Origin of the sequence: Metallibacterium scheffleri (assembly GCF_002077135.1) — a bacterium.
In the GTDB taxonomy this organism is placed as follows: domain Bacteria; phylum Pseudomonadota; class Gammaproteobacteria; order Xanthomonadales; family Rhodanobacteraceae; genus Metallibacterium; species Metallibacterium scheffleri.
The window spans coordinates 1,990,812-2,103,283 of the sequence record NZ_LDOS01000002.1 but is presented as its reverse complement, the minus strand read 5'-3'; the positions used below and the strand labels follow the sequence as shown (position 1 = coordinate 2,103,283).

The window sequence follows — 112,472 nt, the reverse complement described above, 5'->3', positions numbered from 1 at the left end:
CGCCATTTGTTGCAACACTTCGGCATGGCCACGCCGCTGCTGGCTCTGCACGAGCACAACGAGGCCGGGATGATCGAGGCGCTGCTCGCACGCCTCGCGGGAGGCGAGGATCTGGCGCTGGTTTCCGACGCTGGCACGCCGCTGATCAGCGATCCGGGTTTTCGCTTGGTGCGCGCGGCGCGCGCTGCTGGCTTGCGCGTGGCGCCCGTGCCGGGCCCCGCAGCGCTGATCGCGGCCCTGTGCGTGGCCGGCTTGCCCAGCGAGCGCTTTGTTTTCGAGGGTTTTCTGCCTGCCAAGGCCGCTGCGCGTCAGCAACGCTTGGCCGAACTCGCCGGTGAGGCGCGTACGCTGGTGTTCTACGAAGCCCCGCATCGACTCGAAGCGACGCTGACTGACTTGGCTGCGGCTTTGGCAGTGATCGGCAGGCAGCATTGGCGCGCGAGTTGACCAAGCTGCACGAGACCGTCATCAGCGCCACGCTGGGTGACCTGATTGCGCGCGTGGCTGCGGATGCCGATCAGCGCCGTGGCGAGATCGTGCTGATCGTCGGTGGCAATGATGCGCAGGCGGCGCAAGCGCTGGCCGAGGGTCGGCGCCTGTATGCGTTGTTGCGCGGCGAACTGGCGCCGGCGCGCGCCGCGCGCATCGCCGCAGAGTTCAGTGGCGCGCCGCGGCGCGCGCTGTACGCCGAATCCGGCACAACCGAGGCCGACGCGCCATCGTGATGCGCGCAGGCACAGCGCGCATCATGCAGCTACACTTCCTGGTGGAGTCGGCCGGGCAGTCGCGTCGCGCAAGCGCCGAGGAAAGTCCGGGCTCCATAGGGCAAGGTGCCAGGTAACGCCTGGGCGGCGCGAGCCGACGGAAAGTGCAACAGAAAACAAACCGCCGAACGGTGTCGCAAGACATGCGTGGCAAGGGTGAAACGGTGCGGTAAGAGCGCACCGCGCGTGGGGACAACGCCACGTGGCACGGCAAACCCCACCTGGAGCAAGGCCAAATAGGGAGGCGATGGCGTGCCCGCGCCGCTTCCGGGTTGGCTGCTGGAGCCTGACGGCGACGTCAGGCCTAGAGGAATGACTGTCTAGAACAGAACCCGGCTTACGGGCCGACTCCTTTCTTCTCGATGTGCACACGCTCGACGTCAAGATCGCGCACCAGGCGATAAGGGTCGTCGAGTCGTGTGCCGTTTTCACCGCAATTAGTTTGTCAAGCCGGGCGCCTGGCTGCGGCAAAGCCGCACCACCTTTGTCGCGACTAGCACTTGTGTGCTCGCCGCGGCGGCACATTGGCAGCTACGCATCCTGCTTCGCTGCCAAAGCCCTGCCTGCACCATCCATGGTTCCGGCGCGCAGCGGGCACTGGCCCACAGCGCCCATGTGCCGGCGCGGTTTTGCAAACCGCTCCAAGGTTTTTGCGCGCAACGGGCCATCGCCCGCTGTGCGCGTGTACCGGAGTGATTTTGCAAACCCCTCTCGCACCCGGCGTTATCGCATTGATCGAGGTCTATTCAGATCCCGTCGTTCGCACCTGGGCATCGCATGCGAGTGGTTCCTGATCATTTTCAATGATTTCATAGGCATTGCGATGACTGCTAAGAGATTGCATGAAATCCTGAAGTCCGCCGATTAGTCCTTGATCTGCAAGGCAAAACCCGTTGACAGTCGCAAAACCTGAGACTAAGGTGGCGATTAGTGTGGAAACGTGGGGAAAGGTGGGCAAATGTTCCAGGGTGAAACCGCCATCACGGTAGATGACAAGGGACGGCTGGCGATTCCCACCGCTTACCGCGAGCTGGTTGCGCGCATCTGCGACAACCACTTGGTCAGCGCCTACAACCCATTCGAGCAAGGTTGCCTGTGGCTGTTTCCGGCCAGCGCCTGGGAGCAGGTACGCGATCAGGTCAATGCGCTGCCCAGCGTCAAGGCCGTGCATCGCGCGCTGCAGATGAAGTTGGTCGGTGCCGCCGCCGCGCTGGAGCTGGATAGCGCCGGGCGCGTGCTGCTGCCCGCCAGTCAGCGTGCGGCAGCCGGTATCGAAAAGCGCGCGGTGCTGCTGGGCATGGGCAACAAGTTCGAGTTGTGGAGCGAACAGGCACACGTCGCCAAGATCCGCCAGACCATCGGCGAAGACGAGATCAGTGCGGACATGTCCGCGCTGAGGCTCTGAGCAGTGGTCACCCGAGGGGCCGCGATCATGTCGGCAGGCGAACATGTCCCGGTCATGCTCGCCGAGGTGATCGCCGGGCTTGGCGTGCGTGCCGAGGGGACGTATCTCGATGGCACCTATGGTCGCGGCGGTCATGCCGCAGCGATCCTGCAACTGTTGGGGCCGCAGGGCAGTCTGTTGCTGCTGGATCGCGACCCCGAGGCCATCGCCGCGGCGCGCGCACGGTTCGCCAATGATGCGCGCGTGCACATTCGACACGGCAGCTTTGCCGCGCTGGCCGAATGGGATGCCGCGCAGGTCGGGCTGGACGGCGTGCTGCTGGACCTCGGCGTGTCCTCGCCGCAGCTTGATCAGGCCACGCGTGGTTTCAGCTTCATGGCCGATGGTCCGCTGGACATGCGCATGGACCCGACCCAGGGCCAAAGCGCCGCGGAGTTTCTGGCGCAGGCCGATGCCGAGGACATCGCAGCGGTGCTGTGGCGCTATGGCGAGGAGCGCATGAGTCGTCGCATCGCGCAGATGATCGTGCAGGCGCGCGTCGAGCAGCCACTGACGCGCACCTTGGAACTGGCGCAACTGGTACAACGCGCGATCGGCCGGCGCGAGCCCGGCAAGCATCCGGCCACGCGCACCTTCCAGGCGTTGCGTCTGCACGTCAATGGCGAATTGGACGCGTTGCAGCGGGGGCTGGCCGCCGCAAGCGCTTGCCTTAAACCGGGTGGGCGTCTGGCGGTGATCAGTTTTCACTCGCTGGAAGATCGCCTGGTCAAGCAATTCATTCGTGGCCCGGAGCTGCCGCGCGTCGGGCGCGGCTTGCCGGCGCCGACGCCCATGCCGGGCGCGCTGCGTGCGGTCGGACGCAAACACTTCGCCAGCGCGGAAGAAGTGGCGCGCAATCCGCGTGCGCGCTCGGCGGTACTGCGCATCGCGGAGAAGCGCGCATGAGTGGCTTCATGCTGCGTGCGCTGACCTGGGCACTGTTGGCGGTGACGCTGCTCAGCGCGATTGCGGTGGTGTGGTCGCGCAACGAAAATCGCGAGCTGTTCATCCGCCTGACGCGCCTGCAAAGCCAACGCGATCACCTGAATATCGAGTACGGACGCCTGGAACTCGAAGACGCCACCTGGGCCGATCCGGCACGCGTGGCGTCGGTGGCGCGCAGTCAGTTGGGAATGGTCAATCCCGAACCGGCGCAAATCCGCATGGTGCGCGAATGAAGCCGGCATCCAAGTCACCAGCGCCGGCCAGCCTGCGCCCGCGTGGTCCGCGCGTGCGCCGACGTCTGGCACTGGTCATTACCTTGTTGGTGCTGGTCGGGGTCGGCCTGTTGGCACGCGCCGTGGATTTGCAGGTCGTGCGGCGTGAATTCCTGCAGCAGCAGGGTGACATGCGCTTCCTGCGCGAACTGCCGATTCCGGTTTCACGCGGGAGCATTTTTGATCGCAACGGCGAGCCGCTGGCGGTGTCCACGCCGGTCGATTCGCTGTGGGCCGATCCCCCCGTGCTGCTGGCGCATGCTGATCGCATTCCGCAACTGGCCAAGGCGCTGGATGTGAATGCCGCCGAGCTGCAGCGCCGTCTCGAGCAGCGCTCGAACATGGAGTTCGTGTACCTGCGTCGCATGATGGATCCGGTCGCCGCACACGCGGTGCTGGCGCTGAAGATTCCCGGCGTCAACAAGCAGCGCGAATACCGCCGCTATTACCCCACTGGTGATGTCGCCGCGCAGGTGCTGGGTTTCACCAACATCAACGATCAGGGCCAGGAAGGCCTGGAGTTGGCCTACAACCACTGGTTGAGCGGCAAGCCCGGACTGCAGCGCGTGATCCGCAATCGTCTCGGGCAGATCGTGCAAAGCGTCGACCTGGTTCGCGAGCCGGTACAGGGCCACAGCCTGACCTTGAGCATCGACCGCAGCATCCAGTACCTCGCCTATGAGTACCTGTCAGAGGCCTACCTCAAGTACCACGCGCGTGCGGCATCGATGGTGATCATGGATGCGCGCACCGGCGGCATTCTGGCCATGGTCAACCTGCCCTCGTTCAATCCCAACAACATCGCCGGCAGCACGCCACGCGACTGGCGCAATCGCGCGGTCACCGATGTATTCGAGCCGGGTTCGGTGATGAAGGCGTTCACGCTGTCCGCGGCGCTGGACAGCGGCAAGTGGACGCCCACTTCGCCGATCAACACCACACCCGGCTGGTACATGATGGACGGCTACACCATTCGCGACGTGGCTGACTTCGGCAAACTGGATCTGACCAGTGTCATCACCAAGTCCAGCAACGTCGGTGCCTCGCTGATCACGGCGACGTTTTCGGAAAAACGTCTGTACGACATGCTGCGCGGGTTTGGCTTCGGGCGCAGCACCGAAAGCGGCTTTCCCGGTGAGGCTTCGGGTCTGCTGCCGGTGTACACGAGTTGGCGCCCGATCAACCGCGTCACCATTTCCTACGGCTACGGCCTCAACGTGACGGCGCTGCAATTGGCGCAGGCCTACTCGACGCTGGCCGACGGCGGCGTGTTGCACCACCCCACGTTCGTCAAGGGCGATGACAGCGCGCCGGTGCGCGTGCTGCCGGAGAAGTACGCCAGGGAAATGATCGGCATGCTGCGTACCGTGGTCAGCCCGGCCGGGACCGCGCCCACGGCGATGATCGCCAACTACACCGTGGCCGGGAAGACTGGTACCGCGCATCAGGCCGGCGCTGGCGGTTATCTCAAGGATGAGTACTACGCGGTGTTCTGCGGCATCGTGCCGGCCACCGATCCGCGTCTGGTTGCGGTCGTGGTGGTGCGCGATCCCAAGCCCGACCATTACGGCGGCGTGGTTGCTGCGCCGGTGTTCCGGCGCGTGATGGAAGGCGCGCTGCGCCTCCTCGATGTGCCACCGGACAACGTGCAGCACTGGTATGGACAGGCGCCACTGCCGGTTGCTGCGGGCAACGCGACGGGAGGCACACCGTGAACGCTGCCGCGATGCGCGCCGATGCGCTGCTCGAGGGCCTGGCCGATGCCGGCGCGGTCGCCGCGATCGCGGTGCGCGGTTTGCAGCTGGATTCGCGCCGCGTGCGGCCCGGTGAAGCCTTCGTCGCACTGCGCGGCACGCAGCACCACGGCATTCATTTCGCGCCGCAGGCGCTGGCCGCAGGTGCGGCGCTGGTGCTGGCCGAAGCGCCCGCACCGCTGGATGCCCCGCAGCTGCCGCAGGTGATCTGGGTTGATGAACTTGGCGCGCAATTGGGCAGCATCGCCGCGCGGTTCTACGGCGAGCCTTCGCGCGCGCTGCGCGTGATCGGCGTGACCGGCACCAACGGCAAGACGTCGAGCGTGCAGTTGCTGACGCAGGCGCTGGAACTGCTCGGTCGGCGTGCCGCCAGCATTGGCACGCTGGGTGCCGGCCTGCACGGTCAGCTCGATGCCAGTGCGCGCACCACGCCGGATGCCATCAGCGTGCAGCGGCTGCTGCGCGAATTCGCGGACGCGGGCGCCAGCGATGTCGCGATGGAAGTGTCCTCGCATGCGCTGCAACAGGGTCGCGTCAATGGCGTGCACTTCGGCGTGGCCGCCTTCACCAATCTCACCCGTGACCATCTCGACTATCACGGCAGCATGCAGGCCTACGGCGCGGCCAAGGCGCGCCTGTTCGCGTGGCCCGAATTGCGCGCTGCGGTGCTGAATATCGACGATGCATTCGGCGCGCGCTTGGCGGCGAGCATGGCGCCGGGCATACGTGTGTTGCGCGTCAGCGCGCTCGGTGATGCGAACGCGGAGTTGCGCGCCGAGGCCGTCGTCAGCTCGCCCGGAGGCATTCGTTTCACCCTGCACACGCCATGGGGCAGCGGCGCGTTGCGCAGTCCGCTGCTGGGGCGCTTCAACGTCGACAACCTGCTGCTGGTGGCAGCGTGCCTGGGTGCGCTGGAATTTCCCTTCGTGCGCATGCTGGATGCGTTGAACCGGCTCGAGCCGATCCGCGGACGCATGAATCGTCTTGCTGGCACCGCGACCCAGCCGCTGCTGGTGATCGATTATGCGCACACGCCGGATGCGTTGCAGCAGGCCTTGCGCGCCTTGCGCGCGCATTGCGCGGGACGTCTGTGGTGCGTGTTCGGCTGCGGCGGCGAACGCGATGCCGGCAAGCGCCCGCAAATGGGCGCACTGGCCGCGGACTTGGCCGACCGCGTGTTGCTGACCGACGACAACCCGCGTGGCGAGGATGGCGACGCCATCATCGTAGCGATTCGCGCCGGGATGCCGGACGCCAGCGCAGTGCTTGTGGAGCGTGATCGCGCGCGCGCCATTGCCCTTGCCGTGCGTGAGGCGCGGGCAGGTGACGTGGTGCTGATCGCCGGCAAGGGCCACGAGACCTATCAGGAAATTGCCGGCACGACGCGGCCCTTCGATGACCTGGCCGTGGCGCGCGCTGCACTGGAGGCGCGTCCGTGTTGAACATGAGCCTCGATGAAGTGGCGATGTGGACGCACGGCACCCTGCATGGTGCCGCGGCGCAGGTGCGTGGCGCCGGCGCGGATACGCGCGCATTGCAGCCGGGCATGTTGTTCGTGGCGCTGGCCGGTGAGCGCGTCGATGGCCACGATTATCTGGCACAGGCCATGGCCGCGGGCGCGGCCGGCGCGCTGGTGACTCGCCGCATGGATGCGGCTTTGGCGCAGGTGCAGGTCGGCGACACGCTGCGTGCGCTGGGCGATCTGGCCAGCGCGGCGCGCGCGCGCAGTACGGCCGAAGTGATCGGCATCACCGGGTCCAGCGGCAAGACCACGGTGAAGAACCTGTGCGCCGCGATCCTCGCTGGCATTGGCTCCACGCACGCCACGCAGGGTAATCAGAACAATGAGATCGGTCTGCCGCTGGGCCTGCTCAACATGCGCGAGGACACGCGCTACGCGGTGCTCGAGATGGGCGCAGGCAAGCCGGGTGATATCGCTTATCTGGCCGCCATCGCGCGTCCGCGCGTGGCGCTGGTCAACAACGTGGCGCCGGCGCATCTCGAGCGCCTGGGCAGTATCGAGGGCGTGGCCGAGACCAAGGGCGCGATCTACGCCGCGTTGCCGGCCGACGGCATCGCCGTGATCAATGCCGACGACGCCTTCGCCGGTTATTTCACCGCGCAGGCGGGTGCGCGGCGCGTGTTGCGCTTCGGCAGCACGACCGAGGCGGATATCTACGCCGCGCAGGTGCAATCAGATCTGCATGGCTCGCGCTTCGTGTTGCACACGCCGTCGGGTACGGCGGCAGTGATGTTGGCGTTGCCCGGTGCGCACAATGTGCGCAATGCGCTGGCGGCGGCGGCGCTTGCGCATGCGCTGGACGTCGCCCCGGCGCAGATCGCACTGGGATTGGCGCAGGTCAGCGCGCAGCACGGACGCCTCGCGCGCCGCGTCATGCCGGGCGGCTGGATATTGCTGGATGACAGCTACAACGCCAATCCGGCTTCGGTCGCGGCCGCCATCGACACCCTGGCACTGGCGCCGGGCGAGACCTGGCTGGTGCTGGGGGATCTGGCCGAACTCGGGCCCGATGCGCAGGCATTGCACGCCGAGCTGGGGCGCAAGGCGCGCGCGGCCGGCATCACGCGGCTGTGGACGGTGGGGCGTCTCAGTGGCGCGGCCAGCACCGCGTTTGGCGTCGCGGCCAATCACTTCGAGGATCAGGCCGCGTTGGCGGCTGCGTTGCAAGCCGCCGCGCACGCCGGAGTCACGTGCCTGGTCAAGGGCTCGCGCGCATCGGCGATGGAGCGCGTGATCGCGCAACTAGAGCCATCCGACGCACACGGGGGGCATGCCGATGCTGTATGAACTCGCGCGCTGGCTGAGCGGCTATGTCAGTGCATTCCACCTGTTCCAGTACATCACCTTGCGCACCATTCTGAGCGCACTGACGGCGCTGCTGATTTCACTGGCGCTGGGGCCGGCGTTGATCCGCCGGCTCAGCGCGCAGAAAGCCGGGCAGGTGATTCGCAGCGATGGGCCGCAATCACACCTGAGCAAGGCCGGCACGCCGACCATGGGCGGCACGCTGATCATCCTGGCGGTGGTCATCGCCACGCTGCTGTGGGCCGATCCGTTCAACCGCTATGTATGGGTCGTGCTGGGCGTAACGCTGGCCTTCGGCGCGGTGGGCTTCTACGACGATTACAAGAAATTGATACTCAAGGACAGCCGTGGCTTGCCGGCGCGCTGGAAGTATCTGTGGCAGTCGCTGTTCGGGCTGGCGGCGGCGCTGACGCTGTATTACACCGCCGATGTGCCCGCGGCTACGGCGCTGTTCGTGCCGCTGTTCAAGACCGTGGCGCTGCCGCTGGGATTTGGCTTCGTGGTCATCGCCTATCTGATGATCGTGGGATTTTCCAATGCGGTGAATCTCACCGACGGTCTCGATGGCCTGGCCATCATGCCCAGCGTGCTGGTGGCGGTGGCACTGGGCATCTTCGCGTATCTCTCGGGTAACGCGGTGTTCTCGAGTTACCTCGACATCCCCGGTATTCCAGGCGCGGGCGAGCTGGCGATTTACTGCGGCGCGCTGGCGGGTGCCGGGCTGGGCTTTCTGTGGTTCAACACCTATCCGGCGCAGGTGTTCATGGGCGATGTCGGCGCGCTGGCCATTGGCGCGGCGCTGGGCTGCATCGCGGTGATCGTGCGTCAGGAGATCGTGCTGCTGATCATGGGTGGCGTGTTCGTGGTCGAAACTGCCTCGGTGATGCTGCAGGTGGCCAGCTTCAAGCTCACCGGCAAGCGCATCTTCCGCATGGCGCCGATCCATCACCACTTCGAGTTGAAGGCTGGCCCGAGCCACGCGTGATCGTGCGCTTCTGGATCATCAGCGTGATGCTGATGCTGATCGGACTCGCCACCTTGAAGGTGCGCTGATGTTCGATTTCGTCAGCCCGCACCCACAAGCCCAGCGCCGCTCCGGGCCGCGTGGACATTACGACCGCTGGCTGCTGCTGGCGATCGTGGGGCTGGCGGCGTTCGGCATCGTCATGGTGGCATCGGCCTCGATCGCGATCGCCGACGGCAGCCATCTGGGCCCGTTCTTTTATCTCAAGCGCCACCTGATGTTCATCATGCTGGGTAGCGGCGCGGCGTTCGTGGCCACGCGCGTCGAGCTGCGCGAGCTGGAAAGTCGCGGTTTCCTGCTCATGGCGCTGGCGATCATCTCGCTGCTGCTGGTATTCGTGCCGCACATCGGCGTTCGCGTCAACGGCGCGCGGCGTTGGCTGGATCTGGGCATCACCGGGTTCCAGCCGGTCGAGGCGGTGAAACTGGCGGTGATCCTGTACATGGCCAGCTATCTGGTGCGCCACCGCAGCGCCGTGGAGACGAAATTCTCCGGCGCGATCAAACCAATCGGCGTGGGCCTGCTGATCGCGGTGCTGCTGCTGGCGCAGCCGGATTTCGGTTCGGCGCTGCTGATCATGGCGATCACCGTGGGCATGATCTGGCTGGCCGGTGCGCGCATGCGCTACCTGGTGCTGATGAGCACGCCGCTGATTCCCCTGTTCAGCTGGATCGCGGTCAGCCGCAGTTATCGCGTCGAGCGCCTGACCTCGTTCCTCAACCCGTGGAAGGATCCGTTTTCGGACGGATTCCAACTGACCCAGGCGCTGATCGCGGTCGGGCGCGGCCATTGGTTTGGCGTGGGTCTGGGCGACAGCATCCAGAAGCTGTTCTATCTGCCCGAGGCCTACACCGATTTCATCCTGTCGGTGATCGCCGAGGAGCTGGGCTTTGTCGGCATCGCGCTGGTGCTGGGATTGTTCGCGCTGCTGGTTGGACGTGCGCTGACGCTGGGTCTGCGCGGGGTCGAGTTGGGTCAGCGTTATGCGGCCTACGTGTGTTTTGGCGTGGCCTTGTCGATCGGCATCCAGGCGGCCGTGTCGGTGGGTGTGAATCTGGGTGTGCTGCCGACCAAGGGCCTGACCTTGCCACTGGTCAGTTCCGGTGGCTCGAGCGTGATCATGACCCTGGTCATGCTCGGGGTGCTGTTGCGCGCCAGTTATGAGATCACGCGTGCCGAAGATGCACGCCGCCTCGGCGCCGCCGCCCCGCAGTTCGCGGAGGCCATGACATGAACGATGGGCGTCCGGTGATGATCATGGCTGGCGGTACCGGAGGGCATATCTTCCCGGGCCTGGCCGTGGCCGAGGTGCTGGCCGCGCGCGCGGTTCCAGTGGTTTGGCTGGGCGCAACCGGCGCGCTGGAAACCCGCCTGGTACCAGCGCGCGGCATCCGCCTGCTGGAACTGCCGGTGCGTGGCGTGCGCGGCAAGGGCTGGCAGGCGCGTCTGCGCGCGCCGTGGATGTTGCTGACTGCACTGCGCGCGGCTTGGGCTGCACTGCGCCGCGAGCGCCCGCGCAGCGTACTGGCGCTGGGTGGTTACGTAGCCGGCCCCGGCGGCCTGGCTGCGTTCCTGCGTCGCGTTCCGCTGGTGGTGCACGAACAGAACGCAATGCCGGGGATGACCAATCGCGTGCTCGCGCGTCTTGCCAGGCGCGTGCTGGTGGGTTTTCCGGATACGCTGCCGCGCGCTGCATGCAGCGGCAATCCGGTACGCGCGGTGATCGCGGATTTGCCCGCGCCTGCGCAGCGTTTTGCTGCGCGCACGGGACGCGCGCGCCTGCTGGTGCTGGGCGGCAGTCAAGGCGCCCGCGCGCTCAATCTCGGCGTGCCGGCCGCGTTGGCGCTGCTGCCCGCGGTGGAGCGTCCCGAAGTGTGGCATCAGTGTGGCGCGCAAGGCGTGGAGGCCACTCGCGCCGCGTATGCCGCAGCGGGCATCGAAGCGCGCATCGAGCCGTTCATCGAAGCCATGGAGCAGGCCTATGCCTGGGCGGATCTGGCGCTGTGTCGTGCCGGCGCGCTGACCCTGGCCGAGCTGGCCGCGGCCGGGCTGGGTGCGATTCTGGTGCCATACCCACATGCGGTGGACGACCATCAGACGCGCAATGCCGCGTTCATGACTGGCGCTGGTGCCGCGCGCCTGCTGCCCGAATCCGCATTGAGCGCGCAAACGCTGGCTCGGGAACTCGGCATGCTGCTGGCTGACCGCGCACGCTTGCTGGGCATGGCTACGGCGGCGCGCACCCTGGCACGCCCCGACGCCGCCGCGCGCATCGCCGATGCCTGCCTGGAGGTGGCGCGATGAGCCCGCGTCGCCTGCAGCCGCACGAGGATTTCATGTACGCGTTCCGCCGCGTGCACTTCATCGGCATCGGCGGTGCCGGCATGAGCGGCATCGCCGAGGTGCTGCACACCCTGGGCTACGTCGTGTCCGGCTCGGATCGCGCACGCTCGGTGGTCACCGAGCGTCTGACTGCGCTGGGTATCGAAGTGCACATCGGCCATGTTGCCGCGCAGGTGCAGGGCGCCGATGCCGTGGTCGTCTCCAGTGCCATCGCCGCTGACAATCTCGAGCTGTTGGCCGCACACGCCGCGCGCATCCCGGTGGTGCCGCGCGCCGAGATGCTGGGTGAACTGATGCGCTTCCGCCGTGGCATCGCCATCGCCGGTACCCACGGCAAGACCACCACCACCAGTCTCACCGCCAGCGTGCTGGCCGAGGCCGGTTACGATCCGACGTTCGTCATCGGTGGCCAGCTGCTGGCTGCGGGCACGCATGCGCGCCTCGGCGCCGGCGAATATCTGGTCGCTGAGGCCGATGAGTCCGACGGTTCTTTCCTGATGCTGGCGCCGGTGCTGGCGGTGGTCACCAACATCGATGCCGATCACCTGGCCAATTACGGTGGCGACTTCGCGCGCGTGCGCCAGGCCTTCGATGATTTCCTGCATCGCCTGCCGTTCTACGGTACCGCGGTGTTGTGCACGGACGATGCCGAGGTGGCCGCGCTGGCGCAACGCACACCGCGCAGCGTGGTGACCTATGGCACCGCCGCCAATGCCGATGTGCGCGCCAGCGCCATCGTGCAGCACGGCCCGCGCATGCATTTCAATCTGCACCTGCCCGGTCGCGACGCGGTGCTGGCGGTGAATCTCAACCTGCCCGGCCGGCACAACGTACTCAACGCGCTGGCCGCCGCCACGGTGGGCTGGCAGTTGGGCGTCGATGCGCCGAGCATCGCTACTGCATTGGAAAAGTTTCAGGGCGTGGGCCGGCGCTTCCAGCAGCATGGCGAGATCAGGCATGGGCGCGGTCGTGCGTTGCTGGTGGACGATTACGGCCATCACCCCAGCGAGTTGGCCGCGGTGTTCGCTGCCGCGCGCGGCGGCTGGCCGCAGCGGCGTCTGGTGGTGGCGTTTCAGCCGCATCGCTATTCGCGTACGCGCGATTTGCTGGATGACTTCGCGCGTGTGTTGGCCGAGGTCGATGTGCTGGTGTTGAGCGAGGTTTATGCGGCGGGCGAGGCGCCGATCGCTGGCGCCGATGCGCGCGCGCTGGCACGCGCGGTGCGTGCGCGCGGCAAGGTCGATCCGGTGCTGGTCGAGAACGTGCGCGAATTGCCCGCCGCGCTGGCGGCGCTGCTCGAGGACGGCGACCTGCTGCTGCTGATGGGCGCCGGTGATATCGGTCAGGCGGCCACCGCGCTGGCGCGTGCCGGCACGCTACTGGAGGAGGGCAGCACATGAAGCATGTCGATGACGCGCGTGCCTTCGGCCGCGTCGCGGTGGTGATGGGCGGCACCTCGGCCGAGCGCGCGGTGTCGCTGGATTCGGGGCGCAATGTGCTGGAGGCGCTGCGCGCGCGCGGTGTGGATGCGCACGGCATCGATGGCATTCCTGCGCTGCTGGATGCGGTGCGCGCCGGACACTTCGCGCGCGTGTTCAACATCTTGCATGGTCAGCATGGCGGCGGCGAGGATGGCGTGCTGCAGGGCGCGCTGGACTCGTTGCACGTGCCCTATACCGGCTCCGGCGTGCTCGGTGCCGCGCTGAGCATGGACAAGATTCGCAGCAAGTGGATCTGGCAAGCACTGGCTTTGCCGACGCCGGCCTTCGTGCCGTTGCGCAAAGGCAGCGATGCGCATGCGGCATTGCGCAAGCTCGGCCTGCCGGTGATCGTCAAGCCTGCCTGCGAGGGTTCCAGCGTGGGCGTCAGCCGCGTGTTGGCCGAGTCCGACCTGGATGCCGCGGCCGCGCTCGCGGCGCACTATCCGGGCGATCTGATGGTCGAGCAGATGGTCGAGGGCGCGGAATATACCGTCGCCGTACTCGATGATCACACGCTGCCTTCAATCCGCATCGTGCCCAAGGGCCAGTTCTACGACTATCACGCCAAATACGTGGCCGCGGATACGCAGTATCTGTGTCCCGGCCTGCAAGGTGATGATGAAACCGCATTGGGCGCGCTGGCGCTGGATGCATTCCGTGCCCTGGGTTGCAGCGGCTGGGGGCGTGTGGATGTGATGCGCACGGCCAGCGGCGAATTTCAACTGCTCGAGGTCAATACCGCGCCGGGCATGACCAGCCACTCGCTGGTGCCCAAGGCCGCCGCCGCCGCCGGCATGGATTTCGAGACCCTGTGCTGGCGCATTCTGGAAACCAGCCTCGACCGGGAGGCGCGTGACGCGCGCCGGCGCCATCCGGCTGAGCGGCTGGCTGCTGGCCCTGGCCGTGCTGGCCGTGCCGGTGGTCGCGGTGCTGCGCGGCTGGCTGGCCGCGGGGCAGTGGCCGGTGAAATACCTCACCATCGATGCGCCGTATACGCATGTCAGCGCCGCCGAGGTTGCCGTCGCGGTGCAGCCGCTGCTGCAAAAAGGCTTCTTCGCGGTCGATCTGCAGCGCGTGCGCGCGGCGGTCGCGGCGCTGCCTTGGGTGGCCGCGGTCGAAGTGCGCAAGCGCTGGCCGAATACCCTGGTGATCAGCCTGCGCGAGCACCAGCCGTGGGCACGCTGGACCGGGAATCGACTGGTCGGTGCCGATGGTGACGTGTTCAGCGTGCCTGCCGCGCAGATGCCGGCCGCGTTGCCGCGACTCAGCGGCCCGCCCGGCGCCTTGCCCGAGGTGATCGCGTTTTATCGCAGCGCCGTCGCGGCCTGCACGCCACGTGGCCTGCACGTCGCCGGGGCGCAGCTGACCGCGCGCGGCAGCTACACGCTGGACCTGTCCGCCGGCGCACACATCGTGATCGGACGCGACCAGTCGCAGCAGCGCCTGGCTCGTTTTCTGGCGGTGTGGCCGCAACTCGCCGCGCGTCACAGCGAGATGTTCGTCTACGCCGATCTGCGCTACGCCAACGGTTTCGCCGTGCGCTGGCCGGATGCGCAGGTGCCTGCCGTGACGCCCCCTTCCACGCCCAGTGCAGGAAATACCTGAGCCATGAACCGACGCAGCGACAAGCAACTGGTGGTGGGGCTGGATATCGGCACCTCGAAGGTCATGGCCGTGGTTGGCGAATATTCGCGCGGCGAACCGGTCGAGGTGATCGGCATCGGCTCGCACGTGGTGCGCGGCATGAAACGCGGCGCGGTGGTGGATATCGAATCGACCATGCACGCCATTCGCGGCGCGGTCGAGGAGGCCGAGCTGATGGCCGGCTGCGAGATCCGCTCGGTGCACGCCTCGATCTCGGGCAGCCACCTGGAAACGCTGAACTCGCACGGCACCGCGGCGATCCGCGAACGCGAAGTCAGCGCCGCCGACATCGAGGCGGTGCTGGCGGCTGCCAGCGCGGTGGCCATCCCGGCCGATCGCAAGGTGCTCTACAAGGAGCCGCAGGAGTTCCGTATCGATGGCCAGGACGGTATCCGCCATCCGGTCGGCATGAGCGGCGTGCGTCTGGAGGCCAACGTGCACCTGGTCACCGGTGCGGCCAGCCCAGTGCAGAACCTGGTCAAGTGCATCGAGCGCTGCGGCATCACCGTGGATGCGCTGATTCCGGCCGCCACCGCCAGCGCGCGTGCCGTGCTCACCGACGACGAGCGCGAGCTCGGCGTGTGTCTGATCGACATCGGCGCCGGCACCACCGACATCGCCATCTATGCGCAGGGTGCGGTGCGCTACACGCGCGCGCTGCCGGTGGGTGGCGACCAGGTCACCAACGACATCGCCTTCGGCATCCACACGCCGACGGCCAACGCCGAAGAAATCAAGATCAAGTACGCCTGTGCCTTGCCGCAGCTGGCGCACAGCGATGAAACCGTGCAGGTGCCCAGCGTCGGTGATCGTCCGCCGCGGCGCCTCGCGCGCCAGGCGCTGGCACAGTGCGTGCACGACCGTTACGAGGAAATCTTCGAGATGGTGCAGGACGAACTGCGCCGTTCAGGTCTGGACAACCTGCTCAGCGCGGGCGTGGTGCTGACCGGTGGGGCCGCGCCGATGGAGGGCGCGCTGGAGCTGGCCGAGGAGGTGTTCCACAAGATGGTGCGCATCGGCGCGCCACAGCTGGTTGGCGGCAAGGCCGAGGCGGTCGCCAATCCGGTACACGCCACTGCCGTGGGCCTGCTGCTGCACGCGGCACGCGGCGATGTGGCCATGCCCGCGGGCAATCTGGATCGCATGATCGGCCGGCTCAAGGGCTGGCTGGGGAAGAACTTTTGAACGCGCGGCGCTGGCGCACGGATCGGTCACCTGCGTGCTGGATCGACGCACGTGGCCGAGCGCTGCAGCCGGCGCCGGCACACCTGGCAATTCGATGGCACTGGAATGCCATCGGCGGCGGCAACGCCGCATCCCCGGACAACGCCGGATGCGTGCGTTCGGGATTACCGCAAGCAGACGTTAATTCACTGGAGGACGGGACATGTTCGAAATGATCGAAAGGGCAACACCCAACGCAATCATCAAGGTGATCGGCGTGGGCGGCGGCGGCGGCAACGCCGTGGCGCACATGCTGGGTTGCGACATCGAGGGCGTGGAATTCATCTGCGCCAACACCGATGCGCAGGCGCTGAAGAACTCGGGTGCGCGTCAGGTGCTGCAACTCGGCGCCAACGTCACCAAGGGTCTGGGCGCCGGCGCCAATCCCGAGGTCGGTCGCCAGGCCGCGCTGGAGGATCGCGAACGCATCGACGAGGCGCTGGCCGGCGCCGACATGGTGTTCATCACCGCCGGCATGGGGGGTGGCACCGGCACCGGCGCGGCACCGGTGCTGGCGCAGCTGGCCAAGGAGCGTGGCATCCTGACCGTGGCCATCGTCACCAAGCCGTTCCCGTTCGAGGGTCGGCGCCGCATGCAGGTGGCACTCAAGGGCATCGAGGATCTGTCCCAGCACGTCGATTCGCTGATCACCGTGCCCAACGAGAAGCTGCTCAGCGTGCTCGGCCGCGAGGCCACCATGCTCAGCGCGTTCAAGGCCGCCAACGAGGTGCTGGTCGGCGCGGTACGCGGCATCGCCGATCTGATCACCCGCCCCGGCCTGATCAACGTCGACTTTGCCGATGTGCGCACGGTGATGAGCGAGATGGGCATGGCGATGATGGGCAGTGGCACCGCGCGTGGCGACGATCGTGCCCAGGCCGCGGCGGAGGCGGCGATCAGCAATCCGCTGCTGGACGACGTGAACCTGAACGGTGCCAGCGGCATTCTGGTCAACATCACCGCCGGTCCCAACATGACCATGCGCGAGTTCGACGAGATCGGTCGCGTGGTGCACGACTTCGCAGCCGAAGACGCCACCGTGGTGATCGGCACCACGCTTGACGCGGAGATGCAGGACGATGTGCGCGTCACCGTGGTCGCCACTGGGCTCAACCGCAACGTGGCGCGCAATACGCGACCCGCGCCGCGCGAGGAGATGGTGGTGACGCCGCAGCCGCGCCCTCGTCCCGTGATGCTGCGCACGGGCACCGGACCCGCCGTGGCCGCCGTGCCGTCACGCGCCAGCGCCAGCGTGCCGCGCGTGCGCGCCGACGAGCAGGCCGAGGCCATGCAGCAGCAAGCTTCGCCGCCGCCGGCGGGTTTCGATTACATCGACATACCGGCCTTTTTGCGCAAACAGGCCGATTGAACCGGTCGTCGGTCGCCGGATCGCGGCCGGCGCCTGTCGCCACCGCCGCTCCCGTCCGTGGGGGTGGCGACGGGTCTGCTGTCGGTGCCAGCGTCCGCGGCGTCGGCATTTACTGTACGCAAAGGTTTACTTTATCCTTCGTAAACCCTGTGTTACATTCCGGCCCACTTTGGCAGCTGCCCCGCCAGGTTAAAAAACAATGATCAAGCAGCGCACGTTGAAAAACGCCATTCGCGCCACCGGCGTCGGCCTGCATACGGGGGACAAGGTCTACATGACTCTGCGTCCGGCTGCGCCCGATACCGGTATCGTGTTCCGCCGCACTGACCTGTCGACGCCGATCGACATTCCCTCGCGTTGCGAATTTGTCGGTGACACCCGGCTGTCCAGCACGCTGGTGCGTGACGGTGCGCGTGTCGGCACTGTCGAGCACTTGCTTTCAGCCATGGCCGGATTGGGCATCGACAACGCCTATGTCGATTTGTCCGCGCCGGAAGTGCCGATCATGGACGGCAGCGCCGGCCCTTTTGTGTTCCTGCTGCAATCGGCGGGGATCGAGGAGCAAGCCGTCGCCAAGCGCTTCATCCGCATCAAGAAGCCGATCAAGGTCGAGGATGGCGACAAATGGGCGCGCTTCGAACCATTCAATGGCTTCAAGGTGGGTTTTTCCATCGAATTCAAGCACCCACTGTTCAGTTCGCGCACGCAACGCGCGGAGATCGACTTTTCGACCACATCGTTCGTTAAGGAAGTCAGCCGCGCACGCACCTTCGGTTTCATGCGCGACATCGAGATGTTGCGCGAGCGCAATCTTGCCATGGGTGGTTCGATGGACAACGCCATTGTGCTGGATGACTACCGCGTGCTCAACGAGGATGGCCTGCGCTACGAGGACGAGTTCGTCAAGCACAAGATCCTCGACGCGATCGGCGATTTGTACCTGCTCGGCCACAGCCTGATCGGTGCGTTTTATGGCCACAAATCCGGGCACGAGCTGAACAACCGTCTGCTGCGCAGCCTGATGGCCGATGTCACCGCGTGGGAAGAGGTCAGTTTCGACGATGCGGAACTGGCGCCGATCTCCTATGCGCATCCGGCGCAGGCGATCTGAATCGCGCTTCGGGTTTTGACGTGATTTCGTGACGATGACGCCGGTCTTTGCCTGCGTCTGCGGTCAGGATTCGGCGAGCGCTGCCAGCGCCAGAAAGCGGGCGCGCAGCTCGGGGTCTGCAAGGGAACTCGCAGCGGCGCGCAGATGGTGCGCGGCAGCGCGGGAAAGCACGAGTCGTTTTGCTGGCTCGGGTGGGCGGGCAGGCAGGGGGGCAACTTTCACGATCAGTACGCGTGCGCTCAACCCGAGGATGCGCGCCAGGCGCAGGATCGCGGCCTGCTCCATGCGCAGCCGCGATGCCCACGCCGCACTGCTGGCCACGAAAACGATGCGTTCACCGTGCACGCCACCGAGCCTGACCTGTTCGGCCAGCGTGGGCAGCAAGCGTTGGCGCAGTTGCTGATCCAGTGTTTCCAAAGCCGCAGCCTTGGTGAACAAGCCGCCGAGGCCGCCGCAGTCCGCAACGCTCTGCGGGCCGCGTGCGCGGCGTGACTGCTGCGGGGGCAATTGCATGAACCGTGAACCTCGGAACCGCTGGACATGAACATCATACTGGTCTCGGACCCGCGCAAGGCGCCCCGTGGCATTGATCTGCACCATCCACGCCAGCGCATGCTGGCGCTGGGCGCGCTGGCTGCCGTTGCGCTGACCTTGGTGACGCTGGGCATGGCATTGAGCTGGCTGGTTTACAGCCCGCGCGATCACGCACTGGCTGAAGTCCGCGCGCTGCGCGCACAGTTGAGCGCACAACAGGCCGAGATCGGCAGTGTGCAACGCGGCTGGCAGCGCGATCTCAACGCGCTGGCGGTGAAGCTGGGTCAGCTCGAAGCGCAATCGTTGCGCCTGGGCGCGCTGGGCGAACGCCTGGCACGGGCCGGGAAACTTGACGGCGGCGAGTTCAACTTCGACGCCGGGCCTGCGCTCGGCGGGCCGGAAGTACCCTTGCAACAGGCCGGTGCGCTGCCACAGCACATCGACCGCGGCCTCACCGCCTTGCGCCTGCGTTTCGACGCACAGCAAACCCAGCTCGGCCTGCTTGAGCGCCTGCTGCTTGATCGCAAGGTCGACGCCGCGGCCCAGCCCAGCGGCATGCCGGTGGCCAATGGCTTCATCGATTCCTACTATGGTCCGCGCACCGACCCCTTCACGGGCGGCCATGAATTCCACACCGGACTGGATATCGATGCGTCCGCGGGCACGCCGATCACCAGCGTGGCGCGCGGCATCGTCAGCTTCGCCGGGGTGCGCAACGGCTACGGCAATGTGGTCGAGGTGGACCATGGCAACGGCTATCTGACCCGCTACGCGCACGCGGAAAAGCTGCTGGTGCACGTCGGCGAGGCGGTACGCACCGGGCAGGTGCTGGCGCTGGTGGGCTCGACCGGGCGTTCCACCGGGCCACACGTGCATTTCGAGGTCTGGTATCGCGGCAAGGTCATCAACCCGCTGGCGTTTGTGCAGGCGCGGCATCGCCTTTAGGCATGGTGGCCTGGCGCTTTGTTGCGCTCGTGTCAGCGCATGCCTGGGTGCGGCACACCGCGCTGCCCTTGAATTCGCGTCGTGCGCCGCCATCCGAAGGCAGGTGTCGGCGTAGTATCCTTTGCCTTTTGCGCGGCCCGGCCGCGTCACCGCTGCGAGCGAGCCCCTGATGTTGAATCGAGTCCTGACCGGCGTTTTTGGCAGTCGCAACGAGCGCGTGGTGCGTCAGCTGCAGCGCAAGGTCGCGCGCATCAATGCACTCGAACCGGCATGGAACAAGCTGAGCGACGACGAACTCAAGGCCAAGACGGTCGAGTTCCGCGCGCGTCTGGCCAAGGGCGAGACACTCGATGATCTGCTGCCCGAGGCCTTCGCCACCGTGCGCGAGGCCGCGCAGCGCGTGATCGGCATGCGCCATTACGACGTGCAGATGATCGGCGGCATGATTCTGCACATGGGCAGGATCGCCGAGATGCGCACGGGCGAAGGCAAGACCCTGGTGGCGACGCTGCCGGTGTACCTCAACGCGCTGGACGGCAAAGGCGTGCACGTGGTCACCGTCAACGACTACCTGGCCAAGCGCGACTCCGCCTGGATGGGCAAGATCTACGGCTTCCTCGGCATGAGCGTGGGCGTGGTGTTTCCGGGCATGGAGAACGCCGACAAGTCCGGCGCCTACGCCGCCGACATCACCTACGGCACCAACAACGAGTTCGGTTTCGACTACCTGCGCGACAACATGGCATTGAGCAAGGACCAGCGCTTCCAGCGCGGTTTGCACTACGCCATCGTCGACGAGGTGGACTCGATCCTGATCGATGAGGCGCGCACGCCGCTGATCATCTCCGGTCCGGCCGAGGACTCCCCGGAGCAGTACATCAAGGTCAATCGCATCGTGCCCAACCTGATCCGTCAGGAAAAGGAAGATGGCACGGGCGATTACTGGGTGGACGAAAAGCAGAAGCAGGTCTATCTCTCGGAAGAGGGCATGGAACACGCCGAGCAGTTGTTGCGCCAGGGCGGCGTGATCGAGGCCGACACCAGCCTGTACGACACGCGCAACCTGGGTGCGGTGCACCACCTCAACGCCGGTTTGCGCGCGCACGCCCTGTACCACCGCGATGTTGATTACATCGTGCGCGACGGCGAAGTGATCATCGTCGACGAGTTCACCGGGCGCACGCTGCCGGGGCGACGCTGGTCTGAGGGCCTGCACCAGGCGGTCGAGGCCAAGGAGTCCGTGCCCATCCAGCGCGAGAACCAGACCCTCGCCACGATCACGTTCCAGAACCTGTTTCGCATGTACAAGAAACTCGCTGGCATGACCGGCACGGCGGATACCGAGGCCTACGAGTTCCAGTCGATTTACGGGCTGGAGGTGGTGGTCATTCCCACGCACCGGCCGATGGTGCGCGATGACCGCCACGACCTGGTGTTCCTCAACCGCGAGGCCAAGTACAACGCGGTCATCGCCGACATCAAGGACTGCTACGAACGCGGCCAGCCGGTGCTGGTGGGCACCACCTCGATCGAGGTGTCCGAACTGCTCTCGCAGAAGCTGCGCGCGGAGAAAATCCCGCACGAGGTGCTCAACGCCAAGCAGCACGAGCGCGAGGCGCAGATCGTCGCGCAGGCCGGTCGACCCAAGGCGGTGACCATCGCCACCAACATGGCCGGCCGCGGCACCGACATCGTGCTGGGTGGTTCGCTGGATGCCGAGCTGGCGGCGTTGCCGGCCGATGCCGGTGACGCCGAGCGCAAGCGTGTGCGCGAAGAATGGCAAAAACGCCACGACGAGGCGCTGGCCAGCGGCGGGCTGCATATCATCGGCACCGAGCGCCACGAATCGCGGCGCATCGACAACCAGTTGCGCGGCCGTTCCGGACGCCAGGGCGATCCGGGTTCCTCGCGTTTCTACATCGCGCTCGAGGACAACCTCATGCGCATCTTTGGTGGCGAGGCGGTGGCGCGCTGGATGCGCGCCTTCGGCATGAAGGAGGACGACGCCATCGAGGAGCGCATGGTTTCGCGCCAGATCGAGAAAGCGCAGCGCAAGGTCGAGCAGCACAACTTCGACATTCGCAAGAACCTGCTCGAGTTCGACGACACCGCCAACGACCAGCGCAAGGTGATCTACGAGCAGCGCAATGAGTTGCTGGATGCCAGCGAGGTCGCCGAGTCGATCCACGACATCCGCGCCGACGTGTTCGCCGAGCTGGTCGATCGCCATGTGCCGCCGGACAGTGTCGACGAGCAATGGGACATCGCCGGGCTCGACCGCGCACTGGTCACGGACTACGGCATCGAGCTGGATCTGCCGGCCTGGATCGAGACGCAGAGTGACGTCAATCACGAGCGGATCCTGCGCCACGTGCTCGAGGTCGCCGAGCGCCAGTACGCGGAAAAAGAGGCTGCGCTCGGCGCCGAGAATATGCGTCAGCTGGAAAAGCAGGTGATGCTCACCGTGCTCGACAACGCCTGGAAAGAGCACCTGTCCAGCATGGACTATCTGCGCCAGGGCATTTACCTGCGTGGCTATGCGCAAAAGCAGCCCAAGCAGGAATTCAAGCGCGAATCACTGCTGCTGTTCTCCGGCATGCTCGATGACGTCAAGGCCGAAGTCACCCAGATCCTGGCGCGCGTCCGCCTGCAAAGCGAAGCCGAGATCGCGGCCATGGAAGCCGAGCGCCAGGAGCAGTCCCGGCGTGCCGCGCTGGAATTCCAGCACGCCGAGGTCAGCGGCTACGCTGCGCCGCCGGCTGGTGACGCTGTGGTCGAAGCACGTTTCGGCGAGCAGGCCGCGGCGGTGGCGTTGGCCGCGCCAACCACCGTGGTGCGCGACGGACCCAAGGTCGGGCGCAATGATCCATGCCCGTGCGGTTCCGGCAAGAAGTACAAGCACTGTCATGGCCGTCTGGGCTGAGAGGCTGGGAAATATCGTCCACCTCTGCGACCGCCAGACGCCCGTGCCGGCGGCGCGCTGTGGGTAAATCGGGGTTATTTGGCTTACCCAACTCCCCGAATGTGCCCACAACGCACCGGGTCACGAACGCCTGGCGACGTTCTCGCTGCGGCGCTCGAAGTTTTCCCAACCTCTGCGCCGGACCGGTTACGCGACCAGTACTTGATGCCGGGGGAAAGCCGGGTTCATTCCTCGCCGCGCGGGTCACGCTTGCGCGTGGGTTCGGCGGCTACGCTGACAAATTCGGGTTCGCTGCTGTCCAGGCGCATCGCGGTCAGGCGTCCGCCCCATACGCAGCCAGTGTCCAGTCCGTATACGCCGAGCCCGGCGAAACACCCCAGCGCCGACCAGTGTCCGAATACGATGCGCGTTTCCCGGCGCAGCATGCCGGGCACCTCGAACCAGGGATACAGCCCGGTCGGTTGCGAGCCGGGGCTACCCTTGGCGTCGAAGTCCAGCCGCCCGCGTGCATCGCAATAGCGCATGCGCGTGAGCACGTTGATGCCGGCGCGCAGGCGCTCGGTGCCTTTCAGGCCCGGGTGCCACAATGCGGGACGATTGCCGAACAGGTGCTGCAGCAAGCGTGCGTGCCGCGGACCGCGCAGTTCGCGTTCGATTTCACTGGCCACGCGCTGTGCTTGCTTCAGATTCCAGCGTTGCGCGAATCCGGCGTGCACCATCGTGTAGTTGAGCACGGCGTCGTGATGCAGCAGGCGGCGCGTGCGCAGCCAGTCCAGCAGCGCGTCGCGGTCGGGTGCGAACAACACGCTGCGCAGATCCGGGTTGACGCGCGCCTGTGCGGCCTCATCGCGCTGCGCCACCGCCAGCAAACTCAGATCGTGGTTGCCGAGCGTGACCACGGCGCGGTCGCCGAAGTCGCGCAGCAGGCGCAGCACTTCCAGTGATTGTCCGCCGCGATTGACCAGATCGCCGCAAAACCATAAGCGGTCGCGCGCCGGATCAAAGCGCACGCGCTCGATCAGGCGCTGCAGTTCGGGATAACAACCTTGCAGGTCGCCTATGGCCCAGGTCGCCATCAGCACCCGCTCCCGGGAATGTGTGGCGAATGGCGGCGCGTTCGTTGTGGCGTGGTGCGAAGCACGTTCAATGCAGGATACGCGGCGTGCTGAGCACGAACGCGGGGATGTCAGCGGCGAAGCGCGTGCCATCCACGGCCTGCATCAGGTAACTGCCCTGCATGGTGCCCAGGCTGGTTTTGAGTACCGCGCCCGAGGTGTACTCGTACTGCTCGCCAGGTTGCAGAAGTGGTTGCACACCAACCACGCCGTCGCCGCGCACTTCCTCGATACGGCCCTCGGCATCAGTGATCAGCCAGTGTCGGCTGAGCAGGCGCGCGGCCACGCCGCCGGCATTGTGCAGGCGCACGGTATAGGCGAAGGCGTAGCGCTGTGCCTCGGGTTCGGATTGTTCTGGCAGATAGCGGCTTTGCACCTGCACGGCAACGCGGTAAGCGGTTCGATCGGACATGCGTGGATTGTGGGCCAGCGGCGCGGGCAGCGGCAAGCCTGGCGCGCTCAAGGCGCCGGGGTGGCGCGGGTGGCGGAAAACCGCTGTGCGAGGCGCACGAAATCAGCCGGTGCCAGGCGTTCGGCACGCTGTTGCGGATCGATACCGCAGGCGCGGATGTCATCCGCGTTCAGTACACCGCGCAGCGTGTTGCCCAGAGTCTTGCGGCGCTGACCGAAAGCCATGCGCACGACCTGTCGCAATGCCTCGGGCGCGACTTGTGGCAACACCGCACGCGACAGCGGGGTCAGGCGTACCACCGCGGATTCGACCTTGGGTGGCGGCCGGAATGCGCGCGCCGGCACGTGCAGCAGCGGCTCCACCATGCACGCCAGCTGCAGCATCACGCTCAGGCGCCCGTAATCCTTGCCGCCCGGTGCCGCGGCCATGCGTTCGACCACTTCCTGCTGCAGCATGAAGTGCATATCGCGGATATGCGCGGCGTACTCGAGGCAATGAAACAGGATCGGACTGGAGATGTAATAAGGCAGATTGCCGACGATGCGCAGCGGCTGCCGCGTCGCCAGTTCGCCCAGGTCCACCTTGAGCACGTCGGCGTTCACCAGATGCAGCGATCCTGCTGTGGCTGCGCGTGCACGCAGCGGTTCGAGCAGGTCACGATCCAGCTCGATCGCGGTCAGTGCACCGGCGGCGCGCAGCAGGGGCAGGGTCAGCACGCCCTCGCCGGGGCCGATCTCGACCAGCGCGTCACCGGGTTGCGCCGCCACCGCAGCGACGATGCGCTGGATGATGTCGGCATCGTGCAGGAAGTGCTGGCCGAAGTGTTTCTTCGGCCGCGCCGCGCGATTCATGTGGCCTGCGCGCGCCGCGCGGACAACTGCAGCGCCATGCGCGCGGCGCTGAGCAGGCTGCCGAGTTCGGCGCGATTGTGCCCGGCGATGTCCAGCGCGGTGCCGTGGTCGACCGAGGTGCGCACGTAGGGCAGGCCGAGGGTGATATTGACGCCGCTGTCGAAAGCCTCGGCCTTGAGCACCGGCAGCGCCTGGTCGTGGTACATCGCCAGCACCGCATCGTAGTGCGCGCGCAGCGCCGGCACGAAGGCGGTATCGGCGGGCAGTGGACCAAGCAGGTGCATGCCGTCACCGCGCAGTGCATCGAGGGTGGGGATGATGATGTCCAGCTCCTCGCGGCCCAGGTGTCCATCCTCGCCGGCATGCGGATTCAGCCCGAGCACGGCAATGCGCGGTGCGGACAGGCCGAAGTCACGCTGCAGCCCGCGCCACAGCACGCCGAGCACTCGGCGCAGGCGCTCTGGCGTGATTGCGGCCGGCACCGCGGCCAGCGGCAGGTGCGTGGTCGCCAGCGCCACGCGCAGGTGCGGCCCGGCCAGCAGCATCAGCACGTCCGCTGCGGCGCGCGTGGCGAAGAACTCTGTGTGCCCAGTGAACGGGATGCCGGCCGCGTTGATCACGCCCTTGTGCACCGGCCCGGTGACCAGCGCGAGGAAACGACCCGCGCGGCAGGCATCGCTGGCGCGGGTCAGGGTTTCCAGCACGTAGGCGGCGTTGCGCGCATCCAGATGCCCCGGAGTTTCCTCCTGCGCCAGCGCCAGCGGCAACACGCGCAACTGGCCGCGCGCGCGCGCGCCGAGCGTGCGGCCGTCGTCGTCGCACAGCTCCAGCGGCAGGTCGAGCCTGGCAGCGGCGCGGCGCAGCAGATCGGGATCGGCGCAGGCGACCAAGTCGGCCGCCAGGTCGGTGTGCGCGAGGCGCACGACCAACTCCGGGCCGATGCCCGCCGGTTCGCCCGGCGTCAGCAGCAGACGCGGCAGTGCCGCGTGCATGCCTCAGCCCTGCGGAGGAGCGGCGACAGCCGCCGCCTCGGGCAGCATGATGCGCACATAAGCGCTGGAGCGCAGATCGCGCAGGAAGCTGTTGTAGGCATCCTCGGCCTTGCGGTTGCCGATTGCCATGCGCGCCTGCTCACGCTCCACTTGCATGGTGCGATCGGCTTGGCGCATGCCGAGGCGTTGCACCAGCAACCAGCCCTCGGGCACCTGCAACGGCTGGCTGACCTCGCCATCCTTCAGCTTGGGCAGTGCCGCACCGACCACCGTTCCCCAGTGATCGGCGGTGAACCAGCCCATGTCGCCACCGTCATTGGCGGTGGTGTCGTCCTGCGAATCCTTGCGCGCCAATGCGGCGAAGTCTGCCTTGTGCTCGACGATGTCCTTGCGCAAGGCGAGGATTTTCTGTTCGGCCTGGGCGCTGCTGACCAGGTCGGAGGTGCGGATCAGCAGATCGCGCGCGTGGAACTCGGTGACGATCACTGGTGGCGCCGCGCGCTTGCCTTCCAGCTTGAGGATGTAGAAGCCCTCGGGCGCGCGCAGTGGCGGGGTGACCTGCCCGGGCTGCATCTTGATGGCCAGATCGGCCAGCGCGGGCGCCAGCTCATCCACGCGGCGCCAGCCGACCACGCCGCCATCCAGCGCGTTCGGGGCCTGCGAATAGCGGATGGCGGCAGCTTTGAAATCCAGGCCGCCGGCGATCTGCTTCTCGACCTCATCCGCCTTGGCCTTGGCGGTGTTGACTTCATCCGGCGAGGCGCCTTCGGGCACCGCGATCAGGATCTGCGCGATGTCGACTTCACCGGCCTTGAACAGCGGGCTGTTGATCAGGTTGTTGACTTCGGAGTCGCTGACCTGCACGGCGCCGTGGATCACGTTGTCGCGCAGTTTCTGCACCATGATCTGGTTGGCGATCTGCTTGCGGAACGCTGCATAGTCGATGCCCTGCTGCGCCAGCGACTGGCGCATCTGCGTCAGATCCAGGTGATTCTGCTGGGCGATGTTCTGCACCGCGGCGTCGACTTCCTGATCCGTGGCGCGGATGCCGTTTTCCTCGGCGCGCTGTTCCTGCAGCTTCATCAGGATCAGGCGCTCCAGCACCTGACGCTCCAGCACTGGCTTGGGCGGCAACGCTTGCGGATTCTGTGCGAACTGCCGCTGCACCTGGGTCAGCGCGGCGTCGAGTTCGCTTTGCAGCACCACGCCGTCATTGACCACGGCGACGATGCGATCGAGCGGCTGCACGGGTTGCAGCAATTGTGCCTGGGCGACCAAGGGCACGGTCAGTGCCAGCGCCAGCACGAGGAGGGCGGACTTTCGCTTCATGGAGTACGGGCTCGCAGCCGCGGCGCGGCGGAATTATTGATATCCAAGAATAGCATGCGACAGGAAGCTGCCCGTGCGTGAGCCGAGCCCGCCGATGCCCTTGAATTCAACTTCGAACATGACTGCGTTGGTGGCGTTGCCTTGCGAATCGGTCACGTAGCGGCGCAGCACGCCGCGCACGGCGATGCAGCAGCTGTCCCATTCGACGCCGCCGAAGGCTTCCAGAGTCTTGTGATCGGCGACCGAGTAGTTCCAGCGCCCGACCAGACTCCAGCTCGGGCTGACCGGCCAGAGCGCGGAGATGTCGTATTGATCGAGCAGGCCGCGCTGGTAGCGGTAAGCAAGGTTGACGACGCCATCGCCATTCAGTTGATGTTGAATCTGGAAGGTCGACACCGTGGTGCGGTGCAGGTTGGGGTCGTACTGCTGGGTCAGGTCAAGCTTCCAATCGCGCGTAAGACCCACGCTGACCATGCCCACATAGGCCGAGCCTGCTTCGTAGAGTGTTGGATAGCCGGGCAGCTGCACGCGTTGTGGGGTGAAGTAGCGAATCTGGCCGATGCCTGCGGAAAAACGCTCGATGCCCGAGCTGTCGATCAGGCGCGTGCTCAGCGCCAGGGTCAGATTGTTCGCGTTCACCTGGCGGTCGGCGCCGGTGTACTGGTTGCTGCTGAACAGGCTCCACCAGTCGAAGGTCAGCGGTTGCGTATCGAAAATCGGCAGGTTGTTCTGGTTGCGATAGGGCACGTACAGGTAATACGCGCGTGGCTCCAGCGTTTGCGTGTAGCTGTTCCCGAACAGGCTGACCTGACGATCGAAGATCAGGCCGCTGTCGATCTGCGCGATGGGCAGTGCGCGCGAGGGGTCGCCGTTGTTGCCCTGTAGCCAGTATTGCGTGTAACGAAAACCCAGTCGCGGGCGCAGGAACCAGGCCGCGCCCTGCAGCGGCGCTTCCAGATACGGATACAGATCGAGGCGGTCGCCTTCCAATGCATCGTGCTTGCGGAAGGCCACGGCCTCGCTGCGCAGGCCGAAGATGAAGGGTCCGCTCAGTGGAATATCCAGATTCAACACGCCACGCGGCAAACGGCTGTAGGGCTGCACGCCCTGCGGCAGGGTGGGGTCGGTGAGCTGATAGGTATCCACGCCGAATGCCGCGTTCCACCACTGACCCCCGCCGTTGATGTAGGCGCTGGAGCCGAGCAGGCTGGTCGCGGCCATGGTCAGGCTGTTGCCGAAATCCTCGAAGTACGTGTTGTCGCTGACGCGGTTGATGTTGGCGTTGAAGCTCCAGCCCGGCACCAGTGGCGTGCTGTCCTGATATTGCAACATCCAGCGTTTGCCGCCATAGATCTTGTCGTGCGGCATGTAGTTGAAGTTCAACGCGCCGGTGCCGATGTCGAACAGATAGCGGAACTGGCCGCCCAGCATCGGCCCGCGCAAGCTGTAGAACGCCGGCTCCAGCGTGGCGTCGTAGTTGGGCGCGAGATTCAGGTAATACGGCAGGCGCAGGTAGCTGCCGCTGTTGCCCGAGCCACCGAAGCTGGGCGCCAGGAAGCCGCTCATGCGCTGGCCGTTGACCGGAAAGCGCAGCCACGGCAGCCACAGGAACGGCACGCCCATGAAGCGCATGGTCACATCATGCGCGGTGCCGATGCCGGTGGCGCGATTGATATCGAAGCGGCTGCCGGCGAAATCCCACAGGCGGCTTTGCGGATCGCAGGTGCTGTAGGTGGCGCCCTGGTAACGGCTGCGCTCGCTGTCCAGAATCTGTGCGCTGCGTGCGCGACCGTTGCCGCGCGCCTGCAGCAACTGGTAACGCACATGCCTGGCGTCGGCGCGCTCGGGCGTCGTGGTACCGCGGATGCTGTCGGCCGATAGCAGCAGGCCCTGATCCTGGTAGGTGACGCCACCATGGGCGTCATAGGCCGTGGTGCCACGCGTGTAATCGACGCTGGGCGCCTGCAGCAGTTGATCACCGCGTGCCAGATGCACGTGGCCGCTGAGTTGATAGTGCTCGCCGTCGCTGCTGCTGGCCGCGGCGGCGTGGATTTGCACCGGCAGTTTCGCGCGCGTGGCGCGGTCAGCCACGGGCAGGCCGGGCACGTAGAAATCCAGCAGATCGTTTCTGCGGCACTGGCTATAGTCGTAGCGCGGCCGCGCGCAATCGCTCGCGCCGAGCGGGCACAGCGCATTGGCGCCTTGTGCCAGGGCCGCGGCGCTGGCGTCGAGCAAGGCGAGCGAGAGGGCAAGAACCAGCAGTCGCCGGTGCGGCAACGAACGCAAACAGGGCACGCGCAACTTCCCCAGAAAGACGCGGCTAAACTAACAGAAGCCCCATGCAATCGGGAACGCGTGCGCGCATGAACGACACCAGCAAGCAAACTCCCGCCGACGCGCACTGGCGCGCGCGACTCAGCCCGGAACAGTACGCCGTGTGCCGCTGTTCCGTCACCGAGGCGCCGTTCAGTGGCCGTTGGTATCGGCACCACGCCGATGGTACTTACGTGTGCATCGCTTGCGCGGCGCCGTTGTTCGATTCCGCGGCCAAGTACGACTCGGGTTCGGGCTGGCCCAGTTTCTGGCAATCCATCGCAGCGACCGCGGTGAGCGAGAGCGAGGACACCAGCCATGACATGCATCGCGTCGAGGCGCGTTGCACAAGCTGTGGCTCGCATCTCGGCCACGTATTTCCCGATGGTCCGCCACCGACCGGACTGCGCTATTGCATCAACTCGCTGGCGCTGGATTTCGTCGCGCGCGACGTCACCGGAAAGCGTCGCTGAGCGGTTTTCAGCCAAGCTGCGCGGCGAGGTAAGCCGGCACCGCTGCAGCCAGCGCGCTGAGGCTGTAGCCACCCTCCAGTGCCGAAACCAGTCGGCCTGACGCATGCGCATCGGCCAGGGTCGTCAGCTCGGCACCCAGCCAGGCGAAATCCTCGCTGCCCAGATTCATGTCGGCCAGCGGGTCCAGGCGGTGCGCGTCGAAGCCGGCCGAAACCAGCAGCAACTGCGGCCGGAACGCGGCCAGACGCGGCAGCAGCAGTTCGTGCCAGGTGGCGCGGAACTCTTCGCCGCCGGTGCCGGGCGGCAAGGGCGCATTGAAAACGTTGCCGCGGCCATGCTCGCTGGCCGCGCCGGTGCCCGGGTAAAGCGGGCTCTGGTGGGTGGACAGGTACAACAGACGCGGTTCGCGCGCGGCGATGTCTTGCGTGCCATTGCCGTGGTGTACGTCGAAATCGATGATCGCCACGCGCTTGAGGCCATGCGCCGCGAGCGCGTGCGCGGCGCCGACGGCAATACTGTTGAAGATGCAAAAGCCCATCGCTTGCGTGGCCGTGGCGTGGTGGCCGGGCGGACGCACCGCGCAAAACGCGCGTCGGCAGGCACCATCGAGCACCGCATCGACCGCCGCGACCACGGCGCCGGCGGCGCGCAGGGCAGCCTCCAGCGTAGCGGGCGCGAGCACCGTGTCGGCGTCCACGTGCAGGCTCGCGCCGCTGCGCGCGCATTCCTCGGCGAGGGCCAAGATGCGCGCAACGTAGTCCGCATCGTGCGCGCGTTCGAGCATGGCGCGGGTTGCGCGCGGCGCCTCGCAGCGATCCAGCGCGGCAAAGTGATCGTGATCCAGCGCGCGCAGCACGGTGGCCAGACGTGCCGGCGACTCGGGGTGACCAGCGCCGGGCTGGTGCGCGAGACAGGCGTCGTGCGTGTACAGGCGCAGCATGCCGGCTCAGCCGCGGCGGTGCTGGCGCTGCCACAGCACCTCGCCGGCACCGTCGGCGCGGGCCAGCACGCGGGCCAGCACGAACAACAGGTCTGACAGCCGATTGAGATAGCCCAGCACCTCGGCGCGCACCGGCTCGGCATGCGCCAGCGTCACGGTCTCGCGCTCGGCGCGGCGGCACACGGTGCGCGCCAGATGGCAGGTCGCCGCGGCCATGCCGCCGCCGGGCAGGATGAAATCCTTGAGCGGCGGCAGATCGGCGTTGTAGCGATCCAGCGTGTGCTCCAGCCATTCGATATCGACGGGTTCGATCAGTGCCGTGCCCGGGATGCACAGTTCGCCGCCCAGATCGAACAGCGTGTGCTGGATGCGCGTCAGTTCGGCCGCCATCGACGCGGGCGGATGGGCCGCCAGCAGCATGCCCAGCACGCTGTTGAGTTCATCCACGCTGCCATACGCGCCGACGCGTGCGGCGTCCTTTTGCACGCGCGAGCCATCGCCCAGGCCGGTGCTGCCGTCATCACCGGTGCGCGTGTAGATTTTCGATAACCGGTTGCCCATGTGCCTTCCGCAGATCTGCCGCCGAGGTCAATGGCGCCGCGCGGCGACGCGCAAGCGGCCCGGCTCAGCGGGTGAGTGTTGCTGCAGCCAGTGTCGGCCAGCGCCGCGCCAGCAGCGCATAACCGCCGAACAGAATCGCGCTCCACAGCAGCGTGCCGGCTAGCGTGGCGGGGTAAAACGGCAGCCCGGCGACATAGCAGGCGAGCAGCCCGGCGAGGCTGTGCGGGTACATGTGGGTGCTGGCCCACACGCCGAAATTGGTGATCAGGTAGAAGCCGGTGCTGCTGACTACGGCAGCCACGGCGATGCTGGATGCGCTGCGCTTGCCGCGCAGGCCGAAGCCGAGCAGCACGCTGCCGGCAATGCAGGCATACACCAGCGGCAGCAGCGGGTACAGGCCGATGATCAGGTCGGACGCCGCCATCGCCGCCAACGGCACGATGAACGCACTGCGCTTGTCGGCGAACCAGGCGCCGCCGAACAGACCGAGTGCCTCGACCGGAGTGAAGTTGTACGGGATCACGCCGGGAAAAAAGAAAATCACCAGGCGCGTCGCCACCGCCAGCGCGATCAGGGCGCTGAGGGTAAGGGCGCGTGGCGAGATGAGGCGGGCAACCGCTGCGGGCATGGCGCGTTCCATTGAAGTCGGATCAGAGCAGCAGAAACTGCGGCGAATTCAAATAGGATACTTCAAAGGTGCCGCCGGCGAGGCGCAGCGCGCTGGCGTGCGCCGGCTCGATGCGCAGCCGGCACGTGGCCGCGGGCGGCAGTTCCAGTACTTCGGCCAGCAGCGCACGCAGCGGATTCTCGTGGCTGAGCACCAGCACGCGGCGCTCATCGCCGCCGCCCGCGGCCAGGCCCTGCAGCCAACTGCGCACGCGCCGCGCCAAGTCGAGCCAGCATTCGCCGCCTGGCGGCGCGCTGCCGATCCAGTCGGCATTCCACTGCCGCCACGCCGCTGGATGGCGCAGGCTGGCGCTGGCGAAATCGACGCCGTTCCATTGCCCCAGATCCAGCTCGCGCAGACGTGCGTCGGGCAGCGGTTCCAGCGCGAAGCGCGCGGCGAAAATCTGCGCGCCCTGCAGCGCCCGGCGTAAATCCGAGCAATACAGCAAGTGCGGCGGCGGGCCGATCCAGCTCGCGGCGAGGCGCTCCAGCGCGGCGAAGCCGGTGCTGCCCAGACGCAGCGGCGCTTGCCCGCGCAGTGTTCCGGGCGCCGCTTCGGCGGCGGCGCAGCGCACCAGGATCAGTTCCATCGGCTGGCCTGCATCACGCGCGTACCTCGGAGCGGGGGTGGCCCGCGTATCATGCGCGCATGAGCGAGAACGATGGCGCGCACACGCGCATTCTGATCGTCGGCGGCGGTCTGGTGGGCAGCAGTCTTGCCCTTGCGCTGGATCACGCGGGCATCGACTGCACGCTGGCCGAGGCGGTGCCGCCACGCAATGACGCGCCGCGCAGTGAGGAGCGCAACCTGGCCCTGGCGCGCGCCACGGTCAACGGACTTGCCGCGATCGGCGTGTGGCCGTACGTGCAGCCCGAAGCGCAGGCTTTGCGCCGCATCGTGGTCTCGCGCGCGGGTGATTTCGGCAGTTTGCGGCTGGATGCGGGCGCGGCGGGTGTGGATGCGCTCGGGCACATCGTCCCGGCGCGCGTGCTGGGGGCGGCGCTCGAGCGCGCGCTGGATGCGACACGGCATGTGCAGCGCCTGCGCCCGGCCCGGCTGCGAACGTTGCGTGCCGGCTGCGAATCGGCCGAGGTGGAGATCGAATCCGCGCACGCGGTGTCGGCGCGCCGGTACGACCTCGTGGTCGGCGCCGACGGCAGCGAATCGACGGTGCGCGCGGCGCTGGGTATCGGCGTGCAGCACCATGATTATGCGCAGACGCTGATCGTCGGCCAGGTGCGCTGCGCGCGCGCATTGGATGGAGTCGCCTACGAGCGCCTCGGCGATGCGGGGCCGGTGGCGTTGCTGCCGCTGGCCGGCGACCGCGCCGGGCTGGTGCTCAGCGTCGCCAGCGCTGACGCCGAGGCCGTCATGGCATTGGACGATGCCGCGTATGTTGCCTATGCGCAGCAGCGTCTGGGCTGGCGCGCAGGGCGCCTGCTTGACGCGGCGCGGCGCCAGGCGTGGCCGATCCGCCGCGGCGTCGCCGCGGCGCTGGTTGCCACGCGCGCGGTGCTGGTCGGCAACGCCGCGCAAACCGTGCATCCGATCGGCGCGCAGGGTTTCAATCTGGGTTTGCGTGATGCACTGACGCTGGCCGAGATGCTGGCCACGGGTGGCGATCCCGGCGACGCCGCACGTCTGGCCGCTTATGCCGCGCGCCGTGCCGCGGATCGCGACGGCGTGCTGCGCTTCACGCACGCGCTGGCCACGCTGGCCTGCATGCCGCAACCGGCACTGGCGCCGTTGCGCACGCTGGGCTTGCTGGCGGCACAGCTCGTGCCGCCGCTGCAGCAGCGCCTGCTGCGCCACGGCATGGGGTGGCGCGGACAGCCGCCGCGCGCGGTGCTGGAATCCTTGCCATGAGCCGGCGCCTGGACGCGGACGTCATTGTCATCGGCGCCGGCATGGTTGGCGCCAGCGCGGCACTGGCGCTGGCGCGGTACGGCTACGCCGTGCAACTGCTCGACGCCGCCGCGGAGCCCAGCGCGCCAGGCGCGGAACTGGATCTGCGCGTGGTCGCGCTGGCGCCATCCAGCGCGCGTCTCTTGTCCGAATTGGATGTGTGGTCGCAGTTGCCGCGCGAGCGTGTCGCGGCCTATCGCGCCATGCATGTGTGGGACGCGGCCAGCGGCGCCGCGTTCGACTTCGATGCCGGATTGCTGGATGCGCAGTGCCTCGGCTGGATCGTCGAGAACCGTTTGCTGCAATGGACGCTGTGGCAGGCGCTGGGTCGCGCGGGCGTGCTGCTGCGCAGTGCCACGCAGGCTGTGGGCCATGTTGCCGAAGCGGACAGCGCGCGCCTGGATCTTGCCGATGGCACGCAGTTGCGCGCGCGCCTGCTGCTGGCCGTCGACGGGCGCGAGTCACCCTTGCGCCAGGCTGCCGGCATCGGCGTGCGCGGGCACGACTATGGCCAGCGCGCCGTGGTGGCGCATTTGCGCAGCGCGCGGCCGCATGCGGATACGGCGTGGCAACGCTTCCTGCCCGACGGCCCGCTGGCCTTGCTGCCGCTGGCGGATGGACGCGTGTCGCTGGTGTGGTCGCTGCCCGAGGCCGAAGCCGCGCGCGTGCTGGCGCTGGATGCAGGCGAGTTCGCCCATGCCGTCGGCGTGGCCAGCGATTTTCGTCTGGGGCCGCTGCAGCTGGATTCGGCGCGCGCCGCGTTCGCGCTGCGTCTGGCGCTGGCCGAGCGCTTCGCTGCGCCGCGTCTGGCGCTGCTGGGTGATGCCGCGCACGCCGTGCATCCGCTGGCCGGACAGGGCGTGAATCTGGGCCTGCGCGACGTGCAGGAATTGTGCGACCTGCTGGCCAGCACGCGCCGTGCGGGCCGCGATCCGGGTGCCGCGACGCTGCTGGCGCGCTACGCGCGGCGCCGGCGCAGCGCCGACTGGCTGGATGCCCATGCGTTCGATGCGCTGGCGCGCGTATTCGCGTTGCGCGCGACACCGGCGGTGGCCGCGCGTGGCCTGGGCATGCATGCGCTGCAGGCGCTGCCCGCGCTCAAGCGCACATTGGCGCAGCACGCCGCCGGCTGGCCGCCGTAAGCGGACGCCGCCGGCGCGGATTCATTCCTTGCGGAACGCGTCGTGGCAGGACTTGCAGGTTTGCGCCGTTTTGCCGAACGCGACCTTGCTGGCGGCCTCGTCGCCGCTCTTGGCGACCATGGCCAGCGTGGCGGAGGCATTCTCGAAATTGCGCATCTTCGTGCTGAACTCGGTCCAGTGCTGCCAGATCGCGGGCTTGGCTTCGCTCCTGGCGGTCAGCGAACCGGGCGGGAACCCTTCCAGCAATTGCTGGCTGTAGAACGCGATGCGCGCAGCGCCCTGCGCGAATGTGGCCTGATTCCAGGGTTGCCTGCCCTGCACCATCTGCGCCATGGGCGCGAAGTTCCACAGGATGGCGTGGTAGATGCCCTGGCGATAATTGACCGCCGTTTCCGGTTTGACGGCGACGGCGCTGGCCGTGCTGCCCAGGCTGGCGCCGAGCACGGTGATGACAAGCAGGACGAACGTGCGCATGGGATCCCATTTGATGGCGGACGGATCGATGCTTATACCCGATGGCCGTGGACGGCACGAGTGTGCGCAGACGCAGACGCTCGCGTCGTCACGCGGTCAGTGATCGCGATCGACGGCGTAACGCGCCAGCGTGACGAGTGCTTCGCGTTGTGCGCTGGGCGCGATTTGCTCCAGTGCGGCCAGGGCTGCCTCGGCGTGCGCTTCGGCGCGTGCGCGTACCCGCGGCAATGCGCCGCAGCCGCGGATGATCGCCAGGACTTCGTGCAGTGGCCCGCCGCCCGCGCGGATGGCCTGGCGCAGCACTTCGGCCTGCGCCGGCGCGGCCGCGCGCAGCGTGTAAATCAGCGGCAGGGTGACCTTGCCCTCGGCCAGATCGTCGCCGATGTTCTTGCCCAGCGTGTCGGCATCGGAGGTGTAATCCAGCAGGTCATCGGCGATCTGGAAGGCGAAGCCCAGCTCCAGCCCGTAGCGCGACAGCGCCGCACACAGCGGCGCGGGGGCATTGGCCAGCACGCCGCCGAGACGGCACGCGGCGGCGAACAGTACCGCGGTCTTGCGTTCGATCACGCGGTCGTAGGCGGCTTCGTCGGTATCCGGATTGCCCACGCTGAGCAACTGCAGCACCTCGCCCTCGGCGATGGCGTTGGTGGTATCGGCGAGGATGCGCATCACGCGCATGTCGTCCAGTTCGACCATCAGCTGGAACGAGCGCGAATAGAGAAAATCGCCGACCAGCACGCTGGCCGCGTTGCCCCACAGCGCGTTGGCGGTCTGGCGCCCGCGGCGCAGGCCGGACTCATCGACCACGTCATCGTGCAGCAGGGTCGAGGTGTGGATGAACTCGATGATCGCGGCCAGCTTGTGGTGCTGATCGCCGGCATAGCCGGCCGCTAGCGCGGCCAGCACGTGCAGCAGCGGGCGCAGGCGCTTGCCGCCGCCGCCGATGATGTGTTCGGCGATCTGGTTGACCAGGGCCACCTCGGAGCCCAGGCGCGCGCGGATGACGCGATCGACGCCGGCCATGTCGCCGGCGGCCAGCTCGCGCACGGCGTCAAAGCGGGAAGCGGAGATGGGGACGGCAACGCTCATGTATTTGGTTCACGAATCGTTCAATCGCAATTATAGGCATGGCGTGACCGGTTTCAGTGCCGACCCGGGCGTGGGCATGCGGTGAATCGACACGCGCCGCGGAACCGCGCCGCGCCAGCGCGGTCGTACACCAGATGACAGGAACGGAAATACGCAGCGCGCTGGCGCTGGCGCTGGTGGTGGGGCTGCGCATGTTCGGCCTGTTTCTGGTGCTGCCGGTGCTGGCGCTGGACTTGCAGCGCATGCCCGGGGTGACGCCATGGCTGATCGGCGTGGCACTGGGCATCTATGGCGTCGGGCATTTGCTGCTGCAGATTCCGCTGGGCTTGTTGTCCGACCGCATCGGACGCAAGCCGGTGATCACCTTCGGTTTGCTGCTGTTCGCGGTGGGCAGCCTGGTCGCGGCGCTGGCGCACGGGGTCGACGGCATCATTCTGGGTCGCGCGCTGCAGGGCACCGGCGCGGTCACGGGCGCCAGCCAGGCACTGGCGGCGGATTTGTCCAGCGAGCACAGCCGCAACGCGGTCATGGGCATCCTCGGCAGCATGATCGGGCTGGCCTTCCTGCTGGCGATGCTGCTGGGCTCGACGCTGGCCGCGCATCTGGGTGGCCTGCAAGGCCTGTTCGGGCTGACCTTCGTGCTGGTGCTGGTGGCGATCGTGGCGCTGTGGCTGCTGGTGCCGCTCGCGCCGCCGCCGCGCGCGCATGGCAGCGAGGGGCCGGCCGCGATCATGCGCACGCTGCGCGATGCGCGCCTGCTCACGCTGGATGTGTCCGCCTTCGTGCTGCACGGCCTGCTGACGCTGTTCTTCGTGGTCATGCCGCTGCAACTGGCGCATGGCCTGCATTTGGCGGTGGGCGAGCAATGGCGCATCTACGTGCCGGCGCTGCTGGCCGCCGGGCTGGTGATGGGCGGCGCGCTGCCGCGCCTGCGCGGCCTCGACGCCAGCGTGCGCGTGACCCAGGCCAGCGCGTTGCTGCTCGGTCTGGGGCTGCTGGCGCTGGCGTTCGCGCGCGGTTCGCTGGCGCTGGGGCTGCTGGGGGCGATCCTGTTCTTCGTCGCCTTCAGCCTGCTTGAAGCCAGCATGCCGGGGCTGGTATCCCGCATGGCGCAGCCGGCGCGGCGCGGCGCGGCCCTGGGCGCGTATTCTGCCGCGCAGTTTTTCGGCGTGATCATCGGCGGCGCGGTCGGTGGCGTGCTGCTGGGCGCCATCGGCGTGCGCGGCGTGTTCATCGTCGGCGCCGTGGTGGCGCTGTCGTGGCTGCTGCTGTTGCTGGCCAGCGGCGCACGCTTGCGCCAGTCCGCGCCTGCAGCCGAGAGCGGCATGGGCTGACAGGCTCGCGGCCCGGGTTTGCGCACGCCGCATGCTAAAGTTCCACTCCGATCCCGGTTCCGAGACACAGGCGGAGAACGCGCATGGCACGTGGCGTCAACAAGGTGATTCTGGTGGGCAATCTGGGCGCCGATCCCGAGCGCCGTGCGACCGCGGGTGGTACCTCGGTGACCAGCCTGCGCATCGCCACCAGCGAAAGCTGGAAGGACAAGCAGACCGGCGAGCAGCAGGAACGCACCGAGTGGCACCGCGTCAAGCTGTTCGGGCGTCTCGGCGACATCGCCGCCGAGTACCTGCGCAAGGGTCGGCAGGTCTATATCGAAGGCTCGCTGCGCACCGACAAGTACACCGACAAGGAGGGCGTCGAGCGCTACAGCACCGACATCATCGCCAACGAGATGCAGATGCTCGGCGGGCAGGGTGGCGCAGAGGGCGGCACGCGTTTCGCCGGTGCCGAAGCGGGCGCCGAAGGCGGCCAGCGGCGCGGCAGCGCGCCCGCCAGCCGCGGCGCAGCGGCTGCACCCAGCGCGCCGCCAGCCGGTGATGCGGGTCTCGATGACGACGATATTCCGTTTTAAGAGATACCGCCGTCAGGGCAGAACGCCGCGTGAGCCCGCCGCGTCGGCCAGCATGCGCACGATCAGGGCGTCCTTCTCCAGCCACAGCAGGTTGATCCACTGCTGGAAGCGCGCGCGGAACGCGGCGTCGTTTTCGTAGTCGCCGTGGCGCAGTTCGGGCGGGATCGCGCGTTCGCGCACCTGCACGCGGACCTCGCGGATGCGACCGGCCAGCAAGTCCAGCAGCGTCGGACAGCCGTCTGGATAGACCACGGTGACATCGAGGATCACGCGCAACGCATCGCCCATCGCGTCCAGCACGAACGCCACGCCGCCGGCCTTGGGCCGCAGCAGGTGCGCGAAGGGTGACGCGCGTGCCGCGTGCTTTGCGGGTGTGTGGCGCGTGCCTTCGACGAAGTTCATCACGGTCACCGGCATGCCGCGGTACCTGGCGCAGGCGCGCCGCGTCGCCGCGACGTCGCTGCCGCGCAGCTCGGGGTGTTTCTTCAGCGTGGCGCGATCGAGACGCTGCATGAACGGGAAATCCAGCGCCCACCAGGCCAGCCCCAGCACCGGCACCCAGATCAGTTGCCGTTTCAGAAAGAAGCGCATGAACGGGATGCGCCGGTTGAAGACCTTTTGCAGCACCGGGATATCGACCCAGCTCTGATGATTGCTCAGCATCAGATAGCTGCCCGCGTGGCTCAGCCCGTCCATGCCGTCGACATGCAGGCGCATGGGCGTCATCAGTCCGATCAGCGCGCTGTTGACGCCGATCCAGCTTTCAACGATACGCGCCAGCAGCGCGGAGCAGGTGCGGCGCCAGGCCGGCAGCGGCAGCAGCGCCTTGAGCAGTGCCACTGGCAGCAGCAGCGCGGTGTGCAGCAGCGTATTGCTGGTGATCAGCAGCAGTGCCAGCGGCACCTGCAGCCAGAGTCGAAGGCGTGCATGCATCGCGAGATCGATTCCCGTACCGGACCCTGTGAAGTATGCCGGCTCTGCTGGCTGCGTACAGTTTCGCGAGCGTGCACGGTGTCTGCTGCAGGCCGTGGTGCGAGCAGCCTGTCGGGCTTGGCTGGTCGAGACGAGCATTCGGCTGTGCGCGAGGACGGATTTTCGACGCTGCGCAGGTCCGTGGTTCTACGGGCCAGGCCGCGGCGGAGCGGGACCGCACAGACGGATTCGTAGCCCGGCTGGGCAAAGTCCGACAGACTGCTAGCATGCGGCGATGATCGGTGCGCTTGCCGAGCCGTTGCGCAGGGCCTTGCAGGGTCAGGTCCGGCGCCTGACCGCCGCGGATGGGCGGCGCGTGGATTTCACCCGCCCGCCCGGTGCAGCGGGGTGGTTCGATGCCGATGCGGTGTGCTGGCGCGTGCACGCCGACTTCGTGCCGATGCTGGTCGGCGGCATCCGCGCGCTGCTGCTGCAGGCGCTGCATCCGCTGGCGCTGGCGGCGGTGTGGGATCACTCCAACCTGCGCGGTGATCTGCGCGGGCGACTCGGGCGCACCGCGCTGTTCATCGCAGCCACGACGTATGGCGATGCCGCCATGGCCGCGCAGGCAGTGGCCCGGGTGCGCGCCATCCACGCGCCGCTGCACGGCACCGCGCCAGATGGACGCGCCTACGCGGCCGCTGATCCCGCCCTGCTGACCTGGGTGCACGTCGCCGAGGTGAGCAGTTTTCTCGATGCCTGGCTGCTGCTTGGCGGCGACGCACTCAGTCCGCAGGATCAGGATCGCTACTACGCCGAGACCGCGCGCGTGGCGCAGGCTTTGGGCGCCACCCAGGTGCCGGCAACGCGCGCCGCGGCGCAGGATTACCTGCAGGCCATGCGCACGCAACTGGCCGGTGGCGAACGCGCGCAGGCCATCCTGGCGCTGCTGCGCGGCCTCGGTCGTGGCGGCCCGCGGCAGTGGCTCAACCAGCCTTATATCGACGCGGGCTGCGCGTTGTTGCCGCCATGGGCGCGGGGCATGTACGGCCTGCCCGAAGTGGATCGGCGCCGCGATGCCGTGCTGCTGGCGGCGCTGCGCCCCAACGTGGCACTGCTGCGCTGGGCACTGCGCGATGGCGTGGCGGCGCAGGCGCGGCAGCGGCTATCCGCTGTGCCGGCGCTGACGACTATCGCCAGGCCCGGCACTTGATCCCGGTCAAGGCGGCAGCCTGGATATCGCGGCAGCATGGGCTCGTGCCCGCTCGCTGCGGGTTGGCTTGGCTGGAGAAGGGTTATGGCTGCGAACACGGCGCCACTGCTGGTGGCTTGGGATGGGTCCGGCCCCGCGCAGCGCGCTTTCGACTACGCGCTGGATCTGGCGCGGCTGCGCGCGCAACCGCTGCGCGTGATCAGCGTGATCGAACTGCCCGAGGTGTACGGCGGCGTTGGCATGGGTGAGGTCGATCCGCAACGCATCGCGGACATGCGTCAGACGCTGATGAAGCTCAGCGCTACCGCCAAGGCCGCAGGCGTCGAGTGCAGCGGCGAAGTATTGCTGGGCGCGCCGGCCGAGCTGCTGATCGATGCGCTGCGCAGCAGCAACGCCGCCGCGCTGGTCATGGGCCACACCGAAAAGAACCTGCTCATGCGCTGGCTGCTGGGCTCGGTGTCGCGCACCGTGCTCGACGAGGCCAAGGTGCCGGTGACGCTGGTGCCCTGAGGACAAGCACGCACGGCAAGACGGGATTCCTCAGCGCAGCAGCCAGTTCGTTGGGCCCGTCATCCCCGCGCAGAGCCTGCCCCCGCGAAGGCGGGGGCGGGGATCCCGTGGGTTCGCGTGGCGCTGGATGACCAGCTTCGCTGCTGTGAATCGCTTCCCGTCCCCGACACAAGCACTCGGGGATGACGTTCCTGTGCGGGAATGACGATCGGATGATTCCTGGTCCTCCGACGCGATTGATTCGAGATGAGTCGCAGCAGCGTTTCAGCGCTTGTTGCGCGCGGCCTTGGCAGCCAGCTTGCGGCCGAGGCCGGCGGCCTCGCGCAACGCCTCGGCGCGGTCGGTTTTCTCCCACGAGAACGCGGTGAACTGCGTGGACTTTTTCACGTCCTTGCCGTTTTCGCGCTGGCTCCAGTGGTAGGTGTGCTGCTGCGGCGCGCGGCCGAAGTGGCCGTAGCTGGCGGTGGCCTGGTACATCGGGTGCAGCAGGTCGAGCATGGTGACCAGTCCGTACGGGCGCAGGTCGAAGTGCGCGCGGATGAGTTTCTCGATGGCGCTGTCCTCGATCACGCCGGTGCCGAACGTGGTCACCGACACGGACGTGGGATGCGCCACGCCGATGGCGTAGGAGATCTGGATCTCGCAGCGCTCGGCCAGACCCGCGGCGACGATGTTCTTGGCCACGTAGCGCGCGGCGTAGGCCGCCGAGCGGTCGACCTTGGACGGGTCCTTGCCGGAGAACGCGCCGCCGCCGTGGCGCGCCCAGCCGCCGTAGCTGTCGACGATGATTTTGCGCCCGGTCAGCCCGCAGTCGCCCACCGGTCCGCCGATGACGAATTTGCCGGTCGGGTTGATGTGCACCTTGTTGGCCGGCAGCTTGTCCAGCCAGGCCTTGGGCAGCACCGGCTTGAGCACGTGCTCGCGCACCGCCTCGACCAGATCCTTGTGCTTGATGTCGGGGTCGTGCTGGGTGGACAGCACCACGGCGTCGAGGCCGACGATTTTCTGGTCGTCGTAGCGCAGCGTCACCTGGCTTTTCGCATCCGGACGCAGCCACTTCAGCTTGCCGGCCTTGCGCACCTTGGCCTGCTGCTCGACCAGACGGTGCGCGTAGTGGATCGGCGCCGGCATCAGCGTGGCGGTCTCGCGGCAGGCGAAGCCGAACATCAGGCCCTGGTCGCCGGCACCCTGTTCCTCGGGCTTCTTGCGGTCCACGCCCTGGGCGATGTCCGGCGATTGCTTGCCGATCAGATTGAGCACGCCGCAGGTGTGGCCGTCGAAGCCGATGTTGGAGGTGGTGTAGCCGATGTCGTTGATCACCTTGCGCGCCAGCGCCTCGATGTCCACCCAGGCGTTGGTGGTGATCTCGCCGCCGACGATGGCGACGCCGGTCTTGACCATGGTTTCGCAGGCCACGCGCGCGCGCGCATCCTGCGCCAGGATGGCGTCGAGCACGGCGTCGGAGATCTGGTCGGCGACCTTGTCCGGGTGACCTTCGGAGACCGACTCGGAGGTGAAGAGGTAGCTGCTCATCAAAATATCCCTTGATCAGGATGGAGAGATAAAACTGGCGCGCATTGTAGCCACATCCGCCGGCGCGTGGATGAATAGGCTGCTGGCGCGCGACTTCGTGGAATCGACGTCCAGACGTCCAAATGCATTCGACCTGGATTGCGCGATCGGACACGGGAGGATGGCGCGGTGGTTTGGGTATGGATTGGGCTCTGCGCGACAAGCCCGTAGCCCGGTTATGGGCGCGAAGCGCCGTCGATTGGACGATCCGTGTTCAAGCGGCGCGCGTGCCGCGCGGTCCCTGACGCGCGAAGTAATCGGTGGTCAGGCGCAGCTGCGTGGCGGCGTCGGTGGCGGCATTGATGATGTGGCGGAACGCGGTGTTCTCGGCACGGTCCCTGGCATACCAGCCGAGATGCTTGCGCGCGATGCGCACGCCGGCATCCTCGCCGTAGAAGGCATGCAGCGCGCACAGATGCGCGCGGAGGATTTCGCCTACCGCCGCGGGTTCAGGCTCCGGCAGCAACACGCCGTCAGCGAGATAGCGTGAGATCTGGCCGAAGATCCATGGTCGCCCCTGCGCGCCGCGGCCGATCATCAGCGCGTCGGCGCCGGTGGCATCGAGCACGGCACGCGCCTTGTGCGGACCGTCGATGTCGCCGTTGGCGATCACCGGGATGCGCACGGCGGCCTTGACCGCGGCGATGGTGGCGTACTCGGCTGCGCCATCGTATTTGTCGGCGCGCGTGCGCCCATGCACCGCCAGCGCCGCGATGCCGGCGCCCTCGGCGATGCGCGCGATGCGCACGGCGTTGATGTTTTCATGGTCCCAGCCGGTGCGGATCTTCAGCGTCACCGGCACCGGCACCGCCGCGACCACGGCGCCGAGGATGCGCGCCACCAGTGGTTCGTCCTGCAGCAGCGCCGAACCGGCCCACACGTTGCACACCTTCTTGGCCGGGCAGCCCATGTTGATGTCGATGATCTGCGCGCCGTGGTCCACGTTGTAGCGCGCGGCAGCGGCCAGCAGGCGTGGATCGCTGCCGGCGATCTGCACGCTTACTGGCGCGGGCTCACCGGCGTGATCCATGCGCTGCAGCGATTTGGCGCTGGTCCACAGGCGTGGGTCGGAGTGGGTCATCTCGGACACGGCCAGACCCGCGCCCATGCGTTTGCACAGCAGGCGGAAGGGTTTGTCGGTGACCCCGGCCATGGGCGCCAGCACCAGCGGCGGGTCGATGCGGTAGGGGCCGATCTGCATCGGCGCATTGTAGGGGTGGAGTGGTTCAGTCCGCGGCCAGCGCGATCCCCAGCGTCGCGGCGACGTCACGGTAATGGGCGGCGCCCGCAGTTGACCAGGCGCACAGCAGCACGCGCAGGTCTTGCGCCGCGCCGGCCGTGTGCAGCGTGGCCAGTGCCACGCGCGCGGCCGCAGCGTAGGGATAGCCATAGACGCCGCAGCTGATCGCGGGAAACGCCACGCTGCGCACGCCGGCCTGCACGGCCAGCGCCAGACTGTTGCGATAGCACGACGCCAGCGCCGCGGCTTCGCCCTGCGCCCCGTCCTGCCAGATCGGGCCGACCGTGTGGATCACCCAGCGCGCCGGTAGATCGAATGCAGGCGTGATGCGGGCTGCGCCGGTGGGGCAGCGCACGCCGGGTGTGACCTCGGGCAGCGCGCGGCATGCGGCCAGCAGGCGCGGGCCAGCGGCGCGGTGGATGGCGCCATCCACGCCGCCACCGCCGAGCAGCGTGGGGTTGGCGGCATTGACGATGGCATCGACATCGAGCGTGACGAGATCGGCGATGCGCAGGAACAATCGGGTCATGGCGCGATGTCCGCAATGCCGCATGGCGTCTGCACAGTGCGCAAAAACCACAACGACCGCAACAGCGGGAAAGTGATCCAGGCGGTTCCTGCGCGCGCTTCGCGTCCCTGACGGAGCCGCGCGATGGCCCGCAACGCCCGCAGCGGCCAAAGCGCAGCAGCCCGGCCGCCCTCACTATAATCCGCGCATGCCGATGCCTCCTTCCGATCCGCGACGCCTGACGCCGCGCAGCCCTGCATCGCCCGCGCCCGCACGTGAGCTCGAACAGCGCCTGATCGGCGTCAACGCCTGCCTCGCCGCGTTCGCGCGGCGGCCGCAGGACTTGCGCAAGCTGTGGCTGGTCGCCGAGCGCCAGCGCGAACTGCGCGCGCTGCTGGCGTGGTGCGTCAAGCATCGCATCGGTTATCGCATCGTCGCGCCGGATGAGTTGCAAAAACTCTCCGCCAGCACGCACCACGAGGGCGTGTGCGCGGCATTTCTGCGCCCGCAGGCGCCGGATCTGCAAACGCTGCTGCGCGCCCTGCCGGCTGGTCCCGCGCTGCTGCTGTGGCTGGATGGCGTGGGCAATCCGCACAATCTCGGCGCGATCCTGCGCAGCGCCGCGCATTTTGGCGTGGCGGCTGTGCTGGTGCCGGAAAGCGGCGGCGCGCTGCTCTCATCCGCCGCGCTGCGCGTGGCCGAGGGCGGCGCCGAGGCGGTGCCGTTGCTCACCGTGCATGCTGCGTCCGCCGCGCTGGCCGAGGTGCGCGCGGCGGGGTTTGCGGTGGCGGCCAGCACGCCGCACCGCGCGCGCTCGATCTACGCCGCGCCGCTGCCGGCACGCGCGCTGCTGGCGCTGGGCACCGAAGGCGCGGGCCTGGATGCGGCCTTCATCGCGGCGGCTGACGTGCGCCTGCGCATCCCCGGCAGCGGCGCGGTGGAAAGTCTGAATGTCGCGGCCGCCGCGGCGGTGCTGGCGGCCGAATGGTTCCGCTGCCATGCGCCGCTGGCGGCGGGCTGAAACCGCGCAGGCCTATTGCTGCTGCTTGAGCAGGTCGCGGATCTCGGTGAGCAATTGCACGTCGGCCGGCGGCGGTGGCGGCGGACCGGCTTCGGCGGGCTTGGGCTTCGCCAGTTTGTTGATCCCGCGCACCATCAGGAAGATCGCCAGGGCGATGATCAGGAACTGGATCACCGTGTTGATGAACACGCCGATGGCGATGGCGACCTCGGGGTGCCCCGGCTGCGCCGCGCGCAGCACCCATTTCCACGCCGAGAAGTCCACGCCGCCGATGAGCAGGCCGATCGGCGGCATGATCACGTTGTCCACCAGCGCGGTGATGATCTTGCCGAAAGCCGCGCCGATCACCACGCCGACAGCCAGGTCCATGACGTTGCCGCGCATGGCAAATTGTTTGAACTCGCTGAGCATTCCCACGGTGTTCTCCCCAAGGCCGCATGACCGGGAACATTATGCCCAGGCTTCAGGCCAGCACAAACGACAACACGAGGACTGTCAGCACGAACAGTGTCACCAGCACCATTGGCATGTCGCGCTCATACACGAACGACAGCACCGAGACCGCCACGCGCAATACTGGCGTGAGGATCAGCAGCAGCACGCCCAGTACCACCACGCCACTGCCTGCGCCCGCCGCGAGCGCCGCGCGCAACTGCGCCAGGCTGTGCGGGAAATAGGCGCCGGGCTGTACCAGCGCGTGGTAGTTGCTGCCGTCATCCCAAAGCCGCGCCTGCTCGGGGTGGTGCAGGAACATCAACAGCAGGCCCGCGCCGATCACCAGCACCGAGACGATCACGCCGATGCGCAACACCCAGCTGATCGCCAGTTCCACCTGGCGTACGCGGCGCGTCAGTTCAGCGGCCCGCAGCGGCGCGGCGTGCGGGTGCGGATGTCCGCGGCTCATCCCATCACTCCGCGCTGCAGCATCTCCGCGGCCACCGCGATCAACACCACCACAAACAGCAGACGCACGCCCTTGTTGGTGGCGCGACCCAGGTAACGCGCGCCGAACATCGAGCCCAGCAGCACGCCGATGGCCACGGGCGCGGCGATGACCGGGTCGATCTGGCCGCGCTCGAAATACATTCCCGCGCTGGCCGCGGCGGTGACGCCGATCATGAAATTGCTGGTGGCGGTGGAAACCTTCATCGGCAGGTGCATGGCGAGGTCCATGGCGGGCACCTTCAGCGCGCCCGAGCCGATGCCGAGCAGGGCGCTGACCATGCCGGCCACGTACATCATGGCCAGGCCGATCCAGGTGTTCTTCACCTTGTAGTCGTAGTCGCGGTGCTCGGCGTCGTCGCGGTAATGGCCGTGCAAATTGAAGTAGTTGGCCAGGCGGTCGTCGGAATGGCTCAGCAGCGCGGCGGCATGGCGATGACGGTAGGTGGCCAGCGCCGAGTAGGCCAGCACCACGCCGAAGAGGATGTAGAGAAAACGCGCGGGCAGCAGCGTGGTGAGGTAGCCGCCGGTGACGGCGCCGGTGACCGTGGCGATCTCTAGGAACATGCCGGCGCGCAAGTTGGTCATTTCGTCGCGCACATAGGCTGCCGCCGCGCCGCTGGAGGTGGCGATCACCGAAACGATGCTGGCGCCGATGGCCAGACGGATGTCGACGTCGTAAAAGCGCACCAGTACCGGCACGATCAGCACGCCGCCGCCGAGACCCACCAGCGAGCCCAGCGCGCCGGCGGCGATCGAAATCACGCCGAGCGACAACACGAATGCCAGCAGCGTCATCGCCAGCCCTGCACGTGATGGTGGGTGTCGTGTTGCATGATCCCGGCCGAGTGCGCGCGTGCTGCGCGTCGGCGGATGCCCATCGGCTCGCGCATGCTCAGACCAGATGCCCTTCCAGCGTGGCGATGTCGCCGAGCGCGGCGTGGAAGCGGTCACCGCGCAGCAGCGGACCGACGCCGGCCGGCGTGCCGGTAAAGATCACGTCGCCGGGCTGCAGTGTCCACAGTTTCGATAGCTCGTGGATGATCTCGGGCAACGCCCAGATCATCTGCGCGATGTCGGCTTGCTGGCGCGTGGCGCCGTTGACCTGAAGCGCGAGCGTGGCGTGCTGTGGATGGCCGCACACGCTGGCCGGGGTGAGCGCCGAGATTGGCGCCGAGGCGTCGAAGCCCTTGGCGCTGTCCCAGGGCGCGCCGTCGGCCTTGGCAAGGTTCTGCAGGTCGCGGCGGGTCAGGTCCAGCCCCACGCCATAACCGTAAACGCAGGCCAGCGCATCGGCCACGGCAATCTCGTGCCCGCCGTGCCGCAGGGCCACCACCATCTCGACTTCGTGGTGCAAGTCGCTGGTGGCGCCGGGGTAGGGTACCGCGTCATCCAGCCACAGCGCGTCGGCCGGCTTCATGAAGAACACCGGGCGCGAGCGTTGGGCGTCGCCACCCATCTCGCGCACGTGGTCGCCGTAATTGCGCCCGATGCAGTACACGCGATGCACCGGAAAGCGCTGGCTGCTGCCCTGGATCGGCAGGCTGACGGGGGCGGGGGGCGTGAACAGGACGGGCATGGTGCGTGATCCGCTGCAGGCAAGCTGCGCATGGTAGTACCAGCGCGGCCGTGGGCAAGCGGCGACCGCGCGTGGCGGCTGGCGCATGACGCGTGTCAAGGCCGATGGCTGACGTGCGCGACTGCCGGCATGGGCGCCCGGCCGCGACACTGGCATTGACACGGGAGCCGGCCATGACGCGCAACGCATCGACCTCTACCACCGACGCATCCGTCGCGGCGCCGCTGGCCGTGTTGCACGCCGTGCGCAAGACCTACGGCGCGCAGCGCGCCCTGGATGGCGTCGATCTGCGCCTGGCGCGCGGGCAGTTGCTGGCCCTGCTCGGCTCCAACGGCGCCGGCAAAAGCACGGCGATCGCGTTGCTGCTGGGCTTGATCCGCGCCGATGCCGGCACGGTCGAACTGTTCGGCGCCGATCCGCAGACCCTCGCGCCGCGGCGGCGCATCGGGGTGATGCTGCAAAACGGCGCCTTGCCGGACACGCTGCGCGTCGGCGAGCTGCTGCGCATGACCGCGAACTACTACCCGCAGCCGCGCGCGCTGGCCGAATGCGCGGATCTGGCCGGTATCGGCGATGTGTTGCAGCGCCCCTACGGCAAACTGTCCGGCGGCCAGCAGCGCCGCGTGCAGTTCGCGCTGGCCTTGTGCGGGCGCCCGGAGATGCTGTTTCTCGACGAGCCCACGGTGGGCATGGACATTGCTGCGCGCGAGCGCCTGTGGGCGACGCTGCGCGCTTTGCTCGGCGAAGGCTGCGCGATCCTGTTGACCACGCATTACCTGGAGGAGGCCGAGGCGCTGGCCGATCGCGTCGTCGTGCTGGCGCGGGGGCGCGTGCTGGCCGCGGGCAGCGTCGAGGAGATGCGCGCACGCAGCGCGGGCACGCGCATCCGCTGCCGCAGCGCGCTCGGCGTCGACACCCTGCGTGCCTGGCCCGGCGTGCAGAGCTGCGAGTGCGCCGCCGGCGTGCTGACGCTGAGCGTGCGCGAGCCCGAGCCGGTGTTGCGCCGCCTGCTGGCCGAAGACGCCACGCTCAGCGCGCTGGAAGTGCGCCGCGCCGGCCTCGGCGAGGCCTTCACCGAACTGACCCGCGAGGCCGCCTGATGAACGCCGTCGAAGCCATGCCACTGCCGCGCCTCGCGCGCATCTACGCCATGGACGCGTGGTACGAATTCCTGCGCGTGCTGCGCATGCCCGGCGCGGCGCTGCCGATGCTGGTGTTCCCGGCGATGTTCTACCTGCTGTTCGGCGTGGTCTTCGCCGGCAAGAATGCGCAGCAGGCGGTGTACGTGCTGGGCAGCATGGCCGCGTTCGGGGTGATGTCGCCGGGGCTGTTCGGCTTCGGCATCGGCGTGGCGGTGGATCGCGAGCGCGGCCTGCTGATGCTGAAGCGCGCGCTGCCGGTGCCGCCGGGCGCGTATCTGGCCGCGAAGATGGTGATGGCGCTGCTGTTCGCGCTGCTGATCTTCGTGATCCTGGCCGCGCTGGCGGTTACGGTCGGCGCGGTGCGCCTGGCGCCGCTGCAATGGCTGGGGCTGCTCGGCGCGATGCTGCTGGGCGCGCTGCCGTTTTGCGCCATCGGCCTGCTGATCGGCAGCCGCGCCAGCGCGCAGGCGGCGCCGGCGCTGGCCAACCTCATCTACCTGCCGATGTCGTTCCTGTCCGGGTTGTGGGTGCCGATGAACGCGATGCCGCATCTGCTGCAACAGATCGCGCCGCTGTGGCCGGCCTGGTATCTGGGCGAGCTCAGCCTGCGCGCGGTGGGCATGGCGCGGGCACCGGCGTGGCCGCCGATCGCGGCGCTGCTGCTGTTCACGGCGGTGTTTTTCGCGCTGGCCGTGCGTAGACTGCGGCGCAGCGGTTGAGGCGGCTGGCGCCGTCCACGCGAGGGTCATGACATGTCGCTGCTCTCCATCGCCCCGGATTCCGTGCTGGCCCGTTCCGGCATGGCGGACAGGCGCACGCGCCGCTGGCGTTTCGCGCTGATCAATCTGGTCTGGAGCTTCTGGATCATCGCCGTGCCCCTGCTCAGCGGCACGCCGCTGCACGACTGGCTGCCGGCGACTGCGTTGGGCTATGCGCTGTTTCTGTGGTTCTACCTGCGCGCCTACAGTGTGCCGGCGCGGGCGACCTGGCGCTACGTGCCGGCACTGGCGGCGCTGGGTTTCGTGCTGGCGCCGCTCAACTGGGGGGCGATGGTCTACATCATCTACGCCTGCGTGTTCGCTGCCTTCGCCTTTCGCAGCACGCGGGTCGGTGTGCTGGTGATGGTGCTGATGGTGGCGGCGTTCATGGCCGAAGCGCAGTGGCTGGGCTGGAGCTGGCCGAACACGCTCAGCGTGACGTTCTGGGCACTGGCCGTGGGCGGCATGAACCTGATGTACCGCGCCAAGGGCGTCAGCGACGCGCGCCTGCGCCTGAGCCACGACGAGGTGCGCCGCCTCGGCGCCAGCGCCGAGCGCGAGCGCATCGGCCGCGACCTGCACGATCTGCTCGGGCACACGCTGTCGCTGGTGGCGCTGAAGAGCGAGCTGGCCGCGCGCCTGGTCGAGCGCGACGCCATCGCGGCGGGACGCGAGATGCGCGAGGTCGAGCGCGTGGCGCGTGCAGCGCTGGCCGAGGTGCGCGCCGCGGTCAGCGGCCTGCGCGCGCCGCGGCTGATGGCCGAGCTGGCCAGTGCGCGGCTGTTGCTGGAAACCGCCGGCGTGCACGTGGACAACCGCATCCATGCCACCAATCTGCCCGAGGCGCAGGATGCCGCGCTGGCCATGGTGTTGCGCGAGGCCGCCACCAACGTGCTGCGCCACGCGCAGGCGACGCGGGTGGTGATTCACCTCGAGCAGGACGCCGCGCGGGCGCGCCTGTGCATCGGCGACGACGGCCGCGGCGGCGTGCTGCGCGAGGGCAACGGCCTGGCCGGCATGCGCGAACGCCTGACCGTGCTGGGCGGCGCGCTGAGCATCGACGCGCCCACCGGCTGCGGCACGCGCCTGTGCGCCGAACTGCCGCTGGCGCCGGTGGCGCGGCTGATCGGCATCGACGTGCCCGCGGACGCGCCGGCGGACGCGGCTACCATCCCGGCCGCAGCCATGAGCGGCGCGGTGGCGGGGCGTGGCCGATGATGCGCGTGCTGCTGGCCGAGGATCAGTCGCTGGTGCTGGGCGCGCTGGCCGCGCTGCTCAACATGGAATCCGATATCGAAGTCGTCGGCCGCGCCGGCGACGGCGAGGCGGCCTGGCGCGAACTGCAGCGCCTCAAGCCCGACGTGCTGGTCACCGACATCGAGATGCCCGGCCTCACCGGGCTGGAACTGGCGCAGCGCGTGCAGCGCCACGCATTGCCAGTGAAGGTCGTCATCGTCACCACCTTCGCGCGCGCCGGATTCCTGCGCCGTGCGCTGGACGCTGGCGTGGCCGGCTATCTGCTGAAGGACGCCCCCGCCGAGAAACTGGCCGAGGCACTGCGCAGCGTGCAGCGCGGCGGCCGCGCCATCGATCCGCAACTGGCGATCGAGGCATGGAGCGAGGCCGACCCGCTCAGCGACCGCGAGCGCCAGGTGCTGCGCCTGGCGGGCGAGGGCGTGGCCGCCAGCGAAATCGCGCAGCGCCTCAACCTGACCCACGGCACGGTGCGCAATTATCTGTCGGAGGCCATCGGCAAGCTCGGCGTGAGCAACCGCATCGAGGCCTACCGGCTGGCGCGGCAGAAGGGCTGGTTGTGAGCTGAGAGGCTGGATTCCGGTCGTGGGCAGCCCCCACGTCGTCATGCCCGCGCATGCGGGTATCCAGCGCAACGTGCGCTAACGCTGCTGGATCCTCGTCCCCGACGCAACCACTCGGGGATGACGTTGCTGCGCGGGGATGACGAGGATGGTGCGATCCCATGCAGCGCTATGTTCCGAGTTCCGTCACTGTCTCAACCGCGCATCACCCGGCTGACAGCTGTCAGTCGCGATGACTGACCGGCGCGCGTTCCGTCTACGCTGCGCTCACGTCAAGCTGGCCACTGTCCGCGACATCGTCGCCGAGTGTCGAACACCATGAGCCAAAGCCCGCAGGATCTGCTGCAGCAATTGCGCATCGAGCGCGCCGATCGCGATCTGCCCGCGCCGCGGCGGCGCTGGCCGTGGCTCGTGGCAGCGCTGATCGTGCTCGTGGCGCTGCTCGCTGGCGCGCTGGTCTGGCGTGCCGCGCGCGCGCCGCAGGTACAGGTGGCGACGGTGCAGGCGCCGGCCAGCGCGGCGGGTTCGGGCTCGGTGCTGCAGGCCACCGGCTACGTCACCGCGCGGCGCGAGGCCACGGTGTCGGCGCAGATCACCGGCCGCCTGACCGAAGTGCACGTCGAGGAGGGCGAGCACGTGCAGGCCGGGCAACTGCTGGCGCGTCTGGACGACAGCCAGGCCAAGGCGCAACTCGCTCTGGCGCGTGCCAACGAGGCCGCCGCGCGCGCCGCGCTGGGCCAATACCAGGCCAACGCCACGCTGGCGCGCATCACCCTGCACCGCGAGCGCACGCTGGTGGACAAGGGTCTGGCATCCAGGCAATCGCTGGATCAGGCCGTGGCCAGCGCGTCCAGCGCCGAGGCCGCACTGGCCGATGCGCGCGAGCAGATCGCGGTGGCCGCCGCGCAGCGCCGGGTGGCCGAGGTCAATTACGACTACACCTTCGTGCGCGCGCCCTTCGCCGGGGTGATCACCGACAAGGCCGCGCAGGTCGGCGAGATCGTCTCGCCGCTGTCCGCCGGCGGTGGCTTCACCCGCACCGGCGTGGCCACCATCGTCGACATGAACTCGCTGGAGGTCGACGTCGACGTCAACGAGTCCTATATCCACCGCGTGCATGCCGGCCAGCCCGCCGAGGCGGTGCTGGACGCGTATCCCGACTGGCGCATCCCCGCGCGGGTGATCGCCATCGTGCCCACCGCCGACAAGGCCAAGGCCACGGTCAAGGTGCGCGTGGCGCTGCTGCAGAAAAGCCCGCGCATCCTGCCGGACATGGGCGTGCGGGTGAATTTTCTCGAGCGTGCGGTGGCCCCCAGCGCGGTGCCGCAGGGCGTGCTGATCCCGGCCGCCGCACTGATCGATACGGCGTCCGGCAAGGCCGTGTGGCGCGTGCGCGATGCGCGTATCGAGCGCGTGCCGGTGCGGGTGCTGGCCAGTCTGGGCGACCTGCGCCAGGTCGATGGCGCGCTGGCGGCCGGCGAGCAGGTAGTGATCCAGCCTGGCGCAAATCTGCGCGCGGGCGCAACGGTGCGCGTCGCCACGGCGGCGCAGGAGTGAGGCCATGAACGCAGTCCAGACGGGCAGTGCGAACCTGATCGAGATCCGCGACCTGGGCAAGACCTACCGACGCGGCAAGCAGGCGATCCCGGTTCTGCAGGGCGTGAATCTGGACGTGGCCGCGGGCGATTTCTTCGCGCTGATGGGGCCGTCCGGGTCGGGCAAGACCACGCTGCTGAACCTGATCGGCGGGCTGGATACGCCATCGGCCGGCAGCATCGTCATCGGCGGCCAGCGCATCGACAAGCTGTCCGGCGCGGCGCTGGCACGCTGGCGCGCGGCGCACGTCGGCTTCGTGTTCCAGTTCTACAACCTGCTGCCCATGCTGAGCGCGCAGAAAAACGTGGAGCTGCCGCTGCTGCTGACCAAATTATCGGCCAGCGAGAGGCGCAAGCGCGCCGCCATCGCGCTGCAGTTGGTGGGCCTGGCAGATCGCGCCAGCCACAAGCCCGGCGAACTGTCCGGAGGCCAGCAGCAGCGCGTGGCCATCGCCCGCGCCTTCGTCACCGACCCGACCCTGCTGGTCTGCGACGAACCCACTGGCGATCTCGACCGCGCCGCGGCCGAGGAGGTGCTGGGCCTGCTGCAGCAGCTCAATCGCGCGCACGGCAAGACCATCGTCATGGTCACCCACGATCCGCGCGCGGCCGAGCACGCCACGCACATGGTGCATCTGGACAAGGGCGAGCTGGTCGGCGCCGCGCGCGTCGCGCAGCCCGCCTGAGGAGTGGCGCGATGAAATACTTCTCGCTGGTCTGGGCGGCACTGTGGCGGCGCAAGGCGCGCACGCTGTTCACGCTGTTCTCGGTGCTCACGGCATTTTTGCTGTTCGGCATGCTCGACGCGGTGCGCACGGCGTTCGATGCCGGCGATCAACTGGCCGGCTCGGGGCGCATGATCGTCAGCTCCAAGCTGTCGATCACGCAGCCCTTGCCGATCTCGCTGCTCACGTCCATCGAGCGCGTGCCCGGCGTCAAGCAGGTTGCCTGGGCCAACTGGTTCGGCGGCTATTACCAGCACCCGACGCCGTTTTTCCCCAACTTCGCGATCAGCACGAATTATCTCGGCCTGTTCCATGATCGCTATGAATTGCCGCCAGCGCAGGCCAAGGCCTTCGCCGACACGCGCGATGGCGCGGTGGTGGGCGCGGCGCTGGCGAAACAGTTTGGCTGGAAGCTGGGTCAGCGCGTGCCGCTGATCGCCGGCATCTTTCCGCGCACCAATGGCAGCAATGACTGGAATTTCCAGATCGTCGGCATCTTCACCACCGCGAACCCCAAGTTGAAGGCGGTTGAGCAGCAGTTCCTGTTCCACTGGAAATACTTCGACGAGGGCAACGCCTACATGAAGAACCTGGTCGGCTGGTACGTGGTCAATCTGGCCAATCCGGCGGACTCTGATCGCGTGGCGCAGGCCATCGATGCGCTCAGCCGCAACTCGGACCACGAAACCAGGACGCAGACCGAACAGGCGTTCCAGGCGTCGTTCGCCAAGCAGATCGGCGACATCGGTTTGATCGCGGGCGGCATCATGGCGGCGGTGTTCTTCACCCTGCTGCTGCTGACCGGCAACACGATGGCGCAGGCGGTGCGCGAGCGCATCCCGGAACTCGCGGTGCTGAAGACACTGGGCTTCCAGGATCGCACCGTGCTGGCGCTGGTGCTGGCCGAATCGGTGCTGCTGATCGTGCTCGGTGGCGTGCTGGGCATGGGCCTGGCGATGCTGCTGACGCCGATGGTCAGCGCTGCCAGCGGCGGCGCCCTGCCGCTGCCGCCGCTGGGGCTGCACAGTTGGGGCGTGGCACTGGGCCTGATGGTGATCATCGGTCTGCTGGTGGGTGCACTGCCGGCGCTGCGCGGCATGCGTCTGCAAATCGTCGATGCGCTGGCCGGACGCTGAGGAGATCACCATGCGCTTTCTGATCAATGCCGCGACATGGCTGGCCCTGCTGCTGGGCCTGTATCTGTGGATCAGGTCGCCGTGGTGGCTGCTGTTGATCCTGGTCGCAGTCGGTGCCGGCGCCATGCTGCTGACGCGGCGCGGCCGTCAGGCGCTGGCGGTGGCGCGCATGGGTCTGAGCACGCTGCCGCAACGCATCGGCGCCAGCTCGGTGATCCTGGTCGGCATCGCCGGCGTGGTCGGCGTGCTGGTGGCGCTGCTGGCCATGGGCGGCGGGCTGGCGCAGACGCTGCGCGCCACTGGCAGCAGCGACACCGCCATCGTGCTGCGCGCCGGTTCCACCGGCGAACTCGCATCGGGACTCACGCGCGGCGAGGTGACGCTGATCGCGCAGGCGCCAGGCATCGCGCGCGACGCCCGGGGCGTGCCACTGACCTCGCCCGAGCTCGTCGTCGTGGCCAATCTGCCCAAGCGCGGCAGCAGCAGTGACGCCAATGTCGAGCTGCGCGGCGTCGGCCCGCTGGCGCGCGCGGCGCATGGCAAGGTCAAGCTGATCCAGGGGCGCTGGTTCACGCCCGGCCTGCGCGAACTGGTGGTCGGCAGCGGTGCCGAGCGCGAGTTTTCCGGTGTGAAGCTGGGCGATAGCGTGCGCCTCGGCAGCCAGCCGTGGAAAGTGGTCGGCGTGTTCAAGGCTGGCGATGCGCATGATTCCGAGCTGTGGGCCGATGCCGATACCGTGGCCAGTGCCTACCGCCGCGGCGGATTCTCATCGGTGATCGTGCGCCTGGCCAGGCCCGCCGATTTCGCCATGCTCAAGGCCGCGTTGCTGTCCAATCCGCAACTGCACGTGATGGTGCAGACCACGCGTGCCTACTACGCCGCGCAGTCCGAGGGCGTGACCCGGGTGATCCGCGTCGTCGGCATCAGCGTCGGCGTGATCATGGCGCTGGGTGCGATCTTCGGCGCGCTCAACACCATGTACGCGGCGGTCAGCGCGCGCGGTCGCGAGATCGCCACCCTGCGCGCGCTGGGTTTCGGCGGCCTGCCGGTGGTGCTGGCGGTGCTGCTGGAGACGCTGCTGCTGGCGCTGCTCGGCGGCGTGCTCGGCGGCGCCATCGCCTGGGGGCTGTTCAACGGCTATACGGTGTCCACCCTGGGCGCGGATTTCAGCCAGGTGGTGTTCCAGTTCCACGTGAGTCCAGCGCTGCTGGTGCAGGGCCTGAAGTGGGCGCTGGCGATCGGCTTCATCGGCGGCATCTTCCCCGCGCTGCGCGCCGCGCGCGTGCCGGTCAGCGTGGCGCTGCGCGAGCTGTAGCCGACGCCGTGGTCGCTGTGCCATGCCCCAGCATGCAGGAGTGCGGTTGGGGCGTGAGCGTGAGGAACTGCCGCGCGAGATAGCGCGCGAGCGCGCCATCGCCTGGCGGCATGGCCACATGGATGCTGCGCGAGGAAGGCGCGTAGCCGACCTTGGGGACGATCATCTGCACGGTCTGGCGGATGCTCATGCCCGAGCCGGGCATGCGATAGCGCAATTCCGCGACGCAGGGCGTGGGGTGGCGCAGGGACAAGGGCTTGGGTACCAGCCAACGCACGGGCGGATCGACCTGCGTGAAGCCATCCGCGCGGCCCACGAGTTTGTAAGCCGCCGGAATGAAGCCGTTGGTCTGATCCCATACGCACACCTGACAGACGGGAATCACCTCCAGCGAAAGCCAGCCGTGATCGAAGCCACCGGATGCGGAATAGAGCAGGGCAGAGGTTCCATCCATTCCGTCGGCCACTCGCCGGGGCCGCCACCCGCGTGGCACGGCCAGCCAACCACGATCGGTGCTGTAGATCAGGCTGATGCGTTTGCGCACAGCGGCCGGAATGGTTCCCGGCACCACCGGCAGCTTGGCAAGCTTGACGCTGTCCCAGCCCAGATCCGGCGCACCCAGATAAACATCCAGCGCAAACGCGGGCACGCCGATCACCGCACCCGCGGCATCGCGCGCCTGTATCGGCTCGATGCGGTAATCCTTGCCCGGGATCGATGCGGGCCGGCTGGCATCCGGGCCTGCCCACAACAGGCGTGTGCCGGATAGCTGCGGCGCGGATGCGGCGGCGGCCGGGACCAACGCCATCAGCAGTGACAGCCAGCCGGCCAGCGCCCAGGCACGACCGGCACGACCGGCACGACCGCGTCGCAACCTGGCGCCAGCCTGGTGCATGGCGCTGCCGGCAGCCATGGGATGGAGGTTCTCGCGCGTGGTCACACCCGCAGCAGCCAGTCCTGATTTTCGCAGACCCTGAGTCGCAGCCAAAGTTCACCGCGGCCGATCACGTCATCGCGCCATCGAGTTGATCGGCGCGCTGCTTGGCGGGCCGCGCTTCCAACGCGGCCCAGTAGCGCGCGAAGGTGGGGCGCTTGTCGATCATGCCGAACTGCATGCCGAAGCCGAGTTGCGAACCGACGTAGACATCGGCCGCGCTGAAGCGGTCGTCGACGAGGTATTCGCGCGCGCCGATCGCGCCTTCCAGCACGTCGAGTACGCGCTCGAAGGAGCCGTAACCGACCATGGCCGCGCGCTCCTCGGGCACGGTCACCCCCAGCGCCTGGTTGGTCCACGCCGCTTCCAGCGGACCGGCGGCGAAGAACAGCCAGCGGTAGTAGGGGCCGCGCGCGGCGCTGTGCGCAGGCGGCGCCAGACCGGCCTGCGGAAACGCATCGGCCAGGTAGGCGCAGATGGCGGCGCATTCGGTGACCACGGTGTCGCCGTGACGGATGGCCGGCACCTTGCCCATCGGATTGATCGCCAGATACGGCGCGGCCTTCATGCTGGTGCCGTATTCGAGAACTTCGGTGGCGTAGGGCGCGCCGGTTTCCTCCAGCATCCAGCGCACGATGCGGCCGCGCGATTTGGGGTTGGTGTAGAAGGTCAGTCCGGGCGTGGTCATGGTGCTGCGCTCCGCAGGGATGGCGTGGGCATGCTACGCCGGTGTCGTTGCGCACGGTAGGCTTCAGCCGTGCGGCGGGCCGAGCGCATCGGCGATGAAGCGCGCCCATACCGCATCGGGCTGCCAGATGTCCCGCTGCGGCGCGAAAGCCGTGGCGACCGGTACGCCGCAGCGCAGGTGCAGCCACAGGCCCACGAACACCGACGCGCGCTTGTTGGCCGCGCAATGCACCCAGATCCTGCAGTCGCGATGTGCATCCATCACGGCGAAAAACCTGCGCAGATCGTCGTGTTTCGGCGTGCCGAACACCACCGGGATTTGCGCGTAATCCATGCCCAGAGCGCGCACCGTGCCAGCCTCGTCGGGCAGTGCGTACTCGGTGCCATGCAGGCCGAGATTGACGACCAGCTGGTAGCCCGCGGCGGCGATGGCGGCGCATTCCACTGCGTCGGGTTGTCCCGAACTGGCAAGGCCGGGCGTCAATGGACGATAGTTGACGATCTGCTCGAGCATGCTGCGGACCATCAGCCCACGCGCTCGCCCTCGCGGTGCGCCAGCCAGGCACCGGCCAGGGCGGCCAGATAGGGAATGGACTGGGCGATCAGGATGGCGATCCACAGCTTGCCTTCCTCGTACCTGCCGCCGAACAGCAGCACCATGCCGACAATGGCGGCGCCGAGGCCGAGCACCATGAACAGCTCCTCGCGTACCGCGGCGAAGGCGCTGGGGCGGCCGTGCAGGCGGCGCTGTTTGGCGGTGCGCACGAACTCGCCCTTCTGCTTGACCAGGCCCCACCAGATACCGCGTGCGATGGCGTGCGACAGGCCCATGCTGGCGATCGCCGCCATCAGCGTGTCGCGCCACGAACACGGCACGCGCTTGCGGTAGAGCCAGATGCCGAACACGGCCTTGGCCACGAAGAAGCCCAGCACCGGAATCAGGAACAGTTTCAGCGGCAGGCTGAAGTACTGCGGAAACAGCAGCATCAGCGCGGTCCAGATCAGCGCCATCAGGGTGAATACCAGGTGCAGCGCATCGGCGAACCAGCTGAACCAGCCGGTCAGGAAGTGGAAGCGCTGGCCCGGCGTCAGCGGTCCGGGCTCGGTCATCCAGTGCCAGCGCGCCTTGAGGATCTGCATGGCGCCGAACGCCCAGCGGTAGCGCTGCGATTTGTAGGCGGTGAAATCGGCCGGGGTCAGGCCCCTGCCCATCACTGCGTCGACGTAAACCAGATCGTAGCCCGCGTGCATCAGGCGCAGGCCCAGCTCGGCGTCCTCGCAGATGGTCCACTCCGACCAGCCGCCGTCGCCCTCCAGTGCCGCGCGCCGCACCAAGGTCATCGTGCCGTGCTGGATGATGGCGTTGCGCTCGTTGCGGTGGTGCATGCCGATGCGGAAAAAGCCATCGAACTCCCACGCGGTCATGCGCCGGAACGCGTTGTGCTCGAAGTCGCGGTGCGCCTGCGGGCACTGCACCACGGCGACCTTGGGATTCTCGAAGTAACCGCACAGGCGCGACAGCCAGTCCGCGTGCACCACGTAATCGGCATCGACCACGGCCACGACCTCGGCGCGCGGATCGGTCTCCTTGAGGCCGAAGTTCAATGCGCCGGCCTTGAAGCCCGGCCATTGGGCCAAGTGGTAGAAGCGGAAACGCGGGCCGAGTTTTTCGCAGTAGGCCTGCACCGGTGTCCACACCGCCTCGTCGCGGGTGTTGTTGTCGATCACCAGCACCTCGAAGTGCGCGTAATCGAGCGCGGCCAGCGAGTCGAGCGTGGCGATCACCATCTCCGGCGGCTCGTTGTAGCAGGCCAGATGGATCGACACGAAGGGCTGGCGCTCGCTGGGCAGCGCTTCCAGCAGCGGGAAATGTCGCTGCCAGCGCCGGTGCCACAGCACCTCGACGAACTCGAAGCCGTTGATCAGCAGCACGGCGAGGATCGCCAGCTGCGCCGGGAACAGGATCACCAGCATGGCCCAATCGACGGGGTCGAGATAAAAGGCGAACGGCACCGTCACCGACCACGCGATCAGCCCTGCGGCGAGCTGCATCAGCGCCAGGAAAAACAGTCGCCCGCGCACGCGGAAGCGCTCGAAATAGCGCGCGAACAGCAGCATCGGCAGCAGCGCCAGCAAGGACGCCGCCAGCGCCTTCCACGGCCAGTGCGGATCTTCGAGGATCGGACCGGTGAGCGGGAACTTCAGCTTGCGGTCGGCGCCGAACATGCCCCAGTAGGCGCCGACGCGGCCTTCGCCCAGGCTCTCCTTCCACGGCTGGTCGAAGGCTTCCATCAAGTAGTAATCGATGTGGTACGCCTTGGCCACGTTGAGCCACTGGCGCAGGAACAGCGCCTCGTTGGCCAAGCTGGGCTCGGCGTAGCGGTAGCGGTCACCGTTGCTCGGCCAGCCGACCTCGCCGATCACGATGGGCTTGCCGGGGAACATGCGCTTGAGCTGCTCGTAGTGCACCAGCACGTTGCCCACCGCGTCCTTGCGCGGCACGCCCTCCCAGTAGGGCAGCAGGTGCACGGTGATGAAATCGACGTGGTCGGCCAGCTCCGGGTAGGTCTCCCAGATGTGCCAGGGCTCGGCGGTGGACACCGGCTGGCGGATGGCGGCGCGCGCGCGGTCGAGGTAGCGCATCAATTCGGTCGGCGCCATGTCGTGGCGCAGCAGCACCTCGTTGCCGACGATCACGCGGGTGATGGTGTGCGGGTAGCGATGCGCCTGCTCGATCAGCGCCTGCAGCTCCTGCTCGTTGTGGCGCTTGTCCGAATCCAGCCAGGCGCCGGCCATCACGTGCATGCCGTAATTGCGCGCCAGGCGCGGGATTTCCGGCGTCTGCAGCGAGGCGTAGGTGCGGATGCGGTGCGTGTACTGCGACAACGTGGCCAGGTCCGAGCTGATCTCGGCCGGGGTTGGATAGTCGCCGGTCAGCGGGCTCTGGAAGCGGCGGTAAGCGCTGTAGGCGAAACCGTGAATCGGTCCGCTCCAGCCCGGTGCAGCGACCGGACGGTTGGCCCAGGCCCACAGGCCGAAGTTGGCGGCGGCCACCAGCAAGGCCAGCAGCAACGCGCGCAACCACGAGCGGGCGGGGGATGCGGAGGAGGGGGACAAACGCCAAGCTCACGCGCCGCAACCAGCGCGGCTCAAGTGCGCGAGCTTAGCGGACTGGCCGGCGCCGGCCAATGCAGCCGGCGCCGGATTTCATGGCGCGCTCAGGCGCGCCGGGCGCATCAGCGCAGCAGCGAGCGCAACATCCACGCTGTCTTCTCGTGGTATTGCAGGCGCTGCGTGGCCAGATCGGCGGTGGGCTGGTCGTCGGCCTTGTCGGCCAGCTTGAACGTGGCGCGGCCGATACGCACGCAGGATTCGTGGCCGTCGACCAGTTGCTGCACCATGGCCTTCCAGTCGGGCACGCCGGTTTCTTCCTTGATCGTGCTGAGCTTGCCGAACTGGCTGTAGGAGCCCGGCGCGTAGACATCCAGCGCACGCATGCGCTCGGCGATCAGATCCGCGGCGAGCCACAGCTCGTTGTACTGGGTCTCGAACATCAGATGCAGGGTGTTGAACATCGGTCCGGTGACGTTCCAGTGGAAGCCGTGGGTCTTCAGGTACAGCGAATACGTATCCGCGAGCAGCACCGACAGACTCTTGGCGATGGTTTCGCGTTCTTTCTTGCTCAGGCCGATTTCGATGGCCATGACGTTCTCCTTGGTTGATAAGGTCTGCGCATGGAGCGCTGGGCAGGGATACATGCCACCTCAACTATCATGCGCCACTTTAAATACGTGGCGCCAGCGCGCGCCGACATCAAGGGCATGACCTCAATCAGCGAGCTGCGCCGCGAGCTGGAAACGGTGCTGACGCGCGAGCGTGCGCGGCTGGCGGTGCGACTGCGCGCGCTCGGCGCGGCGCCTGACGCCGGGAAACTGGCGGCGCTGGCGCGCGACATCGACGCTTCGCGGCAGCGTCGCGCTGCGCGTGCCACCAGCGTGCCGCAATGTACGGTGGACGCGGCCCTGCCGATCGCGCGCCACGCCGCGGACATCGTCGCCGCCATCCGCGCGCACCCGGTGCTGATCCTGGCCGGCGAGACCGGCTCGGGCAAGACCACGCAACTGCCCAAGCTGTGCCTGGCCGCCGGACGCGGCGTGGCCGGCATGATCGGTTGCACGCAGCCACGGCGCCTGGCCGCGCGCGCGGTGGCGCGGCGCGTGGCCGAGGAGCTGCACACCGAGGTTGGCGCGCTGGTCGGCTTCCAGGTGCGCTTCAACGAGCAGGTCGGCGAGCGTGCGCTGGTCAAGTTCATGACCGACGGCATCCTGTTGGCCGAGACCCAGGGCGATCGCACCCTGTCGGCGTACGACACGCTGGTGCTGGACGAGGCACACGAGCGCAGCCTCAACATCGATTTCCTGCTGGGTTATCTGCAGCGCCTGCTGCAGCGGCGGCCCGATCTCAAGCTCATCGTCACTTCGGCCACGCTGGACACCGCGCGCTTCGCGCAGCATTTCGGCGGTGCGCCGGTGATCGAGGTGGAAGGGCGCGGCCATCCGGTGGAGCTGCGCTGGCGGCCGCCACAAGGTCGCGGCGAGGCCAACCTGCCCGAGCAGGTGGCTGCGGCGCTGGACGAAATCACGCATGAGGATGGCCGCGGCGACGTGCTCGTGTTTCTGCCCGGCGAGCGCGAGATCCGCGATACGCATCTGGCGTTGGAGCGGCGCCGCTACCGGCACACCGAAATCCTGCCGCTGTACGCGCGCCTGTCTGCCGCCGAGCAGGACCGCGTGTTTCATCCCGGCCCGGCGCGGCGTGTGGTGCTGGCCACCAATGTCGCCGAAACCTCGCTCACCGTGCCGCGCATCCGCTACGTCATCGACAGCGGCAGCGCGCGCGTCAAGCGTTACAGTGCGCGCAGCCAGATCGAACGTCTCTATATCGAGCCGATCGCGCAATCGGCGGCCGAGCAGCGCAAGGGCCGCTGTGGCCGCATCGGCCCCGGCGTGTGCGTGCGCCTGTACGCCGAGGACGATTTCGCCGCACGGCCGCGTTACGCCGACCCCGAGCTCAAGCGCAGCGCGCTGGCCGGCGTGATCCTGCGCATGCTGAGCCTGGGTCTGGGCGAGGTCGAGTCGTTCCCATTCATCGACGCGCCGGAGCCACGCGCGTGGGCCGAGGGTTGGCGGCGTCTGGCCGAGATCGGCGCGGTGGACGACGCGCGCAAGCTCACCCGCAGCGGCCGCGACATCGCCGCGCTGCCGGTCGACGTGAGCCTGGCGCGCATGCTGGTCGAGGGCCGGCGTCTGGGCGTGGCCGAACCGCTGCGTGTGCTGGTGGCGTTCCTCAGCATCCAGGATCCGCGCGAACGCCCCGCCGAGGCGCGCGCCGCCGCCGATGCCGCGCACGCGGTGTGCGCCGACAAACGCTCCGACTTCCTCGGCGTGCTCAATCTGTGGGCGGCCTACCAGGAGGCGCACGAAGAGCTCACCCAGTCGAAACTGCGCGACTGGTGCGAGCGCCATTTCGTGAGCTTTCTGCGCATGCGCGAGTGGCGCGAGCTGCATCGGCAACTGCGTGTGCTCGAAGGTGGCCGGGAACCGGAGGTAGCGGATGCCGATGTGGCCGCGGCCACGCGACGGGAACGCGGCCAGCCACGTGCGCGCCGCGCTGCCGGGTCTACTTCCGCGGTAGCGGCGCCCGGCTCCGCATCCCGTGCGGCGGCGGGCGACCCTGCGCGCCACGATGAAGCCATCCATTGCGCGCTGCTGGCTGGCTTGCCGACCCAGGTCGCGCGCCGGGACGATGGCAACAAGGACACCCAGCGCGGCTACCGCGGCACGCGCGAGCGGCGCTGGCAGATTTTTCCCGGCTCGGCGGTGGCCAAGGCGCCGCCGCCGTGGCTGTTTTCGGCGCAGGTGCTGGACCTCAACGGCCGCGTGTACGGGCTGATGAACGCGCGCGTGGAACCGGCCTGGATCGAACGCCAGGCCGCGCATCTGCTCAAGCGCGCCTATGCCGATCCGCACTGGTCGCGCGCGCGCGGCGCGGTGCTGGCCTACGAACAGGTGGGCCTGTTCGGGCTGGTGCTGGCCGAGCGCCGCACGGTGCCGTTCCAGCGCCAGGATCTGGCGCAGGCGCACGCGATTTTCCTCGAACAGGCGCTGGCCGAGTGCGCGCTGGATGCGCGGCTGGATTTTCTTTCCGGCAACCGTCGCGTGCTGGCCGAGGCCGAGCGCATCGAGGCGCAGCAGCGCCGCGCCGGCCTGCTGCAGACCGCCGCCACGCGCGCGACGTTCTTCGCCGGCAAACTGCCGGAGTCCATCGCCAGCACCTCGGCGCTGATGGCCTGGCACAAGCAGGCCAGCGCCGCCCAGCGCGCTGCCCTGTTCTGGTCACTGAGCGATCTGCTCGACAGCGATGCCGGCAGCGCGGGCGCGTATCCGGCCGTGCTGGAACTGGCGGGCCAGCGCCTGCCGCTGGAATACCGGTACACGCCCGGCAGCGAAGATGACGGCGTCACTCTGCGCGTCCCCCTGGCGCTGTTGAACGCGGTCCCCGCGGCGCGCCTGCAATGGCTGGTGCCCGGGCTGCTCCCGGAAAAAGTCGCCGAGCTGATCCGTGGACTGCCCAAGTCGCTGCGCCGCAATTTCGTGCCGGCGCCGGATTTCGCGCGCGCCTTCTGCGCCGCCGAAACGCCGCGCGACGAGCCGCTGGCGCGCGCGCTGGCGGCTTACCTGCAGCGCGTCACCGGTGTCGAGGTCGACGCCGCCGACTTCGCTGGCATCGTGCTGCCGCCGCACCTGCATCTGCGCGTGCGGGTGCGCGACGAATCCGGTGCCACGCTCGCCACCGGGCGCGACCTCGCCGCGCTGCGCGCAAACTGGTCGGGTGCCGCGCACAGTGCCTTCGCGCAGCGCAGCGCCGCCGAAGTGCAGCGCGAGGACGTGGTCGGCTTCGATTTCGACGAGATCCCGCTGCACGTGCAGGGTGCGGGCGGGCTGGATGCCTGGCCTGCGCTGGTCGATCAGGGCGATAGCGTGGCGCTGCGCGTGTTCGAGCGCCGCGACGTGGCCGCTGCTGCGCATCGTCTGGGGGTGACGCGCCTGTTGCGCCATGCGCTGGCCGGCGACATCAAACGCGCCGCGCGCCAGTTGCCGCTGGCGCAGGCCACTGCGCTGCGCTGGGCGCCGCTGGGCGAGACGCAGTCCTTGCGCATGCAGATCGTTGAAGGCGCGCTCGCTGCGCTGCTGCAGGATGCCGATCTCGATCTGCGCACGCGCACGGCATTCGAATCACGACGAGAAGCGCTGGCGCGCGGCCTGTTCACCGCCGCCATGCAGCGCTTCGCGGCCGCCGAGGCGGTGGTTCACGCGCAGGCCGAGCTGCGCGCGTGGCTCGAACCACCGCTGCCGGGCTTCGCCCGCGCCAGCTACGACGACCTGCGCGAGCAGCTCGACCTGCTGCTGGCGCCGGAGTTCCTGCGCACGCTGGCGCAGTCACGATTGACCGAACTGCCACGCTATCTCAAGGCCATGCGCTTGCGCGGCGAGCGCCTGCGCCAGGACCCCTCGCGCGACCAGCAGCGCATGCTCGAAGTGCTGCCGTTCTGGCGCAAGTTGCTGGCCTTGCGCGCGCAAGGCCGCGATGGCACGGCATGGCAGGTGCTGCGCTGGCTGCTCGAGGAATGGCGCGTCTCGCTGTTTGCGCAGGAACTCGGCACCGCACAGCCGGTGTCGATCAAGCGCATCCAGCGCGCGCTGGCGGACGCGGAGGCGGAGCCGGTCGCGGATGCCGGAAGCCGGTAGCCGCAGCCCTCGCGCGCGGCCTGCTTCGTTGTCGAGCAGCGCGAAGGTTCTGGCATCGGCACGGGGTGGTGCCCGACAAGGTTCCCTTGTTCCGTGCGGCTGCCGCCGGCTCTTGTCGCTGAGCATCGCGAAGGATCTCGCTCTGGCGCTGACTCCGGCGCGTGAACGATGGTCCTTGCGCGCGGCCTCGCAAGTTTCCCCTATTCCGTGCGGCTGCCGCCGCGCGGGTTACTTTCCTCTTGGGGAAAGTAACCAAAGCCGTCCACGCGGCGGCCTGCGCCCCGCTGCGCGGGGTGCCCTGCGCTGCTCGCCGGGCGCGAGCCGGCGCGAACTCGCCCATCCCTGGGCTCGAACAGGCGCGCCTTGCTCTCGCGCCCGGCTGCGCTGCTCGGCGCTGGCCAACGCTGGCAAAGTCAACGGCAACGGCAACAGCGCGAGCATGCGCTGGCTTGGGTTCTTGATCTTCATCCCCCTTCGGCAGCGGCGGGACTGCGCGGGAAAGGCACGAAGTGTGAGCGCGTGGACGCGCTCACGCGCCGCAGGCCATGGATGGCCATCGGCGCGCCCTGCGCAGGCACGCGAACCCGCGCAGCGGGCGCTGTGGTCGGGGTCGGCTTTCTTTGGTTCCTTTCTTTGCCGACCCAAAGAAAGGAACTCGCGCGGCGGCAGCCGCACGGAATAGGGGAAACTTGCGATGCCGCGCGCAAGAAACATCGTGCACGCGCCAGTGCCACAGCGAGATCCTTCGCGATGCTCAGGATGACAACGCGCGGCGGCAGCGGGACGACACGCGGGAATCCTGTCAAACGCCGCGAACGCGCGTCGAAGACGCCAACGCGCAGCGTGCGTCAGCTCAATGCACGCGCTCGACGCGCACGCTGTTCGAGCAGCCCTGGATATACATCAGCCAACTGCCCAGCAGCATGGGTTTGATGGTGACCTTGGGATCCTGCATGGTTTGGCAGCTCCAGCTACTGGACTCGGATACCTGCCAGACCTGGCCATTGGCCAGCGAGAACTGCGTATGGCTGTCCCAACCCGAGAAGCGGCCGGGTAGCGTGGACTCGACGGTGGCGCGCGGCTGGTCGATGGGACGGCGGTAGCCGAACTGGTTGGCCGGACCGACCACGACCGGTGCGGCGGCACTGCTGGATGCACCGGCGCCGGCCATGCCGACGTGGCTGCGCAGCCAGGCATTGAGGGTGTGCAATTCCCCCGGACTGAGCTTGTCCAAGCCGGCCTTCTTGAACTCGGCCGCGGACATGCGTTCCTGCAGCGAGGAAAACGGCTGGGCGTGAGCGGTGCCTGTGAAAACCAGGGCCAGGAGCAGGAGGAGGGGCAGGGCGTGCGTTTTCATGGTGCGCATGCTAGCAGCCTGTCGGGCTTTGCTGGTCGAGGCGGGCATTCGGGCTGCGCGAGGACGGATTTTCGACGCTGCGCCGGCGCGTGGCGGTTCCATGGGCCAGGCAGCGGCGGAAATGCGGACCGCGCCGACGGATTCGCAGCCCGGCCGAGCAAAGTCCGACAGGCTGCAGGATGCCGCAGTCCTGCCGCTACCCGAGCATGCGCGCGCTAAGCTGCAGACATGCGCACCGAGACCACCGCTGCATCGCCGTCACGCTGCTGCGACGCGTCCGCGCCAGCGCCGCTGCAAGCCGTGTGCGCGGCGTGGCAGGAGCATGGCGGCGTACCCGCGCAGTCGGCGGAAATGCTGGAGATTCTTGCGCCGCTGGATGCCGATCCGGAAACCCTGGCCGCGGCACTGTGGTACGACCTCGCGTGCCGCGTGCCGGCGGCCTGGCAGGACGCGGCGGCGCGCCAGTCCGACGTGCTGCGGCGCCTGGTCGATGGCCAGCAGGCGGCCGCGAAAGTGTTTTCCCTGCACGCCGATGCGCCGGCGCACGAACACACGGAAGGCCTGCGGCGCTTGTTGCTGGCGATGGTGCGCGATCTGCGCGTGGTGTTCATCCTGCTTGCCCGGCAGTTGGCCGAACTGCGCGCCGCGGCGCGCCTGGCGGAGCCGGCGCGGCTGGCGCTGGCGCGGCAGACCGCCGACCTGCACGCGCCGCTGGCCAATCGTCTGGGCATCTGGCAGGTGAAGTGGGAGCTTGAGGATCTGGCGTTCCGCTATCGCGAACCGGACACTTACAAGCGCATCGCGCACCTACTCGACGAGCGCCGCGATGATCGCGAGCAGTGGATCAAGGTCGCGCGCGCGCAGCTCGAAGTGGCGCTGCGCGAAGCGGGCGTACGCGCCGAGGTTGTCGGGCGTCCCAAGCACATCTATTCGATCTGGAAAAAAATGCAGCGCAAGGAGGTCGGGTTCTCCGATCTCTATGACATCCGCGCGCTGCGCGTGATGGTGGACGATGTGCCCGCCTGCTACGCCGCATTGGGCGTGGTGCATCAACTGTGGGCGCCGGTCCCAAGCGAGTTCGACGATTACATCGCGCGACCCAAGCCAAACGGCTATCGCTCGCTGCACACCGCAGTGATCGGTCCGCAGGGGCGCGCGCTGGAGGTGCAGATCCGCACTGCCGAGATGCACCGCGCCGCGGAGCTGGGCGTGGCCGCGCACTGGCGCTACAAGGAAGGCGGCGGCGGTGACACGGCCTTCGAGGCGCGCATCGCGTGGATGCGAAGCCTGCTGGAGAACCGCAGCGAGGATGACGGCGCACTGGTCGAGGCGTTTCGCACCGATCTGCTCGAAGAGCGCATTTACGTGCTCACTCCCAAGGGCGAGGTGATGGATCTGCCCCGCGGTGCCAGCGTGCTGGATTTCGCCTACCACGTGCATACCGAGGTCGGACATCGCTGCCGCGGTGCCAAGGTCAACGGCCGCATCGTGCCCTTGACGCACCAGCCCGGCAGTGGCGATCGCATCGAGATCCTCACCGGCAAACTGGCGCAGCCCAGCCGCGACTGGTTGTCGCCGCAGCATGGTTATCTGCACACCGGACGCGCGCGCGAGAAAGTGCGCGCGTGGTTCCGCCGCGTCGAGCACACGGCTAACCTCGAGGCCGGGCGCGTCGTGCTGGAGCGGGAAATGCGCCGGCTGGCGCTGCCGGCGCTGAATCTCGACCTGTTGCCGTCGCGCCTGGCGTTGCAGACGCAGGACGAATTGTTCGAAGCATTGGCACTGGGCGAGGTCGGTCCAGGCCAGCTGGCGCGCGCGCTGCACGAACTGCATGCGCCGCCCGCCGCGCCCGCCGCGCCCGTACCAAGGGCGCCGGGCGCGCCACGCGTGCGTGGCGCACCGGGCGCGCTCACCATCGAGGGCGTCGGCAATCTGCTGCTGCAACTGGCGCGTTGCTGCCAGCCGCTGCCGGGCGATGCGGTGCTGGGTTACGTCACGCGCGGGCGCGGCGTGTCGGTGCATCGCGCCGATTGCCCTAGTCTGGCGCGCCTGCGGGCGCGCGAGCCCGAGCGCATCATCCAGGTGGCATGGGGGCAGGCGCCGGCCGCGGCCTATCAGGCCGACATCGTGGTGCTGGGTTACGAGCGCAAGGATTTGCTCAAGGACGTGACCAGCGCCATCACCCAGTCCGGCGTCAGCATTCTCGCGTCCAGCTCACAGCGCCTGGCCGACAGCGGCGAAATGCACATGCGCTACAGCCTGCGCGTGCGCGACTTCGCCCAGCTCGGGCAATTGCTGGCACGTCTGTCGGCCCTGCCCAACGTGCGCGAGGCGCGGCGACTGGCCGCCGGCTGAATTCATACGGTCACCGCGCGGGCGACAGCACGGCGCGGTGCTAGATTGCGCGCACCCCCAGCGCCGATTGCCATGCCCATACGCGAAGTCCGTCCTGCCGCGCCCACGCGCATCGAGCCAAGCCTCGGCCCGCTGGATGCGCCCAGGCGCGCGCCGCCGGCGCCGGATGGCCTGCCGCATTTTCGCGCCGAGCCGCGTCTGCCAGGCGCTGGCGCCACGCGCCCGGCGCGTGCGCCGCAACGCCCGCGCGGCAAGCCTTGGTTGCGCTGGCTGCTGCTGGCAATGCTGCTGCTGCTCGGCCTGCTGTTGATCGCGCAGCACCGTGCCTGGTTCGCGCAACTGTTGCCCAGCCCGCAACTCGATCATCTGCTGGACCAGGGCGATCGCGCGCTGGCCCAAGGCCATCTGGGCGACAGGCATCCGCCTGGCGCGCGCCAGTTTTACCAGCATGCGGCGCAGATCAGTGGCGACAACTCGCGTGCGCTGGCAGGTTTGCAGGCGGTGGGGCAAGCCGAGCTGATGCGCGCGAAGGCCGCGCTGGCCGAGCATCGGTTGGCCGCCGCGGACGTCGCCTTGAAGCAGGCATACGCGCTGCTCGGGGGCGGCACCGAGTTGACCACGCTGCAGCAGCAACTGGCGCGTCAGCGCGCGCAGGGCGTGCGGCTCGCCGATCTGGTCGCACAGGCGCAGCAGGCCTACGCGACGGGGCGCCTGACCGGTGCCGGCAGCGCCGCGGGCTGGTATCTGCAGGTGCTGCAGGCCGACCCCGGCAATGCCGTGGCGCGGCATGGACTGGATCAGGTCGCCTCAGCGCTGGCCAGACAGGCGCGTCAGGCGCTGGCCAGCGGCGACATCAACGGCGCGCGGCGGCAGGTGCAGCAGATCGCGACGCTGATGCCGTCGCAGGCCGATCTGCCCGCGCTGCAGGCCGAGCTGGCTAGCAGCGCGCGCGCCGCGCAGCAGGCGTTGACGCAAAAACTGGCCGCGGCCGCCAGCCTGATCGCCGCGGGACACATCACCACGCCGGCCGGCGCCAGCGCACTCGATCTTTATCAGCAGGTGCTGCAAGCCGATCCTGGCAACAGCGTGGCGCAGGCCGGTTTGGCGCATGTCGCCACGGCGCTGATGGTGCAGGCGCATGCGCAGGCGGATGCCGGCGATTTCGGCGCCGCGCGCCAGTTGCTTGATCAGGCCGCCACGCTGACTCCACACTCGGTCGAGCTGGCCGCGGCGCGCGCGCGCCTTGCGCATGCGCGGGCCCAGGCGTCCGCGCAACCCGCGCAACCCGGCCGGCTGGCACCGGCTGCGGTGCCGCCGGCGCAGCGCCAGCAGGCACTGGCGCTGGTGCAGCGCGCGCAAGCGGCGGCCGCGCGCGGAGATTTTCTGCTGCCGCCGGGTGCCAGCGCCTTCGATCTGTATCGGCAGGCCTTGAATCTCGACGGCACCAGCCATGCCGCGCGTGCAGGTTTGCAGGCGCTGCCGCAATTGGCGGCGAATGCCACGGCGCAAGCCCTGCACGACGGGCAGCTCGAGCGCGCCGCCGTCATGCTGCAGAACTACGCGCAGCTCGCGCCCGGCTCCGCCGGTGTGGCGCGCTTCCAGCATGCCCTGGGTACGGCGTGGCTGGATCTGGCCAATCGCGACCTGGCGCGCGGCGACCACGCCGCCGCGCGCAGCGCGCTGGCCCAGGCCCAGCGCTGGGCACCCGATGATGCGCGCGTGCAGGCGCTGACGCAGGGTCTCGGTGGCGGCTGATCCGCGCGTGCCGGCCACGACGCCGATCCGGCATTCCCGCGCGGAGCCTGCTCCCGGCGCAGGCGCGGGTGGTGATGCAACGACTGCCTGGCGCGCGCGCGGAGCCCGTACATGATCGCACTGGTGCTGGGTGCCAGCAGCCAGATCGGGCACTGCCTGCTGCCGTTGCTGCAGGCCGAGGGTATCGAGGTGCTGGCCTTGAGCCGCCAGCCCGCGCGTGGCGCGCCGGCTGGCGTGCGTTGGCTGCAAGCTGGCCTGCCCGCGCCGCTGCCGCCGCTGCCGGAACTGCATTACGTATTCAGCGCCGGGCCGCTGGACGCACTGGCGGCGTGGCTGCCCGCGGCGCCGCTGGCAGCGGGCGCACGCGTGCTGGCGACCAGCTCGATGAGCGCGCTCAGCAAGCAGGACTCGCCGCTGGCGGCCGAGCGCGCGCTGGCCGCGTGTCTGCGCGGCGCCGAGCAGACCCTGGCGCAAGTCTGCGCGCAGCGCGGTGTCGGCTGGACCGTACTGCGGCCGACATTGATCTATGGCGTCGGCCGGGATCGCAGTCTGACCCCGCTGGTGCGGCGCGCGCAGCGCACGCGCCTGTTTCCGTTGCCGCGCGGCGCGGGCCTGCGGCAGCCGGTGCACGCGGCGGACGTGGCACGTGCGCTGCTGGCCGCGGCCCTGCGCGCGCAAGCGCTGGATGCCGTGCTCGAGTTCGGTGGTGGCGAGCGCCTGAGCGCCGCGCAGATGTTCGCGCGCGTGCGCGCCAGCCTGCCGTTCGCCACGCTGGGCGTGCCGCTGCCGCGCGCGCTGCTGGTCGCGGCCGCGCTGCATCCGGTCCTGCGTGGACCGATCGCGCGGCTGGATCGGGATCTGATCGCCGACAACGCGCCGGCCGTGGCCGCGCTGGGTGTGACCCCGCGCGCGTTTCGTCCTGATGCACGCTGCTGGGGACTTTGAGCCTGCGCGCCGGGATGCGAGGATGCGGCCTTGCGCGCCGCGCCCGGTGCGCGTCTTTCGAGGTGAATCGCACGCATGACTGTCCGTGAACGCCTGCGCCCGTGGTGGGCACTGCTGCGCTGGCCGTTCTGGCTGGGCCTCGGCCTGCTGCTTGGCTTCGGCGGCCCGTACACCTGGGTGCTGAACCAGCGCGTGGCGCAGCGTTTTGGTGATCTGGAGTTCTCGCAGCCGACGCGCGTGTACGCGCGGCCGCTGGCGCTGGCCGCGGGCACGCCGATGAACGCGGCCACGCTGCGCCAGGAATTGCGCTTCGCCGATTACACGCCCAGCCAGGACGCGCGCGTGCCCGGCACCTGGAACGAAAGCGGCGCCAGCTTCGTGATCGCCTCGCGCGGTTACGCCGATCCGACTGGCGGCGAGCTGCCGCGACGCGTGCGCGTGACCCTGGCCGGCGATCAGGTGCAGAGTCTGTTCGACACGACCGCGCAGCGCCCGCTGGCGGCCTGGCATCTCGATCCGGCGCGCATCGCCACGCTGTACGGCGCGCATCAAGAAGAGCGCGAAGTGGTGCACCTGCGGCAGTTGCCGCCGTTGCTGGTCACCGGATTGCAGGCGGTAGAGGACCGTGATTTCAACAACCACATCGGCATCGATTTCAGCGGCATCGCGCGCGCGATGCTGGCCGACGTGCGCTCCGGCAGCTTGGCGCAGGGCGGTTCCACGCTGACCCAGCAACTGGTGCGCAATCTGTTTCTGGACCGCAGCCGCACGCTGGTGCGCAAGCTCAACGAGGCGCTGATTTCGGTGCTGATCACCGCGCACTACAGCCGCGGGCGCATCCTCGATGCCTACATGAACGAGGTTTACCTGGGCCAGCAGGGTGGTCAGGCCATCCATGGCTTCGCCGCCGGCAGCCGCTACTGGTTCGGGCGGCCGCTGAGCGCGCTGCGCCCGCAGGAGATCGCGCTGCTGGTGGGTCTGGTGCGCGGGCCGAGCTATTACGATCCGCGCCGGTATCCCGAGCGCGCGTTGCAGCGGCGCAATGTGGTGCTGCACGAGTTCCAGCAGACCGGCCTGATCACGCGGCCGATGCTGGCGTATGCGCTGGCCGCGCCGCTGGGGGTGACGCCGGTGCCGCGGCTGCCGCGCGACCGCTTTCCGGCGTTCATGGATCTGGTGCGGCGCCAGTTGCGGCAGGATTTCAGCGCGCAGCGCCTGCGCGCCGGCGCGCTGGCGGTGTACACCACGCTGGATCCGGCCGCGCAGCTCGACGCCGAGGCGGCGCTGGACGCGACCCTCGACGGCTTCGGTCCGCGCGGCGAGGCGTTGCAGGGCGCGGTGGTGGTGACCGATGCGCGCACCGGCGCGGTGCGCGCGCTGGTCGGCGGGCGCGATGCCGGCGTGCCCGGCTTCAACCGTGCGCTGGATGCGCGCCGCCAGATCGGCTCCACGATCAAGCCCTTCGTCTATCTGGTGGCGCTGGCGCAGCCGCAACAGTGGTCGCTGGCCAGCGTGCTGGACGATGAACCGATCACCGTGCCGCTGTCCGGCGGCCGCAGTTGGACACCGCGCAACGACGACCACATCAGCCACGGTCCGACGCTGCTGGTCGATGCGCTGGCGCACTCGTACAACCAGGCCACGGTGCATCTGGGCATGGCCGTGGGGCTGGCGCGCATCCATCGCTTCATCACGTCGTTCGGCCTGTCGGTGCCGATCAATCCGGATCCGTCGCTGCTGCTGGGCGCACAGGATTTCTCGCCTTATGAGCTGGCCGAGCTGTACCAGTTCCTGGCCAGCGATGGCCGTGCCGAACCGCTGCGTGCGGTGCGCGGCGTGCTCGACGCCGATGGCAAGCTGCTCAAGCGCTATGACAGCGCGACGGTGAAACCCGAATACCAGAGCGCGGTGCGCCTGCTCACCTGGGCGCTGCAGCAGGTGCCGCGTGAGGGCACCGCGCGCGCGCTGGGCGCCTCGCCGCTGGGTGTGCTCGACGCCGCGGGGAAAACCGGCACCAGCGAGAACCAGCGCGACGCCTGGTTCGCCGGCTATACCGGCAGCGATCTGGCCGTGGTCTGGGTTGGCCGTGATGACAACGAGCCGACCCCGTTGTGGGGCGCCACCGGCGCGCTGCCGGTGTGGATGCGCCTGTTCCAGCGTCTGCCCACGCGGCCGCTGCCGGCCGCGTCGATGCCCGGTCTGGACATGGTCTGGATCAATCCCGCGACCGGCCACCGCACTTCCGCCGTGTGCAGCGGCGCGCGCCAACTGCCGTTCATCGCAGGCTACACACCCACCGAGGAAGACTCATGTCTGTTCGACCAATTCAAGCACTGGCTGCAAGGCCCGGCGCCCGCCAGCAGCGGCTGATCGCGGTCGCGGGCGTCACGCTGCTGCTGGCGGCGTGCGCAACACCGACTGCGCCGCCGCGCACTGCATCCGTGTCCGACCCTGCCGCGCTGCTGGCGGCGGTGCGCCGGGCCGGCGCGCACGACAACTCGGTGTTGCAGGTGCACCCGTTGCGTTCGCCCGGGGTCACCGCGCTGGTGACGCAGGCAGACGCAGCCGCGGCGCAGGGTGACTACACGGCTGCGGCGCGGCTGCTGGATCGCGCGTTGCGGTTCGAGCCGCACGCGCCCGACCTGCTGCAGGCGCGCGCCGAAATGGCGCTGGCGCAGGGCGACTGGACGCTGGCGCAGCAGTTGGCGCGGCAGGCCTTGCGGCGCGGCCCGCGCTTTGGCGCCCTGTGCGCGCGTGGCTGGCAGACGCTGGTCGAGGTCGCGCGCGTGCAGCGCGACGCGGCGCTGCAGGCACAGGCCGGGCAGCGCGTCGCGGCCTGCCGCAAATCCGACCCGCCGCCCGAGTCGTGATCACGCGCTGCACGCGTCACCGCGCGCTGCTCAGCGCGGCAGCGCGAGGTCGTCGATGACCGCCCTGAGGAAGCGCGCGGCCTCGCCGCCGGTGGCGGCGCGATGGTCGAAGGTCAGCGACAGCGGCATGACGCGGTGCGCCTCGAAGCCGCCCAGCACCGGCACGGTGACGTGGTGCAGCTTGCCGGCGCCGAGGATGGCCACGCACGGCGGCACCACCACCGGCGTGGCATAGCGGCCGGCGAACATGCCGAAGTTGGACAGCATGATGGTGTAGCCGCTCAGTTCGGAGGCCGCGATGGAGCGGTCCATCACCTCGGCGCGGGCGCGGTTGACCGCGGCGCGCAGGCCGGCGGCGTCGAGCCGGTCGGCGTTGCGCAGCGCCGGCACGAACAAACCGTCGTCGGTGTCCACGGCGAGGCCGATGTCGACGTGCGGATGCAGGGTGCGGGTCAGGTTGGCGCCATCGAACCAGGCGTTGAGCGCGGGCACGGTCTTGCATGCGGCGACCAGCGCGCGCAGCAGGCGCACGGTGATGTCGTTGCCCGGCTCCCAGGCGTGCAGGTCGGCATCATCGACGATGCTGGTGGCGACGATCTGCGCGTGCGCCTCGGCCATCACCCGCGCCATGGTGCGGCGCATGCCCTTGAGTTGCTCGGGCTGGCCCAGCACGCCGGCGTGTGCGGCCGGCGGACTGGTGCGCATCGGCTTGCCGGCGGCGGACAGTGCGGTGCGCGTGGCTGCTGCGGGCGCTGCAACCGTGGCCGCGGCAGGACCGGTGGTGGCGACAGCGCGTACCGCTGCCGCGCCGGTGCGCGCGCTGCCGCTGGCCGCGGCCAGCTTGACATCGTTCATGGTGACCACGCCGCTGGCGCCGCTGGGCGCGACGCGGGTCAGATCGACGCCGAGTTTTTTCGCCAGCGCGCGCACCGCGGGCACGGCCTTGACGCCGCCGACGCTGACGGCCTGTTCGGCATGCACGGCGTCGGAGCTCTGCATGGCGCCGACCACGGTGCCGGCATCGCCGGCGGCGGGTTTGGCGCCGCCGCTGCTGATCTCGCCGCCTTCATCCGAAGCCACGACGGTGTCGCCGTTGTGCCCGGTCTTGCTGCCCGCGCCGGCAGCCGCAGCTGGCGCATGGTGGTGGCCGGTGGACTGCGCCTCGGCGCGCTGCGGCAGTTTGGGGTCGATCTCGAACTCGGCCAGCGCCGCGCCGGTGATGATCACGTCGCCGTTGCCGCCGTGCATCTTCGCCAGCTTGCCGGAGTAGGGCGAGGGCACCTCGACCACGGCCTTGGCGGTTTCCATCGACACCAGCGGATCGTCCAGGCGCACCGTGGCGCCCTCCTTCACCAGCCACTCGACGATGGTGGCGTCGGGCAGGCCTTCACCGAGGTCGGGCAGGTGGAATGTCTTGATGTCGGCCATGGTGCGTGGTCCTGGATTGAAAGCGATGGATGCGGCAAGTGGTGCGGATGGCCAGTGTGTTCACACCGCCAGTGTGCGCCTGGCGGCCTCGACGATGCGCTGCACGCTGGGCAGATATTTCATCTCCAGGCGGAACAGCGGGATGTGGGTGTCGTAGCCGGTCACGCGCTCGACCGGCGCGTGCAGGTCGTACATCGAATGCTCGGCCAGGCGCGCGGCGACCTCGGCGCCGAAGCCCGCAGTGCGCGGCGCCTCGTGCACGATCACGCAGCGGTGCGTCCTGGCCACCGACTCGGCGATGGTGTCGAAATCCAGCGGCTTGATCGTGGCCAGGTCGATTACCTCGGCGCTGATGCCTTCCTGCGCCAATGCGTCGGCGGCTTCCAGCGTTTCCTTGACCTGCGCGCCCCAGGTCACCAGGGTCACATCCTGGCCGTCGCGCAGCACGAAGCACACGTCCAGCGGCAACGCCTCACCGTCGTCGGGCACTTCTTCCTTGTACTGGCGGTAGATGCGTTTGGGCTCGAAGAACATCACCGGGTCGGGGTCGCGGATCGCCGCCAGCAGCAGGCCGTATGCGCGCGCCGGCGAGGACGGCATCACCACGCGCAGGCCGGGGATGTTGGTGAACAGGTGCTCGTTGGCCTCGGAGTGGTGCTCGGGGGCGCGGATGCCGCCGCCCCAGGGCGCGCGCCATACCGCCGGCACGTGCAGGCGCCCGCGGGTGCGGTTGCGCATGCGCGCGGCGTGGCAGGCGATGTGCTCCATCATCGGGTAGATGAAGCCCTCGAACTGCGCCTCGGCGACGGGTTTCATGCCCTGCGTGGCCATGCCGACGGTGATGCCGGCGATGGTGGTCTCGTCCAGCGGCGTGTCGATGACGCGCTCGGGGCCGAACTTCTGCTGTAGGCCCTGGGTGGCGCGGAACACGCCGCCGTTGACGCCGACGTCCTCGCCCAGCACGACCACGGATGGGTCGTGGGCCATTTCCCAGGCCAGCGCCTGGGTCACTGCTTCGATGAGGGTGATCTGTGCCATGGTCGGCTCGCGCTCAGTGGCCGTCGTGCTCGGCGGCAAGCACCTGCGCGCGTTGCTGCGCGAGGTCCACCGGGAGTTCGGCGTAGGTGTAATCGAACATCGCCGTCACCGGCTGCGGTTTGCTTTCGAGGTAGGCGTTGACCTCGACGTCGACGCGCGCGGCGCACTCGGCTTTCCATGCCTCCTCGCGGGCGTCATCCCAGACCTTGGCGGCGATCAGGTAGGCGCGCAGGCGCTTCATCGGTTCGCGCGCCCACGCGGCCTTCACTTCGGCGTCGTCGCGGTAGCGGCGCGCGTCGTCGGCGGTGGTGTGGTCGGCCAGGCGATAGGTGACCGCCTCGATCACGGTGCCGCCGCCGCCGCCGCGCGCGCGCGCGATGGCGGCGTCCATGGCGCTGCGCACGGCGAGCAGGTCGTTGCCGTCCACCTGCACGGTTTCCAGGCCCGCGGCGATGCCCTTCTGCGCCAGCGTCTTGGCGCCGGTCTGCGCCTTGCGCGGCACCGAGATCGCCCACTGGTTGTTGATGATCACCGCGACCAGCGGCAGGGTCATCGCGCCGGTGACGTTGATGGCGCCGTAGAAATCGGCCTTGGACGAGCCGCCGTCGCCGACGCAGCACACCGCCACGCGCGGCTGCTTGCGCAATTTGTAGGACAGCGCCGCGCCGGCCGCATGCAGGCATTGCGTGGCGATCGGCACGCACCAGGCGAAATCGTGGCGCGGGCCCGAGTAATCGTTGCCGCGCTCGTCGCCGCCCCAGTACATCAGTACCTCGCGCGGCTGCACGCCGCGGCAGAATTGCGCGCCGTACTCGCGGTAGCTGGGCGCGAAGCAGTCCTCGGGGCGCATCGCGGAACCGATGCCCACATGCACCGCCTCGTGTCCCAGGCTCGAGGCATAGGTGCCGAGCTTGCCGGTGCGCTGCAGCGCCACCGCCTTGGCATCGAACACGCGCACGAACAGCATCTGCCGGTACAGATCGAGCAGTTGCTGGTGATCCTTGGCCAGGGGTGGCGCGTTGACGCCGGTGCACAACTTGCCTTCGGCATCGAGGAATTGCAGATGCTCGATCTCAAAACTTGCACAGGTGGACACGGGGGAATCTCCCGAACTTGGACGCGGCTGGGCCGAAGGGCGCGGGTGCGATCCAGTGCGCGCCTGCGCGTCGATGCAGCCCATATAAATAACAGGCCGCGCACCATGCCGGCAAGGCATGGCGCAGCACGGCACGCCGCGAAATGCTGCGCGCGGGCGCTACCATGCGCGTGTTTTCATGACGCGAGCAGGCGATGAGCGAAGACAATCGACGCGCGCTGGAAGCCGGCATCGAACGCGATCTGGCCGGGCGTCTGACCTATGCCGGTTATCTCGATCTGCCGCGCCTGCTGGGCGCACAGCATCCGCTGTCGCGGCCCGAGCACCACGACGAGATGCTGTTCATCGTGCAGCACCAGGTCTCGGAGCTGTGGATGAAGCTGATCATCCACGAGCTGCGCGCGGCGATCATGCACCTGCAGCTGGATCAGCTCGATCCCTGCGCGAAAATCCTGGCGCGGGTCAAGCAGGTGCAGCGCCAGTTGTTCGAGCAGTGGGCGGTGCTGGAGACGCTCACGCCCAGCGAGTATCTGGAATTCCGCGACGTACTGGGGCCGGCGTCTGGGTTCCAGTCGTTGCAGTACCGCAGCATCGAGTTCCTGCTGGGCAACAAGAATGCCGAGATGCTGCCGGTGTTCGCGCATGATCCGCAAGGCCAGCGCACGCTGCAGCTCATCCTCGATGCGCCCGGCCTGTACGACGAGTTTTTGCGGCATCTCGCGCGCGCGGGCCATGCGGTGCCGGCTGCGTGCGTCGAACGCGACTGGTCGCAGCCCTACCATCGCCAGCCCGCTTTGCTGCCGGTGCTGCAGCGCATTTACGCCGACACGCGCACGCACTGGGCGGCGTATGCGCTGTGCGAGCAACTGGTCGACGTGGAAGAGAGCTTCCAGCTGTGGCGCTTCCGCCATATGAAAACCGTCGAACGCATCATCGGCTACCGGCGCGGCACCGGCGGTTCCAGCGGCGTGGGCTTTCTCAAGCAGGCGCTGGAGTTGACGTTTTTCCCCGAACTGCTGGAAGTGCGCACGGTGCTGGGCGCCGGTTGATCTATTGCGTCGCGCCTTGCGGTCGCGCGGTGCGCGTCGGTAAGGTCGCGCGCTGGCTGGCTCGGATCAGCCGTCACCAGGGCTGAGCATGCATACCAGCGACGATTCGCGCGATTCGTTACCCCTGCCGGATTCCGGCCGATTCCTGGGGCACCCCAGCCTGCTGTGGATGTTGCTGGCGGTCACCGTCGGCACCAACTTCGCGTTTTACGGCTTCCGCGCCTTCCTGGCGCCCTACGCCGCCGACACTTTCTTCGCCAATCTCCCGCACGACCAGGCGCTGGCGCAAGCCAACTTCCTGTTCGCCGGCTTTGGCGCGCTGGCCTACGCGACCGCGATCCTGGGCGGATGGGTGGCCGACAACGTGCTGGGCGAGGTGCAGGCGCTGCGCCTGTCGCTGTGGCTTATAATTCCGGGGCTGCTGGGCATGACGGTGCCCAACCGCGAGATCTTCACCCTGGCGCTGGCGTTCTTCGTGTTGGCCATCGGCCTCGGCATTCCGCTGACGGTGCTGATCGGGCGCAATTACGCCAAGGATGATCCCAAGCGCGACGCCGGCTACACACTGTTCTACCTGGCGATCAATTTCGGCGCCTTCGTCGCGCCCTTCGTGTGCGCGACCTGGATCGGCGCAACGTATGGCTTTCGCTGGGGGTTCCTGGCTGCGGCGGTGGGTGCGCTGTGGGCTGCCGCAGTGTTCGAGTGGAAGCACCGGCGCATGCCGGGGGCGAACGACACGGTGCGCTTCCGGCGCACCGGATCGACACCGCTGGTGACCTTGGCGGCGCTGGTGCTGGTGCTGCCCTGCGCGTGGCTGCTGGCACATCCCGAGGCGATGAATCGCGTGGTGTACACGCTGATCGGCCTGTTGCTGCTGTATTTCATCGTCAGCAGCGTGCGCCGCGGTGACCGCGTGCAGGGCCAGCGCTACATCGCGCTGCTGCTGCTGTTCGTCGCGATGGTGCTGTTCTGGGCGATGAGTCTGCTCAGCGCCAGCGCGCTCAACTTCTTCGCCCGTGACCACGTCGCGCCACTGTGGCATGGGCACCTGCTGGGCCTGTCGTGGAACTACCTGCTGTTCCAGTCGGTGAACCCGCTGTACATCCTGATCCTCGCGCCGGTCATGGCGGTGCTGTGGCCCTGGCTGGATCGGCGCGGGATCAATCCCTCGACGCCGCGCAAGTTCGGCATCGGCCTGCTGTTGGTGGCGCTGGGTTACGGCGTGCTGGTGTACGCGATCCAGCATCTGCAGTTGCCCGATGGCAAGGTGGCTGCGTGGACGCTGCTGGCGTGCTATCTGGGCTCGACCATCGGTGAACTGGCGCTTTCGCCGATCGGCTACGGCGTGATCGGCAAGCTCGCCGCGCACGACGAGGCCGCGCTGGCCATGGGCGGCTGGTTCTTCGGTGTGAGCGTGTCCTACGACCTGTCCGGGCAGATCGCGGCGCTGACCACCACGGGGGGCATCGAGGCCTACGCGCGCGTGTTCGAGTGGCTGCTCTATGGCGGCATCGCCATCGCGGCCGTTTACCTCCTCGCCGCACCCTGGATCGTCAAGCTGATGCACGGCGTGCGCTGAGCGCGACCCGGCTGGCGCGGCGCTGATGGATGCCCGGAGCATGACTTCCGGGCTTTGACCGCCGCGCATCCAGCCGCGATGCTGGCCCGCATGCATCACGGTGCCCGCCGCCGTGACCACACGGGGACATCATGGCCGTTATCGAAACCGCCGCGGCGCCGCCGCGGTTCGACAATCTGCTCGGGCAGCCACGGCCTCTGTGGATGTTGTTCATGACCGAGTTCTGGGAGCGTTTCGCCTTTTACGGCATGCGCTGGGCGCTGACGCTGTACATCGTGGCGCAGTTTTTCGATGGCGCGACGAGTGGGCAGGGCTATGCCAGCCGCACCTACGGCGCGTTTCTGGCGCTGGTCTATGCCACGGCGATCTTCGGCGGCTATGTCGCCGATCGGGTGATCGGCTACCAGCGCTCGATCCTGCTGGGCGCGGTGGTCTCGGCGATCGGCTATTTCATGATCGTGCTGCCGCGACAGGACGTGTTCCTGCTCGGGCTGGCCACGATCATCGTCGGCAACGGCCTGTTCAAGCCCAACATTTCCACCCTGGTCGGCAAGCTGTATGCGCCGGGCGACGCGCGCCGCGATCGCGGTTTCACCATCTTCTACATGGGCATCAACCTGGGTGCCCTGGTCTCGCCACTGCTCACCGGCTGGCTGGCCAGCGTCATCAGCGGTACGCCGATGGCGCAGAACTACAAGGCCGTGTTCGTGGCCACCGGCGTGGGCATGGTCATCAGCACGCTGTGGTTCTGGTTCGGCAGGCGCCGGCTGCAGGGCATCGGCACACCGCCACCCGCGCGTCACGGCGGCGCCATGTTCGCCTGGGTGGCGCTGGGCTGCGTCATCGCGGTGCCGATCGTCTATCTGCTGATGGCCAAGGTCGGCGCCGGCGTGCTGGCGTGGATCCTCAGCGCGTTGTTCGTGGCGCTGGCGCTGATGCTGCTGCTCGAGGCGCTGCGCGAAGGCGGTGTGGCGCGCGACAAGGTCATCGCCATGCTGTTGCTGTTCGCCTTCAACGTGCTGTTCTGGATGTTCTTCGAGCAGGCCGGCAGTTCGTTCAATTTCCTCGCGCAGAACCTGGTCGACCGCGAGCTGATCGGCGGCTGGGTGTTCCCCACCGGCTGGTTCCAGTCGGTGAACCCGGCCGCCATCGTGCTGCTGGCGCCGCTGGTGGCGCTGGCCTGGGGCTGGCTGGCGCGGCGCAATGCCGAGCCATCGATCCCGCGCAAGTTCGGCCTCGGCCTGCTGTTCAACGCGCTGGCGTTTCTGCTGCTGATGGTTGCGCTCAGCACGTTGGTCGGCAGCAACGGGCAGATTCCGTTCTGGCCGCTGGTGCTGGTGTACGTGCTGCAGACCGTGGGCGAACTGAGCCTGTCGCCGATCGGCCTGTCGATGGTCACCAAGCTGGCGCCGCTGCGCTATGTGGGCCTGGCCATGGGCGGCTGGTTTCTGTCCACGGCGATCGGCAACAACCTCTCCGGCATCTTCGCCGGCCACGTCAGCGGTACGAGCGGCATGACGGTGGCTTCGGCGCTGCAGGGCTTCACCTTCAGTTTCTGGCTGCTGCTCGCTGCCGGCGTGCTGTTGCTGCTGATCGCGCCGCGGATCAACCGGCTGATGCACGGGGTGAAGTGATCCGCTTGCGGGTGCGAACCGGCGCAGGCGCGCCCACCGCGACGCCTGAAATCTGCACAAGTTCAGACCTTCCTCAAGTCAGTGATGGCGTCCTCTGGCAAGTGCATGACGGGCTTGTTCAGAGGTTTCTAATTGCTGCCGAGCGTGCACAACAATGCTTCCAGCTCGCTGCGTGAGCTGGCGCGCAGCAGGCGCGGCACCAGTGCGCGCAGTCGTGCGCACTGCGTGGCCTCGATCGCGGCGCGCGCCTGCGCCAGCCGTGTTGGCGCCATCGACAGTTCGCGGATGCCCAGTGCCAGCAGCAACGGCACGGCCACGGGATCGCCGGCGATCTCGCCGCACACGCTGAGCGGTTTGTTGGCGCGGCGCGCGGCGATGGCGACGCCCGCGATCAGGCGCAGCAACGCCGGGTGGCGCGGATCATAGAGCGCGGACAGCGCGCCGAGATTGCGATCGGTCGCGAGTACGTATTGCGCCAGGTCATTGGTTCCGATGGCGAGGAAATCGGCTTCGGCCAACAGCGCGCGCACGCCCAGCGCGGCCGCCGGCACCTCGATCATGGCGCCCAGCGCCGGCAGCGCCTCGGGTACCTGCGCGCCCGCGGCCTTGAGTTCGGCGAGGCAATCCAGCGCGTGCGCGCGCACCGCGGCGACCTCTTCGGCGAGGGTGACCATGGGCAAGAGGATGCGCAGCGGTCCCAGTGCCGCTGCGCGCAGCATGGCGCGCAATTGCGTGCGCAGGATTCCGGGATGGCGCAGCGCGTGACGCACACCGCGCACGCCCAACGCCGGGTTGGCCTCGGCTGGCATGTCAAGCCCGGTGCCGATGGCCTTGTCGGCGCCCAGATCGAGCGTGCGCAGTGTGGCCGGGGCGCCGTCCAGCGCCTGCAGCAGCTCGCGCAGCGCGGCGAATTGTTCGTCTTCGCCGGGCAGGCTTTGCTTGCGCAGATAGAGCAATTCGGTGCGGTACAGACCCACGCCCATGGCGCCCAGCGCGCGCGCCTCGGCGACCTCGCCGGGCAATTCGGCGTTGGCGTACAGCGCGACCATGACGCCATCGCGGCTGCGCGCCGGGATCGCCGGCAGCGGCGGCAGGCGCCCGCGCGCGGCCTGCTCGCGTTGCCACTGACGTAGGCTGCCGAGGTCTTGCGCGGTGGGGTGGGCGATGGCGATGCCACGCTCGCCATCGAGCAGCACCAGATCGCCATCGCCGAGGCTGCTGTCGGCGCCGGGCACCGAGCACAGCATCGGCAGGTGCAGGCTGCGCGCCAGGATCGCCGCGTGCGAATAGGCGCTGCCGCCGCTGGCGATGATGCCGCGCAGACCCAGCTCGGCCATGCCCGCGACCTCGGCGGGCGAGGGATTCTCGGCCACCAGGATCTCGCCCAGGCGCGCGGCCAGACGATGCTCCTCGCTGCTGCCGTCGTGCTCCAGCGCATCGAGCACGCGTGCGATCACATGCTGCAGATCGTCCTCGCGCGTGCGCAGGTAGGGATCGTCCATGCTGCGGAACACCTGCACCAGGCGGTCGCGCTGTGCCTGCAGCGCGGCGGCGGCGCGGTAGCGACCCGTGCGGATCATGTCGTCCAGACCGGCGCGCAATTCGGGGTCGTCGAGGATCAGCGCGTGAGTGTCGAGGAACGGCTGCGCCTCGCGCGCCAGCGCGCCGTGCAGGCGCTGGCGCAACTCGGCGAGTTCGCCGCGCGCGCGCGCCAGCGCCAGGTCGAGGCGCTCCAGTTCGGCGTTGACGTCCTCCGCGCGCAGCAGGCTGTCATCGATGACATGGCGCCGTGGCTGCAGCAGGCGCACACGCCCCAACGCCATGCCCGGTGCCGCGCGCTGGCCTTCGAGTACCTGGCGGACGGACGCGTGCGACATCGGCTCAGGCGCCCTCGTCGAACTTGCGTTCGACCAGATCGATCACCGCGGCCAGCGCCGCGGCCTCGTCCGCGCCGTCGGCGCGCACGCCCAGCGGCGTGCCGCTGCCGGCGGCCAGCATCATCACGCCCATGATGCTGCGCGCATCGACCTCGTGGCCCTTGGCGCGCAGCCACACTTTGGCCTGGAAGCCCTGCACGGCCTGCACCAGCTTGGCGGCGGCGCGCGCATGCAGGCCGAGCCGGTTGCTGATGACGATTTCACGTTCGAGCATCGCGCTGCTGCTGTGCGGAGGGAGGCTCCTAGCATGCGGTCTGGCGCGCACGCGGTCCAGCCCGGCGCGTGCTCATTCGCTGGCGGGAAGGTAATCCTCGCGACGCGTGTGGTCCGTGCCGTCGGCCACGCGCAGCGCGCGCAGCAGCGGCGTGGCCGACAGCGCCACGGCGATGTTCGCCAGCAGCGCGTACAGCGCGGCGTAACCTGGCACGGTCCAGCCGAACGCGCGCAGCGGAAACACCGCGCTGGCGAAGTGCAGGTCCAGCGCCATCAGCGTGCCGACCAGCATGCCCGTGGCCCAGCCGGCGATCAGCGCGCCGCGATGCAGCCAGCGCGTGTACAGACCAAACAGCAGCGCCGGCAGGATCTGGATGATCCACACCCCGCCCAGCAGCTGGAAGTTGATCGCGTAACTCGATGGCAGCAACAGCACGAACAGCAGCGCGCCGAACTTGACCACCAGCGAGGCGGCCTTGGCCTGCCCCGACTCCTGCGCCGCGCTGCACGCGGGGTTGAGGTATTCGCGGTAGATGTTGCGCGTCCACAAGTTGGCCGCGGCGATCGACATGATCGCCGCCGGCACCAGTGCGCCGATGGCGATGGCGGCCAGCGCGACGCCCGCGAACCAGCCCGGAAAGCTGTGCAGGATCAGCGCCGGCACGGCGAAGCTGGCCTTGAAGCGCGCGAAATACGGCGCGAACTCGGGCAGCGTGTCGACGCCGCTGGCCACGGCCATGTAGCCGAGCAGGGCCAGCAATCCCAGCGCCAGGCTGAAGGCCGGCAGCAGCGCCATGTTGCGCGTCAGCGTGCGCGCGTCACGCGAGGCCAGCACGCCGGTCATCACGTGCGGATAGCAGAACAGCGCCAGCGCCGAACCCAGCGCCAGGCTGGCGAAGGCGCTGTAGCTGCCCAGGCTGTGCGCGGGCGGCGTCGCCAGCAGCAGCTTGGCGGGCGGCACCGCGGCGAAGATCGGCGCGAAGCCGCTCAGCCGCCACGGCACCACGATCACCAGGGTGATCACGGTGAGGTACACCAGCGCGTCCTTGACCACCGCGATCATCGCCGGCGCGCGCAGGCCGCTGGTGTAGGTGTACGCGGCCAACACCACGAACGCCACGATCAGCGGCAGATCGCCAAGCACTCCGCCCATGGGGAAACCCAGCGCCGCGATCACCACTTCCATGCCGACCAGTTGCAGCGCGATGTAAGGCATGGTGGCGAGGATGCCGGTCAGCGCCACCAGCAGCGCCAGCGTCGGGCTGCCGTAGCGGCCGCGCACGAAATCGGCGCCGGTGATGTAGTCGTGCTTGTGCGCCACGCGCCACAGCCGCGGCAGCACCATGAACACCAGCGGGTAGGCGATCACCGTGTACGGCAGCGCGAAAAAGCCCATCGCCCCGGCGCCGAATACCAGCGCCGGCACGGCGATGAAGGTGTAGGCCGTGTACAGATCGCCGCCGAGCAGGAACCAGGTGATGACCGTGCCGAAGCGGCGCCCGCCCAGGCCCCATTCGTGCAGTTGGCTCAGGTCGGCGCGACGCCAGCGCGCGGCGAAAAACCCCAGCACCGTCACCAGCAGGAACAGGATCAGGAAAACACTCAGCGCGCTCCAGCGCATGGCCATGCCCCCGTTCTGGTCAGTGCAGATGCCGCGTGCGCAGATACACCCATGCCGAGCACAGCGCGCTCAGCGGCACCCAGGCGAGCAGATACCAGTAAAAAAACGGGATGCCGGCCAGCAGCGGCGTGCTGCGGTTGAACCACGGCAGCCACAGCGTGGCGATGACCGGCAACAACAGCAGCAGATACCACCAGCGCGCGTGTTGCGCGTGCGGTGCGGATCGTGGCGTGCGCATCGGCGGGCTCCGGCGTGGCGATGCGCCGATGCTAGCCGGTGAGGCGGGCGGTGGGGAGTCGCTGAGCCGTGTCATGACGACCGGCACCGATCAGGGTCGTGATCCCCGGGGTACGCGCAGTGCGACCCGTGGCGCCTGTGGTGTCGGCGTGTGCCGCGCTGGATGCCCGCCGGCACGGCATGACGATGTCCGCGGACCCGGTCGCCGTGACGCGCGGCAGGCCTGCACGATGTTGCAAGCGTTGCCGCCTGCTCGGCTCCCGGCTCAGCCGCGAAAGCGCCGCAGCACCAGACAGCCGTTGGTGCCGCCGAAGCCGAAGCTGTTGGACAGCACGGTGTCCAGCGTGGCCGCGCGCGAGGCGCGCACGATGGGAAAATCGCTGGCGCGTTCGTCGAGCGTATCGATATGGGCGGAGCCGGCGATGAAACCGTCGCGCAGCATCAGCAGACAGTAGATCGCCTCGTGCACGCTGGCCGCGCCCAGCGAGTGACCGCTGAGCGCCTTGGTCGAGGACAGCGGCGGGCAGGATGCGCCGAACACTTCGCGCAGCGCCTGCAGCTCGGTGATGTCGCCCAGTGGCGTCGACGTGCCATGGGTGTTGATGTAATCGATGTCGCCGCCGGCCGCATCCAGCGCCATGCGCATGCAGCGCACCGCGCCCTCGCCGCTGGGCGCGACCATGTCGGCGCCGTCGGAGCTGATGCCGTAGCCGACCAGTTCGGCATGGATGCGCGCGCCGCGGCGCTGCGCGTGGTCGAGGTCTTCGAGCACCAGCATGCCGCCGCCACCGGCGATGACGAAGCCATCGCGCGTGGCGTCATACGGGCGCGAGGCGCGCGCCGGGGTGTCGTTGAAGTGCGTGGACAGCGCGCCCATGGCGTCGAACTGCGCGCTCATGCCCCAGTGCACTTCCTCGCCGCCGCCGGCGAACACCACGTCCAGCGCGCCGCTGTGGATCTGCTGCGCGGCGGCGCCGATGCAGTGCGCCGAGGTGGCGCAAGCCGCCGAGATCGAATAACTCATGCCGCGGATGCCGAAGGCGGTGGCCAGGCCCGCCGACACGGTGGAGCACATCGAGCGCGGCACCATGTACGGGCCGACGCGGCGCACGCCGCGCGTGCGCAGCAGGTCGGCGGTTTCGATCTGGCTGGCCGGCGAGCCGCCACCGGAGCCGGCGATCAGCCCGCTGCGCACGCTGCGCACCAGCTCGGGTGTCAGGCCGGCATCGGCGATGGCGCCCTGCATTGCCACGCAGGCATACGCCGCGGCGTCACCCATGAAGCGCTTGAGCTTGCGGTCGATGGCCGCGTCGAGATCGATCCGTGGCACCCCGGCGACATGGCTGCGCATGCCCATATCGACGTATTCGGGCACGTGGCGAATGCCGCTGCGGCCATCGCGCAGCGCGCTGCTGACCGTATCCGGGTCGTTACCGAGGCACGAGACGATGCCCATGCCGGTGATGACGATGCGCTTGCCGGCCATGCTCAAAATCCCGTGGTGTCAGTGAACAGGCCAACGCGCAGATCGCTGGCCGCATAGATCGGGCGGCCATCGACCAGCATGCGGCCATTGCCGATGGCCATGGCCAGCTTGTGGCGCATCACCCGGCGCATGTCGATCTGGTAGGTCACCAGGCGCGCACTGGGCAGCACCTGACCGGAAAATTTCACCTCGCCGACACCGAGCGCGCGCCCGCGCCCAGGCAGGCCCTGCCAGGCGAGGAAGAAGCCCACCAGTTGCCACAGCGCATCCAATCCGAGACAACCCGGCATCACCGGGTCGCCTTCGAAGTGGCAGCCGAAAAACCACAGATCCGGATGGATGTCGAACTCGGCCTCGATGTAGCCACGACCGTTGGCGCCACCCGTGTCGGAGATGCTCGTGATGCGATCCATCATCAGCATGTTGGGCAGCGGCAGGCGCGCGTTGCCAGGGCCGAACATCTCGCCGTGGCCACAGGCCAGCAGTTGTTCGCGGGTGAAGGAAGCAGTGGTCATGACAACTCCATGGGAATGTACAAGTGTGCGATGGCACACGCCGTGATGCCAGCGCCGCGGCGACACCGATACGCTCAGGGCCCGAATCAGCCTCTCAGCAGGGCGGGTGGTCGATGCGGATGCCGGTGTGGCCGCCGCTGACGGCGATTTCGGTCAGCTCGTCGAGCGGGCGCCCGGCGTAGTTGAGCACGCGCAGCAGCATGGGCAGGTTAAGGCCGGCGACCCAGCGCAGCCGCGCGCGGTGTTCACTGAGGCGCTGCGCGATGTTGCATGGCGTGGCGCCGTACAGGTCGGACAGCACCAGCACGCCGGCGCCGTGGTCGAGGCTGGCGGCGTGCCGCGTGGCTTCGCGCAGGGATTGTTCGGGATCGGCATCGGCGGGCAGCTCGACGCTGTCCAGCGTGTCCGGCAGTTGCACCAGCACGTGGCGCGCGGCGGCGATCAGCGCGGTGGCGACACCGGCATGGGTGACGAGCAGGATGCCGCTGGCCATGGTCATTCCAGCTCGCGGTGGAAGGTGAGCACCTGCGTGTGGCGCTCGCGGAAATGTTCGGTCAAGCGTTCGGCCAGATACACCGAGCGGTGGCGCCCGCCGGTGCAACCGATGCTGACGGTGACGTAGCTGCGGTCTTCCTGCACGAAATGCGGCAGCCAGTGTTCCAGCATCTGCTGCAGGTCCTGCGTGAACTGTTGCACCAGCGGCTGTGCCTCCAGATAGGTGCGTACCGCGGCGTCACGCCCGGACAGAGGTCGCAGCGCCGGATCCCAGTGCGGATTGGGCAGGCAGCGCGCGTCGAACACGAAATCGGCGTCCGGCGGCAGTCCGCGGCGGAACGCGAATGACTCGAACAGCAGCGTCAGACCATCGCCGCGCAGCCCGTAGCTGGTGGCGATCAGCCGGCGCAACTGGTGCACGTTGAGCTCGCTGGTGTCGATCTGGCGCTCGGCGATGGCGCTCAGCGGCTTCAGCAACGTGCGCTCGCGCGCGATCGCCCCAGCCAGCGACAGCCCCTGCGCGGACAGCGGGTGGCGGCGCCGCGTTTCCGAATAACGCTTGATCAGCACCTCGTCGCGCGCGTGCAGGAACACCAGTTCGGCCGGCGTGCCCGCCGCCGCCAGTTGCGCCAGCACGCCCGGCATGCGCGTGAGGTCATCGCCCTGCGCGCGCACGTCGATGCCCACCGCGATGCGCCGTGGACCGCCGTTGCCGGCGGTCAGCGCATCGGCCAGCGCCGGGATCAGCGCCGCGGGCAGGTTGTCCACGCAGTAAAAGCCGAGATCCTCCAGCGTGCGCAAGGCCACGGTCTTGCCGCCGCCGGACAGGCCGCTGAGCACCATCAGGCGCGGTGCGTTGGCGTCGATCATGCTCACCATGGCGGCAGCCTCTGCATCTGGTGCGCCTGACGATCGATGAAGGTCTGCGCGGGGTCGATGCCTTTGCTCTTCAGCATGTGGTTGCGCACCGCGGCTTCGGCCAGAACGGCAAGGTTACGGCCCGGCGCCACCGGGATGGTGATCTGCGGCATCTTGACCCCGAGGATCTCGCGCTGACCGAGCACGCCGGTGAGGCGCTGCATGCCATCGCGGTCGCCGCTGTGCTCGCCCGAGGGCAGCAGGTGCAGCACCAGGCGCAGGTATTTGGAGTCCTTCACCGCGGTGTGGCCGTACATCTCGCGCACATTGAGCACGCCGAGGCCGCGCACTTCCAGCAGGTCGCGCAGCAGTTCCGGACAGGCGCCGTCGATCACATCCGGCGCGATCAGGCTGAACTCGGGCGCATCGTCGGCCACCAGGCGATGGCCGCGCGTGATCAGGTCCAGCGCCAGCTCGCTCTTGCCGGTGCCCGGCTCGCCGGTCACCAGCACGCCGATCGAGTAGATCTCCATCAGCACGCCGTGCAGGGTCTGCGCGCGTGCCAATACGCGCGTGAGGTGGTACTGCAGCCAGTTGTAGATTTCATGGCCGCGCTGCGCGCTGATCCACAGCGGCGTGTCGCTGTCCTCGGCGGCTTCGCGCAGGTCCGCCGGCACGGCCTGATCCTTGGTCACGATCACCGCCACCGGGCGGTGCCCGAAGAGTTTTTGCAGCATTTCCCAGCGCTGGCGCGGCTCCAGGCCGTCGAGATAAGCCAGTTCCTCGCTGCCGACGATCTGCACGCGGTTGGGGTAGATCAGATTGAGATATCCCACAAGCGAGGGCCGGCGTTCGCGTCCGGCGCTGGGCTCGAGCATGCGGCTTTCGCCGCGCACGCCGGCGATCCAACGCAGCGCAAGGCGCTCGTTAACTTTTTCGAACAACTGGCGGGCAGTGATGCGTTCCATCCGTTCGCTCGGCGCGTGACCCGCGCATTCTGCCAGCAGGGGGCGGTGCGCGTATCGCCGGAAGCCTTGCGGTTGACATACCGAACCTCGCCAGAGGCCCCGCCTATCTCCTCCCGCGGATGATGATGTGTTCCTTCTCCATCGCGAGGGCGCGCTCTGGCCTGACCGCGCGCCGCGCTTGAACGCTGGCTCTTGCGCAGTTCAAGGCAAAAGCGATCGTCCGCGCCAGCGCCAGCGCCAGCGCCCCATGCGGACCGTCCCGCGTCAGCGTGCTAGCGCTGCGCGCCGCAGCCGGCCAACTCACCGATCACCGCATCGAGAGCGGTCTGCCAGTCCGGCAGGCGCAGGGCGAAGACATCCTGCACGCGCGTGCAATCCAGCACCGACCACGCCGGGCGTTGCGCGCGGGTCGGGTAATCCGTCGTGGCGATGGCCAGCACCGCGGGCATGCGCGTGATCAGGCCGGCGCGTTGCGCGGCCTGCAGCAGGGCCTCGGCGAAGCCGTGCCAACTGGTATGGCCGCTGGCGGTGAGGTGATACGTGCCCCAGGCCGCATCGCCGGCAAAGCCGCCGCGTGGGGTCATGCGCGCCAGCATCGCAGCCGTGGCGTTGGCGATCAGCCGCGCCGGCGTGGGCGTGCCGAACTGGTCGTTGACCACGCGTAAGGTGTCGCGTTCGCCCGCAAGACGCAGCATGGTGCGCAGGAAGTTGTGCCCGCGCGCGGCATACACCCAGGCGGTGCGCAGGATCAGATGCGGCGCGCCGCTGGCGCGCAGCGCCTGCTCGCCGGCCAGTTTGCTGGCGGCGTACACGCCACGCGGCGCGGGTGTGTCGTCCTCGCGCCAGGCGCGCGCACCGCTGCCGCCGAACACGTAGTCGGTGGAGTAGTGGATGACCGGCACACCGCGCGCGGCCGCCCAGCGCCCCAGCGTGTCCAGCGCGGTGGCGTTGACCGCCTGCGCCAGCGCGGGTTCGTCCTCGGCGCGATCGACGGCGGTGTAGGCGGCGGCGTTGACGATCACATCCGGCGCGTCCTCATCCAGCAGCGCGCGCAGCGCGGTGGCACCGGCGCCGAGATCGGCCACGCGGCAGCGTGCGCCACCGGGCAGCCTGCCGTCGCGCGTGGCTGCGCTCAGCGCGCCCAGCGGACCCAGGGCGCGCATCAGCTCGAAGCCGACCTGGCCGCCCGCGCCCAGCAGCAGGATCTTCATGGCACGTAGACGGGCAGGCGCGCGGGGTCGATCTCGCGCAGGCGCGGGGCGATGCTGTCCTTGGCCGAAAGGATGGGCGTGGCCAGCGGCCAGGTGATGCCGATGTCGTCGTCGTCCCAGCGCACCCCGGCGTCAGCGGCGGCGACGTACAGGGCGGTGCACTGGTACATGAATGTGGCGTGCGCGCTGAGCACGCAAAAGCCGTGCGCGTAGCCTTGCGGAATCCAGAACAGGCGATGGTTGTCGCTGCTCAGCTCGACCGCGGTCCAGCGGCCGAAGCTGGGCGAGCCGCGGCGGATGTCCACGGCCACGTCCCACACCGTGCCGTCCAGCACGCCGACCAGCTTGCCTTGCGGATCGGGCCACTGGTAGTGCAGACCGCGCAGCACGCCACGCGCCGAGCGCGAGACGTTGGTCTGCGCGAACTGCAGATCCAGCCCCAGCGCGGCGAACTTGGCGGCGTGGAAACTTTCGAAAAAATAGCCGCGCGGGTCGCCGTGCACGTCGGGTTCGAGGATGCACACGCCGGGCAGTTCGGTGTCGATGCGCTTCATGCGCGCGGGCCTTCCGCGGCCAGCGCCAGCAGGTACTGGCCGTAGCCGGTCTTGGCCAGCGGCCGGGCCAGACGCTCGAGCTGCGCGTGATCGATCCAGCCGTTGAGGTAGGCGATTTCCTCGGGGCAACACACCTTCAGGCCCTGGCGGTTCTCGATGGTTTCGATGTAGTTGGACGCCTGCACCAGCGACTCGTGCGTGCCGGTGTCCAGCCAGGCGTAGCCGCGACCGAGTTTCTCCAGCATCAGCGTGCCGTCGCGCAGGTAGCAGCGGTTGAGGTCGGTGATTTCCAGCTCGCCGCGCGGCGAGGGCTTCAGGCTGGCGGCGAAATCGCTGGCGCGGCCATCGTAGAAATAAAGCCCGGTGACGGCGTAGCTGGAGCGCGGCTGCGCGGGTTTTTCCTCCAGTCCGACGACGCGCCCGGCGGCATCGAACTCGGCCACGCCGTAGCGCTCGGGGTCGCGCACCCAGTAGCCGAACACGGTGGCACCCAGGGTGCGCGCGCCGGCTGCCTGCAGTTGCCCGGTGAAGCCGTGGCCGTAAAACAGATTGTCACCGAGGATCAGGCACGAGGGCTGCCCGGCGACGAATTCGCGCCCGATCAGGTAGGCCTGTGCCAGGCCATCGGGCGCGGGCTGCGCGGCATATTCGATGCGCATGCCCCACTGACTGCCGTCGCCCAGCAGACGCTGGAACATGGCCTGCTCGTGCGGCGTGTTGATGATCAGCACCTCACGGATGCCCGCCAGCATCAGCGTGCCCAGTGGGTAGTAGATCATCGGCTTGTCGTACACCGGCAGCAGCTGTTTGCTGATCGCCTGGGTGATCGGATACAGGCGCGTGCCCGAGCCGCCGGCGAGGACGATGCCCTTGCGCGTGGCGGCGCTCATGCCGCGGCTCCGCCGAGGCGTTGCATGCGGTAGCTACCGTCCAGCACGCGCCGTACCCAGGGCTGGTGCTCGAGGTACCAGTCGACGGTGCGCGCCAGGCCGTGCTCGAACGTGTGCGTCGGCGCCCAGCCCAGTTCGCGCTTGAGCTTGCCGGCGTCGATGGCGTAGCGGCGGTCGTGGCCGGGACGATCCTTGACGAAGCTGATCAGGGCCTCGCGGCGTTTGCCCCCGGGCAGCGGACGACGTTCGTCGAGCAGCGCGCAGATGCCGCGCACCACCTGGATGTTCTCGCGCTCGCTGTTGCCGCCGATGTTGTAGGTCTCGCCCACGCGTCCGGCTTCCAGCACGCGGCGGAGGGCGGCGCAGTGGTCGCCTACATACAGCCAGTCGCGCACGTTGCGGCCATCGCCGTACACCGGCAGGGGCTCGCCGGCCAACGCCTTCTGGATGGTCAGCGGGACGAGTTTCTCGGGGAACTGGTACGGCCCGTAGTTGTTCGAGCAGTTGCTGGTCAGCGTCGGCAGCCCGTAGGTGTGGTGGAAGGCGCGCACCAGATGATCCGAGGCGGCCTTGGACGCCGAGTAGGGCGAGTTGGGCGCGTACGGCGTGGTTTCGGAGAACGCGCCGAGCGGACCCAGCGAGCCGTATACCTCGTCGGTGGACACGTGCAGGAAGCGGAAACCGTCCTGCTTGTCCAGCGGTAGCGCTTTCCAGTGGTCGCGCGCCGCCTCGAGCAGGGCGAGGGTGCCGACCACGTTGGTGTGCACGAATTCGGCCGGGCCGTCGATGGAGCGATCGACGTGTGATTCGGCGGCGAAGTTGAGCACCGCATCCACCGCGTGCTCGCGCAACAGCCGCGCCACCAGCGCGCCGTCGCCGATATCGCCGTGCACGAACACGTGCTGCGGGTTGTCGCGCAGCGCGGCCAGCGTGTCCGGATTGCCGGCGTAGGTGAGTTTGTCCAGATTGACGATGCGCAGCCCCGGCTGGCGCAGCGCTTCGAGCACGAAGTTGCCGCCGATGAAGCCGGCACCGCCGGTCACGAGCCATGTCGTCATGGGTGAAGATCCTGTGCGCTGGCGCGCGTCGCGCCCGAAGTGGCCCATTGTGCCAGCGCGGCGGGCGTGGCGAACACCGCGTCGGCGCCGGCGTCCAGCAGTTCCGCACGTGTGCCGTAGCCCCACAGTGCGCCCAGCGCCTGCACGCCGTTGGCGCGCGCGCCGGCGATGTCGTAATGGCGATCGCCCAGCATCGTCGAGGCGCCCGCCGCAACCGCGAAGTCGTGCATTGCCCGCGCGATCTGCGCGACTTTTTCGGAATGCGCGCTGGCCTCGCCGACGCCGTACACGGCGTGGAAATGCTGGCCCCAGTGCGCCGCCTGCACGATCTGCCGCGCATAGCGCTCGACCTTGCTGGTGACGATCGCCAATTGCGCGCCGCCGTCGACGAGCTGGCGCAGCAATTCGGGAATGCCCGGATACACGCGATGCGCGGCCCAGCCCCGCGCGGCGTAGTGCTCGCGGTAACGCGCGACGGCGCTCTCCACCACCGCGGCATCGGGCAGCACGCGCGCAAAGCTCTCGCGCAGCGGTGGCCCGATCCACTGCGGCAATTGCGCAACGGGCAGCGGCGCCAGGCCCAGCGCGGTCAGCGCGTGGTCGATACTGGCGTGGATGCCCGGCGCGGAATCGATCAGCGTGCCGTCCAGATCGAACAGCCACAGGCCGGGGCGCATCGTTCAGCCCCGCGCGCGCTGGCGCAGCGCGGCCACTGCGGGCAGCTCCTTGCCTTCGAGGAACTCCAGAAACGCGCCGCCGCCGGTGGAGATGTAGCCGACGCGATCGGCGATGGCGTACTTGTCCACCGCGGCCAGGGTATCGCCGCCGCCAGCGATGGAAAACGCCGGCGATGTGGCGATCGCCCGCGCCAGCGTTTCGGTGCCCTTGCCGAAGGCCTCGAACTCGAACACGCCGACCGGGCCGTTCCATACCACCGTGCCGGCGCGCGCGATCAGCGCCGCATAGTGCGCCGCGGTTTGCGGGCCGATGTCGAGGATCATGTCATCCGCGCCCACCGCGGCCACCGGCTTGACCGTGGCCGGCGCGTCGGCGGCGAAGCGCGGCGCCACCACGACATCGACCGGCAGTGGCACATCCGCGCCGCGCGCCTGCGCGCTGGCCAGCACGCGGCGCGCGGCCGCGAGCAGGTCCGGCTCGCACAGCGACTTGCCCACCGGCAGGCCCTGCGCGGCGAGAAACGTATTCGCGATGCCGCCGCCGACGATGAGCTGATCGACCTTGCCGATGAGGTTTTCCAGCAGGGTCAGCTTGGTCGACACCTTGCTGCCGGCGACGATGGCCAGCAGTGGCTTGGCCGGATTGAGCAGCGCGCGGCCCAGGGCGTCGAGTTCGGCTGCCAGCAACGGTCCGGCGCAGGCGATTTTCGCCGCCAGGATGGCGCCGTGCGTCGAGGCCTGCGCGCGGTGCGCGGTGCCGAAGGCATCCATGACGAAGATGTCGCACAACGCGGCGTACTTCGCCGCCAGCGCGGCGTCATCCTTGCCCTCGCCGGAATTCATGCGGCAGTTTTCCAGCAGGACCACCTCGCCGGGCGCGACCGCGACGCCGTCCAGGTAATCGCGCAGCAGCGGCACCGGCTGACCCAATGCATGCGCAAGCCATGCGGCTACCGGCGCCAGCGATTCGCTGGACTCGAACACGCCTTCTTTCGGCCTGCCCAGATGCGAGAGCACCAGCACGCATGCACCGGCATCGCGCGCCGCGCGCAGCGTGGGCAGGGCCGCATCGAGGCGCTGCGTGGAAGTGATGCGACCGTCCTTGAGCGGCACGTTGAGGTCTTCGCGGATCAGCACGCGCTGGCCGCGCAGGTCGAGGTCGGTCATGCGGAGGAAGTTCATGGGCGATTTCCGGGTGGGGTGGATCGGGGCAGGGTCAGCGCGTGGGTTTGCGCAAGCAACCATCCCTGGTGCGGCGCTCGGCGCGGCCGTCCTGGCCGCGCGCTCGCCGGCGGCGCGCTGCCATTCAAGGCAGCGCGCGCACAGCCGCCGGCTCGCCCTCGCGGATCAGCACGCGCTGGCCGCGCAGGTCGAGGTCGGTCATGCGGAGGAAGTTCATGGGCGATTTCCGGGTGGGGTGGATCGGGGCAGGGTCAGCGCGTGGGTTTGCGCAAGCAACCATCCCTGGTGCGGCGCTCGGCGCGGCCGTCCTGGCCGTGCGCTCGCCGGCGGCGCGCTGCCCTTCAAGGCAGCGCGCGCACAGCCGCCGGCTCGCCTTCGCGGATCAGCACGCGCTGGCCGCGCAGGTCGAGGTCGGTCATGCGGAGGAAGTTCATGGGCGATTTCCGGGATGGGAGTTGCGCGGCATTGATGGTTCGTCATCTCCGCGCAAGCGGGGATCCAGTGTCTGTCGCTGCCGGACGATCAAGGATGGCCCAGCGTGCTTTGGCGTGACGTTCGGGCCTGCGCGGCGGGCACAGGGCACGCAGTCTCGCAATTGCTGCGGTGCAACTGCAAATGCCCCTGCCGCCGGCGGCGCGCACGTGATTCAATGCGGGTTGTGCGGCGCCGGCGCCGTTTCCGTCCGAGGTGATGCATGAGCAGTCCGCTGGTCCTGTACAGCTACTGGCGTTCCAGCGCCGCGTTTCGCGTGCGCATCGCGCTCAACCTCAAGGGTCTGGCCTACGAGTTGCGCACGGTCAATCTGGTGGCCGGCGAGGGCGAACAACACCACGCCGACTATCGGCGTCTCAATCCACAGGGCCTGGTGCCGACCCTGCTCGATGGCGAACGCGTGTTCCGCCAGTCACTGGCGATCATCGAGTATCTGGACGAAGCCTACGACGGCGAGACCAAGCTGCTGCCACCGGTGGCGCGCGACCGCGCGCGCGTGCGTGCCATCGCGCTGGGCATCGCCTGCGACATGCACCCGCTGGGCAATCAGCGCGTGCTGAAGTACCTCGATCGCGAATTCGCCGTGCCCGAAGTGGAACGCCAGCGCTGGATGCAGCACTGGATCGGCAGCGGGTTCGAGGCGCTGGAAACGACCCTGGCCGAGCATCCATCCACCGGCAGTTTCTGCGAGGCCGACCGGCCCACGCTGGCCGATTGCTGCCTGGTACCGCAGGTGTTCAGCGCGCAGCGCTGGGGCGTGGACCTGGCGCCGTTCCCCACCGTGCGCCGCATCCACGCCGCATGCATGGCGCTGGAGGCGTTCCGCCGCGCCGCGCCGGACGCGCAACCGGACGCGCCGCGCGGGTAAGTCCACGCGACGCCTGCATGGTCCGGAACGGGCCTGTTGCGCGCGTACTCCGCAGTCGAGCCCGCGCCGTGAGGTCATCTTGGGCGGCCCGCCTTCTTTCTTGCGTCATCCCGGATGGCCCGCAGGGACGGGATCCACACAGACGCCACGCAAGATCCACTGGATGACCCGCTTCGCTGTCAAGAAGCGCCTCCTGTCCCCGACACAAGCACTCGGGGATGACGTTCCTGCGTGGGACTGACGGCAAAAAATGGGGCGCGCCTTTGCGCCTTGGTCATCGCGGTCGGTACACGGCGCCGAGCCGGGCGTAGTGGCTGTTCCGTGTCGATCGCGCGTCACCCGCGTGGATGATGCCGCGCATGCAAGCGCTTGAGTCCCTCGCGCGCGACCAGGGTGTAGATCTGCGTGGTCGACAGGCTGGCGTGGCCAAGCAGCATCTGCACCACGCGCAGGTCGGCGCCGTGGTTGAGCAGGTGCGTGGCGAAGGCATGGCGCAGCACGTGCGGCGAGATGCGCTGCGCGGGAATGCCGGCGCTGCGCGCGTGGCGCTTGATCAGCGTCCACGCCATCTGCCGGGTCATGCCGCTGGCGCGGCGCGTGAGCAGCAGCGCCTCGGGCTGGCGCGCGCCAGCCAGCAGCGGGCGCGCCTCGCGCAGATAGCGCTCCAGCCAGTCCAGCGCCACCTCGCCAATCGGCACCAGGCGCTCGCGCCCGCCCTTGCCCTGGATGCGCAGCACGCCCTGGCGCAGATTGAGCGCGGCCAGCGGCAGGTTCACCAGTTCGCTGACGCGCAGCCCGCAGGCGTACATCAACTCGAGCAGGGTGCGGTCGCGCAGGCCCAGCGGCGTGGATACATCCGGCGCGGCCAGCAACGCCTCGATTTCACGTTCGCCCAGCGCCTTGGGCAGGCCGCGCGGCAGCTTGGGCGAATCCAGCAGCGCGGTGGGATCCTCGCCGCCGCCGTTGGCCTTCAGGCGCGCGGCGTGGAAGCGGCGCAGCGTCGAGATCAACCGCGCGTTGCTGCGTGCCTTGATGCCGGCGGCACCGCGCTCGCCGAGGTAGCGCAGGATCGCCTCGCGTCCGGCCGCGCCGAGCGCGATGCGCTGCGGCGCCAGCCAGCGCGCGAAGCCGCCCAGATCGTTGCGATAGGCAGCCAGGGTGCGGTCGGCCAGCCCGTCCTCTGCCCACAGTTGTTCGAGAAAACGCTCGATGCTGGCGTGATCGGCCGGTGCCAGCGCGGCGGCCGCGGGCCTGCCGCGCGATTTCCGTGGTCGAGGTGCGTGGTATTCCATGGCAGGATGCTGGCCCCGGCGCGCGCGCGCCGCAAGCCGGTTCCGGCATGTCGAGTCACGCCCCGCAGCCCGCCACGATGCCGCGCCGCCTTGCCGCGCTGCTGTATGACCTGTTGATCGCGTTGGCGCTGCTGCTGGTGGTGGCGCTGCTGGCGCAGCTGGCCACGCGTGCGCAGCTCATCGCACTGCACGCCGGCCATGCGCAGGTGCCGCTGCTGTACCAACTGCTGCAGATGGGCGTGGTGTGCGCGTACTTCGTGCTGTCGTGGACGCTGGGCGGACAGACCATCGGCGCGCGCGCTTGGCGCCTGCGCGTGCTCGCGACGCAGGGCGGCGGCGCATTGCACCTGTCGCGTGCGCTGCTGCGCGCGCTGTGCGCGGCGCTGCCGTTGCTGGCGCTGCTGCTGGGTTACTGGGCACCACCGCGCACGGCGGTGCTCGCGGTCGCCGCGCTGTGGCTGATCGACTACGCGGCCATGCCGTTCGATCGCATGCGGCGCACATTGCATGATCGCCTCAGCGGCACATGTCTGCGGCGTCTGCCCGTGCCTTGAGCAACGCCGCTACGGCGCCGGCGCCAGCTTCAACACGCCGTGCACGGCCACGTCCAGCCCGATCGCGCTGGCGCTGGCCCATTGCCCGCCGCCCACGGCGAATGCCAGGCGCGGCACGCTGGCGTCCAGCGTCAGCAGCGCATCGGCGCCGTTGACGCTGAAGTGCAGCAGCAGCGGCACCGGCTTGCTCACCCCGCGCAACGTCAGCGTGCCCTGCGCGCGGTAGCGTCCGGGGCCGTCGGGCTGGCAATCGCCGCCCTGGTAATGCGCTTGCGGGAACCGCGCGACGTCAAAGAAATCCGCCGTCGGCAGCATCTTGTCGCGGTCGGGGTTATCGGTATCGGCGCTGGCCAGCGTGATACTCGCCCGCAGCGTGCAGGCCTGCGGCTTGGCCGGGTCGAATGCGATCGTCGCGCTGAACTGCTTGAAGCGGCCGCTGAACGCCGCGCCCTCGAAGGTGCTGCTGAAACCCAGCGTGCTGCCCGCTTGCAGCGTCCAGGTTTGTGCCTGGGCGACGGGCACCAGCAGCGCGGCCAGCAGCACGGCCAGCGCCGTGGTCAAAGAGCGGATCAAGAGCGGTTTCATGGTGTGTCTCCTGGGGTGTCGGTGGCGCGCGCGCGGGTGCGCCACGGCAGCATGCGCAGCAGCACCGTGTCGCGATGGCGAAAGTGGTGATCCAGCGCCGCCGTGACGTGCAGCAGCAGCACCGCCGCCAGCACCCAGAACGCGATCTCGTGCACGTCCAGCGCCACGCGCGCCAGCGGCTTGGACACCGGCGCCAGCGCCGGCAGTTGCAGCAGCCCGAACCAGGGCAGCGGAAAACCGGATGCCGAGTTGTACACCCAGCCGGAGATCGGGATCAGCAGCAACAGCAGGTATAGCAGCGCGTGGCTGGCGTGCGCCGCGCCCACCTGCCAGCGCGGCATGTCCGCCGGATAGCGCGGGTGGCGGTCGATGAGGCGCCACAGCAGGCGCAGCACGACCAGCGCCAGCACGGTCACGCCCAGCGCCTTGTGCAGCAGGAACAGCCTGAGCTGGGCCATGCCCAGCGGCATGTCGACCATGTACAGGCCGATGCCGGCCAGCGCGAAAATGCCCAGCGCCACCAGCCAGTGGAAGGCCTTGGCGATGACGCCCCAGCGGTGCGCGGTGCTGCGCCAGTTCATCGCGCGGCGGCCGGTTGCGCTGCCACGACGGCGCGCTGGTAGTCGCGTTCGGCGCTGGAATCAGCGATGCCTTCGATCTCCAGCAGCACCTTCACCCGCACCCCGATGACGCTGTCGAACGCGCGCATGCCCCACAGTTTGCGGTCCAGCGTGGCGATGCCGGTGAATCCGGCCACCGTGTGCAGGCCGAAAATGGTGAACGCGCGCTTGTTGAAGCGGAACGGGAATGCGATGCCCTCGGTGTGACCGCGCAGGCTGAGCTGGCCGTACAGGATGCCGGTGTCCGGCCCGGTTTTCTCCACCGAGGTGCTGACGAAATGCGCGTAGGGGTGCGTGCGGGCGTCGAGGAAATCCGCACCGGCCACCACGCGATCCCAGTCCTCGTCGTCCATGTCCACCGAGCCCAGCGCGATATCGGCCACCACCCTGGAATCGGCCCAGTCTTTTGGGTCGAAGCGGAACCAGCCGCGCGCGATTTTCAGGCGTCCCACCGAGTCGCTGTAACCGTCGTGATCGACAAAAAACACCACGGCGCTGTGCACCGGGTCGAAACGGTACTCGGCGGCTTGCGCCAGCGGCGCCAGCACGCAACCAAGCAACAGCAGGCCGCGCAGTATCGACACGCGCATCACGAATCCAGTCGCCGAAACCGCCTGCATTATGGCCACGCCAGCGTGCGCGGGCGGTGAACAGTGTTTTCACGACACGCCGCTGGCGCTCACGCGGCGCGGCATGGGTGATGGCATCATGCGGCGCGGGGAGGCTCCATGAACGGATCGTGGCTCAAGCGCCGGGCAGGATGCGGGACGTGGCTGTCCGCGTGCCTGCTGGCATGGATGCTGGCCAGCGCGCAGGTCACCGCTGCGGCGCCTGCGCCTGCGGGCGTTCTCGCCGCACCGCCGCGCGCGCTGCTGCCGATTCCGCAATTCCGCGACTACGGCCGCCGCCAAGGCATGCCCGACGCCGGCACCTACATGGCCGTGCAGGACCACGCCGGGTTCATCTGGATTGGTACGCGCGATGGACTGGTGCGCTATGACGGCGTGCACTTCAGGGTATTCCGCCACGACACCAGTGATCCGCATTCGCTGCCCGGCAATGACATCTCGGCGCTGCTGATCGACGCCAGGGGAGGGCTGTGGGCCGGCGGCGAGGGCACTGGACTGCTGCACTACATCCCCGGCTACGGTTTTCAGCGCTGGGTGCACCTACCCGGCGATGCGCACAGCCTCGGCGCCAACGACGTGTTCGCGCTGGCGCAGACCCCGGATGGCGCGATCTGGGTGGGCACCTACGCCGGCGGTCTGGCGCGGCTGGGACCGCGCGGTCACATCACGCAACTGCGTCACCGCAAGGGTGATGCGGACAGTCTGGTGTCGGATGTCGTCTTCAGCCTGCATGCCACGCCGGACGGGAGTCTGTGGATCGGCACCCTGGCCGGGCTCGATGTGCGTCGCCCCGATGGCCGCATCCAGCACGTGCGATTTCCCGATGGCCAGCGCGCGGTGGTGCTGTCGATCGCCGGGCAGGGGGCGAGCCTGCGCGCGGTGACCACGCGCGGCCTGTATCTGATCGAGCAGGCCGGCGCGAGCGCTGGCGCCACGCCGCGCGCGTTGCCGGTGCCCGGCGGCGGCGGCGTGTGCTACAGCAGCGTCACCGATGGCGAAGGCGGGCTGTGGCTGGCCTGCAATGATGGTCTGCGCTACCGCGATGCGGCGGGCCGCTGGAGCGTGTTTCCGGCGCAGCCGCAACTGCGCGGCGGCTTGCTGGAGGGGCGCATCATCGGGTTGCTGCGTGATCGCGAAGGCGGTCTGTGGCTGAGCTCGAACAGCGGCGGGCTGGCCTACCTGCCGCCGGATTGGCACGCCTTCAGTCTGTTCCGGCATCTGCCCGATGATCCGCGCAGCCTGCCCTTCGGCGCTTTCACCGCGTTGTGCAAGGGCAGCGACCACAGCGTGCTGCTGGGCAACGCGCAGGGCTGGATCGGCCGCCTCGATCCGGCCACGGGCAGCGTGCAAAGCCTGCCATCGCCGCTGTCGCGATCGCAGCGCGTTGACGCGCTGGCCGAAGACGTGCGCGGCCGCCTGTGGCTCAGTGCGGGTGGAGAGTTGTACGTGCGTCGGCGCACGGGATCCTGGCAGAAGCTGCCGCTGCCGTGGCCGCTGACGGCCGGTTCGGGAATCGGACAGATCGTGCTCGATGGCGGACGCGCGTTGTATTTCGCCGATCCGATCCACGGCGTCGGGCGCGTGGACTTGCGCACGCTGGCGGTCAGCGCGGTGGCGACACCGGGCCCCGGCACGGCCGAACAGCAAACCGAGGCCATGGCGGTGCATGACGGACGCCTGTGGCGCGCCTCGGTGGCCGGGCTGGATCGCATGGATGCCGCCGGCGCGCTGCGCGCCATGCCCGGCGTCGCGCCGGGCGTGGTCGATGCCATCGCGTTCACGCCTGGCGGTTTCTGGCTGGCGCGCAAGGGACGCCTGCAGGAGTACCGGCTGGGCGCCGATGGCCGCGCGCGGTTGCGCGCCAACGTCGCTGCGGCCCAGGGCTGGCCGGGCGCGCGCGTGCTGGCGCTGGCGGTGGATGCCGCCGGGCGCGTGTGGGCGTCGACGCTGCGCGGCCTGATGCGCTACGACCCGCGCGACGGGCGTGTCGATCGCTTCGACGAGGAGTCCGCGCTGGCCGGGCTGCGCGCCAGCGCGCCCGGTTTCGTGCGCGGCGCCGATGGCAGCCTGTTCACGGCGGTGCGCGACGGCCTGCTCGGCTTCGCGCCCTTGCGCCACGCCCCCGCGGTGACGGCGCCGACACCGCGCTTGACACGCATCGTGGCCAGTGGCGAGGGCCACGCGCAGGAGCTGTTGCCGGTCGACGGCGTCGTGCACGTGGGTTGGCGCACACGCGAGCTCGGTGCCACCGCGCGTGCGCTGTCGTACCTGAGTCCGGCGCGCGTGCGCTATCGCTTTCGCCTGCAACCATGGAGCCGCCACTGGACCCTGGTGGGCGCCGAGGGCACGCAGAATTTCGGTCGTCTCGATCCAGGCAGTTATCAACTGGAGCTGCAGGCACAGGTCATGGAGGGTGGTCCATGGGGCGCGGCCGCGCCATTGCGTGTCGAGGTGGCCGCGCCACCGTGGGCGACGCCGTGGGCGTGGGCCGGTTATGTGTTGCTGGCGCTGCTGTTGCTGGCGACGCTGGCGCTGTTGTGGCGGCGGCGTCTGGCGCAGCAGCAGCGCATGCTGCTCGCCGAGGAGCGCCGCCGCGTGGCCGAGCAGGCCAGTGCCGGCAAGACGCGTTTCCTGGCCGAGCTCGGCCACGAAATCCGCACCCCGATGACCGGCGTGCTGGGCATGAGCGAGCTGCTGCTGGGCACCGATCTGGATGCGCGGCAACGCGGCTATGCGCAGGCCATCGCGCGCTCCGGCGGCCTGCTGCAAAAGCTGGTCAATGACGCGCTGGATCTGGCGCGCATCGAGGCCGGGCGCATGCAGCTCGAGATCACCGCCTACGATCCGCTGCTGCTGATCTTCGAGCTGGCCGAGGCCGAGCGCCCGCTGGCGACGGCCAAGGGCCTGGACTTCCTCGTGGACATGCAGCCGGCCACGCTGCCGCACCGCGTGCTGGGCGATGTGCTGCGCGTCAAGCAGATCCTGTTCAATCTGCTTGGCAACGCGCTCAAGTTCACCGTGCGCGGCGAGGTGCGGTTGGGGTTGCACGTCGCCGACGGGCAGCTGTGTTTCACCGTGGCCGACACCGGGCCGGGCATCGATGCCGAGCTGCGCACACGCCTGTTCCGCCGCTACGAGCAGGCCGACGGGCCGCAGCGCAGTGCCGGCAGCGGGCTGGGCTTGGCCATCAGTCGCGAGCTGACCGAGTTGATGGGCGGTGCGCTGGAACTCGAATCGCAGCCCGGGCAAGGCAGCCGCTTCTGCCTGCGCCTGCCGCTGCAGCGCGCGCTGACGCAGCCGGGTGTCGTGATCCGCGACGCTGCCGGCATGCCGCCGCTGCAACTGGCACTGGTCGAGGACGACCCCACCGTGGTCGCCGTGCTGCAGGGTTTGCTTGAAGCGCAAGGTCACCGGTTGCGCCACGCGGCCGATGGCCTCGCGGCGCTGAGTCTGCTGCACGACTGGCAACCCGATGCGCTGCTGCTGGATCTGGATCTGCCTGGCGTCGATGGTTTCGCGGTGGCGCGCATGCTGCGCGCGCGCGAAGCCGCGGGCGCGCACCTGCCGATTCTGGCGATCTCGGCGCGTTCGGGCGGCGACGAGGCCGAGCTTGCCGCCGCGGCCGGCATGGACGGTTTCCTGCGCAAGCCCATCACCGGCGCGGTGCTGGCCGAGGCGCTCGTCACGCTCATGCAGCGCGCTGCGTCATAGCGCGCTGCTTCCAGGTCCTAGACTGGGGTGCATGGAGACCCGCGATGCCGAAGAAAAAGTTGGCGTACTTGCGCATGGCCCATGAGTGCGCGCGCCTGCCGCTGCTGTTCATGCTGCTCGGTGCATTGGGCGCTTGTGCCGTGCCCGCCGTGCCCGAGCGTCCCGCGCCCCCGGCGGCGGCGTTGAACGCGATGGATCCGCGTGCTGCGACGACGCGCGTACCGGCGCCCGTCGCGCCAGCGCTGCGTGCCGCCGCGGCCGCGTTGCTTGGCGGCGCGGCGCCTGCCGACTACGCGCGTGGCAGTGTGCGCGCCGACGCCAGTGGACGCTTGCAGGTTTACGTGCATGCCGACGCGGTGACGCCGGCCCTGGTCGCGGCGCTGGAACAAGCCGGCCTGCGCCAAACCAGCGCGGTGCCGGCACTGGACGTGGTGCAGGGCTGGGTGGCGCCACGGGATCTGGATGCACTGGCGCACGTGGCGGGCGTCAGCGCGATCACGCCGCCGCGCTATGCGGTGACGCGCTGATCGGCATTTCCCCGCAGCGCGCTTGCGGTGCATGTGAATCGGGTTGGCACCGCATCAGCATGCGTGCGCTCGGGATTCGCGATCAGCCGTGCCCGCGGGCGCGGCCGGATCACGGCACCGCGGCGAACGCCGGGTGCACGATCAGGCGGTTGCGGCCCGCGGCCTTGGCACGATACAACGCGGCGTCGGCCTGCTCGATCAGTTGTTCGGGCGACTCGATGGTGGCGCGCGTGTGGCCGGAGAGGCCGAGACTGACGGTGATCGCCACCGCGACGCCGCTGGCGATGAACGGATCGGCTTCGACACGACGGCGGATGCGCTCGCCGATCAGCGTGGCCTCGCCCAGCGCGGTGGCCGGCAGCAGCACCACGAATTCCTCGCCGCCCCAGCGCGCCAGCGTGTCACCCGGACGCAGCTCGGATTGCACGCGCTCGGCGAGGATGCGCAGACAGGCATCGCCGATCAGGTGCCCGTGACGATCATTGATCGCCTTGAAGTGATCCAGATCCAGGAAAATCAGCGACAGCGGCGCGTGCTGCTGGCGCGCCTCGGTCAGCGCCTCAGCGATGCGCGCCATCAGTGCGCGACGATTGTGCACGCCGGTCAGCGGGTCGCGCCGCGCCTCGTCGCGCGCATCGTCACGCTCGCGCCGCGCCTGCAGCGTCGATAGCCCGAGCCCCAGGGTGAGCACCAGGCTGGACAGCGCCAGCGCCGCCGGCAGGCCGAACTCCAGCCAGCCCGGCAGCGGCAACTGCAGCAGCAATTGCAGCGCGCGCAGCGCGGTGAAGATCGACTGCGGGATCCACGCCAGCAGGAACACGCCGGCTGCCACGCTGCCGCGCCGCCAGGCCACGATCACCGCCACGATCGCGGCCAGCGAGCAGAGCAGGAACAGTGCGTTGCCGACATCCGGTTGCAGGCTGTTGTGCGCATGCCAGGCCAGCGGCAGCAAGGACGTCAGCGCCAGCACTGCCCAGGGCCAGCGCAACCAGGACAGGACTCGCGCCAGGCGCGGCGCGATGCGCCGCATCTCGCAGAACTCGATGATGAACGACAGCGCGAACGGCGTGCTCAGCGCCGCCACGAACCACAGCGCGCGGATGCCCAGCGGCTCCAGCCAGCCGGTGCCTGGCAACGAATACATGTCGCCGCTGGCGATCAGCAGATAGAAAAACTGCGGCACCAGATAGCCGACGAAATACCCGTACAGCCGATCGCGCAACGCCAGCCACAGCGTCAGCCCGACCAGGATCATGGTGAATTGCACCGACTCGAAGAAGGTCATCACGCGCACCCAGCCAACGTCGTCGACGTGGTAGGCCTCTTCCGGGTAGACCCGCGCGGAAAACGGCCTGGGTTTCGTCGACGCGGGCATGCGCAGGTACAGGCTTTGCCCGGCGCGCAGATCGCGCGGCAACTCGAATACCAGCGCGCGCCGCGAGAAGCGCGCGTCGCGCCCGCTTTGCGCGTGCTCCTGCGCCTGCTCGCGCGGGTCACCCGCCGCGTACAGCGTCACCGGCTGGAACCGTGCGTTGCGGATCACCAGCAGCGGCGCGCTGTGCGCGCGCCAATCCGAGTCCAGACGCAGGCGATACCAGCGCGCGGCGCCTTGCGCGAAGCGCAGTGCATCCTCGCTCAGCGGCTGGAACGCGGCATCGAGCCGGCCTGCACGCACCGCCGCGGCAGCGGGATCAACCCCCGCCGGGAGCGCCGCATAACGCAGGCGGACGGCCTCCAGCTCACCAGCATGGACATGCACCAGCGCGCCCTGCGCCGTGACCAACAAGGCGAGCGTGGCCAGCCCGGCCAGCAATCGCTTGATCGTGATGCCGCTCATTACATGAATATTACGCCGCATTCATGACATGCCCAAGTCGGCGCGCGACGGGTGGGTGCGGCTGCGCGGGATCAGGGCATCGGCGGCGGCGCATCGTCCGCGCGCGGGGGGCTCGCGCTGCGCACGTAAATTTGCGCCTCGTACAGGCTGGGATAGGGTGTGTAGCGCGCCAGCGCCACCTGCAGCAGATAGGCGATGGCCACCGCCAGCATGGTGGGTGCCATCAGGGTGTAGCCGCCGGTCATCTCGGCGACCATCACCGTGGTCGCCAGCGGCACGCGCGCCGCCGCACCGAACACCGCGGCCATGCCCACCAGGGCCATGCCGGCGACCGGCGCGTGGCCGATGCCCAGCCGCTGCAGCAACAGCCCGAACGCCGCGCCCAGCAGCGCGCCGACGAACAGACTGGGTGCGAACACGCCGCCCGATCCGCCCGAACCCACGGTCAGCGCCAGTGCCACCACCTTGAACAGCGACAGCAGAAGCAGCAGCAAAATGCCCGCGCCCAGCGTGCCCTGCACCGCCAGCTGCATGATGCCGTAGCCGCCGCCGAGAATCTGCGGAAATACCAGCGCGATCAGGCCCACCAGCAAGCCGCCGATGGCCGGCTTGATGGGGTTGGGCAGCGGCAACTTGCGAAAGCCGTCGCGCACGCCGTAGAAGACATTCGGCAGCAGCGTGCCCATCACGCCGCAGACGCCGCCCAGCAGCGCGTACCACAGCAACTGCTGGGGGTGGTCGAAATCGACGTGCAGCGGCACGTTGAACAGCGTGCCCCAGCCGGTGAACAGGCAGACCACCGCATAGGCCACCGCCGATCCGGCCAGGGTGAATGGCAGCGCGCGGCCCTCGAAATGCAGGCCCGCATACAGCACCTCGACGGCGAAGATGGCCGTGCCCAGCGGGCTCTTGAAGATCGCCGACAGGCCCGCCGCCATGCCGACCAGCACCATCAGGCGCTTTTCGTCGTCGCTGAGCCGCAGCCGCCGCCCGAGCAGCGAGCCGATGCCCGCGGCGATCTGCGCGGTCGGTCCCTCGCGGCCCGCCGCGCCGCCGGAGCCGATGGTGATCGCCGAGGCGATGCTCTTGACCACGATCACGCGCGCGCGGATGTAACCCTTGAGCTGATGGAACGACTTCACCGCCGAGTCGGTGCCATGGCCCTCGGCCTCGGGCGCGAAACCGTACACCAGCAGGCCGGCGATCAATCCGCCCAGCGTGGTCGACAGGAGAATCCAGACATTCCAGTGCGCCGTGGGCGGCAAGGCGTGCAGATGCGTCGCCTGCGCGATGTCGAGCGGATACACGCCGGCCAGCACGCCCAGAAAGCCGCGTTGCGCCAGTGCCAGCATGTCCAGAAAGACCACCGCCCCCAGCCCGCCGAAGGTGCCGAGCAGCAGGCTGAGCAGCAGCATGCGCCATGGCCGCGCGTAGGCATCGCTGCCCATGGCGCGGGGTCGCAGGGAGGGCAGGTGTGGCTTGTGCATGTCAGGGTCCAAGTATCCGACTGTTCCGCGCGGCAAACATTCACTTCTGCGGCGAACCCGCCGCAGCGATCACCTGACCTGGGCAGCACAGTGTTGACGGCACGTTGCTGACGGCCTCACTACCATGCGATCTCGTCATCATTGCTTCGAGGAGATCGATCATGCAAACACGTCGCCTGGGCCGCAATGGCCCCGAGGTTTCCGCGCTGGGCCTGGGCTGCATGGGCATGAGCGATTTCTACGGCAGCCATGACGATGCCGTTTCGGAAGCCCTGATCCGCTCGGCGCTGGATCGCGGAGTGAATTTCCTCGACACCGCCGACATGTACGGCCCGTTCACCAACGAACAGTTGGTCGGTCGCGCCATCAAGGGGCGCCGCGCGCAGGTGTTCCTGGCCACCAAGTTCGGCATCCAGCGCGACCCGGGCGATCCGACACGGCGCGGCATCAACGGCCGTCCCGAGTACGTGCGCAGCGCCTGCGACGCCAGCCTCAAGCGCCTGGGCGTGGAGCATATCGACCTGTACTACCAGCACCGCGTCGATACCGGCACGCCGATCGAGGATACCGTCGGCGCCATGGCCGATCTGGTGCGCGCCGGCAAGGTGCGCTACCTGGGCCTGTCCGAGGCCGGGCCGGAGACGCTGGCGCGCGCCTGCGCGGTGCATCCGATCACCGCCTTGCAAACGGAATACTCGCTGTGGACGCGCGACCCGGAAGATGGCGTGCTGGCCGCCTGCGCGCGTCTTGGCGTCGGCTTCGTGGCCTACAGCCCGCTGGGGCGCGGCTTTCTCACCGGCGCCATCCGCAGCGTGGATGACTTCGAGGCCGACGACTATCGCCGCAACAGCCCGCGTTTCCAGGGCGAGAATTTCCAGAAGAATCTGCAGCTGGTCGAGCAGATCCGTGCACTTGCTGCGGCCAAAGGCTGCACGCCCGCGCAACTCGCGCTGGCCTGGCTGCTGGCGCGCGATCCGCACATCGTGCCCATTCCCGGCACGCGCCGCCTGGCGCGGTTGCAGGAAAACCTCGGCGCGCTGGATGTCGTGCTCGATGCCGCCGAGCTGGCGCGCATCGACGCGCTGTTTCCGCCGGATGCCGCCAGCGGCCAGCGCTATCCCGAGGCGATGATGCGCAGCGTGCGCAACTGAGTCAGAGCGGTATGTTGCTGGCGCGCCATCCCGCGAAGTCCGCATGCTCGTCATCCGCGCGCAGAGCCTGCCCCCGCAAAGGCGGGGCGTGAATCGCGTTGCATCAGCGAAGCGGGTCATCCACACCCCGCGCCTGCCACCTGGCGTGCGGCGGCAAACGCGGCGCAGAAATCGTCGAGTCGCGTGGCGGCGATGGCATCGCGCAGGCCGGCCATCAGGCGCTGGTAGTAGCGCAGGTTGTGCTGCGTGGCCAGGATGCTGCCGAGGATCTCGTTGCAGCGATCCAGATGGCGCAGATAGGCGCGGCTGAATCCGCCGGCGCAGGCGGCGCAGTCGCAGCCTTCCTCGATCGGGCGCGTGTCGGTGGCGTAACGCGCGTTGCGGATGCGCAGCGTGCCCTGCGCGGTGAACAGGAATCCGTTGCGCGCGTTGCGCGTGGGCATCACGCAGTCGAACAGGTCCACGCCGCGGCGCACCGCCGCGACGATGTCCTCGGGGCGGCCCACGCCCATCAGATAACGCGGGCGGTCCGCGGGCAGCAGCGGCAGGGTTTCATCCAGCGTGCGCTCGCGCTCGGCCTCGGGCTCGCCCACGGCGAGGCCGCCCACGGCGTAGCCGTCGAAGCCGATCTCGCGCAGGCCCGCGGCCGAGCGCTGGCGCAGCTCGGGATACACGCCGCCCTGCACGATGCCGAACAGCGCGTTGGGGTTGCGCAGGTCATCGAACGCGCGGCGCGAGCGCGCGGCCCAGCGCAAGGACAGTTCCATCGAGTCCTGCGCCGCGCGCGCGCTGGCCGGATACGGCGTGCACTCGTCGAAGATCATCGCCACGTCGGAATCGAGCACGCGCTGGATGCGCATCGATTCCTCGGGCGACAGGAACACCGCGCGGCCGTCCACTGGCGAGGCGAAGCGCACGCCGTCCTCGCTGATCTTGCGCCGGTGCGCCAGCGAGAACACCTGAAAGCCGCCGGAGTCGGTGAGGATCGGCCCGTTCCAGCGCATGAAGCCGTGCAGGCCGCCGCAGCGCTCGATCACCTCCATGCCCGGGCGCAGCCACAGATGAAACGTGTTGCCCAGGACCATCTGCGCGCCCACGCCGTGCAGGTCGGCGGGCGTCATCGCCTTGACCGTGCCATAGGTGCCCACCGGCATGAATGCCGGCGTTTCCACCGCGCCGCGCGCGAACTGCACGCGCCCGCGCCGCGCCGCGCCGTCGGTCGCCAGCAGGCTGAACTGCATGCTCACGTGCGCTGTGCCAGCAGCGCGCGCTGCAGGTACAGCCCGCACACGCTGGCCAGAAACGCACCGGCGACGATGTCGCCGAGGAAGTGGTAGTCCATGCCCAGCAGGCCGACGATGACCGCCGCGCACAGTAGCGCCGCCAGCCAGCGCAGCCGTGGCGCCGCCAGCCACAGCACCGACATCGCCGCGAAGGTGATGGTGGTATGGCCGGATGGAAACGAATGGAAGCCTTCGCCGCTTTGCAGCCAGAAGAACCCGTAGACGTGGTTCTGGA

At 68.8% G+C, this 112,472-nt stretch carries 97 protein-coding genes, 1 other RNA gene and 5 pseudogenes (2 of these 103 cut by a window edge); 50 read left to right on the top strand and 53 right to left on the bottom strand.

Annotated features, from left to right (window positions below):
• The 18 genes and pseudogenes from rsmI to lpxC all read left to right on the top strand — a co-directional run.
• A pseudogene (rsmI, locus tag Mschef_RS14935) lies at positions 1–725 on the top strand (16S rRNA (cytidine(1402)-2'-O)-methyltransferase) (it extends 124 nt beyond the left edge of the window).
• Between the two features lie 43 nt (positions 726–768).
• An RNA gene (rnpB, locus tag Mschef_RS14930) (RNase P RNA component class A) lies at positions 769–1,120 on the top strand.
• A gap of 602 nt (positions 1,121–1,722) precedes the next feature.
• Positions 1,723–2,169 carry a division/cell wall cluster transcriptional repressor MraZ gene (gene mraZ, locus Mschef_RS14925; RefSeq protein WP_081129824.1) on the top strand — a complete coding sequence of 149 codons (447 nt, stop codon included), beginning with the start codon at positions 1,723–1,725 and terminating at the stop codon, positions 2,167–2,169.
• A 27-nt stretch (positions 2,170–2,196) separates the two neighbouring features.
• A complete protein-coding gene (gene rsmH / locus Mschef_RS14920) occupies positions 2,197–3,114 on the top strand; it encodes a 16S rRNA (cytosine(1402)-N(4))-methyltransferase RsmH (RefSeq protein ID WP_081129823.1) in 918 nt (305 codons plus the stop codon).
• Positions 3,111–3,386: a cell division protein FtsL gene (ftsL, locus tag Mschef_RS14915; RefSeq protein ID WP_242426537.1), complete on the top strand. Its 276-nt coding sequence runs from the start codon at positions 3,111–3,113 to the stop codon at positions 3,384–3,386. Before rsmH ends, ftsL begins: the two co-directional genes overlap by 4 nt.
• A complete protein-coding gene (locus Mschef_RS14910) occupies positions 3,383–5,140 on the top strand; it encodes a peptidoglycan D,D-transpeptidase FtsI family protein (RefSeq protein WP_081129822.1) in 1,758 nt (585 codons plus the stop codon). The genes ftsL and Mschef_RS14910 overlap by 4 nt, the downstream gene beginning before the upstream one ends.
• A gap of 11 nt (positions 5,141–5,151) precedes the next feature.
• Positions 5,152–6,621, top strand: a complete 1,470-nt coding sequence (locus tag Mschef_RS14905; protein ID WP_081130071.1) for a UDP-N-acetylmuramoyl-L-alanyl-D-glutamate--2,6-diaminopimelate ligase — start codon at positions 5,152–5,154, stop codon at positions 6,619–6,621.
• 2 nt (positions 6,622–6,623) lie between these two features.
• Complete coding sequence (locus Mschef_RS14900; protein WP_081129821.1) at positions 6,624–7,988, top strand: UDP-N-acetylmuramoyl-tripeptide--D-alanyl-D-alanine ligase; 1,365 nt, start codon at positions 6,624–6,626, stop codon at positions 7,986–7,988.
• A pseudogene (mraY, locus tag Mschef_RS14895) lies at positions 7,978–9,059 on the top strand (phospho-N-acetylmuramoyl-pentapeptide-transferase). The gene Mschef_RS14900 and the pseudogene mraY overlap by 11 nt, the downstream one beginning before the upstream one ends.
• On the top strand, positions 9,059–10,264 hold the full coding sequence (ftsW, locus tag Mschef_RS14890; RefSeq protein ID WP_081129820.1) for a putative lipid II flippase FtsW: 1,206 nt from the start codon (positions 9,059–9,061) through the stop codon (positions 10,262–10,264). Before mraY ends, ftsW begins: the two are co-directional and overlap by 1 nt.
• Positions 10,261–11,334, top strand: coding sequence for an undecaprenyldiphospho-muramoylpentapeptide beta-N-acetylglucosaminyltransferase (gene murG, locus Mschef_RS14885; protein ID WP_081129819.1), 1,074 nt, complete (start codon positions 10,261–10,263; stop codon positions 11,332–11,334). The genes ftsW and murG overlap by 4 nt, the downstream gene beginning before the upstream one ends.
• Positions 11,331–12,773: a UDP-N-acetylmuramate--L-alanine ligase gene (gene murC / locus Mschef_RS14880; RefSeq protein WP_081129818.1), complete on the top strand. Its 1,443-nt coding sequence runs from the start codon at positions 11,331–11,333 to the stop codon at positions 12,771–12,773. Before murG ends, murC begins: the two co-directional genes overlap by 4 nt.
• Positions 12,770–13,693: pseudogene (locus tag Mschef_RS14875) on the top strand (D-alanine--D-alanine ligase); the annotation flags it as partial. The gene murC and the pseudogene Mschef_RS14875, both read left to right, overlap by 4 nt.
• Positions 13,694–13,706: 13 nt before the next feature.
• Positions 13,707–13,961 (top strand): annotated as a pseudogene (locus Mschef_RS18330) (FtsQ-type POTRA domain-containing protein); the annotation flags it as partial.
• Between the two features lie 111 nt (positions 13,962–14,072).
• Entirely contained in the window at positions 14,073–14,459 is a 387-nt protein-coding gene (locus tag Mschef_RS18155) for a cell division protein FtsQ/DivIB (RefSeq protein ID WP_242426562.1), read from the top strand.
• Between the two features lie 3 nt (positions 14,460–14,462).
• Positions 14,463–15,683: a cell division protein FtsA gene (ftsA, locus tag Mschef_RS14865; RefSeq protein WP_081129816.1), complete on the top strand. Its 1,221-nt coding sequence runs from the start codon at positions 14,463–14,465 to the stop codon at positions 15,681–15,683.
• A 202-nt stretch (positions 15,684–15,885) separates the two neighbouring features.
• Positions 15,886–16,870: pseudogene (gene ftsZ, locus Mschef_RS14860) on the top strand (cell division protein FtsZ); the annotation flags it as partial.
• Between the two features lie 420 nt (positions 16,871–17,290).
• Complete coding sequence (gene lpxC, locus Mschef_RS14855) at positions 17,291–18,202, top strand: UDP-3-O-acyl-N-acetylglucosamine deacetylase (protein WP_081129814.1); 912 nt, start codon at positions 17,291–17,293, stop codon at positions 18,200–18,202.
• 63 nt (positions 18,203–18,265) lie between these two features.
• Here lpxC and Mschef_RS14850 read toward each other — a convergent pair whose 3' ends face one another.
• A complete protein-coding gene (locus Mschef_RS14850) occupies positions 18,266–18,715 on the bottom strand; it encodes a DciA family protein (RefSeq protein WP_081129813.1) in 450 nt (149 codons plus the stop codon).
• A gap of 27 nt (positions 18,716–18,742) precedes the next feature.
• Between Mschef_RS14850 and Mschef_RS14845 the strand changes: the two genes are divergently transcribed.
• Positions 18,743–19,681, top strand: coding sequence for a M23 family metallopeptidase (locus tag Mschef_RS14845; protein WP_081129812.1), 939 nt, complete (start codon positions 18,743–18,745; stop codon positions 19,679–19,681).
• A gap of 169 nt (positions 19,682–19,850) precedes the next feature.
• A complete protein-coding gene (secA, locus tag Mschef_RS14840) occupies positions 19,851–22,604 on the top strand; it encodes a preprotein translocase subunit SecA (protein ID WP_081129811.1) in 2,754 nt (917 codons plus the stop codon).
• A 224-nt stretch (positions 22,605–22,828) separates the two neighbouring features.
• On the opposite strand, the gene Mschef_RS14835 is transcribed toward secA, so the two are convergent.
• From Mschef_RS14835 to Mschef_RS14810, 6 genes are all read right to left on the bottom strand, one after another.
• A complete protein-coding gene (locus tag Mschef_RS14835) occupies positions 22,829–23,680 on the bottom strand; it encodes a symmetrical bis(5'-nucleosyl)-tetraphosphatase (protein ID WP_081129810.1) in 852 nt (283 codons plus the stop codon).
• 67 nt (positions 23,681–23,747) lie between these two features.
• Entirely contained in the window at positions 23,748–24,131 is a 384-nt protein-coding gene (gene apaG / locus Mschef_RS14830) for a Co2+/Mg2+ efflux protein ApaG (RefSeq protein WP_081130070.1), read from the bottom strand.
• 47 nt (positions 24,132–24,178) lie between these two features.
• Positions 24,179–24,982 (bottom strand): 16S rRNA (adenine(1518)-N(6)/adenine(1519)-N(6))-dimethyltransferase RsmA, encoded by an 804-nt coding sequence (gene rsmA / locus Mschef_RS14825; protein ID WP_081129809.1) that lies wholly within the window; start codon positions 24,980–24,982, stop codon positions 24,179–24,181.
• Positions 24,979–25,974, bottom strand: coding sequence for a 4-hydroxythreonine-4-phosphate dehydrogenase PdxA (gene pdxA / locus Mschef_RS14820; RefSeq protein WP_081129808.1), 996 nt, complete (start codon positions 25,972–25,974; stop codon positions 24,979–24,981). Before pdxA ends, rsmA begins: the two co-directional genes overlap by 4 nt.
• 3 nt (positions 25,975–25,977) lie before the next feature.
• Positions 25,978–27,303 carry a peptidylprolyl isomerase gene (locus Mschef_RS14815; RefSeq protein ID WP_081129807.1) on the bottom strand — a complete coding sequence of 442 codons (1,326 nt, stop codon included), beginning with the start codon at positions 27,301–27,303 and terminating at the stop codon, positions 25,978–25,980.
• Between the two features lie 33 nt (positions 27,304–27,336).
• Complete coding sequence (locus Mschef_RS14810) at positions 27,337–29,598, bottom strand: LPS-assembly protein LptD (protein WP_242426536.1); 2,262 nt, start codon at positions 29,596–29,598, stop codon at positions 27,337–27,339.
• A gap of 68 nt (positions 29,599–29,666) precedes the next feature.
• On the opposite strand from Mschef_RS14810, the gene msrB reads away from it, so the two are divergent.
• Positions 29,667–30,089: a peptide-methionine (R)-S-oxide reductase MsrB gene (gene msrB, locus Mschef_RS14805; protein WP_081129806.1), complete on the top strand. Its 423-nt coding sequence runs from the start codon at positions 29,667–29,669 to the stop codon at positions 30,087–30,089.
• Positions 30,090–30,096: 7 nt separating this feature from the next.
• On the opposite strand, the gene Mschef_RS14800 is transcribed toward msrB, so the two are convergent.
• The 4 genes from Mschef_RS14800 to Mschef_RS14785 all read right to left on the bottom strand — a co-directional run bounded on the left by Mschef_RS14800 (position 30,097) and on the right by Mschef_RS14785 (position 32,846).
• Complete coding sequence (locus Mschef_RS14800) at positions 30,097–31,029, bottom strand: histone deacetylase family protein (protein WP_081129805.1); 933 nt, start codon at positions 31,027–31,029, stop codon at positions 30,097–30,099.
• Between the two features lie 6 nt (positions 31,030–31,035).
• The gene (locus Mschef_RS14795) at positions 31,036–31,590 is read right to left on the bottom strand and encodes a cob(I)yrinic acid a,c-diamide adenosyltransferase (RefSeq protein WP_081129804.1); all 555 of its coding nucleotides are present in this window, start codon (positions 31,588–31,590) and stop codon (positions 31,036–31,038) included.
• A gap of 64 nt (positions 31,591–31,654) precedes the next feature.
• Positions 31,655–32,218: a DUF6580 family putative transport protein gene (locus Mschef_RS14790; RefSeq protein ID WP_136256519.1), complete on the bottom strand. Its 564-nt coding sequence runs from the start codon at positions 32,216–32,218 to the stop codon at positions 31,655–31,657.
• Between the two features lie 22 nt (positions 32,219–32,240).
• Positions 32,241–32,846: a histidine phosphatase family protein gene (locus Mschef_RS14785; protein ID WP_081129802.1), complete on the bottom strand. Its 606-nt coding sequence runs from the start codon at positions 32,844–32,846 to the stop codon at positions 32,241–32,243.
• Between the two features lie 59 nt (positions 32,847–32,905).
• Between Mschef_RS14785 and Mschef_RS14780 the strand changes: the two genes are divergently transcribed.
• Positions 32,906–34,123: an FAD-dependent monooxygenase gene (locus Mschef_RS14780; RefSeq protein ID WP_081129801.1), complete on the top strand. Its 1,218-nt coding sequence runs from the start codon at positions 32,906–32,908 to the stop codon at positions 34,121–34,123.
• The gene (locus tag Mschef_RS14775) at positions 34,120–35,304 is read left to right on the top strand and encodes an FAD-dependent oxidoreductase (RefSeq protein ID WP_081129800.1); all 1,185 of its coding nucleotides are present in this window, start codon (positions 34,120–34,122) and stop codon (positions 35,302–35,304) included. The genes Mschef_RS14780 and Mschef_RS14775 overlap by 4 nt, the downstream gene beginning before the upstream one ends.
• A gap of 21 nt (positions 35,305–35,325) precedes the next feature.
• On the opposite strand, the gene Mschef_RS14770 is transcribed toward Mschef_RS14775, so the two are convergent.
• Entirely contained in the window at positions 35,326–35,778 is a 453-nt protein-coding gene (locus Mschef_RS14770) for a c-type cytochrome (protein ID WP_081129799.1), read from the bottom strand.
• 96 nt (positions 35,779–35,874) lie between these two features.
• The gene (locus Mschef_RS14765) at positions 35,875–36,867 is read right to left on the bottom strand and encodes a polyprenyl synthetase family protein (RefSeq protein WP_242426535.1); all 993 of its coding nucleotides are present in this window, start codon (positions 36,865–36,867) and stop codon (positions 35,875–35,877) included.
• A gap of 134 nt (positions 36,868–37,001) precedes the next feature.
• Between Mschef_RS14765 and Mschef_RS14760 the strand changes: the two genes are divergently transcribed.
• Both Mschef_RS14760 and ssb read left to right on the top strand, forming a co-directional pair.
• Positions 37,002–38,201 carry an MFS transporter gene (locus Mschef_RS14760; RefSeq protein ID WP_081129798.1) on the top strand — a complete coding sequence of 400 codons (1,200 nt, stop codon included), beginning with the start codon at positions 37,002–37,004 and terminating at the stop codon, positions 38,199–38,201.
• An 83-nt stretch (positions 38,202–38,284) separates the two neighbouring features.
• Positions 38,285–38,779 (top strand): single-stranded DNA-binding protein, encoded by a 495-nt coding sequence (gene ssb, locus Mschef_RS14755; RefSeq protein WP_081129797.1) that lies wholly within the window; start codon positions 38,285–38,287, stop codon positions 38,777–38,779.
• Between the two features lie 12 nt (positions 38,780–38,791).
• Here ssb and Mschef_RS14750 read toward each other — a convergent pair whose 3' ends face one another.
• Entirely contained in the window at positions 38,792–39,712 is a 921-nt protein-coding gene (locus Mschef_RS14750) for an acyltransferase (protein WP_081129796.1), read from the bottom strand.
• A gap of 274 nt (positions 39,713–39,986) precedes the next feature.
• On the opposite strand from Mschef_RS14750, the gene Mschef_RS14745 reads away from it, so the two are divergent.
• Positions 39,987–40,904 (top strand): oxygenase MpaB family protein, encoded by a 918-nt coding sequence (locus Mschef_RS14745; RefSeq protein WP_081129795.1) that lies wholly within the window; start codon positions 39,987–39,989, stop codon positions 40,902–40,904.
• 84 nt (positions 40,905–40,988) lie between these two features.
• Positions 40,989–41,414 (top strand): universal stress protein, encoded by a 426-nt coding sequence (locus Mschef_RS14740; RefSeq protein WP_168708947.1) that lies wholly within the window; start codon positions 40,989–40,991, stop codon positions 41,412–41,414.
• Positions 41,415–41,678: 264 nt separating this feature from the next.
• Here the strand turns inward: Mschef_RS14740 and metK are convergent, their stop codons facing one another.
• The 3 genes from metK to Mschef_RS14725 all read right to left on the bottom strand — a co-directional run bounded on the left by metK (position 41,679) and on the right by Mschef_RS14725 (position 44,755).
• A complete protein-coding gene (metK, locus tag Mschef_RS14735) occupies positions 41,679–42,947 on the bottom strand; it encodes a methionine adenosyltransferase (protein WP_081129793.1) in 1,269 nt (422 codons plus the stop codon).
• A 253-nt stretch (positions 42,948–43,200) separates the two neighbouring features.
• A complete protein-coding gene (dusB, locus tag Mschef_RS14730; protein WP_081129792.1) occupies positions 43,201–44,187 on the bottom strand; it encodes a tRNA dihydrouridine synthase DusB in 987 nt (328 codons plus the stop codon).
• Between the two features lie 25 nt (positions 44,188–44,212).
• Positions 44,213–44,755, bottom strand: coding sequence for an O-acetyl-ADP-ribose deacetylase (locus Mschef_RS14725; protein ID WP_081129791.1), 543 nt, complete (start codon positions 44,753–44,755; stop codon positions 44,213–44,215).
• A gap of 187 nt (positions 44,756–44,942) precedes the next feature.
• On the opposite strand from Mschef_RS14725, the gene Mschef_RS14720 reads away from it, so the two are divergent.
• Positions 44,943–45,755 (top strand): TrmH family RNA methyltransferase, encoded by an 813-nt coding sequence (locus Mschef_RS14720; protein WP_081129790.1) that lies wholly within the window; start codon positions 44,943–44,945, stop codon positions 45,753–45,755.
• Between the two features lie 12 nt (positions 45,756–45,767).
• Here Mschef_RS14720 and mscL read toward each other — a convergent pair whose 3' ends face one another.
• The 4 genes from mscL to Mschef_RS14700 form a co-directional block, all read right to left on the bottom strand.
• Positions 45,768–46,172: a large-conductance mechanosensitive channel protein MscL gene (gene mscL / locus Mschef_RS14715; protein WP_081129789.1), complete on the bottom strand. Its 405-nt coding sequence runs from the start codon at positions 46,170–46,172 to the stop codon at positions 45,768–45,770.
• 46 nt (positions 46,173–46,218) lie between these two features.
• On the bottom strand, positions 46,219–46,659 hold the full coding sequence (locus tag Mschef_RS14710) for a DUF1634 domain-containing protein (protein ID WP_081129788.1): 441 nt from the start codon (positions 46,657–46,659) through the stop codon (positions 46,219–46,221).
• Positions 46,656–47,495, bottom strand: a complete 840-nt coding sequence (locus Mschef_RS14705) for a sulfite exporter TauE/SafE family protein (protein ID WP_081129787.1) — start codon at positions 47,493–47,495, stop codon at positions 46,656–46,658. The genes Mschef_RS14710 and Mschef_RS14705 overlap by 4 nt, the downstream gene beginning before the upstream one ends.
• Positions 47,496–47,592: 97 nt before the next feature.
• Positions 47,593–48,276, bottom strand: coding sequence for a fumarylacetoacetate hydrolase family protein (locus tag Mschef_RS14700; RefSeq protein ID WP_081130067.1), 684 nt, complete (start codon positions 48,274–48,276; stop codon positions 47,593–47,595).
• A gap of 173 nt (positions 48,277–48,449) precedes the next feature.
• Here Mschef_RS14700 and Mschef_RS14695 point away from each other — a divergent pair, with 173 nt between their 5' ends.
• The 8 genes from Mschef_RS14695 to Mschef_RS14660 all read left to right on the top strand — a co-directional run bounded on the left by Mschef_RS14695 (position 48,450) and on the right by Mschef_RS14660 (position 56,764).
• Positions 48,450–49,376, top strand: coding sequence for an ABC transporter ATP-binding protein (locus Mschef_RS14695; RefSeq protein WP_081129786.1), 927 nt, complete (start codon positions 48,450–48,452; stop codon positions 49,374–49,376).
• Positions 49,376–50,137, top strand: a complete 762-nt coding sequence (locus Mschef_RS14690) for an ABC transporter permease (protein ID WP_081129785.1) — start codon at positions 49,376–49,378, stop codon at positions 50,135–50,137. The genes Mschef_RS14695 and Mschef_RS14690 overlap by 1 nt, the downstream gene beginning before the upstream one ends.
• Before the next feature lie 33 nt (positions 50,138–50,170).
• On the top strand, positions 50,171–51,394 hold the full coding sequence (locus Mschef_RS14685; protein ID WP_081129784.1) for a sensor histidine kinase: 1,224 nt from the start codon (positions 50,171–50,173) through the stop codon (positions 51,392–51,394).
• Entirely contained in the window at positions 51,391–51,993 is a 603-nt protein-coding gene (locus Mschef_RS14680) for a response regulator transcription factor (protein WP_081129783.1), read from the top strand. Before Mschef_RS14685 ends, Mschef_RS14680 begins: the two co-directional genes overlap by 4 nt.
• A 318-nt stretch (positions 51,994–52,311) precedes the next feature.
• A complete protein-coding gene (locus Mschef_RS14675; protein WP_081129782.1) occupies positions 52,312–53,550 on the top strand; it encodes an efflux RND transporter periplasmic adaptor subunit in 1,239 nt (412 codons plus the stop codon).
• Between the two features lie 4 nt (positions 53,551–53,554).
• Positions 53,555–54,274, top strand: a complete 720-nt coding sequence (locus Mschef_RS14670; protein WP_081129781.1) for an ABC transporter ATP-binding protein — start codon at positions 53,555–53,557, stop codon at positions 54,272–54,274.
• Positions 54,275–54,285: 11 nt separating this feature from the next.
• Positions 54,286–55,449, top strand: coding sequence for an ABC transporter permease (locus Mschef_RS14665; RefSeq protein ID WP_081129780.1), 1,164 nt, complete (start codon positions 54,286–54,288; stop codon positions 55,447–55,449).
• A 10-nt stretch (positions 55,450–55,459) separates the two neighbouring features.
• Positions 55,460–56,764 carry an ABC transporter permease gene (locus Mschef_RS14660; RefSeq protein ID WP_081130066.1) on the top strand — a complete coding sequence of 435 codons (1,305 nt, stop codon included), beginning with the start codon at positions 55,460–55,462 and terminating at the stop codon, positions 56,762–56,764.
• On the opposite strand, the gene Mschef_RS14655 is transcribed toward Mschef_RS14660, so the two are convergent.
• From Mschef_RS14655 to Mschef_RS14635, 5 genes are all read right to left on the bottom strand, one after another.
• Positions 56,739–57,677: a hypothetical protein gene (locus Mschef_RS14655; protein ID WP_081129779.1), complete on the bottom strand. Its 939-nt coding sequence runs from the start codon at positions 57,675–57,677 to the stop codon at positions 56,739–56,741. The genes Mschef_RS14660 and Mschef_RS14655 overlap by 26 nt on opposite strands.
• Before the next feature lie 91 nt (positions 57,678–57,768).
• Complete coding sequence (locus tag Mschef_RS14650) at positions 57,769–58,386, bottom strand: glutathione S-transferase family protein (protein ID WP_081129778.1); 618 nt, start codon at positions 58,384–58,386, stop codon at positions 57,769–57,771.
• Between the two features lie 63 nt (positions 58,387–58,449).
• Positions 58,450–58,911, bottom strand: a complete 462-nt coding sequence (locus Mschef_RS14645) for a protein tyrosine phosphatase family protein (RefSeq protein WP_081129777.1) — start codon at positions 58,909–58,911, stop codon at positions 58,450–58,452.
• A complete protein-coding gene (locus Mschef_RS14640) occupies positions 58,911–61,502 on the bottom strand; it encodes a glycosyltransferase (RefSeq protein WP_081129776.1) in 2,592 nt (863 codons plus the stop codon). The genes Mschef_RS14645 and Mschef_RS14640 overlap by 1 nt, the downstream gene beginning before the upstream one ends.
• Before the next feature lie 119 nt (positions 61,503–61,621).
• Entirely contained in the window at positions 61,622–62,089 is a 468-nt protein-coding gene (locus Mschef_RS14635) for a Dps family protein (protein WP_081129775.1), read from the bottom strand.
• A gap of 69 nt (positions 62,090–62,158) precedes the next feature.
• Between Mschef_RS14635 and hrpA the strand changes: the two genes are divergently transcribed.
• Positions 62,159–66,193, top strand: coding sequence for an ATP-dependent RNA helicase HrpA (gene hrpA / locus Mschef_RS14630; RefSeq protein ID WP_242426534.1), 4,035 nt, complete (start codon positions 62,159–62,161; stop codon positions 66,191–66,193).
• 853 nt (positions 66,194–67,046) lie between these two features.
• Here hrpA and Mschef_RS14625 read toward each other — a convergent pair.
• Positions 67,047–67,457, bottom strand: a complete 411-nt coding sequence (locus Mschef_RS14625) for a hypothetical protein (protein WP_139789402.1) — start codon at positions 67,455–67,457, stop codon at positions 67,047–67,049.
• Between the two features lie 321 nt (positions 67,458–67,778).
• On the opposite strand from Mschef_RS14625, the gene Mschef_RS14620 reads away from it, so the two are divergent.
• From Mschef_RS14620 to Mschef_RS14600, 5 genes are all read left to right on the top strand, one after another.
• Positions 67,779–69,905, top strand: coding sequence for a RelA/SpoT family protein (locus Mschef_RS14620; protein WP_081129773.1), 2,127 nt, complete (start codon positions 67,779–67,781; stop codon positions 69,903–69,905).
• Between the two features lie 72 nt (positions 69,906–69,977).
• Positions 69,978–71,660, top strand: a complete 1,683-nt coding sequence (locus Mschef_RS14615) for a hypothetical protein (RefSeq protein WP_081129772.1) — start codon at positions 69,978–69,980, stop codon at positions 71,658–71,660.
• Positions 71,661–71,771: 111 nt separating this feature from the next.
• Positions 71,772–72,605 carry an NAD-dependent epimerase/dehydratase family protein gene (locus Mschef_RS14610; RefSeq protein WP_081129771.1) on the top strand — a complete coding sequence of 278 codons (834 nt, stop codon included), beginning with the start codon at positions 71,772–71,774 and terminating at the stop codon, positions 72,603–72,605.
• A gap of 75 nt (positions 72,606–72,680) precedes the next feature.
• Positions 72,681–74,975, top strand: a complete 2,295-nt coding sequence (gene mrcB, locus Mschef_RS14605) for a penicillin-binding protein 1B (protein ID WP_136256521.1) — start codon at positions 72,681–72,683, stop codon at positions 74,973–74,975.
• Positions 74,915–75,475 carry a tetratricopeptide repeat protein gene (locus Mschef_RS14600; RefSeq protein WP_136256522.1) on the top strand — a complete coding sequence of 187 codons (561 nt, stop codon included), beginning with the start codon at positions 74,915–74,917 and terminating at the stop codon, positions 75,473–75,475. Before mrcB ends, Mschef_RS14600 begins: the two co-directional genes overlap by 61 nt.
• 30 nt (positions 75,476–75,505) lie before the next feature.
• Here the strand turns inward: Mschef_RS14600 and Mschef_RS14595 are convergent, their stop codons facing one another.
• Genes Mschef_RS14595 through pdhA form a run of 3 tightly spaced genes read right to left on the bottom strand, consistent with a single transcriptional unit; the run spans position 75,506 to position 79,037 of the window.
• Positions 75,506–76,903: a dihydrolipoamide acetyltransferase family protein gene (locus Mschef_RS14595; RefSeq protein ID WP_081129769.1), complete on the bottom strand. Its 1,398-nt coding sequence runs from the start codon at positions 76,901–76,903 to the stop codon at positions 75,506–75,508.
• A 60-nt stretch (positions 76,904–76,963) separates the two neighbouring features.
• Positions 76,964–77,941, bottom strand: coding sequence for an alpha-ketoacid dehydrogenase subunit beta (locus tag Mschef_RS14590; RefSeq protein WP_081129768.1), 978 nt, complete (start codon positions 77,939–77,941; stop codon positions 76,964–76,966).
• 13 nt (positions 77,942–77,954) lie between these two features.
• Entirely contained in the window at positions 77,955–79,037 is a 1,083-nt protein-coding gene (gene pdhA / locus Mschef_RS14585) for a pyruvate dehydrogenase (acetyl-transferring) E1 component subunit alpha (protein ID WP_081129767.1), read from the bottom strand.
• A 194-nt stretch (positions 79,038–79,231) separates the two neighbouring features.
• Here pdhA and Mschef_RS14580 point away from each other — a divergent pair, with 194 nt between their 5' ends.
• The 3 genes from Mschef_RS14580 (at position 79,232) to Mschef_RS14570 (ending at position 83,299) form a co-directional block, all read left to right on the top strand.
• The gene (locus Mschef_RS14580) at positions 79,232–80,086 is read left to right on the top strand and encodes a tryptophan 2,3-dioxygenase (protein WP_081129766.1); all 855 of its coding nucleotides are present in this window, start codon (positions 79,232–79,234) and stop codon (positions 80,084–80,086) included.
• A gap of 88 nt (positions 80,087–80,174) precedes the next feature.
• Positions 80,175–81,665, top strand: a complete 1,491-nt coding sequence (locus tag Mschef_RS14575; RefSeq protein WP_081129765.1) for a peptide MFS transporter — start codon at positions 80,175–80,177, stop codon at positions 81,663–81,665.
• A 131-nt stretch (positions 81,666–81,796) separates the two neighbouring features.
• Positions 81,797–83,299 carry a peptide MFS transporter gene (locus Mschef_RS14570; protein ID WP_081129764.1) on the top strand — a complete coding sequence of 501 codons (1,503 nt, stop codon included), beginning with the start codon at positions 81,797–81,799 and terminating at the stop codon, positions 83,297–83,299.
• A gap of 128 nt (positions 83,300–83,427) precedes the next feature.
• On the opposite strand, the gene ptsP is transcribed toward Mschef_RS14570, so the two are convergent.
• The 15 genes from ptsP to Mschef_RS14490 form a co-directional block, all read right to left on the bottom strand.
• Positions 83,428–85,176, bottom strand: a complete 1,749-nt coding sequence (gene ptsP / locus Mschef_RS14565) for a phosphoenolpyruvate--protein phosphotransferase (protein ID WP_081129763.1) — start codon at positions 85,174–85,176, stop codon at positions 83,428–83,430.
• Between the two features lie 4 nt (positions 85,177–85,180).
• Positions 85,181–85,450, bottom strand: coding sequence for an HPr family phosphocarrier protein (locus Mschef_RS14560; protein WP_081129762.1), 270 nt, complete (start codon positions 85,448–85,450; stop codon positions 85,181–85,183).
• 72 nt (positions 85,451–85,522) lie between these two features.
• Positions 85,523–87,076, bottom strand: a complete 1,554-nt coding sequence (mctP, locus tag Mschef_RS14555) for a monocarboxylate uptake permease MctP (protein WP_242426533.1) — start codon at positions 87,074–87,076, stop codon at positions 85,523–85,525.
• Between the two features lie 13 nt (positions 87,077–87,089).
• Positions 87,090–87,308 carry a DUF3311 domain-containing protein gene (locus tag Mschef_RS14550; RefSeq protein WP_081129761.1) on the bottom strand — a complete coding sequence of 73 codons (219 nt, stop codon included), beginning with the start codon at positions 87,306–87,308 and terminating at the stop codon, positions 87,090–87,092.
• Between the two features lie 264 nt (positions 87,309–87,572).
• Positions 87,573–88,793, bottom strand: coding sequence for a beta-ketoacyl-ACP synthase I (fabB, locus tag Mschef_RS14545; protein ID WP_081129760.1), 1,221 nt, complete (start codon positions 88,791–88,793; stop codon positions 87,573–87,575).
• Between the two features lie 2 nt (positions 88,794–88,795).
• Entirely contained in the window at positions 88,796–89,308 is a 513-nt protein-coding gene (gene fabA / locus Mschef_RS14540; RefSeq protein ID WP_081129759.1) for a 3-hydroxyacyl-[acyl-carrier-protein] dehydratase FabA, read from the bottom strand.
• Between the two features lie 94 nt (positions 89,309–89,402).
• Positions 89,403–89,801: a PTS sugar transporter subunit IIA gene (locus Mschef_RS14535; protein WP_081129758.1), complete on the bottom strand. Its 399-nt coding sequence runs from the start codon at positions 89,799–89,801 to the stop codon at positions 89,403–89,405.
• A 2-nt stretch (positions 89,802–89,803) separates the two neighbouring features.
• Complete coding sequence (rapZ, locus tag Mschef_RS14530) at positions 89,804–90,673, bottom strand: RNase adapter RapZ (RefSeq protein ID WP_081129757.1); 870 nt, start codon at positions 90,671–90,673, stop codon at positions 89,804–89,806.
• Positions 90,674–90,675: 2 nt separating this feature from the next.
• The gene (gene hprK, locus Mschef_RS14525; RefSeq protein WP_081129756.1) at positions 90,676–91,629 is read right to left on the bottom strand and encodes an HPr(Ser) kinase/phosphatase; all 954 of its coding nucleotides are present in this window, start codon (positions 91,627–91,629) and stop codon (positions 90,676–90,678) included.
• Positions 91,630–91,901: 272 nt separating this feature from the next.
• Complete coding sequence (gene rfbD, locus Mschef_RS14515; protein WP_081129754.1) at positions 91,902–92,840, bottom strand: dTDP-4-dehydrorhamnose reductase; 939 nt, start codon at positions 92,838–92,840, stop codon at positions 91,902–91,904.
• The gene (gene rfbC / locus Mschef_RS14510) at positions 92,837–93,394 is read right to left on the bottom strand and encodes a dTDP-4-dehydrorhamnose 3,5-epimerase (protein ID WP_081129753.1); all 558 of its coding nucleotides are present in this window, start codon (positions 93,392–93,394) and stop codon (positions 92,837–92,839) included. Before rfbC ends, rfbD begins: the two co-directional genes overlap by 4 nt.
• Positions 93,391–94,284, bottom strand: coding sequence for a glucose-1-phosphate thymidylyltransferase RfbA (gene rfbA, locus Mschef_RS14505; protein WP_081129752.1), 894 nt, complete (start codon positions 94,282–94,284; stop codon positions 93,391–93,393). The genes rfbC and rfbA overlap by 4 nt, the downstream gene beginning before the upstream one ends.
• Entirely contained in the window at positions 94,281–95,342 is a 1,062-nt protein-coding gene (gene rfbB / locus Mschef_RS14500; RefSeq protein WP_081129751.1) for a dTDP-glucose 4,6-dehydratase, read from the bottom strand. Before rfbB ends, rfbA begins: the two co-directional genes overlap by 4 nt.
• Positions 95,339–96,019, bottom strand: a complete 681-nt coding sequence (locus tag Mschef_RS14495; protein ID WP_081129750.1) for an HAD hydrolase-like protein — start codon at positions 96,017–96,019, stop codon at positions 95,339–95,341. Before Mschef_RS14495 ends, rfbB begins: the two co-directional genes overlap by 4 nt.
• A gap of 3 nt (positions 96,020–96,022) precedes the next feature.
• Positions 96,023–97,201, bottom strand: coding sequence for a phosphoglycerate kinase (locus tag Mschef_RS14490; protein WP_081129749.1), 1,179 nt, complete (start codon positions 97,199–97,201; stop codon positions 96,023–96,025).
• Between the two features lie 694 nt (positions 97,202–97,895).
• Between Mschef_RS14490 and maiA the strand changes: the two genes are divergently transcribed.
• Positions 97,896–98,561 (top strand): maleylacetoacetate isomerase, encoded by a 666-nt coding sequence (maiA, locus tag Mschef_RS14485; RefSeq protein WP_081129748.1) that lies wholly within the window; start codon positions 97,896–97,898, stop codon positions 98,559–98,561.
• Positions 98,562–98,896: 335 nt separating this feature from the next.
• Here the strand turns inward: maiA and xerD are convergent, their stop codons facing one another.
• Positions 98,897–99,853 (bottom strand): site-specific tyrosine recombinase XerD, encoded by a 957-nt coding sequence (xerD, locus tag Mschef_RS14480; protein ID WP_081129747.1) that lies wholly within the window; start codon positions 99,851–99,853, stop codon positions 98,897–98,899.
• A 47-nt stretch (positions 99,854–99,900) separates the two neighbouring features.
• Between xerD and Mschef_RS14475 the strand changes: the two genes are divergently transcribed.
• Entirely contained in the window at positions 99,901–100,407 is a 507-nt protein-coding gene (locus Mschef_RS14475; protein WP_081129746.1) for an RDD family protein, read from the top strand.
• A 9-nt stretch (positions 100,408–100,416) separates the two neighbouring features.
• Here the strand turns inward: Mschef_RS14475 and Mschef_RS14470 are convergent, their stop codons facing one another.
• From Mschef_RS14470 to Mschef_RS14460, 3 genes are read right to left on the bottom strand one after another with little or no spacing between them, the layout of a single operon-like run.
• Positions 100,417–100,992, bottom strand: coding sequence for a YceI family protein (locus tag Mschef_RS14470; RefSeq protein ID WP_081129745.1), 576 nt, complete (start codon positions 100,990–100,992; stop codon positions 100,417–100,419).
• Positions 100,989–101,573, bottom strand: coding sequence for a cytochrome b (locus tag Mschef_RS14465; RefSeq protein ID WP_081129744.1), 585 nt, complete (start codon positions 101,571–101,573; stop codon positions 100,989–100,991). Before Mschef_RS14465 ends, Mschef_RS14470 begins: the two co-directional genes overlap by 4 nt.
• Positions 101,570–102,202: a YceI family protein gene (locus Mschef_RS14460; protein WP_168708806.1), complete on the bottom strand. Its 633-nt coding sequence runs from the start codon at positions 102,200–102,202 to the stop codon at positions 101,570–101,572. Before Mschef_RS14460 ends, Mschef_RS14465 begins: the two co-directional genes overlap by 4 nt.
• A 138-nt stretch (positions 102,203–102,340) precedes the next feature.
• On the opposite strand from Mschef_RS14460, the gene Mschef_RS14455 reads away from it, so the two are divergent.
• On the top strand, positions 102,341–105,952 hold the full coding sequence (locus tag Mschef_RS14455; protein WP_136256212.1) for a hybrid sensor histidine kinase/response regulator: 3,612 nt from the start codon (positions 102,341–102,343) through the stop codon (positions 105,950–105,952).
• A gap of 44 nt (positions 105,953–105,996) precedes the next feature.
• Positions 105,997–106,479 carry a hypothetical protein gene (locus tag Mschef_RS14450; protein ID WP_081129741.1) on the top strand — a complete coding sequence of 161 codons (483 nt, stop codon included), beginning with the start codon at positions 105,997–105,999 and terminating at the stop codon, positions 106,477–106,479.
• Between the two features lie 109 nt (positions 106,480–106,588).
• On the opposite strand, the gene Mschef_RS14445 is transcribed toward Mschef_RS14450, so the two are convergent.
• Entirely contained in the window at positions 106,589–108,316 is a 1,728-nt protein-coding gene (locus Mschef_RS14445; protein ID WP_168708805.1) for a GGDEF domain-containing protein, read from the bottom strand.
• Between the two features lie 71 nt (positions 108,317–108,387).
• A complete protein-coding gene (locus tag Mschef_RS14440; RefSeq protein ID WP_081129739.1) occupies positions 108,388–109,803 on the bottom strand; it encodes a chloride channel protein in 1,416 nt (471 codons plus the stop codon).
• 161 nt (positions 109,804–109,964) lie between these two features.
• On the opposite strand from Mschef_RS14440, the gene Mschef_RS14435 reads away from it, so the two are divergent.
• On the top strand, positions 109,965–110,954 hold the full coding sequence (locus Mschef_RS14435; protein WP_081129738.1) for an aldo/keto reductase: 990 nt from the start codon (positions 109,965–109,967) through the stop codon (positions 110,952–110,954).
• 116 nt (positions 110,955–111,070) lie between these two features.
• On the opposite strand, the gene tgt is transcribed toward Mschef_RS14435, so the two are convergent.
• Positions 111,071–112,195 (bottom strand): tRNA guanosine(34) transglycosylase Tgt, encoded by a 1,125-nt coding sequence (gene tgt / locus Mschef_RS14430; protein WP_081129737.1) that lies wholly within the window; start codon positions 112,193–112,195, stop codon positions 111,071–111,073.
• 2 nt (positions 112,196–112,197) lie between these two features.
• Positions 112,198–112,472, bottom strand: the end of a protein-coding gene (locus Mschef_RS14425) for a phosphatase PAP2 family protein (protein WP_168708804.1). It continues 412 nt past the right edge of the window; only the last 275 of its 687 coding nucleotides appear in the window; the start codon falls outside the window, past its right edge; it ends in the stop codon at positions 112,198–112,200.

Excerpts from the sequence above, each read along its gene's own strand:
- rapZ (WP_081129757.1), bottom strand. The coding sequence starts at position 90,673 with ATGATCGACGCCAACGCACCGCGCCTGATGGTGCTCAGCGGCCTGTCC.
- Mschef_RS14680 (WP_081129783.1), top strand. The coding sequence starts at position 51,391 with ATGATGCGCGTGCTGCTGGCCGAGGATCAGTCGCTGGTGCTGGGCGCG.
- Mschef_RS14440 (WP_081129739.1), bottom strand. The coding sequence starts at position 109,803 with ATGCACAAGCCACACCTGCCCTCCCTGCGACCCCGCGCCATGGGCAGC.
- Mschef_RS14900 (WP_081129821.1), top strand. The coding sequence starts at position 6,624 with ATGAGCCTCGATGAAGTGGCGATGTGGACGCACGGCACCCTGCATGGT.
- Mschef_RS14465 (WP_081129744.1), bottom strand. The coding sequence starts at position 101,573 with ATGAACTGGCGCAGCACCGCGCACCGCTGGGGCGTCATCGCCAAGGCC.
- Mschef_RS14700 (WP_081130067.1), bottom strand. The coding sequence starts at position 48,276 with ATGCCCGTCCTGTTCACGCCCCCCGCCCCCGTCAGCCTGCCGATCCAG.
- Mschef_RS14450 (WP_081129741.1), top strand. The coding sequence starts at position 105,997 with ATGCCGAAGAAAAAGTTGGCGTACTTGCGCATGGCCCATGAGTGCGCG.
- Mschef_RS14575 (WP_081129765.1), top strand. The coding sequence starts at position 80,175 with ATGCATACCAGCGACGATTCGCGCGATTCGTTACCCCTGCCGGATTCC.
- Mschef_RS14910 (WP_081129822.1), top strand. The coding sequence starts at position 3,383 with ATGAAGCCGGCATCCAAGTCACCAGCGCCGGCCAGCCTGCGCCCGCGT.
- Mschef_RS14645 (WP_081129777.1), bottom strand. The coding sequence starts at position 58,911 with ATGGTCCGCAGCATGCTCGAGCAGATCGTCAACTATCGTCCATTGACG.
- Mschef_RS14780 (WP_081129801.1), top strand. The coding sequence starts at position 32,906 with ATGAGCGAGAACGATGGCGCGCACACGCGCATTCTGATCGTCGGCGGC.
- Mschef_RS14765 (WP_242426535.1), bottom strand. The coding sequence starts at position 36,867 with ATGAGCGTTGCCGTCCCCATCTCCGCTTCCCGCTTTGACGCCGTGCGC.
- Mschef_RS14580 (WP_081129766.1), top strand. The coding sequence starts at position 79,232 with ATGAGCGAAGACAATCGACGCGCGCTGGAAGCCGGCATCGAACGCGAT.
- Mschef_RS14740 (WP_168708947.1), top strand. The coding sequence starts at position 40,989 with ATGGCTGCGAACACGGCGCCACTGCTGGTGGCTTGGGATGGGTCCGGC.
- hrpA (WP_242426534.1), top strand. The coding sequence starts at position 62,159 with ATGCGCCACTTTAAATACGTGGCGCCAGCGCGCGCCGACATCAAGGGC.
- Mschef_RS14750 (WP_081129796.1), bottom strand. The coding sequence starts at position 39,712 with ATGCATGCACGCCTTCGACTCTGGCTGCAGGTGCCGCTGGCACTGCTG.
- Mschef_RS14905 (WP_081130071.1), top strand. The coding sequence starts at position 5,152 with ATGCGCGCCGATGCGCTGCTCGAGGGCCTGGCCGATGCCGGCGCGGTC.
- Mschef_RS14655 (WP_081129779.1), bottom strand. The coding sequence starts at position 57,677 with ATGGCTGCCGGCAGCGCCATGCACCAGGCTGGCGCCAGGTTGCGACGC.
- Mschef_RS14670 (WP_081129781.1), top strand. The coding sequence starts at position 53,555 with ATGAACGCAGTCCAGACGGGCAGTGCGAACCTGATCGAGATCCGCGAC.
- Mschef_RS14775 (WP_081129800.1), top strand. The coding sequence starts at position 34,120 with ATGAGCCGGCGCCTGGACGCGGACGTCATTGTCATCGGCGCCGGCATG.
- Mschef_RS14685 (WP_081129784.1), top strand. The coding sequence starts at position 50,171 with ATGTCGCTGCTCTCCATCGCCCCGGATTCCGTGCTGGCCCGTTCCGGC.
- Mschef_RS14845 (WP_081129812.1), top strand. The coding sequence starts at position 18,743 with ATGAACATCATACTGGTCTCGGACCCGCGCAAGGCGCCCCGTGGCATT.
- dusB (WP_081129792.1), bottom strand. The coding sequence starts at position 44,187 with ATGCAGATCGGCCCCTACCGCATCGACCCGCCGCTGGTGCTGGCGCCC.
- Mschef_RS14610 (WP_081129771.1), top strand. The coding sequence starts at position 71,772 with ATGATCGCACTGGTGCTGGGTGCCAGCAGCCAGATCGGGCACTGCCTG.
- ftsL (WP_242426537.1), top strand. The coding sequence starts at position 3,111 with ATGAGTGGCTTCATGCTGCGTGCGCTGACCTGGGCACTGTTGGCGGTG.
- ssb (WP_081129797.1), top strand. The coding sequence starts at position 38,285 with ATGGCACGTGGCGTCAACAAGGTGATTCTGGTGGGCAATCTGGGCGCC.
- Mschef_RS14790 (WP_136256519.1), bottom strand. The coding sequence starts at position 32,218 with ATGCCCGCAGCGGTTGCCCGCCTCATCTCGCCACGCGCCCTTACCCTC.
- Mschef_RS14675 (WP_081129782.1), top strand. The coding sequence starts at position 52,312 with ATGAGCCAAAGCCCGCAGGATCTGCTGCAGCAATTGCGCATCGAGCGC.
- rfbB (WP_081129751.1), bottom strand. The coding sequence starts at position 95,342 with ATGACGACATGGCTCGTGACCGGCGGTGCCGGCTTCATCGGCGGCAAC.
- tgt (WP_081129737.1), bottom strand. The coding sequence starts at position 112,195 with ATGCAGTTCAGCCTGCTGGCGACCGACGGCGCGGCGCGGCGCGGGCGC.
- mraZ (WP_081129824.1), top strand. The coding sequence starts at position 1,723 with ATGTTCCAGGGTGAAACCGCCATCACGGTAGATGACAAGGGACGGCTG.
- Mschef_RS14835 (WP_081129810.1), bottom strand. The coding sequence starts at position 23,680 with ATGGCGACCTGGGCCATAGGCGACCTGCAAGGTTGTTATCCCGAACTG.
- Mschef_RS14600 (WP_136256522.1), top strand. The coding sequence starts at position 74,915 with ATGTCTGTTCGACCAATTCAAGCACTGGCTGCAAGGCCCGGCGCCCGC.
- Mschef_RS14665 (WP_081129780.1), top strand. The coding sequence starts at position 54,286 with ATGAAATACTTCTCGCTGGTCTGGGCGGCACTGTGGCGGCGCAAGGCG.
- hprK (WP_081129756.1), bottom strand. The coding sequence starts at position 91,629 with ATGGAACGCATCACTGCCCGCCAGTTGTTCGAAAAAGTTAACGAGCGC.
- Mschef_RS14795 (WP_081129804.1), bottom strand. The coding sequence starts at position 31,590 with ATGGGCAACCGGTTATCGAAAATCTACACGCGCACCGGTGATGACGGC.
- rfbC (WP_081129753.1), bottom strand. The coding sequence starts at position 93,394 with ATGAAGCGCATCGACACCGAACTGCCCGGCGTGTGCATCCTCGAACCC.
- Mschef_RS14470 (WP_081129745.1), bottom strand. The coding sequence starts at position 100,992 with ATGAAACCGCTCTTGATCCGCTCTTTGACCACGGCGCTGGCCGTGCTG.
- apaG (WP_081130070.1), bottom strand. The coding sequence starts at position 24,131 with ATGTCCGATCGAACCGCTTACCGCGTTGCCGTGCAGGTGCAAAGCCGC.
- Mschef_RS14635 (WP_081129775.1), bottom strand. The coding sequence starts at position 62,089 with ATGGCCATCGAAATCGGCCTGAGCAAGAAAGAACGCGAAACCATCGCC.
- xerD (WP_081129747.1), bottom strand. The coding sequence starts at position 99,853 with ATGGAATACCACGCACCTCGACCACGGAAATCGCGCGGCAGGCCCGCG.
- rsmH (WP_081129823.1), top strand. The coding sequence starts at position 2,197 with ATGTCGGCAGGCGAACATGTCCCGGTCATGCTCGCCGAGGTGATCGCC.
- Mschef_RS14690 (WP_081129785.1), top strand. The coding sequence starts at position 49,376 with ATGAACGCCGTCGAAGCCATGCCACTGCCGCGCCTCGCGCGCATCTAC.
- Mschef_RS14770 (WP_081129799.1), bottom strand. The coding sequence starts at position 35,778 with ATGCGCACGTTCGTCCTGCTTGTCATCACCGTGCTCGGCGCCAGCCTG.
- Mschef_RS14455 (WP_136256212.1), top strand. The coding sequence starts at position 102,341 with ATGAACGGATCGTGGCTCAAGCGCCGGGCAGGATGCGGGACGTGGCTG.
- Mschef_RS14620 (WP_081129773.1), top strand. The coding sequence starts at position 67,779 with ATGCGCACCGAGACCACCGCTGCATCGCCGTCACGCTGCTGCGACGCG.
- rsmA (WP_081129809.1), bottom strand. The coding sequence starts at position 24,982 with ATGAATCGCGCGGCGCGGCCGAAGAAACACTTCGGCCAGCACTTCCTG.
- Mschef_RS14595 (WP_081129769.1), bottom strand. The coding sequence starts at position 76,903 with ATGGCCGACATCAAGACATTCCACCTGCCCGACCTCGGTGAAGGCCTG.
- msrB (WP_081129806.1), top strand. The coding sequence starts at position 29,667 with ATGAACGACACCAGCAAGCAAACTCCCGCCGACGCGCACTGGCGCGCG.
- Mschef_RS14710 (WP_081129788.1), bottom strand. The coding sequence starts at position 46,659 with ATGAGCCGCGGACATCCGCACCCGCACGCCGCGCCGCTGCGGGCCGCT.
- Mschef_RS14590 (WP_081129768.1), bottom strand. The coding sequence starts at position 77,941 with ATGGCACAGATCACCCTCATCGAAGCAGTGACCCAGGCGCTGGCCTGG.
- ftsA (WP_081129816.1), top strand. The coding sequence starts at position 14,463 with ATGAACCGACGCAGCGACAAGCAACTGGTGGTGGGGCTGGATATCGGC.
- lpxC (WP_081129814.1), top strand. The coding sequence starts at position 17,291 with ATGATCAAGCAGCGCACGTTGAAAAACGCCATTCGCGCCACCGGCGTC.
- secA (WP_081129811.1), top strand. The coding sequence starts at position 19,851 with ATGTTGAATCGAGTCCTGACCGGCGTTTTTGGCAGTCGCAACGAGCGC.
- Mschef_RS14705 (WP_081129787.1), bottom strand. The coding sequence starts at position 47,495 with ATGACGCTGCTGGCATTCGTGTTGTCGCTCGGCGTGATTTCGATCGCC.
- Mschef_RS14720 (WP_081129790.1), top strand. The coding sequence starts at position 44,943 with ATGCCGATGCCTCCTTCCGATCCGCGACGCCTGACGCCGCGCAGCCCT.
- Mschef_RS14725 (WP_081129791.1), bottom strand. The coding sequence starts at position 44,755 with ATGACCCGATTGTTCCTGCGCATCGCCGATCTCGTCACGCTCGATGTC.
- Mschef_RS14815 (WP_081129807.1), bottom strand. The coding sequence starts at position 27,303 with ATGAAGCGAAAGTCCGCCCTCCTCGTGCTGGCGCTGGCACTGACCGTG.
- Mschef_RS14535 (WP_081129758.1), bottom strand. The coding sequence starts at position 89,801 with ATGGCCAGCGGCATCCTGCTCGTCACCCATGCCGGTGTCGCCACCGCG.
- rfbA (WP_081129752.1), bottom strand. The coding sequence starts at position 94,284 with ATGAGCGCCGCCACGCGCAAGGGCATCGTCCTCGCCGGCGGCTCGGGC.
- Mschef_RS14785 (WP_081129802.1), bottom strand. The coding sequence starts at position 32,846 with ATGGAACTGATCCTGGTGCGCTGCGCCGCCGCCGAAGCGGCGCCCGGA.
- Mschef_RS14490 (WP_081129749.1), bottom strand. The coding sequence starts at position 97,201 with ATGAACTTCCTCCGCATGACCGACCTCGACCTGCGCGGCCAGCGCGTG.
- Mschef_RS14475 (WP_081129746.1), top strand. The coding sequence starts at position 99,901 with ATGTCGAGTCACGCCCCGCAGCCCGCCACGATGCCGCGCCGCCTTGCC.
- Mschef_RS14570 (WP_081129764.1), top strand. The coding sequence starts at position 81,797 with ATGGCCGTTATCGAAACCGCCGCGGCGCCGCCGCGGTTCGACAATCTG.
- murC (WP_081129818.1), top strand. The coding sequence starts at position 11,331 with ATGAGCCCGCGTCGCCTGCAGCCGCACGAGGATTTCATGTACGCGTTC.
- Mschef_RS14435 (WP_081129738.1), top strand. The coding sequence starts at position 109,965 with ATGCAAACACGTCGCCTGGGCCGCAATGGCCCCGAGGTTTCCGCGCTG.
- Mschef_RS14660 (WP_081130066.1), top strand. The coding sequence starts at position 55,460 with ATGCGCTTTCTGATCAATGCCGCGACATGGCTGGCCCTGCTGCTGGGC.
- mrcB (WP_136256521.1), top strand. The coding sequence starts at position 72,681 with ATGACTGTCCGTGAACGCCTGCGCCCGTGGTGGGCACTGCTGCGCTGG.
- pdxA (WP_081129808.1), bottom strand. The coding sequence starts at position 25,974 with ATGCACGCGGCACTGCCGCGTCTGCTGCTGACGCCGGGCGAACCGGCG.
- metK (WP_081129793.1), bottom strand. The coding sequence starts at position 42,947 with ATGAGCAGCTACCTCTTCACCTCCGAGTCGGTCTCCGAAGGTCACCCG.
- Mschef_RS14800 (WP_081129805.1), bottom strand. The coding sequence starts at position 31,029 with ATGCTGCGCCTGTACACGCACGACGCCTGTCTCGCGCACCAGCCCGGC.
- Mschef_RS14615 (WP_081129772.1), top strand. The coding sequence starts at position 69,978 with ATGCCCATACGCGAAGTCCGTCCTGCCGCGCCCACGCGCATCGAGCCA.
- Mschef_RS14745 (WP_081129795.1), top strand. The coding sequence starts at position 39,987 with ATGATCGGTGCGCTTGCCGAGCCGTTGCGCAGGGCCTTGCAGGGTCAG.
- Mschef_RS14550 (WP_081129761.1), bottom strand. The coding sequence starts at position 87,308 with ATGCGCACGCCACGATCCGCACCGCACGCGCAACACGCGCGCTGGTGG.
- murG (WP_081129819.1), top strand. The coding sequence starts at position 10,261 with ATGAACGATGGGCGTCCGGTGATGATCATGGCTGGCGGTACCGGAGGG.
- Mschef_RS14460 (WP_168708806.1), bottom strand. The coding sequence starts at position 102,202 with ATGCGCGTGTCGATACTGCGCGGCCTGCTGTTGCTTGGTTGCGTGCTG.
- mctP (WP_242426533.1), bottom strand. The coding sequence starts at position 87,076 with ATGGCCATGCGCTGGAGCGCGCTGAGTGTTTTCCTGATCCTGTTCCTG.
- Mschef_RS14625 (WP_139789402.1), bottom strand. The coding sequence starts at position 67,457 with ATGTCCGCGGCCGAGTTCAAGAAGGCCGGCTTGGACAAGCTCAGTCCG.
- Mschef_RS14650 (WP_081129778.1), bottom strand. The coding sequence starts at position 58,386 with ATGACCACGCCCGGACTGACCTTCTACACCAACCCCAAATCGCGCGGC.
- Mschef_RS14695 (WP_081129786.1), top strand. The coding sequence starts at position 48,450 with ATGACGCGCAACGCATCGACCTCTACCACCGACGCATCCGTCGCGGCG.
- Mschef_RS14495 (WP_081129750.1), bottom strand. The coding sequence starts at position 96,019 with ATGCGCCCCGGCCTGTGGCTGTTCGATCTGGACGGCACGCTGATCGAT.
- Mschef_RS14760 (WP_081129798.1), top strand. The coding sequence starts at position 37,002 with ATGACAGGAACGGAAATACGCAGCGCGCTGGCGCTGGCGCTGGTGGTG.
- ptsP (WP_081129763.1), bottom strand. The coding sequence starts at position 85,176 with ATGTCGCACGCGTCCGTCCGCCAGGTACTCGAAGGCCAGCGCGCGGCA.
- Mschef_RS14850 (WP_081129813.1), bottom strand. The coding sequence starts at position 18,715 with ATGCAATTGCCCCCGCAGCAGTCACGCCGCGCACGCGGCCCGCAGAGC.
- maiA (WP_081129748.1), top strand. The coding sequence starts at position 97,896 with ATGAGCAGTCCGCTGGTCCTGTACAGCTACTGGCGTTCCAGCGCCGCG.
- Mschef_RS14445 (WP_168708805.1), bottom strand. The coding sequence starts at position 108,316 with ATGAGCGGCATCACGATCAAGCGATTGCTGGCCGGGCTGGCCACGCTC.
- fabB (WP_081129760.1), bottom strand. The coding sequence starts at position 88,793 with ATGGCCGGCAAGCGCATCGTCATCACCGGCATGGGCATCGTCTCGTGC.
- Mschef_RS14560 (WP_081129762.1), bottom strand. The coding sequence starts at position 85,450 with ATGCTCGAACGTGAAATCGTCATCAGCAACCGGCTCGGCCTGCATGCG.
- rfbD (WP_081129754.1), bottom strand. The coding sequence starts at position 92,840 with ATGAAGATCCTGCTGCTGGGCGCGGGCGGCCAGGTCGGCTTCGAGCTG.
- ftsW (WP_081129820.1), top strand. The coding sequence starts at position 9,059 with ATGTTCGATTTCGTCAGCCCGCACCCACAAGCCCAGCGCCGCTCCGGG.
- fabA (WP_081129759.1), bottom strand. The coding sequence starts at position 89,308 with ATGACCACTGCTTCCTTCACCCGCGAACAACTGCTGGCCTGTGGCCAC.